Source organism: Sphingobium sp. MP9-4, from assembly GCF_005281675.1.
Taxonomy (GTDB): Bacteria; Pseudomonadota; Alphaproteobacteria; order Sphingomonadales; family Sphingomonadaceae; genus Sphingobium; species Sphingobium yanoikuyae.
Window position 1 is genome coordinate 57,672 of sequence record NZ_LUFI01000014.1, and the last position, 97,177, is coordinate 154,848.

Here is a 97,177-nt window from a genome sequence, read left to right on the forward strand (position 1 = left end):
GACGCTTACCCGGATCGCCAGCCCCCTCTCCGCCAGCCGGTCGGCGATCCGCAGGCTGCTGTCATAAAGGGAGGGATCGCCCCAGACCAGCAGGGCAAGGCGGCCGCCATCGGGCAGGTGGCGTGCGATCTGTCCGGCCCAGGCCTGCGTGATGGCATCGTGCCAGTCCTGGACGCCGCCAATATAGTCGCCGCGCGCATCGCGCACGGGCAGGTCGAACTCCACCACCCGCACCGCCCGCGTCAGCACGGCCGCGCAGATGGTGCGGCGCAGGTCGACAAGGTCGGACTTGGCACTGCCCTTGCGCGGCAGCAGGATGAGGTCGGCGCTGTTCATCGCCCGCACCGCCTGGGCCGTCAGATGATCCGGATTGCCGGTGCCGATGCCGATCAGATGCAGGTCGATCATCATGCGCTCGCAATCATGTGGAAGAAGGAACCGCTGGCCCAGCCGCGCCGCGAGCCGGTTTCCGCGACCGCAGCACCATCGGCATCGGTCACCCGCATCAGCGGCGCGTCATCTTGGCCCAGGATGGTCGAATAATGGAACTCATGGCCGCGCAGCATGGTGCCGGCGCGCAGCCCCGCGACAGGCGCCAGCAGCTCCGCCCGCCGATAGCCCAGATGCAGGCGGCGATCCGCATGGCTAGTGACAAGGCCGAGCAGCCCGGCCATGCGATGGGCGGTGCCGTCCCGGTCGATCAGCGCATCCCCCAGCACCATATAGCCGCCGCATTCGCCATGGACCGGCCGATCCTGAGCATGGCGGCGCAGGCCCGTCAGAAAGTGCTGCGCGCCGGCGATGGTCCCGGCGTGCAGTTCGGGATAGCCGCCGGGCAGCCAGATCAGGTCGGCATCGTCGGCTGGCGCCTCATCGGCCAGCGGGGAGAAGGGCATGATCTGCGCCCCGGCCTGTCGCCAGCCTTCGAGGAGATGCGGGTAGAGGAAGGAGAAAGCCACGTCCTGCGCCACCGCGATCCGTTGTGCCGGGGGATCGGGCAGGCGCGCGCCGGCCCTGACGCCGTGCGCCCGTGCGGCGTCCCGAACCGCGGCGAGATCGACCCGCTCCCGCATGAGTGCGCCATGGCGCTCCAGCGCCTGATCGAGCCCCTGCTGCTCGCCGGCCTGCACCAGCCCCAGATGCCGCTCGGGCAGGCTGAGGTCCGCGTGCCGGGGCAAGGCGCCGAACACCGCAATGCCCGCCGCCGCCAGCCCTGCCCGCGCCAGCCGTTCATGGCGCGGGCTCGCGACGCGATTGAGGATGACGCCCGCAATCGTCACATCGGGATCGAAACGCGCAAAGCCCAGCGCCGTCGCCGCAGAGGATTGCGCCTGTCCGGATATGTCGAGCACCAGCAGCACCGGCCAGCCCATGCGGCGCGCCACGTCGGCGGCGGTGCCATGGCCGGCCGCACCCCGACCCGCCACCCCGTCGAACAGGCCCATCGCCCCTTCGGCCACGATCATGTCGGCATCGCCGGCCTCGGCCGCCACACGGTCCAGCAGCGCGCCGTCCATCGCCCAACTGTCCAGGTTGAAGGACGGCCGGCCACAGGCGGCGCGATGGAAGGCCGGGTCGATATAGTCCGGCCCGCATTTGAACGGCTGCACCGTCACGCCCGCTTCGCGCAGCGCGCGGAGCAGGCCGAGCGTGACGGTCGTCTTGCCGGTGCCCGATGCGGGCGCCGAAACGAGCAGGCCCGGCACCGTCACTCGGACGACCCGGCGTAGCGCGATCCGGCATGCTGGGGCCGGAAACGCCGGTCATAGCCCTGCGCATAGAGGCTGCTTTCGGCAAAATCCGCCGCATCCAGCGCCGGGCCGACCAGGATGATGGCGGTGCGCTCCATGCTGCCCGCGACCGCTGCCTCGATCGACGAAAGGGTCGCCCGCACGATCCGCTGGTCGGGCCAGCTTGCCCGCCACACGACCGCGACCGGGCAGGATTGCCCATAGGCCGGCATGAGATCCGCCACCACCTGCGCCAGATTGTGGATCGACAGATGGACGGCCAGGGTCGCGCCCGTCACCGCGAAATTGGTCAGGCTCTCGGCCGGGGGCATGGTGCTGGCCCGCCCCGGCGTGCGCGTCAGGACGAGCGACTGGGCCAGTTCAGGCAACGTCAGCTCCACCTCCAGCGCAGCGGCCGCCGCAGCGAAGGCGGGCACGCCGGGCGTCACGGTGAAGGGGATGTCCAGCGCCCGGAGGCGGCGGATCTGCTCGCCCATGGCCGACCAGACCGACAGGTCGCCGGAATGGAGCCGCGCCACATCCTGCCCGGCGGCGTGGGCGGCGGCGATCTCCGCCACGATGGCGTCCAGGTCCATGGGCGCGGTATTGACGATGCGCGCGCCGGGCGGGCAATGACCCAGCACCTCCGCCGGCACCAGCGACCCGGCATAGAGGCATATCGGGCTGGCCGCGATCAGATCGCGGCCGCGCAGGGTCAGAAGGTCGGGCGCGCCAGGGCCGGCGCCGATGAAATGGACGGTCATGATGATGCTCCTTGAGCGATGGCGCAGGTCGCCATGCGATCGGGGGAAAGGCTGCGGGCTGCGCGCAGGCGGGCGCCTTCCCCCGCGCCGGCCAGGGCACAGGCTTCGGCGACGCTGCCGGTGCCGCGCGCGCCCAGCGAGGCCGGCGATCGGGTGATGGTGGGCAGGGACGCGAGGCGATCGGCCGCAATGGGGATGAGCGGCAGGGCCAGTTGCGCGGCCAGTTCCGCCAGCCCCCCGGCCTTGTCCGCCAGCGTGGCGAGATGGGTGACATCCCGTCCGCCGCCGGCCGCCACCAGCGCCGCCCGCAGGGACGCGGTGGTCGCGCCGGCACGGAAACCGAAGCCCGCGACGATCATAGCGTGACGCTCCACTGCACCACCGGATAGCGCGACCGCCAGCCATGGCGATTGCCGAGCGGCGCGGCGTCGGCCAGTTCGATGCGCAGCAGGCTGCCGCCCCGCCGCCCGTGCCAGAGCGCCAGCAGCGCCTCCGACTCCAATGTCACGGCATTGGCGACCAGCCGCGTGCCGGGTGGCAGCAGCGCCTCCAGCCGTTCCAGCAGCGCCTGCGACAGACCACCACCGATGAAGACCGCCTGCGGCATCGGACCATCAGGCAGCACGTCCGGCGATCGACCGATCATCAGCTCCAGCCGATCCACGCCCAGCGCACGGGCATTGGCGCGGGCGCGATCCGCACGGGCCGGATCGGCCTCCACCGCGCAGGCGCGATTGGCGGGATGGGCCAGCAGCCATTCGATCGCGATCGATCCCGAGCCCGCGCCAATGTCCCACAGATAGTCGCCCGGCCGGGGCGCCAGCGCCGACAGGGTCAGGGCGCGCACCGGCGCCTTGGTGATCTGTCCGTCATGGTCGAACAGCGCGTCGGGTCGACCACTGGCGACCGTCAGGACAGGGCCGTCACCGGCGACCTCCAGCCCGACCGCCACGGGATGAACGATGTCGGGCAGTATCGTCGCCCCCGCCTCGATCGACCGGATCCGTTCGCGCGGGCCGCCGAGGCTTTCCAGCACATGCAGGCGCGACGCGCCAAATCCCCTGGCCGACAACCAGGCGCCAAGTCCCGCCACCGCCGCCCCGTCGCGCAGCAGCACCAGCGCCCGCGCGCCCGGCGCGAGGTGCGGACGCAACCGATCCAGCGGCGCGGCATGCAGGCCAAGGCACGCGACATCCTGTATCGCCCAGCCCAGCCGCGCCGCCGCCAGCCCGAAGGTGGAGGGCGCGGGATACGCGCACCATTCATGGGCCGCCAGATGGCGCGCGATGCTGCTGCCCGCGCCGAACCAGAAGGGGTCGCCCGACGCCAGCACCACCACCGGCCGCCCACGATGCGCCAGCAGCCGCGCGATCCCGTCCGCGAAGGGCACTGGCCATTCGACCATCGGCGCGCTAATCCCGCCGAGCAGCGCAAGGTGCCGGGCCGGCCCCATGACCAGGTCCGCCGCCGCCAGTGCCGCGCGGCTTGCCGCAGACAGGCCGTCCATCCCGTCCTCGCCGATGCCGACGATCGTCAACCAGGGGGGAGAATTCATGTCATCCATGCCCAATATCCTGCTGCTGGGCGGCACGACGGAGGCAAGCGCGCTGGCGGCCTTGCTGGCGGCGCGCGGCATCCGCGCGACCTTCAGCTATGCCGGACGCACGGCCAGCCCGCGGGCACAACCCCTGCCCGTGCGGGTCGGCGGCTTTGGCGGGGTGGCGGGACTGGTCGCGCATCTGCGTGCGGAAGGCATCACCCATCTGGTCGACGCCACCCACCCCTTTGCCGCGACGATGAGCGCCCATGCGGTGGCGGCTGCGCATAGGGTGGGAATCGCCCATGCTGCGCTGACCCGTGCGCCCTGGACGCCCGTCCCCGGCGATCGCTGGACCACGGTGCCGGACATGGCAGCGGCGGTGGCCGCGCTCGACGGCCCGCCTCAGCGGATCATGCTCGCCCTGGGGCGCATGCATGTGGAGGACTTCGCCGCCCAGCCCCAGCATCATTATCTGCTGCGCTTCGTGGATGCGCCGGACGCGGTGCCCCCCCTGCCCGATCATGCCCTGATCGTGGATCGCGGCCCGTTCACGGTGGCGGACGACACAAGCCTGCTGCGCGATCATCGCATCGACCTGATCGTCGCCAAAAATGCCGGTGGCACGGGCGCAGCCGCCAAGCTGGACGCCGCGCGCGCGCTGGGCCTGCGCGTGCTGATGATCGACCGGCCCGCGCTGCCCGATCGGTGGGAGTTCCACCGGCCCGAGGATGTGCTCGACTGGATCGCTCATCCCGCCGCCTCGTCGGGGATGCCGCGCGGCGTGTAGAGGATCGGCCCGCGCGGCCGCTCGATGATGCGGGTCCGGCTCGACCCGACGATCACCATGGTGCGCATGTCCGCCATGTCCGCCCGCGCCTGCCCCAGCGGCACGATATGCAGTGTCTCCTGCGCGGTGGTCACGGCGCGGGCGAAGAGGATCGGGCGTGCATCGCCACAAAGTTCCCGCAACAGCGCCAGCGTGCGCACGAACCCTTCCGGCCGCGACGCCGACCGGGGATTGTAGAAGGCCATGGCGAAATCCGCCTCCGCCGCCAGCCGCAGCCGCTTTTCGATCAGGGACCAGGGCTTGAGATTGTCCGACAGGTTGATCGCACAGAAATCATGGCCAAGCGGCGCGCCCGCACGCGCCGCAGCAGCCAGCATCGCGGTGATGCCGGGCAGCACGCGAATGTCGATGTCGCGCCAGTGGGCAGGTCCGGCCTCCAGCGCCTCGAACAGGGCGGATGCCATGGCAAAGACGCCCGGATCGCCCGAGGAGACGACGACGACCCGCCGCCCCTGCGCCGCCAGCTCCAGCGCATGGGCCGCCCGGTCCAGTTCCACCCGATTGTCCGAAGGATGCAACGCCAGCCCCGCACGCGGCGCGACCCGCGCGACATAGGGGATATAGCCCACCACGTCGGTCGCGGCAGCCAGCGCGGCGTCGACCTCCGGCGTCACCAGCGCTTCGCCCCCTGGCCCAAGCCCCGCGATCGCGATCCAGCCCCCCTCTCCCGCCGCAAGATTCATGGCCGGCGCCCTTGGCCGTGGATCAGCAGGATCGAGAAATAGGGCGTGACCCTGTCGACATCGGCCAGCCGGGTCACGCGCTGTTCCGGCATGGCGGCATGTTCGACCAGCCATGCTTCATCGCTGCGCCCGGCCGCCGCCACCGCGCGGCGCAGCTTGGCGAGGTGCCGGCCGATCTTCATCACCACCAGCGCGTCGGTATCGCGGATGCGGCGGACCAGTTCCTCTTCCGGCAGCGTCGCCATCGCGACGGTCAGCACATCGTCACCCCAGGTGATCGGCAGGCCGGTCGCATTCCACGCGCCCGACATGCCCATGATGCCGGGGACCACTTCGACCGGGACCAGCCCCGCCAACCGGCTGTGCAGATGCATGAAGGAGCCGTAGAAAAAGGGATCGCCCTCGCACAAGACGACCACATCCTCGCCCGCCTCCGCGATCGCCAGCAGCCGGCCGGTGCAATCGGCATAGAAGGCGGCAAGGCAGTCGTTATAGCGCGGATCGGTGACCGGAATTTCGGTCGTCACCGGATATTCCATCGCCAGTTCGATTGCATCGTCCCGCAACATGCCCTGCGCGATGCGGCGCGCCTGCCCCGGTCGGCCGGCCTTGCGGAAATAGGCGACATGCCGTCCCCCCCGCACCAGCCGGTCGGCGCGCACGCTCAGCAAGTCCTGCGCGCCGGGGCCAAGGCCCACGCCATAGACGGTGCCGCTCATTCCGCGCGGCTCGCCAGCGCATTGATCGCCGCGACCGTGATCGCGCTGCCGCCAAGCCGCCCGTCGACGACGCAGCAGGGGACCGGCTGCGCCGCCCACAGTGCCGCCTTGGATTCCGCCGCGCCGACGAAGCCGACCGGGCAGCCGATGATCGCTGCGGGGCGCGGACAGGCCGGATCCTCCAGCATGTCGAGCAGGTGGAACAGCGCCGTGGGCGCATTGCCGATGGCAACCAGTGCCCCGGCAAGATGCGGCCGCCACAATTCCAGCGCGGCGGCGGATCGGGTATTGCCCATCGCCCGCGCCATGTCCGGCACGGCGGTGTCGTGCAGGGTGCAGAGCACGGCATTGTCGGCGGGCAGGCGCGCGCGCGTGACCCCTTCCGACACCATGCGCGCATCGCACAGCACCGGTGCCCCTGCGGCCAGGGCCTGCCGCGCCGCCGCTGCAAAGCCCGGCGAAAAGCGGATATGGGCCGCCAGGTCCACCATGCCCGCGGCATGGATCATGCGCACGGCGACCGGCTCCTCCTCGGCAGCAAAGCGCCCGAGGTCGGCTTCGGCGCGGATGGTGGCGAAGGACTGGCGATAGATCGCCGCGCCATCCCTCTCATAATCATGGGGCATCAACAGGCTCCGAAATGGGCAAGAAGGTCGGTGGCGGTGAGGTCAGGACGGACGGGCGCCGATCCTGCGCGGGCATGGAAGGCCAGGTCGTAGCGCCCGTCCCGCCCCGTCAGCACGATGTCGGCCGGAATCGAACTGGCGCAGCCCTTGGCGCAGCCGGAGACATGAAGGCGGCCCGCCACATGGGGGGCCAGCTGGCGGGCGAGATCGCGCGTCTCCACACTCGCCTGCGGGCAGGCAGGCGCGCCGGGGCAAGCCTCCACATGGATCAGCGGGTCGGCAGCGTCTGCGCACAGGCCGGGCAGTTGCCCTTCGGCCAGCAGCATGCGCCACGGGGTCAGCCGCATGGCCGGCGCGTCGAGAAGATGCCGCGCGTCGATCCGGCCGAAGGGAAGACCGTAGGCCATGCCGCCATCCCATGCGCCGGGCATCAGCCGAGCACTCGGCGACGCCGCCTCTGCCGTGCTCGTTGCCCAATCCGGCAGGGGCGCATCATGCCGGGCCATGCGCCCCACGCGCGCGCCGTCGCTCTCCACGAACCATCGGGCTAGCGCGAGCAGCGCATCCACTTCGCCGCCGCTGTCCACCGGCACGCCTTGTGCCCGCCCCTCCGCACGCAAGATCAGGCCGCCGTCCCGCGCCCGCTCGATGCGAAAATCCCCCGCTTCGCCGGACAGGAGCGGCGCGGCGCCGGCATCGATCACGAAGCCCATCTTGCCCGGCAAGTCCGGTAGTTCGTCCAGGCGATCGAGCAACTGGCGGGCGATGCGATGGCTGTCGTCGCCTTCGCGCCAGTCCGGCGCGACCATCACCATGCGCGCGCCCTCGCGCCTGGCATCGTGGTCGACCAGGCCAAGATCGAGCAACCGGTCGAGCAAGGAACGCCAGCTATCGTCGCGCACGCCGCGGATCTGGAGGTTGGCGCGCCGGGTCATGTCGATCAGGCCGTTGCCATGGGCGATCGCCGCTTCGCCCAGCGCCGCCAGGTCGTCGGCCGAAAGACGGCCGAAGCGCGGCTTCACGCGCACGATCAGCCCGTCGCCCGCCGCCATCGGGCGCCAGGCATCGGGACACCAGCCCCGAACGGCCGGCCCGTGGACCACCGCATGGTTCGCGGTCGCCCTATCCCTGCCCGCGCCGGTCTGGCTCACAGGCACATCCTCCGCGCGCCGGGACGCAACCAGGCGGGGCTTGCCGGCATCGCCGGTCGGCGCGAGGTGGCAGGCAGGCGCGACAGGCGCCCGACACCACGCGGCCGTGCAGCCCCAGCCACACGCTTCGCCGCCCAGACGGAAGAGAGACCGTGCCATGACCAATCCCTGGGTCAGGACAAGAGCGACCGAAACGCCGGCAGGTCTCCTGGCTCGCGGGTCGTTGCGGGATGCACGCCTTCCCGGACGCTCTGTCCAGTGGCTGCCCTCATGGGCTCGTGCATCGCGCTATCCGCTTACAGTTGCAGGGACAGCCACGGAATAAGGGGCCAGGCCCCCGCACCGCATTCCCGATTAAGTTCCTTGCGGAACACCGGCGTCAGTTATGCAATGCACCAGCATGAACCGGCGCATCGATGATGCCCTAGTCGAAACATCGGGCTTCGCCAAGACATGGAATGTGTATCGGCAGTCCCGCTGCCGGCTCGACGCCCAAGGCATACCGACGGAGGATGCCGAAACGGAAACCGGAAGCAAGGAAAGCGACGCGGCGTCGGATACCGAAATTATGGCTGGGGCGGCAGGAGCCCCAGTCAAATTCTCACGCCCTACAAGGCCTTGAAAACGCTGGCGTACAGCCAACGGCTGCACACCCTGTTGCTACAGCGTGTTGGCACAATCGACAACCCGGATTTTTCGCTCTCCAGCCACATCCTAGGCGCATCAAGCATCAAGCTATTTGCACCACTGTGACAGAGGAACTCGCGCAGGAGGGTAAGGTCAAATGGCCAGCTCGCATGAAGCTGCCGTTCGCGTAGCAACGGGCTATCCCCCTATAATGAACCGCGCCGGGTTTGCCGGAGGCTCCAACTCCTGAGAAGGTGGAGCCTGTATGAGCAAGACAACGAACAAGTTTGCGCCGGAAGTCCGCGAGCGCGCGGTGCGTATGGTGATCGATCATGAACGTGATTACCCCTCTCGCTGGGCAGCGGTGGTTTCGATTGCGGAGAAGATCGGCTGCGTTCCGCAGACGCTGCATGAGTGGGTGAAGAAGGCTGAGGTCGACAGCGGCAAGCGCGCGGGCGTCCCGACCGAGGTAGCCGACAAGATGAAGGCACTGGAGCGCGAGGTCCGCGAGCTGCGACAGGCCAATGAGATCCTGCGCCAGGCATCGGCATATTTTGCCCAGGCGGAGCTCGACCGCCCGTTCAAGCGATGATCGCGTTCATCGACGATTACCGCGATGCCTATGGGGTCGAGCCAATCTGCAGCATCCTGTAGATCGCCCCATCCACCTATCACGAGCGCATCGCACAGCGGCCTGATCCGTCGACTCCTCTCGCATTCCCGGCAAGGCCGCCCCCGCCCCTGCGGGATGCACACGGAAAAAGATCTGGAAACCACTCTGCTGGGGCCCGTCCTGCCTGACCGGACGTGTGGCGATTGCATGATCTACGGTACCGTTCTCACCGTAGACACGCCTGATTTCAATAAGCCGGCCGGCTCCGCATGTGCTCACCTTGCCGCCGACCGATGCAGCATTGACGCCGTGCGCCCGCACGTTTTCCGGACCTGGTGCTGCGCCGGCAATGCCGCAACAAGCGGCGCTGCATTTCCTCCCCCCTGTCAGACGAGTGCTACGCCAATCCGAAATTCTGGAACGTCAGCGTCGGCTTTGTGCTGAGGAAGGCGACCTGGACCATTGCCTGGGAGCCGGAGCCGTCGGGGTCGTAATATAGCGCGCCGGTCGATTTGTTATAGACGAGATACTGGTCCGGTGCGGTTGCCGCGGTTCCGGCATAGAAGGCCGATGACGGCAGGCTTCCGCTCGGCATCGAGGCAAAGGCGGTGAAGATGCCGCGCGCGAAAACGAGCATGTCCTCGCCCGGCGTAAAGTCCTTCACCGTGTCGCGATCGGCCGATACGGTCAGCGAATCGAACAGGAAGCTGTCCGACCCTGCCCCGCCGGTCAGCTCATCAAGGCCAGCGCCGCCGACCAGCAGATCATTGCCGTCATTGCCCTGCAGGAAGTCGTTGCCTTCTTCGCCATAGATGCCGTCATCGCCGCCCATGCCAACGATGAGATCGCCACCCAGGCTGCCGCGCATCAGGTTGTTGCCGCCATTGCCGGTCAGGGTATTGGCGAAATCATTGCCGACCACCGCGATACTGGCCGAGCCGGTCTGCGTCAGCTTTTCGAGATTGTCTTCCATCGTAAAATCGACGCTGGCATAAGCAATGTCGGTGCCTTCGCCATAATATTCGACGATCCGGTCGCCCAGATTATCGACATAGAAAATGTCGTTGCCGATGCCGCCATAGAGCATATCGGCGCCACCAGCGCCGTCGAGCGTGTCATTCCCCGAACCGCCGTAGAGGATGTCGCTGCTGGCATTGCCGGTCAGCACATCGGCCCCGCCCAGCCCGTTGATCGTCCACAGATCGTTGGTGGCAGCGGTGAAGATATTCACGCCATTGTCGCCGATAAAATATTTCGGCTCTGGCATGTTGTTGAGGCCGATGGTGAAATTCGATTCCACATAGGCCCCCTGGCTGTCGGTCACGCGGCCGACCACCTGGTAGGAGGTCGCCGTTTCATAATCGAGCAAGCTGCCATTGGCGACCGATATCAGCCCCGTTGCCCCATCCACCGAAAAGCGTCCGCCCGCCGTGTTGGTCAGGCTGAAAGTCAGCACATCGCCGCTATCGATGTCGCTTGCGCTCAATGTGCCTATGGTCGTGCCGTTGGCCGCATTTTCATTCACCATGTTCCCGGTCAGCGCCAGCGTCGTCGGCGCATCATTGGCGCCCATCACCGTCAGCGTCACGGTGGTGCTGGATTGCATGCCGGCATTGTCCTTGACCGTATAGGTGAAGGAATCAGTGACGCTCTGCCCGACGGCCAGTGACTGATAGGCCGAACCGGACGCATAGCTGATCGTCCCGTTCGACAGGGTCAGCGCGACACCGTTGGTTGTGGTCGCCGGCAGGGCTTGCAGCATCAACACATCGCCCGGATCGGGATCGACATCATTGGCCAGCAAGGTGGCCGACGAGAAGGTGGAGCCGTCCTCCGATACGCTGACAATGTCGGCATTCGCGGTGGGGGCGTCATTGACGCCGGCCACGACCACGCTCACCCGCCCGGTCGCATCGACCCCGACGGTGTTGACGACCTCGTAGGAAAAGAGTGCCGTGCCGCTGAAATTGGCATAAGGGGTGAAAACGATATTGCCATCGGTATCGAGGCAGATCGTGCCGCCGGAAATCGCCGATGCACCGACCAGCGAGATGGGCAACCCCTCCGCATCGACATCATTGGCGAGCAGGGTCGAGGCGAGGATTGTGATGCTCTGATCCTCCACGCCGGCCACGCTGTCCGCCGTGGCGATCAGCGCGGGTGGGCCACCTTGCGGGCCGAGCGGTTCGAACAGCTTATATTTGACCGATGTTCCCAGATTGTCGCCGCCCTGGCCGCTATAATCGGTCCATACCAGCGCGAAGCCGCCATCGGTGCCACCGGCGACCGCCGGATCGGCCTGAGCACCGAGGGATTCAGTATTGACGAGAAATTCGCCACCAATGCGGGCGCCGTTGATGTCGAAAATCTGTCCCTTGATCCCTGCGGTGCCATTTTCTGTGGCCGCGCCGCTATAGTCGGACCAGCTGACCATGATATTCCCGCCGGCCATGGTGCTTATGCTGGGCGCCAACTGGCCGCCGGCTATGGTCGTGTTGACCAGTTTTTCGCCGCCGACCTTGGCACCGCTGGCGTCGAATATCTGCAGTTTCAGGCCATAATAGTCATTGTCGCCGCCAACGCCGCTATTGTCGGCCCAGACAATGGCGAAACCGCCATTGGCAAGGCCGATGATCGCCTGCTGCTGCTGATTGCCGGCGGTCGTCGTATTGACGAGAAATTCGCTGCCGACCTTGCTGCCACTGGCCGAGAAGATCTGGGCCTTGACCGCGTCCTTGTTGTTGTCGCCGCCCAAAAGACTGGAATCATGCCAACTGACAACGAATCCGCCGTTGGACAGTGCAGCCACCACCGGCGTATCCTGCGCGTTGGCGGTGTTGGTGTTGACCAGCAATTCCGTGCCCAGCCGGTTGCCAGCGGCATCATAGACCTGGACCTTGACCGATGTCGAACTGGCGTCTCCACCCTGCAGGCTGGAATCGGCCCAGGTGATGACGAAGCCGCCCGAGGAAAGCGCGGTGATGGCGGGTGTGCGCTGGGCGTTGGCGGTGGCCGTGTTGACGAGAAATTCGGTGCCGGTCGCATTGCCGCTGGCATCATAGACGCGTGCCTTGATGCTGGACACCGAGGCATCGCCGCCCGTCAGGCTGGCATCGACCCAGCTGACGACGAAACCGCCCGACGCGAGCGCGCCGACCACGGCGCCGTCCTGGCCGTTCAGGGTCGCGACATTGACCAGAAATTCCGATCCGACCTTGACCCCATTGGCGTCGACGATCTGCGCCTTGATACCGCTGCCGCTGGTATCCGTTCCCTGCGCGCTGCCATCGCTCCACACCATCACGTAGCGGCCATCGGCAAGACCGACGACCGAAGCCTGTTGCTGGCTGCCGGTGGTCATGCTGTTGGCAAGCTGTTCGGTGCCGCCGGTATAGCGTTGTTCATTGACCGCATCGGTCAGGTTGAGCGTCACCACCTTGTCGAAGCTGTTGCCGAACGTATCGGTGGCGCGGATGGTGAGGGTCGCCTGAGTGGACGTCTCATAATCCAGCAGCAGGCTGTCCTGCACCACCAGCTTGTCCTTGTAGACCGCAAAGGCGCCGCCGGTGGAATCATCGAGTATCTGGTAGTTATAGACTGCATTGGATGCGCCATTGGCGCTGAGACTGCCGATGCTGGTATTTTCGACCGCCGTTTCCGACAGGGTCGTATTGGACAGGGTCAGATCGCTGATCGCGGCGGTGGTCGGGGTCAATATCCGAGCCTTGATCGATCCATCGCTGTCGCCGCTCTGGCCGCTATAATCGGTCCATGTCACCAGCAGCGCGCCGGATTGCAGCGCGACGATCGTCGGCATTTCCTGATTGCCGGCGGTGATGCCGTTGATCTGGAATTCGCCGCCGAGCCGATCGCCAGAGGCATCGAATATCTGCGTCTTGATGCCAAAGCCGCTGGCATCCGACGAGAGGATGCTGTTGTCGCGCCAGCTGACCGCAAATCCGCCATCGACCGTGGCCGTCACCGTGGGCTGATCCTGCGAATTGAGCGTGGTGCTGTTGACCAGCATTTCGGTGCCGACGCGATTGCCGGCGGCGTCATAGATCTGCGCCTTGATGCCCGACGCGCTGCTGTCTCCCTGAAGGCTGAGGTCGCGCCAGACGATGACGAAGCCACCGTTCGAGAGGGACGTGATGACCGGCTGATCCTGGGTCGCCGCCGTCGCGCTGTTGACCAGGAATTCGCCGCCGACCTTGGCACCGCTGGCGGTAAAGAGCTGGGCCTTGATACTGGTCGCCGAACTGTCGCCGCCCAGCGCGCTGTAATCGACCCAGGTCGCCACGAAGCCGCCCGAGGCCAGACCGGTTATCGCCGGTGAGAGCTGGCTGTTGGTGATGGTGTTGTTGACGAGGAATTCGCCGCCGACCTTCGCGCCGCTGGCATTATAGATCTGGGCGCGGACGCCCGTGCCCTTGGCGTCCGGCGCAGTGGCACTGGCGTCGACCCAGCTGATGACGAAACCGCCCGAGGCCAGGCTTGTCACCACCGAATTGGACTGTCCCATCTGGGTGGTGCTGTTGACCAGGAATTCGCCGCCGACCCTGCTGCCATCGGCGGCGTACATCTGCGCCTTGACGCTGGTCTTGTCGGCATCGCCGCCCTGACCGCTATTGTCGGTCCAGGTGACGATGAAGCCACCCGAAGCCAGCGCCGTGACGGCGGAGGAATCCTGCGCATTGAGCGTCGAACTGTTGACCTGGAATTCGCTGCCGACCGCCACGCCATTCGCATCATAGCGCTGGGCCCGGATGCCGGTCCCGCTGCCGTCGCTGCTTGCGTCGGTCCAGGTGACGATAAACCCGCCGGAGGACAGCGCCGCAACCGAAGCATCGGTCTGTATGCCGCTCAGAACCGAATTGATGCGGAACTCGCTGGATCCCAGCAAATAGGCTCCCGTCGCCATGGCCCGTGGCACTCCTCTCACCGATTGCGGTTGGACAGGCGCGCTTCCCAGTCCGCCCGCCATCGCGAAAGGCTAACGCAGCGCAGAAGCCGACGACATGAAAATTCCGGGTGGAATCATGCCATCGGGATAGGCCCACCCTACCCCTTTAGGAGATTTACTTAAGGACCGACCCGCACCACCACCGTATCGATCGCATCGCCCCCCTGGGGGCCGATACAGGCAATCTGGTAGGTCGTCGTCCGGGCCGCCGTCACATGCCGCGATCCGTTAGCCGGAACGCCCAGCCCCAGCAGCTTGCAGCTCTTGATGTTCTGGCCGGTCCAGCTGAGCGTCGTCGTCCCCGCCGCCGCCAATTGGCTCGGCTGCGCCTTGATGCTGATTTCGGGCAAGGGGCCGACATCCTTGATCGCAAAGCCACAGGTCGGATCGGGCAGCATGGCCGAAGGCGCGCGCTGCACGATATCGTCGCCTGCCAGAGAGGAAAGATAATGTTCGAGGTTGGAATAGCCGTCGGAGGCGATCTGTGCGCCATCGCGCCCGTCCGCCGGCGACAGGCCATGCGCGCTCTCCCAATTGTCGGCCATGCCATCCTTGTCCTGATCCATTGGCGCGGCGCCACCCGGCAGGACCGGCCAGCCACCGACCTGGAACGGCGCGTTGAGAATTTGCCCCTTGCAGACCGCCATGTCGTTCAGGAGCCTTTTATCGGCGGTATCGCGAACCGGCCTGGTCGCGCCGCCAAAAGCCAGGATGTCGCGATAGGCCTGCCCCGGCCCGGTGATGGCCGCAGGCGACAGCGACACCGGAAAGACTGGTGCAGCCCGGATATATTGCCAGTCGCGCGAGGGCATGACGAGCCGCTGATCGCCATTGTTGGCAGGACGGTGGATGTCGACATTATCCCGAACATAGATATCGAACGGCGCGGGATAATCACGAAAATAGGCGGCCAGATAGAGTTGATTGGTCTTTTGCGAGGATGGCCCCACAACCGCAACGTTACCGATCATGTTGATCGCCAGCGCCCCGAAGCGGGTGTAGAATTCGCCATTATATTGCTGCGAATTGTAGATCACATTGTTGATCATGTCGAAATTGCCGCGCAGGTTGACCAGCGGGTTGCGCCGCACATTGCTGGCGATCAGATTGTGATGGAAGCTGACATTGCGGGCACCATAGCCGAAATAGCTGCCCCGGCTGTGCGGACCGCGATTGGCATCATTCAGCCCTTCGGACAGGATCGACCATTGCACGCTGATGTCGCGCGTCTCGCCGCAGGGAAAGGGTACATCCCCTGATCCGACAATGTTGATACCCTCGTCCGTCGGCCAGGAGGTCGACAGATGATCGAGGATCACGTCATGGGCAGCGCCGCTGATCTGGATCGTATCGACATTATCCGACGCTTTGGCCGATGCGCCGGGACGCAGGCGGATGTGGCGGATGACGACATCATGCGTCTGCACCAGCATCGGTGAATTGAGCGAATTGCGGATGCGGATGGCGATGCCCCCCGGAGAGGTCTGTCCGGCGATCGTCAGATAGGGCTGCATCACCTTGATCCAGTCGTCGACGACGATCGTGCCGCTGACACGAAAGACACAGGTCCGCGGCCCCGACGCCTCGGCACATTCGCGCAGCGTTCCTGGCCCTTTGTCATCCAGGCTGGTGACGAGATAGACCACCCCGCCACGCCCCCCCTTGGCGAAACGACCAAAGCCTTCCGCCGTGGGGAATGCCGCCTGTCCGCTCGTGCGCGGCACAGTCTCTTCGCAATTGTCGCTGTTGAAGGAGGAGGATTGCGCGCCCGACTGGCCGGTCGCCTGGGGCCCCGGCAGCATCAGTGCGGTTGTGACGGCAAGTCCGGCGGCAGCAGCAGCACCAGCGGTCATGATCCACATCGTGACTTTCCCTCTTGCCGCCCCTTCTTCCCGTCGCGCCATCGCATCGCTCCCGCCGTCATGATCGGCCCGGCGCGGCGAAGACGAAGAGGCGCGACACCAGGAAATTGAGACAGAGCGTGGCGCAGATGGCGAGGCCCTTGGCCGGCACGGCACCGATCGGCGTCGCGAACAGCCAGACCAGAAGCGTGGACAGCACCAGCCCGGCCAGGACCATCAACATGAAGCGCCCGCCCTGCGACAGCAATAGGCCATCCCGCGCCCTGAAGGTCCAATGGCGATGGAGCAGGAAGGCAAGGATCGCCGAACCACCATAGGACAGAATATTGGACAGCCGCGCATCCAGCCCCTGCCCCGTCAATCCCAGATAGAGCAGGGCATCCGCCAGCGTCGCGCCACCACCGGCGACCAGGAAGCGCATGGCCTGCCATCGCGCGCTCATGACGGCGCGATCCCACCTGCCGCTTCCCGAGCCGATCGTGGTCGCAGGTTGAGGGCGAACTCGACCGGCGGCGCTGCGGTGCGCTTTACCTGCAGGAATATGCGGCCGACATATTCGCCGAGTATGCCCAGGAACATCGCGTTGAGTGTGATCGACATCAGAAGCAGCACCGTCGTCGTCGCGAAACCGGCCGGCCACCCCGCGCCGATGGTCAGGCGCCAGAGCAGATAGACGAAAGTCAGGAGGAAAGTGGTGCTGCCCACCAGCAGGGCGACGAGAGAGGCAATGCGCAATGGCAACAGCGAATGGTTGAGCAGGCCATCCACCGCCAGCCCGATCATCGGCCATAGCGAGAATTTGCTCTGTCCGGCCTGACGCATGCCGCGGTCATATTCGATGCCGACCTGCGAAAAGCCCATCGCGCTGATGAGCCCGCGCACATAGGGCGTGGTGTCGGCGACGGCGGCCAGTTCCTGCAGGATGCGGCGGTCCACCAGCCGGAACTCGCCGGCATCGATGGGCAGATCATCCTCGCTGACCGCATTGATGATCCGATAGAAACGGCGCCGCGCCCACTGGGTCGCCGGCCCGTCGCCCAGCGAGCGGCGGATGCCATAGACGACCTGATGTCCCTCGCGCCAGCGCGCCAGCATCTGCGGGATCATCGCAGGGGGATCCTGAAGATCGCAATCGAGCTGGATCGCGCATTCGCCGCTTGCATTCTTGTAACCGACCAGCACCGATCGCTGATAACCGCAATTGCGGGAAAAGCGGATGACCCGGACGTTGTGATCGACGGCCGCTATCCGCGCAAGAAGCCCGAACGTGCGATCCGTCGAATGATTGTCGGTGAAAATGATCTCATAATCATAATCGGGCAGCCCAACGAATACATCGACGATCGCCCGATAACAGCGTTCGACATTATCCTCTTCATTATAGGCCGGCACCACGACCGAGACCAGGGTTCGCAAGGGCCCTTCCATCTTCATGCCTGCACCGCCTTGCTGGCGCGGACGGCGGAGATGGTTCTCTCCAGCCCGTCATCCAGCATGATGCGCGCCCGCCAGCCCAGGTTCATGGCAAGCGCCTCCACGGCGAGGCGCAAGGTGACCGGATCATCGATCGTCTCGCGGCGGACCAGTTGCGGATTCGCCCCCGTCAGGCCGACCACACGATCCGCCAGGTCACCGACGGCCACATCCGTGCCTGAACCGACATTGAGGATGGTTCCGCCGCGCACATTGCTTTCCGCGATGCACAGCAGGGCATCAACGGCGTCCCCGACATGGATCAGGTCGCGTCTGTCCGTCGGCCGGCTGAGGATGATCGGCCGGCCGGCGATGCAGGCCCCGATCAGGGCGGGAACCAGGAAGTCGGCGGCCTGGCCGGGCCCATAGACCAGCGCCAGTCGCGCGGTCACAATTGGGAATGGCAGGTTGCGGGCCAGTGCCTGGGCATAATAGGTGGCGGCGGTGAGCGATGCGGCATAGGCCGTCAGCGGCCGCTCCCGCTGATCCTCGCGGAACGGCACCGCCTGCGCGCCATATTCCGCGATCGATCCCGTCCGAACGACCATTTGCGGTGGTCGCCCGGTCCGTGCCACAGCTTCGAGCAGCGCCAGGAACCCCGCCAGCGTCTCGACCGATGCGCCGGCCTGCGTCACCGCACCATCATGACGCCACGCGGTATTGCCCACCAGCCAGAAGATATGGGTCGGCGCGCTATCCGCGATACAGGCCTGCAAGGCCGGACCGTGCGAGAGGGCAAGCCGGTGCTGCGTCACGTCGGGCAGCGTCGCCAGTCGCCAGCCATCGCTATCCGGGCGGAGCAGGACATGCACCTCCCACCCCTCGGCGAAAAGGCGTCGTGCCAGATGCGACCCTATAAAGCCTGCTCCGCCGACCAGCAGGGCGCGCATGGGCCTGCGCTCCTCAAGCGACCGCAGCGGAACGCGCGCGCGGCCCCGCCTGCTGATCGGCAAAGGCAGCAAAGGTCTGTTGCAGATAGTCGATCTGCGCCTCGTCGAGCCCATGATGGCAGGCCAGCAATATACCGCCGCGCATCACGGCATCGGCAACCGGATAGCCGCCGTCTTCCGTACGGCAGGTCACGCCACGCATGGCCGGCTGGCGCAGGATATTGCCGGTGAAGACAGGGCGGGTCTGGATGTCCCAGCCCTCCATCCACATCTGCATCTCACGCCGCGTGAAGGGCGCATTTTCCCGCACGGTCAGCGGGAAGGAAAGCCAGCCCGTGACGGACTCATCGAGCTGACGGGGCAGTTCGAACCAGTCTTCATATTGGGCGAAGAACGCATATTGCCGCGCAAAATTGGCGATGCGGGCGGCAATATTCTCTTGCAGCCTGTCGAGCTGCACGAGACCGAACGCCGCGCCCATTTCGGAAGGTTCGATGTTGAACCCCAGCGCTTCGAACAGGAATTTCGCATCATATTCGATGCCATCGACCTGCACACCGAAGCGGTTTTCCGCGGCTTCGGAGTCTACGAACAAGGACGAGGTGCGTCCCCAGGAGCGCAGCAGTCGCGCCCTGCGTGCCATTTCGGCATCGTTGATGCAGATCATGCCGCCATTGCCCGCAGCGTTGATGACATGCGAGCCATAGAAGCTGGTGGTGCTGATATGCGATCGCGTACCGGTGCTCTTGCCGCGCAATGTGGCGCCCAGCGTGTCGGCACTGTCCTCCACCAGCATCAGTTCATGGCGTTTGGCGATGTCCATCAGCACATCCCAATCGGGCAGATTGCCGATCAGCGAAGGGATCATCATCGCCCGGGTCTGGGGACCGATCATCGCCTCGATGTGCGCGACATCGATATTGTAGGTTCCCGGCTCTGCATCAATGAACACCGGCACCAGCCCGGCCCGGACGATCGGCGCGACGGTGGTGGCAAATGTCAGGGCCGGCGTGATGACCTCACTCCCGACCGGCAAGCCGAGTAGTTCGATGGCAAGATAGTTGGCCGAAGAGCCGGAATTGACCATCAGCCCGTGATGCTTGGCAAACAGCGCCGAGACGCGTGCCTCCATCGCGCGCACCTTCTCGCCCATCTGCGTGGAGGACCGCAAAACTTCCATCACGGCGGCAATTTCGGCCTCGCCATGGACGCTCTTTCCGTAACTTACGTGCATTGCAGAAGCTCCTCCGAATGGGCGGCGGTACGCAGATCGAGATAGGCCGCCAGTTGCGCGCACGAGAAGGCGGCCATATCGGCCTCTCCCCGCAGATAGTGCGTGTACCAGTCGGCAGTGAGGCGGATGGTGCTGGCCATCGAAAGGCAGGCACGCCAGCCGAGCACATTGGCCGCCATGCTGCTGTCGAGCCGCAAGGTACGTGCTTCATGCGGGGCGTTGCTGTCGGCGGAGAAGCGGATCGGCAGGTCCAGTTCCGGCGCACTCGCGATCAGCGCACGCGCCAGTTGCTCTACCGTCACCGCATCATTGTCCGACGGGCCGAAATTCCATGCGGGTTCGGCGGCGGCAGAGGTGCGGGCCAGCATCTGTTCCGCAACCAGCAAATAGCCTGAGAGCGGTTCCAGCACATGCTGCCAGGGACGGATGCTGAGGGGATTGCGAATGATCATCGGATTTTGCGCGGCGGCGGCACGGATGATGTCGGGTATCAGTCGGTCCTCCGCCCAGTCGCCGCCGCCGATCACATTGCCGGCCCGCACGGTCGCCAGCATCGGCCCATCCGGATCGGAGAACCAGCTGCGCCGATAGCATTGCGCGACCAGTTCGGTGCAGGCCTTCGACGCGCTGTAAGGGTCGGTGCCGCCCAGTCGGTCATTTTCCCGATAGGGCCAGGACCAGTCGTGATTTTCATAGCATTTGTCGCTGGTAACGACGATCACCGCCTTGAGCGAAGGCATGGTCCGCGCCTGATCCAGCACATGGGCGGTGCCGATGACATTGGTCGCGAACGTATCGGCGGGTGCCGCGTAGGAGCGGCGGACAAGCGGCTGTGCCGCCAGATGGAATATGACCTCCGCATCGAAGTCCCGGGCGGCGGCGCGCAGGGCGGCCTCATCCCTAATATCGGCGAAGCGGCTATCGATACGCTCGGCGATGCCCGCCGCCGCATAGAAGGAGCGCGATCCCGTCGGTGGTAGCGAAATGCCCCTGACGATCGCCCCGACATGCGCGAGCCAAAGGCACAGCCAGCCGCCCTTGAAGCCGCTATGCCCGGTGACGAGGACACGCCGACCGGCAAAGGCGGTGGCGATCCGATCGGAAATGCCGGCAGGATCAGGCATAGATTTTCGGCCGCAGTTCCGCGCCATGCGCATTTTCGAACTGAAGCCAGGGAGGCGTGCCCTCAGCGCTCAGCCTTTCGAGCTGATCGCGATCGCGTATGGTGTCCATCGGGTGCCAGAAGCCGCGATGCTTGTAGGCAAACAATTCCCCATCGGCTGCGAGCCGGGCAAGCGGAGATTGTTCGAGCGGCTCGGTATCGTCGCCCAGATAGTCGAAAATGCCCGGCTCGAAGACGAAGAACCCGCCGTTGATCCAGGTTTCGTAACGTGTCACCTTCTCGGTGAACCGGGCGACGCGATCATCCTCCAGGTCCAGATTGCCGAAACGGGCTGGCGGCTGGACCGCCGTCACCGTCGCGATCCTGCCATGGGCACGATGGAATGCGAGCAAGGCGTCGATGTCGACATTCCCCACGCCATCCGAATAGGTCACCATGAACGGCTCGTCGCCGAGCCAGTCGCGCAACCGGCGAATGCGTCCACCGGTCATGGTGGTTTCGCCGGTGTCGACGACCGAGACGTTCCAGTCCATGCTGCGGCACGGACGCAGGTTCATCTGCCCGGTGCCCAGCGTGACCGTGAAATCATTGTTCATCAGATGAAGATTGTTGAAGAACGCCTTCATCGTCATGCACTTGTATCCACAAGCCAAGACAAAATCCTTTTGTCCGAAATGGCTGTAGATATCCATGACGTGCATCATGATCGGGCGACCATTCACCTCCACCATCGGCTTTGGAATGCGGACGGTTTCCTCGGACAGACGAGATCCCAGTCCTCCTGCCAACAATACGGTTTGCATCGTCGCTCCCCCTTCCTTGGCGTCAGGCCCATATCGGCCCACCCCGCCATGATATCCTGTTGCGGCACCGCCGCGCGTGCGCAGGTGGGTTAGTCGGCGGTCCGTTCGGACAGGGGGGCACCATTATGGGAAACGCCCCTCTCCAAAAGGGCTAGACCGTCCGCGTCCGGCCGCACGAACAACCGGGTTTCGTCGCCGCCGATGGGCAGCAGCCGATAGCCACGCAGCCGGGCATAGCTGGCAAAAGCGGCATCGAGTTCCCCTTCCTCACCGACGAGGATCGCCGCTGGCGGATCGGCGTCGAGAAAGGCGGACAGGCCATGCGGAGTCGTCGTGGTGAAATAGGGGCGATCGGCAGCCGGCAGATATTGCGCGACGCGGTAGAGGAAAGGTCCGGCGGCAAATTCGCGATAAATCGGCAACCCGCCTTCCAGCACCGCGATCGGCGACAGGGTTGCGACCCTGCCCCGTGCCCCAGCCCTGTCCAGCACTGCCCGGATCTGTTGGCCCTGTTCATGTGTGACCGTGCCCGTCCAGCGAACCGGTTGCGCCACGCCCGGCACGGCCGCGGCAAGGCGCGGCGTCACGCTGATGAGCGCGAGCGCCCCCACGCTTCCCAGCACGGCCGCCATCCAGTGCCGCGCCTCGGCATCGAGCCGGCGGTAGAGGAGGATGAAAAGGAGAATGAAGAAGGGCACCGGCGGTTCATAATATTGCGGGAAGGCCGGCGTCGGCACGAATGCGCCGAGTGCGCCGAACGCCGCCAGCGCGGCCGCGAGAGGGATCGGCCACCAGGCCAACGCCGCCGCCCCTGCCCTGCGCACCAATGTTCCCGCAAAAACGCCCGCGAGAATAAGCGCAAGCAGCCCCGATCCGGCCAGCCACACGCCTTCGGCCACCATGATCTTTTCGGGAAAGGACATCGCCTTGGCGGCGGTCGCCTGCTCCCAATAGGCAAGATGGCCGTGCGAGAAATAGCGGACCGTGTGGGCAAATAATCCGTAGGGATCGCTGATCAGAACGACCAGCGCGGGCGAGCAACCGACCAGCCCGCCGATGATCAGCGGCACGAACACCCGCCGCACTCTTTCCCCAAAAGGCAGAGCGCGTGGCAGCAACAGCGCCGCCAGCGCGAAAGGCGGTCCCAGGAACACATAGCTGACCTTCAGCACGGCCGCGAAGCCCATGGCCAGCCCGGACAGGAAAAGCAGGCCCGCGCGGATCCGGCCTTCGTCCAGCCCGCGCAAGAACAGATCGAACGAAAGGATCGCGAACGGGACGGGCAGGAAATTATTGGTGACCAGCATTCCTGCCGGGCCCATGAGCACACCCGCCACCAGCACCAGCAAGGCCGCCAGGGCAACATGCCGATCCCCCGCCTGCCGCAGCGCAAAGCGATAGAGCAGCAGCCCGGTGGCGATCCAGCACAGGAAGATGAGCAGACGCCCCTTCAACAGCAGATAGCTGTCGCCGGTCAGCGCATAGAGCGTGTGCAGCAGCAGGGGCAGGCCCGGCAGATGATTATATCCCAGCGCCTGATACAGCGGCGCCTGGAACAGTAGCTGACCGGCACTGACATGAATCTGCTCGTCATGCCCCAGCGGAAAGGTGACGACCCGTCCGAACAGGCCGATCAGCACGAAGGCGAGGATCGCATAGATCAGGAACCTGGCCGGCGTCAGGGCTTGCCAGCGCTTGGGCACCCATCCCGACGACGGGCGCCAGAGCGCCGCACGGCTATCCCCGTGCATAGCGCAAGGCCCGCATCCGCCTGGACGAAAGCGCACGCCCACTGCGTCGCCGCAGGTCGGCCTCGCCGCCATGCAGCGCGATCGCCAGTGCCAGCAACACCGGCACCGCCCACAGCCGTGCGTACATATGCGGGCTCGCGGCGGAAAAGAGCAGGAAGGTCGCCAGGACGGACAGGGCAAGCGCCCCGGCCAGCCTGTCCCGCTTCAACGCCGTGAACCCGATCACGCCGCCAACGCCAATCATCGCGATCCAGCCGACAAGGGCGAGAAAGCCGCCTTCCACCCACAGCAGCAGATACATGTTATGCACCGGCGCGCCGGCCGGGCTGATGACGCGATCCTGATCCACGCCGACACCGACGAACATATGATCACCGACGCGTTGCCACGCATCCTTGGCCAATCCCAGCCGGTCCTCGAACGTGCCGGCCTCCGCTATGTCGCCGGCCTCCAAGGCGTTCGCGACGCGCTTCTGGAACACGGCGGGCAAAGTGACATTGACGGCGTTCAGAACGATGCCCAACGCAACGATACCGACCAGCCCGCCAAGAACATAAGCGCGAATGCGACGGTCGCCGAACAGGACGAAGAACAGGATCGCGACAACCATGCTGCCAAAGGCGGTTGCGGACGCGCTCAGCAGCAAGGCATAGAACAGGACGCCTGCGATGACGAGCATCTGCCAGAGGCCGATGACCCGGCGTGCGCGCAGGTAGAAGGCAAAGGGCAAGGCCATCGAGATGGTTGCGCCATTCCAGTTCGCGTCGGTCGCGAAAGCCCCCAGCCGCCCGCTGCCGGACAGGAAATCGAGGCCCAGCGTGGCGCGCGCGTCTTCGAACGAGCCCGAATAGGTAAAATAGACGATGATCCCGATCAGCTCCATCAGGAACACGCCGAACAGCAAGGCGCAGGCCAGCCGGTTGGTGTTGGCGGCACCATGCCCCATCAGGAGGAAAGGCAGCACCGCCCAGGCCACGCTATATTGCAGGGCGACGATGATCCAGCGCGTGGGATCATGGCAGAAGAGCGAACTGACGAGCAAGCCGCCCATCATCAGGGCGAAGGCCGCGAACCAGAGCGGCGACAGCAGGCCGAAGGGTTCAAGCGGAATATGTTTCCGGACCAGCAACTGCGCGCCCCCGATCAGCAGGCACAGGTCGCTGACCGTGAACATGATGTCGATCGACGGGCGCCATGACAGATAGGCCGCCAGGAATATGCCGACCATGATCGCCGTTGGCGGGCTGTCTGCCATCGCCCGCGCATCGGCCACGGTGCCTTCAGACGCACTGCTCATGCCTCGCCTCCCGCTGGCTGCGCCTGGGCCGCCGCGCTGCCCTTTTCCCGATAGATCCGTTGCCCGAAAAAGCGTTGATAGGGCCAGATTTCCAGGCTGATATGGACGAGATGGGTGAGCGGCATGGTCACGGCCACCACGACCGCAGCGAAGATCGCGATCGATCCCAGCACATTGTCGGTGAACCAGCCGAAATGGTCGAATATCCTGCGTATCCCGTAATAGCTGTAGGGATGCACGAGATAGAGGCTGTAGCTGACGGTACCGAGATAGCGGAACAGCGGATTGTCGAGCGCGCGGGCGGTCAGGCTGCCCGGCTGGACCGCGCAATGGAAATAGAGTCCGGCCGACAGGATGATCGGCACCAGGACCGGATCGGCAAAGTCGCTCCAGCTATATTCGAAATGGCCGCGGCTGGCGAAGGCGATCATCGCGATCAGACTTGCAAGTTCCAGACCGCGCGCCGGGATGGGCCAGCGCCAGGGCCTGGCACTGGCCAGTCGGATTGCCGCGCCGATGACGAAATAGATGGCGATCGGATGGGTCAGCAGGAAGCTCAGTCCGACGAGGATTGCGACGGCGGCGCCCGCGCGGTTGCGATGATGCACCGTAAAATAGACGATCCCATACATCAGCAGATAGAAGATCACCTCGTAGGTCAGGCTCCACGCATTGGGCGTGAGCTGCTCCGTGCCGGTAAAAAGGTTGATGAACAGCAGGCCCGAAATCACCGCTTTCGTCGAATTGAGCGCAGGATAGGCATTGGTGATTGCGTTCAGCACGATGAAGAGCAGCGAAAGCACGAAAAACAGCGGATAAAGCCGCAGGAAGCGGCGCAGCGCAAATTGCTGCGCGCCATAGCGCATTGCGCTCGGCAGGATGACATAGCCGCTGATGATGAAGAACAGTTCGACACCAAAAGTGCCTAATGCCCAAGCCCCCGCGATGCCCTGCACATAGGCATCATTCTGGGCATAGATATGTTTGGCGGTGCCGCCCAGAATATGCGCCAGCAGCACCATCATCGCTGCCAGGCCGCGCAAGCCGTGCGCCGCCACATTGAACCCGCCCCCGGCTGTGTCGCGCGGCGAAGCAGGCCGGGTCGGACCGGATGAGCGCGCCAGCAAGGCAGAGGTCGCCTCGCTAGCGATGGGGCGTCTCCTGCCCGGCGCCAGCATGAAGCATGTCGTCATAGATCGCCATGATCGCATCGGCATGGCGCGCTTCGCCGAATTTGAGCAAGGCATCGGCCCGCGCAGATTGGCCGATGCCTTCCATCATCGCAGGATCGCGTAACAGGGTGGCGCAAGCATCGGCCAGCGCCTGAGCGTCCTCTGGTGGAACAAGACGCCCCGTCTCACGGTCTCGGATAGCTTCGACATTGCCACCCGATGCAGTCGCGACGACCGGCGTTTCGACCAGCATCGCCTCTATCAGCGTTCGTCCGAAAGGTTCGTCGATCGCCGGCACCATCAGTAAATCGCACCCCGCCAGCCAGAAGGCGCCGGGAGTGCGAAAACCCATCAGATGGATCGCGTCGCCAATGCCTTGCCGCCGGGCACGATCCGCAACCTGGGCGTCCATGCCGTCAAGCGCCTCGCCGAAGAGCACACCCCGCGCATCGAGTTCGGGCGCGACACGGCGAAGCGCAGCAATTGCATCGACGAACAGCAATGGCCGTTTGCGGCCGATCAGGACGCCCGAGAAGCCGACAAGATTGGCGGTGGGCGGCGCATTGATGAGTTCGAGTATCGCCTGCCGGGCCGCCCACCGATCGCATTGGATGGATGTATCGAAAGGGCTGTGTACCACATCGGTACGCAGCCTGCGGCGCAGGCCGCCTGCCTGGTCGCCGGCGAAGTGCGACACCGCAACCACCCGGTTGGCCAGTAGCGGCGCAACCATCCTCAATCCCAATGCATCGGGTGCACCACGGTGATGCCAGAGCAATTGGGCTCCCGCCAGCCGAGCGGCCAATGCCCAGGTCGCATGGGTGCGCCCGTCATTGCTGTGGACGATGGCAACCTGGCGTTTGCGCAGGAACCGGGCCAGAGGAATGGCGCCTCGCGCTAGCTCCAGTGCCCGCAACGGGCCGACCCTGCGGCCGTGCTGGAGAGAAATGGAAGCGGGGATGGCCTCGACAGCAATGCCCCTGTCCGCAAACAGCCGGGCGATGATGCCCTGCGGATTCTGGACGATGACGAGCGGCGCGTAACGCTGCTGATCGATCTTGGCGATCAAGCTGCTGGCAGAGATATGGCTGCCCCCCACCAGGTCTCCGACGAAGGGAAAGCATATGGTGACGGCCGACGGCATGCTAGATGGCCCATTGCTCGGGCAACGGGGTTTCAAGCATCAGCCATTCCACTTCCGACCCGCCGCAGAAACGGTCCACGACGTCCAGAAAACGGCCATTAGCAGAAACCTGGAACAGCGTGCCGACATGGCATCCCCGAGCAGAGCGGGCGATCAGCAGGAAGGCCCCAGGACCGGTCAGATAGCGCACGATGTTGGCCATCGCCCGGCGCAGCGCCTCTTCATCGAAATAGCCGCGATTTAGGATGTTGCAGGCCCGGATGAAGTCAAACCGATGGCGGAACGCGGGGGTATCGACAAAGATGTCATTCTTCTCGATCTGCACGTTCGACGCGGCCTTCAGCCGCGGACTGATGAGGCGCACGGGCGTGACATCCCCGCCCCCCTGCTGCACGAGGCGCTGGGCACGTCCGCCCAGCCAGGCATTTGCCAGGGCGCGCACCGCGAGCATGCCGGTGGCATAGTCGGCCCGACGGCCCCAGGGGCGTACCACCCGGCCCAACACATCATATTGCAACGGATGTCCCGCCTCGTCGGTCAGCACCCGCACGCCCGGATAGGCCTTCACCAATCGACCGTCGATGGCGATGTCGGTGCCGACCACGGCCGGCATATGCCCACAGGCCAGCAATCGCTCATAGAGGGCAAGCGTCGTCGCACCGGACGATATGCCGATATCAAGAACCTGCCCAATGGTGGCGCCACTCAATTCGAAACTTTCCAGACAACGCGCATCCAGATCATGAAAGCGATCGCTTGCTGTCCGTTTGAAGGTCGAGTTGCGCGTGCGCAGATCCGAAAAGAAACGATCTTCGACATCGGTCGAAGTCGGCTTTCGGGCTGGATGAAAAAAGGCTTTGGCGGTGATGGACATAACGTCTCCCCTGCCTGTTCCTTATCATCCAGCGTCGCTGCGGTGATCGGCAATTTGGGATTACATCTACAGGAAAGCTGCGCTTTTATCCTGATTGGTTCCATGAACTAGCGACGATCATGGTGGAGGGACATGGCTATGGAGAGGGCGCACCCGCTATTGTCGTTCATCATCTCGACCCACGCATGGGGGCTTCGAGCCATGTCGCACCGGCGCGTGCGCGCCGTTACCCACCTGCTGAGCGGAACGGCGGCGACACTGGGCATCACGCTACTTTCCATCGCCCTTACGGCTCGACTGCTACATCCCGCGGCCTATGGCATCCTGGCAATGATCCTGACACTGGGACAGGCAAGCGAGCGCTTGTTGAGTTTCCAGTCTTGGCAACCGGTCATCCGCTATGGCGCCAGCCTTGATCACGAAAAGGATTCCGCCGCGTTTTTCGCGCTGCTCAAATTCGGACTGTTGCTCGACCTGGGCGGCGGCGTTGCGGCGTGGGTGGTGGCGAACGGGATTGCGCTGACGGGGCAATGGCTGCTCGGCTACAGCGACGAAACCCTGCAAATGGCCCTCATCTTCCTGGTGTCGCTGCTGTTTAGCTATAATGGTGTGGCCACGGCGATATACCGCCTGACCGACCAATATCGCATGATCGCACGCATTCAGGTCGCCAATGCGCTGCTGAGACTGGCGCTGATCGGTATTGCCTTCGTGATGGATGCAGACCTGTTCGAGATGGTGCTGATCTGGACATTTACCCAGATCATCATGTCGATTTCCAATTTCATCTTCGCGATACGCCTTCTGCCCGCGCCAGGCCTGCGCGCCATTTTCGACGCCAGCGTCGAAGGCATCAACGAGCGCTTTCCGAAGGTATGGCGCTTTGCCCTGGGATCCAATTTTTCCCTGACCGTCTGGTCGAGCGCCCAGCAGGTCGACACGCTGATCGTCGGCTGGCTTGCCGACCCGGCAAGCGCGGGCCTGTTTCACATTGCCAAGCGGATCAGCCGAGTCGTGCAACAGATCGGCAGCCAAGTGGAATCGGTCGTCTATCCAGACCTCAGCCGGTTGGCGGCGGTCGGCAATCGCCGCGCCTTCGTGCGGGTGGTGATACAAACCGAGCTAATCCTGCTCGCCTTTGGCATGGCCTGTTTCCTCACCATCCTGATCGCCGGCGCGAGCCTGATGCGCCTGATCGTTGGAGCGCAATTTGCCGGGGCGGTACCGCTCCTCATCGTCCAGATCCTGGCGGTGACGATGACGATCAGCGGCGCGGCCAGTCGCGCCGGGCTGCTGTCGCTGGGGGAACAGCGGGGCGTCCTACGTACCGTTATGGCCTGTGCCATGGCCTTCTACTGCTCGGTCGCCCCGCTGATCATGGAATTCGGTGCCATGGGTGCCAATCTAGCCCACCTGGCCTTCGGCATCGTCTGGCTGGGCGGTCTCAGCTTGAACCTTCGCCGCGCGATCAAGGTCGCCCCCTGGCAACAGCGATAGGGCCACAAGGCTTTTCCGATCACACGCAAAAAGGACCGATCAACCCATGCGGTTCACCGGTCCTGTTTTGGTCCTGTTGGGACGGCACCTCAATTGAAATGCAGCGCTTCCACCACGCGACGCTTGGAACGGCGCCAGCTGCGCAACAGGCGCTTGTGCATCGCACCAGCCTCCGCCGGATCATCGGCATCATAATATTTGGTCAGTCGAGCGATATGGTGGATCGCATCGCCATAGCCGCGTCGTGCATGGGCCGGATAATCCACCATGTTGATGACCGCTCCGGTAATCGGCCGCTCGAACATCTCCATCGCCACCCGCGCGGCTTCGGGACTGGTCATGCCCCAACGCAGTACCAGGATCGTCGAATCGGCATATTCGGTGAGCGTCTTGGCATCGCGCACCGGCAGGATCGGCGGCGCATTCAGGATCACCAGATCATAATGCTGCCGCAGCGCATTGACCATGCGTGGCAGGCGAGGCGACGCGATCAGCGCCCCCGGATCCATGGGTGTATCGCCGACGGCAATTACCGAAAAATGGCTGTCTTCCTGGATGACGGGCAGATCCTCCAGGCCAGCACGACCAGTGAGATAGCCAACGACACCATTGCCCTTGCAATCGGCCTCGATATTGGGGCGCCGCAAATCGAAATCGACGACGACCGCGCGCCTGCTGACGGCGCCAGCCGCAGCCGCCAGACTGGTGGCGATGGTGCTCTTGCCCTCGCCATCCAGCGGAGATGTCACCACCACCACCTGGGAGCCGGGGCCATGGCGCGATTCCAGTTCGATCAGCAGATTGCGGATCGCCTCGGCAAAGCGGGACCGGGGTTTGGATTCTACGACCGCATGAACCGGTTCATCTTCGCGCCCATCACTGAGATCGGGCACCATCGCAAGTGTGGGAATGCCGAGCAGGCGCCGGACCTGCGCCGCCGTGCGGATCGTCGTATCCATCGTATCGACCACGAAGGCGACGATCAGGCCGAGCAGAAGAAAGGCCAGCATCGCCACCGCCAGAACCCGTTGCGGGATCGGATAGCTGGGCACCGCTGGCAGAGAGGCGCGGGAGATGATCGAGATGTCGGGATCCACATCGACGGGCGCCGTGATCTTTGCGTTCAGCGCGGCGACCAACGACATGTACAGCGTGTTGGTTGCCTCCGCCTTGCGTTCGAGCCCCCGCAGCGCGACCGCCTGTCCTCCCGACGCCAGAGCCTGCGAACGGATGCTGCTGATGCTGGCATCGATTGCACCGCGCCGGGCGGCGCTGGCCGCCGACACGGCCGACAATTCGCCCTGCAACCGCGTCGTTTCCGCCGCGATGCGCGGGCCGATCGTGGCCAGTTCCGCCTTGGTCTTGACGACATCAGGATAGCCCGGACCGAACATCGTGCTCAGTTCGCCCAGACGCCGCGACAAGGTTGCCTCCTGCTGTCGCAGTTCGATGAGCAGCGGGGATGTCGCCGTCGCCGGTCCTCCACTGAGTTGGGCAAGCCGGCTGGCATAAGCGCTTTCCGCACGGGCCTGGGCCAGAATGCCGGCCGACTGGTCGACCTGGGCAGCGCCGCTGACTTCGGGATTGGATGCCAATATGCCATGGGCCGCGCGGAAACTGGCGGCGGCGCCATCAGTCTGCTGCATGGCGGTACGCACCTGCACGACCCGCGCGGTCAGCGCCTGGATTTCCTTATCGCGCGATTCCTTGGCGTTCTTCAATCCACCTTGGATATAGGTTTCGACCAGCCGATTGGCGATCAGGGCGGCCTTTGCCGGATCTTCCGAAGAGGCCGTCACCTTGATCGTGCTCGACCGGCCGACGCGCATGATGTCGACCTTGTCGAGCAGCCGGTCGACCACGCCCTCGCTCCGCGACCGCTCGGCCGCCTCCGCCCGAAGGCCGGGATCCACTTCCACCGGACGGTTGCCCAGGATCACTTCCCGGACCCAGGATCCGACGCCCCTGGCTTCTCCCGGCTTGCGGGCAAATTCGGGATCATCATCCAGATGCAGCGTCGTCGCCGCCGCCCGCGCAAGACGCCGGGAGCGCAGCATTTCGACTTTCGTCTCGATCTGCGTTTCCTGGTTCGGGCTGAGGATGGTCGTGCCGGTGACCGATGTTTCCGCGTCAGGCGGCTGGACCACCACGGTCGCCGAACTGCTGTAGATGGGCGTGATGTTGATCAGGACGATGATCGTCATCGCCATGCCCAGCACGGTCAGCGTGGCGATCAATATCCAGCGCCGCCGGATCATCCGGAAAAAATCGTGAACGCCGAAATAGCCCGTACGAGTGCTTGGCTGCGGTGCCCGCGCCGCCCCCATGAATATCTCACCTGGGCTCAAATTAGAAGGAACGATGAGGGCGTCGCCTGAAGACATAGGATATCCCCTTCCAACAACGATATCATTCGAAGGCGGACCTGGAGCAGACAAAGCTCGCTTCAACAGTCGCCCACAGCACGAAACGCCGACGCAACCCTGGAAAATCCGACTGGCTAGTCGTCACTCAAGCCACGTCGGCCAGCCTTAAAGGGAGGCGCGGTACCGCGGCCGGAGTTACGGCTGGCACGGCCCGGCATGGCGGCTGCTCGCCGTTTTGCTGAACTGGTTCACCCAGCAAACCGCGGCTTAACGCCCAGATTGCGGCCTGCGTCCGATTAACCACATGAAGCTTCCGTAGAATGGATTTGACATGAACCTTCACCGTGGCCTCGGTAATGTTGAGCCGGCGGGAAATGATCTTGTTGGGTTCGCCCCGGATCAGACCACGCAATATTTCTACCTCACGGTCCGACATCTTCACATCTTCAATGCGGCCGTCATTATCGTTCCAGCGCAAATTGGTATCGAGCCCTGCAAGTTCGAAAATGATGCGAGAGGGCACGATCTTTTCGCCGAGTGCGACCAGATTGATCATTGCTGCAAGACTGGCGCAGGATGTGTCTTTGCCAATATAGCCGGCCACACCCGCCTGAAACGCCTGGGCAACCATCGCGCATTCACAATCATGTCCCAGCATGACGATCAATGCCTCGTCCTGGAGCATATGAGCCTCTCGACACATTTCGAGCGTCGCTTCATCGGACGAGGAGGCCATCACCAGAAGGTTGTTCACGCCGTGGCTGTCAGTTTCCAGCGGAATATCGGCCAAATTTCGGAAAACGCCGACGACATCCAACGATCTTTCCGTCAGAATACGTCGCAGGCCTTCGCCTTCGATCTCATTTTGCGTGACGATGATCACTTGCAGTTGATTGCTCAAAGTCGCCTCCGAGAAATTAGGAGCGCCTTCGCTTTCACGCAGCGAACTCGACTATGGCATCAACTGCCAGAGAGCGAGGAACCCCTTCAGAGGGAAAGCCTGCTTTTTGCAGCATCCGGCTTTCCGATCGCGACCCTTCCCTGCCTAAGAGCTATAGTAATCGGAAAAACAATCAAGCTTTTCCAATAGGTGCATTTGAAGGGCAAACTCAAAAGTATTAGTAAATTTTGTAAATTCCTTTGAAGGAAAATCATAATTCACCAAGGTTTTCAATAACCCTTTGTGCATCGCAATGCCGGGCAGGATGGTCTGCATGGTCGATCCGACCCGGCCGCACTATCCTTATGGTACGCCAGCCCAGCGCCTTCGGAGCGATAAAATCCTTCACCGGATTGTCGGCAACATAAGTGAAACAGTGATTCGCCAATCCGAAATATTCCTGCATATGCAGGAAGGCGCGCCGATCCGGCTTCCAATGCGCACGCCCCCAGCGGTCAGTACAGATACCTAGGCTGACACCACGCCGGTACAGATCCAGTGCGCGGATCTTCCGTCTCTGGGCATCGAGATACCCGTCGGTGATGACGCCGATTGCAATATGCGGCGCGATATTCGTCAGAAAATCCGCGGCATCTGGCGCCAGCTCGATAATCGGTCGATGCTGTCGATAGACGGCAAGCATCCGCCCCACCAGGGACGGCGTAGGATCAATGTCCAAGTCGCGCAGGCAGTCATCGAACAACTGTGTCCTGGCACCCGCCTCGAACTTTCGGCGCAGAAAAGTCCCGTATTCGACAAGGCCCAGGCGTTCGCGCGCCCATGCACCTACGGCGCCCAATCCGCTCAGCACATAGTCCCGTTCCAGATAGAGTGTGTCATCAAGGTCGAAGACAAGCACGTGCTCCGGCGCGCACTTCACCCGCGGCCGGGCCATCAGACGAACACGGCATCATCGAACCGGAGCATCAGCATATCGGACTGCCATTCATCATTGGCGGTACGCGGCAAGTTCAGACATTCCTCCAGCATCCACGTCGTGAACTGCGCGCCGGCATGATGCGTCAACGGATAACCGCCGCCGAAGCGGGCATTGATCTCGAACACGAACGGCATCCCGTTCTCGGCCAGACGCACCTGGAAACACAGCGCCCCGCGCGCACCCTTGCACGCAGCGGCGATCTGGCGGGCCATGTCCGCCAGCGGCTGGCTGCGCAGCGTGACCCCTTTTTCCACTTCGCCTGCGCGGACCTTCAATCTTTCATGCGGCACGGCACATTTCAGCCGTCCTTCGGCATCGAAGTAGAGATTGACCGTGAATTCCCGTCCCGGAATGAACTGCTGGACGATATAGGGTTCCTTGGCATCGAGCGTGAGCAATTCGTTCAGCGTCTCGACCATCATGATACCGCGGCTCGAACTCCCGTGGCGCGGCTTGGCAAGCAAGGGAAAGACCATTTCTTCGCGCCCGCGCAAGACATCTTTGGCCGATGCCGTCCGGGGCGTGTGAACGCCTGCGGCGGAGAGGAAGCGGGCTGTCGCCAGCTTGTCGCGCGCCATCGTCACGACCTGCTCGCTACTGACGGCAACATGGCAACCAAGCGCCGCGAACTTGTCCCGGGCACGGGCAAAGGCGATCAGTTCGGTATCGATGGTCGGCACGATCAGGCCGATATTTTCCTGTTCGCATATCTCCAGCATCGCTGGAATGAATGCGGTGCTTTCCGCTGAAGGCGCTGCGAATGCCTTGTCCGCCTCGATACAGGCCGGGCTCCATTCCGGCTGCAAATCACAGCCATAGATACTGAGATCCGCGCCCAGTTGTGCAGCCGACTGGCGGAAGCTGCGCAGCAGACTGACCCGGCGGCCGGCCGAACTCATCATCATGCGCAAGGATCGCCGGGAAGACGCGCGTCGTCCTGAATTTGCCACCAGGGTGACCGCCCCCTCTTGAGTAGGTTCGAAAACGACCGGCATGTTCATGCTACCTCCCTTATCAGGGTGAAAGCCTCGGCCGCCGCGCAGGAAACGCAGGATCCTCTCACCATTGCCAGTGCTCTCAATGTTTCTAGCGACCGTTCATTGGGAAACGGTCGAACCTGCGACCGGAAGCAGGCAAACGCATCCAATTTCTGATCCAGATGGCTGGAGATGTCGATAAAGACATTGGGCTGGAACGCGGGACCAAGATAGGGCGCGGACCAGTTTGTTTCCGACACTGTTTCATAGGCGAGGATGCGCCGGGGATAATCCCGCCCCAACGGACGCGCCGCCACCATGGCCGCATCGAAGACCAGCTTATGATCGAAATGCAGATCGCCCACAAAGGGGACCAGCAACATATCGGGCCGGCTCGTCATAACCGATTTCGCAACGGCGGCATTGAGCGCGGCACGCGATACGCCGTCCAGCCCAGCCGCCGGAAAATCAAGAAACTGTGTCTGGGTGACGCCCAGCAGCCAATGCGCCTGGCGGGCCTCATCGCGCACCTGGTTAGCCTGAGCCTCGTCGAACAACGGCGCCATGCCGCGCGTAACCACCAGGATTTCGACCTGGCACCCCATCGAGACCAGTCGCGCGATCGTTCCCCCACAGCCTAGAACCTCGTCATCGGGATGCGGTGCGATGACCAGCGCCCGCTGCACGGAATCGAGAGCCGTCATCGCGTCATCGGCTCCCGCCCCAAAATGGCGTGGACCGGCAAGGCGCCATCCGCCTTGCAGCACCATTGCGTGACCTGCAGCCCGCCCTCATCGCCGCAGCGCACCGTAAAGCTGCTGTCGGTTCGCTCGACAATCTGCCCCGGCATGGACGCCCTGTAGCGCGACAGGGATACGGGATGCGCCGCCGCGATGACGACCTTGCTGTCGTTCAATATCGTCCAAGCGCCCGGATAGGGCGCGCCACAGGCGCGCACCATGCGCCAGATATCGTCCACCGGCGCCGTCCAATCGATACGGGCATCCTCGGGCCGTCGGCGCGTACCATAGCTGCTGTGCCGCTCGTCCTGCGGCACCCCAGGCGCACGCCCATGGGCCAGTTCGATCAGCATGGGCGGCAATATTTCGGCCAGCATCATCATATGCTTGGCATAGAGAGATTCTGCCGTCTCATCCGATGCGACATGGAAGAAACGCTGTGCCAGGATCGGGCCGCTGTCGACCCCGTCGTCGATCCTGAACAGGGTCGAAGCGGAAATCGGCTCATCGAGCAGGATGGTCCATGGGATGATCGCCCGCCCGCGCAACCGGGGCAGCGGCGCAGGGTGAAAGCCGATCAGGCCGCCGGGCGCGCTGGCCTGCACGCGCGCGCCGCACAGTTGCGACCAGCCGATGACGAAGATGTAGTCGGGCGCGAGATCCTCGATCAACTCGAGACTGGACTGTGCGTTGATGTTCGACACCGTGACGAGCCGCGTCGCCAGCGCCGCCGCATCGCCGGACAAATCCACGAAATCGGAATGACGATGGCCAAGCGTGACCGGCAGGGTCAAGACCGCCGCCAAATCCCATGCCGACGAAGCCGCAAGGCATTTCAGCGCAACGCGCGTGCTCTCAACTGCGCCAACGAGCACCGCTCTCATAGGCCCTCCTTATGGATGTTGGATCGGTTCGCTCCCCCGTCAATGCGACGAGGACGGTGCGCCAGAGTATGTTGATGTCGAGCGACAGGCTGCGATGATCGATATACCAGAGATCGAGCGCCATCTTGTCGGCATCGCTCAGCAGCGTGTTGCCGTTGACCTGCGCCCAGCCGGTGAGCCCAGGCCTGACGGCGCACCGTGCTTGACCAGTTTTCCCGGCCGCCACGATCGTTTCAGGCAGCAACGGTCGCGGCCCGATCAATGCCATATCGCCCGTGAGGATGTGCCATAATTGCGGCAATTCATCGAGCCGCACCGCCCTGAGCGCGCGACCGACCGGCGTCGTCCGGGCCGCATCGGGGAGCAAATGACCGTCCGCATCGTGCATATTCGTCATGGTGCGGAACTTGACCAGCGTGAACAGCCGCCCGTCCCGCGTCACACGGCGCTGTCGGAACAGGATCGGTCGGCCATCGGTCAGGGCGATCACGCCTGCCACTGCGGCCATCACCGGCACGGCCACCAGCAGCCCGACAGCCGATATCCCCACATCGAGAAGCCGGATCGATGACATCACCCTCCTCCCGTCGCAAACGCCCGCACAGGTGCAGCGGATCGATCGGGTTGAACAGGGACGCCCGTCGGATGGGCAACCAGGCCCATCGTGTCGAGCAGCATCGCATTCACCTTCTCGACCGAGAAATGCTCCTCCACCGTCCGCCGTGCCGCCGCGCCCATGGCGACGACCAGCCCCGGATCCGCCGCGATACGCAACATCGCATTGGCAAGTGCCTGGTGGTTGCGCGGCGGGACCAGAAAACCATTCTCCCCCTCGACCACGGGCTCCCTGCAGCCGGGCATGTCGGTGGTGATCACGCCTCGCCCCGTTGCCATCGCCTCCAACAACGTGCGCGGCAGCCCTTCGCGATACCAGCTGGGCAATACGAAGACGCTCGCCTGGGCAAGATGCGGCCGGACGTCCTGCGTCTCGCCGCAATATTCCAGCAGGCCATCCCGGTTCCATTGCGCGATCGTCTCGCGCGAAATGGCGGCAGGATTGCTGTCGAACGGACCGAGCAGGCGGAAACGGATGTCAGGCCGCTCCGCCCGGACCAGACGCGCTGCTTCGGCATAATCATCAAGGCCCTTGTTGCGCAGCAGCCGGGCGATCATCAGGAAGCTCAGCTCCACTTCGGGGAGCGGCTGGCAAGCATAATGATCGAGGTCGACGCCCGATCCGGGCACCTGAATGACCTGGGCGCCCTCATCGATGATGCCATGGGCCAGCATTTCGTGCCGATCGTCGCGATTGAACACGAACACGGCCTGGGCGTGCGCCAGCGCGCGACGATAGAGAAAGGAAACGAGACGCCGGACATGGCGCAGGCGGCCGGACATGTCGTCGCTGAACACATGCCCCAATCCACTCACCATCGCATAAAAGCGCGTCCTGCCGACACAACGGGTCGCCAAACCGCCATAGATGATCGGCTTTTGCGTATAAGCGAGCACGATATCTGGCCGCTCGCGCCACAGCATCACCAGCAGCCAGGAAAAAGTTTGCACGTCGCGAAACGGATTCATCCCCGTGCGCGCCATCGGCATGTGGCGGAAGCGCACGCCCAGCGCGGCGAGCCTCGCCTCGACCGCCGCATCCCGATCAGGAGCACAGGCGATGACCTCATGTCCGTTCGCCACCATCGATGCGAGCAGGCGCCCGCGAAAATTGATCAGCGAGAAAGCCAGGCTGGAGACGACGACGATCTTCATAGCGCCTCGCACTGCATGGCACGCGGCGATGGCCCCGGCTCGTCGCTCTCGATCCGTCCCGCAACCTGTCGAAACAGCGCATCATAGCGCTTCACGACCTGATCGATCGCAAACATCTCGCTGATACGCTGGCGCGCAGCACCGCCCAGCATCACCCGTTCCTCCGGCCGCAAATGGCATAGTTCCATCAACGCCAGCGCGAGGGCTGTCGGATTGCGCGGCGGCACGGTGCGGCCCGTCGCTCCGATGACCCAGCCCGTGTCGCCGACATCGGTACCGACACAGGGTATGGCCTTGGCCATCGCCTCACCCACGATATTGGGGAATCCCTCGCCCCAGGCCGAGGGCAAGGCGAGGATATCGACGCCGCCGAGCCACTGCGCGACATCGCTCCGTTGCCCCGAAAGCGTCCAGTACCCGGTCGGCAAGGCCGAGAGCGCGTCCGCGATCTCCGGCGTCGGCCGGTCCATCCCCTCTCCCACGATCAGCAGATGCGCCGGCATACGGGCGGGATGCAGCCGGGCGAAGGCCGATACCAGATTGGCGGCATCCTTCATTGGATGCGCCCGCGCGACCATCGCGATCACGATGCGGTCGGGCGCGATGCCGAAAATCCGGCGAAGCCGATCCTGGGCCTCCGCCCGCTGCCCGTCCGCGTCCAGATCGAACCCATTGGGGATGACCATCGCCCGCGTGGGATCAAAGCCTATGGCCCGATATTGCTGCATCGCCACCCGGGCATTGTAGATGATCGCCTGCGGCCGCCGTGAAAGCAGCGCCTGGGTCCGCAGGACGAGGCGGGTCAGCCTCTTTTCATGCACATAGCCACCGCCAAGCGAATGACGAACATTCCAGATCACCGGTGCGCCGGTACGCGCCAGCATCGTCGCGCACATGGTCGCCAACTGGGCATGGTGCATCCACGCCATGATCACGTCGGGACGCTCGCGCCGGACAAGCGCAGCCAGCCGGAGCGTCGCCGGCAAGGCGGTCGCAACGCTGGTCATCCCCAAGGCATGGAACCGCACGCCATTGTCCTGCAGGCGCTGGCCGACAAAGCCTGGCGGCATCAGCGAGGCCACCACCACGTCCTGGTCCTGCGCGGACGAATGGTGGAGCAGGCGCATGAGCATCGTCTCGGCTCCGCCCACGTTCAATCCGGTTATGACATGAAGCAGCTTCATGGACGTGCCGGCCCCAAAAAATCGCCCGAAGATGGCTTCGCGACGTGCCCCTGATGGAAGCGTCCCTATTAGATCGAAGCGCAGCGCCAGCCTGCTCGCTATTTTAGGCCCTATCCATGGGGGCAAGGCACCGCGACCGGCAGCACTACTTTTGAGCATGGCAGGGCATTTGGGGGGAGGCGCCCCACCACAAGAGCCATCACCATACCCCTCTTCGGGATGTCCCTATGCCCAGCTTACCGCAGGCGGCCATCGACCTAACCTGTTCAAGGAGGCCGTGTTCGGATGGATCTCGTGGCCTGAGCGCCCGGGCGCTCAGGCGGTCACCGAAACTTGGCTTGCATCGACAAGGGGAAAACCATGCCTGTAGCCGGTGAACTTCGCGCCCTGTTTCGCAAATGGCGCACACCTACCTATATGGCCTATGATTCATGGGCGATAGCAACCTCGCTCGGCATTGCCCTCATCCTGCGCATGAACGGTGCCGTCCCGGAGCATATGGTCGACGGCGCGTTGCACAGCCTGCCGATCTTCATCCTTGTGGGCCTGGTGACCTTTCATTGGAGCGGGCTTTACAACCGCATCTGGCGCCTCGCCTCCCTGCCGGACCTGATCCGGCTGGTCGAGGCCGCGATCCTGGCCATCACCGCAACGATGATCGTCCTGATGCTGAGCCAGGGACAGCGCTGGATGCCCACTTCGGTGCCGTTCATCCAATGCCTGGTCCTGATCTCGCTCCTGTCCGCCGGGCGCCTGTGGCGCCGCGTGCTGCGCAACATGACGCGCGGCCTGAACCGCATCAATCTGCCCGGCATGCGCGACAATGCGCGACGCTCCGACATCGCCGTCAGCCAGCAGCGCGCCCTGATCGTGGGTCATCCCGAATATGTCGAAACCATCCTGCGCCATCTGGAGATGCTGCCGACGCCCCCCTATCTGCCCGTCGGCATTCTCGACCTGGACAGCGGCGAGGCGCATTTGCGGCTGCGAGGCGTGCCGATGCTGGGCGGGGTCGAAGCGATCGAGCATGTCGTGTCGCACCTCACCGCGCGCAATCAGCGGCCCACCTGCATCATCCTGGCCACGGGTCCCGAGGACGTGGTCGGCCCGCAAAAGCTGAAACTGGTCACGGCAGCGCAGACGCTCAATCTGTCCGTCTTGCGTGCACCGCCGGCAACGGAGATCAACAAGCCGCTCGACCTCCAGTTGATCAATCTCGCCGACCTGCTCGACCGGCCCCAGACCCAGCTCGATGCGCAAATCGTCCATCGGGCGATCAAGGGGCAGCGCGTGCTAATAACCGGCGCCGGGGGATCGATCGGTCGGGAACTGGCACGCCAGGTTGCCGTCTTCGAGCCGTCCGAACTGCTGCTGCTCGATTGTGGCGAGTTCAATCTTTATTCGGTCGAAATGGAAATCCGGGAAAATTATCCCGCCATTTCCTGCCATGCGCTGCTCTGTTCGGTGCGGCAGCGGCAACATGTGATGGCCGTTTTTGCCGAATGGAAACCCCATTTCGTCTTTCATGCCGCCGCACTCAAACATGTGCCGTTGGTCGAGACCAATGTCTGCGCGGGCGTGCAGACCAACGTGCTCGGCACATGCAATGTCGCGGACGCGGCCAAGCGCCATGGCGTCAGGGCCATGGTCCAGGTGTCGACCGACAAGGCCGTCAATCCGGTCGGCGTGATGGGCGCCACGAAGCGGCTGGGCGAACTTTACTGCCAGGCGCTTGATCTCGAGGGCGCCGGAAATCCCGGTGCACCACGCTTCATGACTGTCCGCTTCGGCAATGTGCTAGGCTCCAGCGGCTCGCTCATTCCCCTGTTCCAGCGCCAGCTGGAGAGCCGCTCGCCGCTCACCGTGACGCATCCGGAAATCACGCGCTTCTTCATGACCGTGCACGAGGCCGTGCAACTCATCCTGCACAGCACCGCACGCGCCATGGAATATGGCCTGAAACGCGGGCGCATCATCGTGCTCGACATGGGCGAGCCGGTGAAGATCATCGACATCGCCCGGCGCATGATCCGCCTGGCCGGCCTCGCCCCCGAACGCGACGTGCCGATCAAGATCGTCGGCCTTCGCCCCGGCGAGAAGCTGTATGAGGAATTGTTCGACGAACGCGAACGCCAACTGCCGTCCGACCTTACCGGCGTGTTCGAGGCCGAACCGGTGCCCGTACCGCCGGCACGGCTGCAGGCCGGCTTTGAGCAATTGGAACGCGCCGTCCTGGCCCATGACCAGGTCGAGGTGCGTCATCTGCTGTTCGAGATGCTGGATGCCGTGACCCGGGAAGCCCCACTGCAGCCCCGCCCTCTGGACAAGGAAAATTGCCTCACGGCGATCAAGAAATCGCCGATCGCCAAGCCGATATGGCCGCAGGACGGCGCCGTGCGCCAGATGCAATAAGGAAGGGAAAGGATGCTGGCTCGCCCCCATCATGACGCCATCCCGCAGCGCTCCATGTCGATCGTGTCGCAATGGCCAGTCTATGCGCCGGACGAGATCGCCGCCGTGACCGGGATATTGGAGACCGGACGCGTCAACGCCCTGCATCATGGCGAATGCTGCGCGGCATTGGAGCAGGGCTTTGCCGAACTGTGCGACATGCCCCATGCCATTGCCCTGGCCAACGGAACGCTCGCCCTGGAAGTGGCGCTAAAGGCGCTGGGCATCGGCCCTGGCGACGAGGTGATCGTCCCCGCACGCAGCTTCATGGCTTCGGCGAGTTGCGTCGTGGCCTGTGGCGCCACCCCCGTCTTTGCCGATGTCGATGAAGTGACTCAGGGGCTCAGCCCCGATACGATCGCCGCCTGCCTGACATCCCAAACTCGCGCGATCATCGTCGTCCATCTGGCCGGCCATCCCGCCCCGATGGAGGAAATCTGCGCGCTCGCCGCAGTCCGGGATATCCGAATCATAGAGGATTGCGCGCAGGCCCATGGCGCGACGCGCCACGGCCGGGTCATGGGTGGGTTCGGCGACGCGGCCGCATTTTCATTCTGTACCGACAAGATCATGTCGACTGGCGGTGAAGGTGGACTGCTGCTGCTGCGCGATCCCGACATATGGAAGCGGGCCTGGGCGTTAAAGGATCATGGCAAGGATCCCGAACTGATGGCGCAGGGGGGCAATGGCGTGTCCTTCCGCTGGCTCCACAATCATTTCGGCAGCAACTATCGGATGACCGAGATGCAGGCCGCGATCGGCGTTGCGCAGCTCAGGAAGCTGCCGACCTGGCTTCGGCAGCGGCGCGACAATGCCCGGATATTGCGGCACATATTGGCAGACATTCCGGCGCTCCGCCTGATCGACCCGGAACCTGGGATCGACCCTGCCTATTATAAATTCTATGCGTTCCTGCGGCTCGAACGGCTGAAGCATGGCTGGTCGCGCGATCGGATCATCGAAACGGCGCGAGAGTTAGGCGTGCCGTGCCAGTCGGGCAGCTGCCCTGAAATCTATCTCGAACGCGCGTTCACCGATGCCGCGATGGGCCCGTCAAACCGACTGCCCGTCGCCAGGCGACTGGGTGAAACCAGCCTGTTGCTGCCTGTCGATCCCAGCCTGTTCGCCGCCGATTGCGTCTATATGGGAAATATCCTGCGCACAGTCATCCAACAGGGAGCCCGATGATGTTTCCGGACGGCCGTCGCCCGCATTTCATCATCATCGGTGCGGTCAAGGGGGCGACCACCTGGATCGCCCATCAGTTGCGCTGCCATCCCAATCTGTGGCTGCCCAAGACCGAACCCCATTATTTCAGCAGTGACTATGCCCGCGGCACGGACTGGTATGCCACGCTGTTCGACGAAGCGCCGCCGGACCGCATTCTTGGCGAAAAGTCGGCTGACTATCTGGCGCATCCCGATGCCGCCGATCGCCTGTTCCAGACGCTGCCCGGAGCACGGTTGATCGTGCAATTGCGCGATCCCGTGCAGCGCGCCTATTCCGATTACTGCATGCTTTACCGGCGCGGGATGGTCGGCGGCGATCCCCGCAAATATCTGCAGGGCCAGCGCAGTGCTGAGCGGCGGTTCCTAGCCAGCGGTCTTTATGCGCGACACCTCGATCGCTTCCTGAAGCAGTTCCCGCGCGAGCAGCTGCATGTGCTGCTCTACGAGGACCTGGCCCATTCCGCCGAACAGATGATCGTCGACATATGCAGACATATCGGCGTCCCTGCCCATATCGCGCCCGATCAGCTGGACAGCCGGAAGAATGACAGCAGCACGCCGCTATTGCCGTTGACGCTGCGACGGCTGCTGCGCCCCATGCGCCCGGCCCTGGACCCGCTGCGGAGCAATCCCGTGCTCGCCAGGGTGCGCGCATCGTTGGCATCACCGGTGCGCTATCCACCACTGGATGGCGAACTGCACAGGATGCTGAGAGCTTATTATCGTGACGATGTTTTGCGGCTGCAGGACATGCTTCAACGGGATCTGGGTACGTGGCTCGGCGGCGGCATTTCCACGCCGGCGGGCGATACGCGTGCTCGCGCCTGAAGCGGCAACCAAGGCCATAAGGACGGGAGGATAGCATGGAAAAGCGCTTGTTGATCTCAATAGTCCTTGCCCTGTTCGCCACGGGACCGGGTGGCTGCGCCGGACCGGAAGCCAAGCTGACGCCGCTGGCCACTGCCGCCCCTACCCCCTATCAGTTGGGTCCGGGCGACCAGGTCCGCCTCAATGTCTATGGGCTGGACATGATGAGCGAGACCTATCTCATCTCGGACACGGGCATGCTGTCCTTGCCGATGGTCGGCAACATCCCGGCGTCAGGCAAGACCGTCGACGGACTGCAGGCCGATGTCGCCGCCGCCTTGCGCGCGCAACAATTGGTGCTCGATCCCAAGGTCAGCGCCCAGATCATCGCCTATCGCCCGTTCTTCATCACCGGCGAGGTGCAAAAGCCCGGCCAATATCCCTTTGTCCCGGGCATGTCGGTGATGACCGCCGTGTCGGTCGCCGGCGGTTTCACTTTCCGCGCCAACACGAAGACGGTGAAAATCACGCGTGCCAATATGGCCGGCAGTGCGACCCAGACCAGTCCGGTCCAGCCCGGCGATCTGATCGAGATTCGTGAAAGCTGGTTCTGAGCGTGTGCCAGAACGGGTCTGGTCGCGCAGCGCGTTTGCGCTGGCGCTATCGTCGCCTGCCGCTCGTGATCGCGTTCGCGCTCGGCGGCTCGCCCCTGGTCGCGCAGGATATCACCCGCACGACCCCGATCGACGATCTCCCGCGCCCCGGCTATGAGCCGCGCACCATTCAAACCGGCGGCTTTGTCATCGAACCCCGGTTGGACCTGGGCGTGCGGTTCGACAACAATATCTTCGCCACCGACGAAAACCGGAAATCCGACACCATTTTTCTGGTGCGGCCAAGCGTGGAGGTAAACCGCGACACCGACAAGTCGATGTTCTTCCTGCGCGGCTACGGCGAATTTTCGCGCTACGCGAAGACCTCACAGGAAAATACCGATCAGTTCGGCATTCGCGCGAGCTATCGCAAAGGGTTCGGCGACCGGCACTGGGTGACAGCGACAGCATCCTTTGACCGGACCTTCGACAGACGCGGCGCGCCCGAGGCCAATACCGACCTGACGCAATCGCCAGCGCTTATCAATGTGACCAACGGCGATCTGGAATATCGTTATGATGGTTCGCGCATCGGCGTGACGGCAACAGCCGGGGTGACGAAGCTCGACTATCTCTCGCTCGAGGATTCCGATCGCGACATGCTGACATACCGCGTCGCGGTGAAGGGACAGGTCAAGCTGTCACAGCGCGTGGCCGTTTTCGTCCAGCCCTATCTCAACGATCGCGAGCCGCGCCTCAAGACAGACCGCAACGGCGTCGATCGCTCGACCACGACCTATGGTGCATTGGCCGGCGTATCCTTGGAACTGGGTGACAAGCTCAACGGCAATATTGGTATCGGCATATTTCATTCCAATCCCCGCGACCTTGCCCTTGATGCGTTTACCGGCCTGTCCGCCAACGGCCAGCTGACCTGGCGCCCTCAGACCCGTACCGCCGTCCGCCTGGATATTTTTCGGGGCGATGTGGCGACAATCCGCGCCGGCGCGATGGGACGCATCGACACGCGTATCGACCTGGGCATCGACCAGGAGGTACGGCACAACCTGATTGTGCGCGGGTCTGTCGGGATGCGAAACGTCCATTATCGCGAGAGTTTCGATGCCGATCAGCGCTATTGGACCGGCGAAGGCGGCGCACGCTATCTGCTCAACCGCCATATGTGGATCGAGGCGGTGGCCACCTATACCCGCCGGACAGCCGATATCGCGGCCGACGAATTCAGCAAATGGCAGGGCATGATCCGATTGGGCCTGACCTATTAGGCGCCAGCGACAGCGCGCACATCGTCGACCAGCCTGTCCCATTGTTCGATGATCGCCGGCGACGCGAAACGGGTTGCCGATTGCCGGGCCGCGATGCCGAGGCGCATGCGCAGCGCAGCATCTCCCATGATCCGGTCGAGCGCGGCGGCCAGCGCGCCGGCATCGCCGTCGGGCACGAGCAGGCCATCGACGAGATTATCGACCATTTCCGCAGGGCCGAAATCGCAATTGAAGGCAACGACCGGCAAGCCCGCCGCCATCGCTTCGCCCAGAACATTGGCAAAGCCTTCATAGCGGGACGACAGGACCATCGCATCCGCCTTGGCCAACCAACCGCCCGGCGTCTCGCTCTTTCCGGGTAGTTCGATACGATGGGAAAGACCAAGTGAGGCGACCTGCCGTTCCAGCATGCCGCGCATTTCCCCCTCTCCCCAGATGCGCAGGATCCAGTCCGGATGCAGGCGCGCGACCTTGGCAAAGGCCTCGATCAGGAGATCGAACCCCTTTTGGTGGGTCAACCGCCCGACCCCCACCAGGACCCGCTGCGCACCAGCCGCCGGTGTGGGCAATGCGGTGACTTCGATCGGGTTGTGGATTACACGCGCGAGCGACCGTGCCGATAGCGGCAGGCAATCAAGACTGGCCCGCGTCTGCATCACGATCCCCGCGGCGCGCGGATAGAGTTGCGCCAGCAGGGCATTCCATGCAGCATTGGCCTTTTGCGCGCGCGGATTATTCCGTTCCGACACGATGATCTTATGTCCGGTCCCGATCGCCGCAGTCAGCGTAAGCACGTTGATCTTTGTCAGCAGGGAAATCACCACGTCGGCCCGTACGTGCTTCAACTGGCGACGGATCGCGAGGAGACGCCGCCCTTGCGCGAGCAGCGTCGAGGCAAGACCGCGCCCCGCTGGAATGTCGAAGCGCCGGATCTCCACCGCAGGATCGAAACTGTGATAGACAGGATCCTCGGGTCTATCAAAGGCCATAATCGTCACCCGCCAGCCACGCGCAATCCAAGCCGTCGAGATCAGGCTGATAACCCGCTCCGCGCCTCCAGCACCCAGCCCAGCAATCACGAATAGGACATGACATTGCCGAGAGGATGGAAAATGGCTCACCGCTCCCGCCCCGCTTCTTCGCCCATCGCCTGCAGCGGGCTCAGCAGATAGGAACCGACGCTGCGCAGACCGGTGCGGATATCGGCCGTCACCTCCATACCCGGCACCAGTTGGACAAACCGACCGTCGCGGGTATGCCATTGACGGTCCATCGTAATCCTGGCGGTATAGACGAGGCCGAGCTTTTCGTCCTCGACCGCATCGGTGCTGATGCTTTCGATCCGCCCCTCGACCACGCCATGGCGCGTGAAGGGAAAAGCCGCAAGCTTGACGCCCACATCCTGTCCGGCGCGCACAAAACCGATATCCTTGTTGAATATCTTGACCGTAGCCACCAGTTGCCCGCGCGCCGGGACGATCAGCATCAGCGGCTTTCCGACTTCCACAACCCCGCCCACCGTGTGCACCGACAATTGGGCAACCGTGCCATCGATCGGGCTGACCAGCCGCTGCAAGGCAGAGCGCCGACTGGCCTTGACCATCTCCTCGCGACGCAAGCGGGCCTCCACCTCGGCCTTGGTCAGATCCTCCAATATCCTGGCGCGGCTCGTCCCGACGGACTGGGTGCGACTGGCACTGGCCTGCGCCATCTGCGCGCGCGCCTTGGCCGCGGTTTCGAGCGCGATCTGCCGATCCCGAGCCAAGCCCAGCCGCTGTCGGCGCATCTCGATCACGCGCAATTTGGAGACATAGCCCTTGGCGAGCAATTTCTGGTTGGCTTCGATCTGTTCGTCCACCAACGGCAGGGTTTCCGCCAGCTTGGTGGCCGAGAGTGTCGCTTCGGCATAGGTGGCCGAGGCTGCCTGGCGGTCGGCATCATGCGCTCCGGTCTCGCCCATGATGCCCTCCAGCTGAGCCCGTGCGAGTGCGATCTGCAGCTCCGTCATCTCCGGCGAGGTGCCTGGCGGCGGCACGAAGCGCAGGCCGTGGCCGTCGAGCGAGGACAGCATGGCCCGCCCCCGTGCCGCATCCAGTTCGGCCGCCTCCAATGCCCTGCGCGCCTGGATCGCGTCGGCCGATGACATAGTCGGGTCCAGTTCGATCAGCGCCTGGCCGGCATGAACCGACTGGCTGTCCCGCACCAATATGGAGCGCACCACCCCTGCGTCCGCAGGCTGTATCAGCTTCACATTATCGGCCGGGATCAACTGTCCGGGGGCCGAAGCCACGACGTCGATCTGGCCGAAGATCAGCCACAACAGGGCGACGGCCAGCCCCAGCATCAGCACCCACGCCGTATAGCGCGCCGTTGGCGACACCGGTCGTTCGACGATCTCGATAGCCGCGGGCAGGAAATCGACTTCCTCGGATCGGACCAGCGTGCGCGCCCGCGCCCTTTCGTCACGCCATGCCTGCCGGCCCGTCGCCCATATGCCCTGCGCGCCCATCACACCGCCCGCGCCATGCCGGTCCGCGTCTGGGTCCGATAGAGTTTGGCATAGCGGCCATTGCGGGCGATCAGCTCCTCATGCGATCCGCGCTCGACGATATGGCCCTGTTCCATCGTGACGATGCTGTCGCAATCCCGGATCGCGGACAGGCGATGGGCAATGATGATCACCGTGCGTCCCGCGGCCATCGCCTTGAGATTGGCCTGCACGATCTCCTCGCTCTCGGCATCGAGCGCCGATGTCGCCTCATCGAAGATCAGGATACGGGGCTTGCTCATCAACGCGCGGGCAATCGCAATCCGCTGGCGCTGGCCACCCGACAAATTGACGCCACGTTCTTCAATCATGCTGTCATAGCCGAGCGGCAACCCCATGATGAAGTCATGGGCACCGGCCAGCCGGGCGGCGGACATCACCTCCGACAAAGGCGCGATCGGGCTGGAAAGCGCGATATTTTCACGCAGGGTGCAGTTGAACAGCAGATTTTCCTGGAGGACCACGCCGATCTGGCGTCGCAGCCAGGTCGGATCGATCTGTGCGATGTCGATATCATCGATCAGGATGCGCCCGGCTGCCGGGAGGCAGAGGCGCTGAAGCAGCTTGGCGAGTGTGGACTTGCCGGAGCCCGAGGATCCGGCGATGCCCAAAGTCCCGCCTGCAGGCAGGCCCAAATCGATATTCTCCAGCGTCCAGGGGCCTTCATCGCCATAGCGGAAGCGGACGCCCTCGAAGCGGATATTGCCTCTGATCGACGGCAGCGTCGTCCGCGAGGATCCGATCCGCTCGATCGGCGCATCCAGCACCAGCCCCAGTTGCGCCACCGACAGCCGGACCTGCTGAAAGTCCTGCCACAATTGCGCCATGCGGATGACCGGAGAAGACACGCGTTGGGCAAACATGTTGAAGGCGACCAGCGCCCCCACCGTCATCGTGCCCTCGATCACCTGCCCCGCCCCGAAAAACAGGATCGTCGCCGCCCCCAACTTCGAGATGAGCTGAACCAGCTGGCTGCTGTTGTTGGCAAGGTTGATCGCGCGCTGATTGGACGTGCTGTAAGCCGCCAGCTGCAATTCCCAGCGATGATTCCATTGCGGCTCGACGGCCGCCGCCTTGATCGTCTGCATGCCCGATATGCTTTCGATCAGCAGGGCATTATTGGCCGCGCCTCGATCGAATTTCTCGGCAAGGCGCCGACGCAGCGGCCCTGTCACCATGATCGAGACCGCGACATAGGCCGGTATGGTGAGCAACACGATCCCGGTCAGCAGCGGCGAATAAATCCACATGGCCAGAAGGAAGACCAGGGTGAACGCCGGATCGATCAGCACCGACAGCGAGGCATTGGTCAGAAATTCGCGGATCGCCTCCAGCTGTCGAACGCGCATCACCGTATCGCCGACACGCCGCCCCTCGAAATAGGTCAATGGCAGGCGCAGCACATGGCGGAACAGGCGCACGCCCAGTTCGACATCGATCTTCTGGCAGGTCTCCGAATAGAGGCGGGTCCGCAACCAGCCAAACCCCACTTCCCAGAAGGACACCAGCACGAAGCCCAGCATCAGCACCTGCAGGGTGGCCAGCGTATTATGGACCAGCACCTTGTCGATGACATTCTGGAAAAAGAGCGGCGCGGCAAGCCCCAGGAGATTGATGCACAAGGTGATGAGCAGAACCTCGCCCACCAGGCGGCGGTAACGCACAATCTGGGGAATGAACCAGCTTATGTCGAACCGCTTCATCTCACCGCCGGTGCCGGCGCGGGTGGCAAGCAGGATCAGCTCTCCGGACCAGATTTCATCCAGCGCTGCCCGATCCAGCGTCTCCACAGGATGCCCCGGCCGCTGGATCAGGACGCCATGCTCCTTGATCCTGCCCATGATGAACCATTGCCCATTGGCCGCTTGCGCGAGCGCCGGTAGCGACAGGCGCTGCAGGCGATCATAATCGGCCCGAACGCTGCGTGCGCGCACGCCGGGCTGACGCTTGCCAAGGCGCAGCAGATCCTTGCTGTCCAATGGATTTGAATGCCCCAGCTCCTGCCGCAATACCTGGGGATCTACGACGACATAGTGCATGGCGAGCAGGGTCGCGAGCGCCACCAGCCCGGTTTCGTCCGGGGGGATCGGGCGCTTCCTGTCTGGATCGATCGTCGCTGCGTTCATCCTCGCCGGCGCCTCATTCTCACTGTCTCGACCGCCGCCTCGCACCGCGCGGCGCCCCGATCCTGCGCCGAAACTAGCATGGCGGCGCGGGATGGCAGGGGCGATAAAGTCCGATTTGCGATTAGAAGGTATTACCGCTTCGGGAGAGTGCCCGCCCGTATTGTCTTCGCACGGCCTTGCAGGTTTCCGTCAAAATTCGACCATCGCAGCCATCTTCTCGGCTGATCGTCAGCCCATATCCGCGTCGAACCAGTCTCTGGCCATTCTCGAACCCAGCGTCGGCGCTTGCAGCCGAAACATTCGGCTATCGCGCACCGCGACAGCCCGCCATCAACCGCCGCGACAACCCGAAAACGAAGTGCCTCCGAAATCGACCTTGTCATGCCAGGCTGGCCTCCTCGTCCAGCTAGCATGTTGAATCGGATTTCCAGGCCCAAGGGAATCCTCAACGATCCTGTCAGATCGGATGAAGCGCTAGAACGCCTCAATCAGTGCAGTCCGCGGCGCGCCCGCGCATACCCCATTTGCCAAGTCGGCTCTCAAACACCGACAAATAGCAATGGCGAGATTGCGCCATTTGGCACGGCAATTGGCAACGTATCGCGAACGAAACGAAATAAATTAAATTATTTCAATGCATTATGGCTGGGGCGGCAGGATTCGAACCTGCGCATGGCGGCATCAAAAGCCGCTGCCTTACCGCTTGGCGACGCCCCAGCAATGCGCCGATCCAAGTCAGCGCGGGACCGCCATATAGCGGCTGATGCACGAAAGAAAAGCCCTCCTGACGATGGACTTCGCCTTTCCCTTTCCTTCCCGCCCAACCCATCTTAGGGATCAACGCCACGCCCCCTCCCCTCCAGCCGGAAACCCGCGCCGATGTCCGTCCAAGCCCCCTCGCCCAGCCAGATCGCACCGGCCTCGCCGCTGTTCCTGCGCGAGGACGAAATCCGGCGCGGCATCGAGATGCTCTATTTCGGCTATTCCGCGCTCACCCGCTCGATCGACGAGGGGCTGGCGGCGCAGGGCCTGGGCCGCGCCCATCACCGCGCCCTTTATTTCATCTCGCGCCAGCCTGACCTGACGGTGAAGGATCTGCTGCGCCTGCTGGCAATCACCAAGCAATCGCTCGGCCGGGTGCTCAATGACCTGATCGAGCGCGGCTATATCGAGACCCGGCCGGGCAGCAGCGACCGGCGGCAGAAACTGCTGCGCCTCAGCGCCGCCGGCCGCGCACTGGAGGCCGAGCTTTTCCGCGCGCTGCGCGAGAAGATGGCGGCCGCCTATGCCCAGGCCGGACAGGGTTCCGTCACCGGTTTCTGGCGGGTGATGGAGGGTCTGATCCCCGATGCCGACCGGTCGATGGTGTTCGGCCTCAGCGGCGGCTGATCGCGAAACCACGCAACCTTATGGCCGCTGCCGCGCTTTTAGGAGCGTCGTGCGGAAAAGTGGGAACCGGTTTTCCGCTTAAAACGATGCGACAACAAGAGATTAGGCAGCGCCGCGTCAGATATGATGCGGCGCTGCCCAAGCCTTGCCAACGCAATGAGGAGACATCATGCGCGCACCCCTTCTGGCCATCACGGCCCTGTCCGCCCTGGGCCTGAGCCTGTCCGCCTGCTCGGAAAAGGCATCGGACAATCTGGAAAATGCCGGCTCCGCGATCGGCAATGACGTCAGCAACGCCGTCGACGATGCCGGCGCCAAGATCGACAACGGCCTCGACCGCGCGGGCGCCGCGATCGACAATGGCGCGGACCGGATCGGCGCCGCGACCGACCGGGCGGCCGACGACGCCAAGCGCGAGGGCAAGGAAGCCAAGCAGGATGTCGGTGCCTCGCTGGAGCAGGCCGGCAAGGATCTGCGCAACGACAGCCATTGAGACGTATCGGGCCTCCCCATGGGGAGGCCCGATTTCAGGCTGCGAGGCTATATCCCGGCGGCCTGGACGCGACTGGAAGTGGCCATTTCCATCTTCGTCATCCCGCCCCCTTTGACAGGCTCCGGACAGGCTTGATCCTGGATCGCTTGAGCGCTCCCCATCCGCCATAGCGCAGAATGGGTTCTGACTTTCGTCAGGATGACGCCTGTGGGGATTGTCGGATTTCGATCAAAAATTGCCGTTCATCCGCCGATTTCCAATCTCCAAATGCAGACGTGCAGCTTTCCGCTTCCGAACGACCAGGATCAGCCGATCTCCGATTGTCGGCTTATCGGCAGGCAGGCAGGCAGGCAGGCAGGCAGGCAGGCAGGCAGGCAGGCAGGCAGATAGTTGCTCATCCGCTGGAGAGTTGACCAGCAGTCAAAAATCCATGCTATTGGTCTACGCAGGGCCTTGCTGCCTCAACTTTTGCGCAAATCGGTTTGCGGCACATTGAAAGCCATCGGCTTCTGTCTCGATAAGATCGTAGAACTGTGAGTCAAACCGATCGAATTTTTCGACTGGTATGGCGTCCAGTTGTGTGTGTCTGGTCCGCCAGTCTCTAGGATAGGGCGTGCCTAACATCTGGCTCGCCTCTGCAAGGATTTTTGCAGTCGAAGTCATCCCCATGACGGCGAAACCTGCGGCGGCCTCGGGCGCCAAAACACCGCCATAGTTCTGGAAAAACTGCGCAAAGCCCCCGTTACATATCTCCGACTGCGCCAAATGGGCCGCATGCAAATGAACGAGAGCGGTCGGAATATCGGCAACGCTTACCAGATAGGCCTCCCCATCCTCATCAACGTTGATCGCTTCCCAGAAGGGCTCGATCATATGCCAGTAATCTTGTTGCATCTCGCATATCCCTCGCCGTCGCTCGCTCTTCTACCGACCGGCAAACGGCCAGAAGCGGACCTGTTCCCCCTCCCGCAAGCGGGAGGGGGTTAGGGGGTGGGCTGGACGGCGCGCAAGCCCACCCCGCTGCGACTAATGCGCTTCGCGCCTAAGTCTCGCTTCCCCTCCCGTTTACGGGAGGGGAATGGCAGCCCCCACCGATCCCGGCCATTCGTCCACGCTGCCTAGAACACCACGTTGCGCACGAAGCGCAGCAGGTCCGTTCCGCGATTGACGAAGACATAGGGGCGGTCGCTGCTGAAGATGAGGAAGTCGCCCGCCGCGATCGTGCGCGTGCCGGCATCCATCTCGACCGTCAGCACCCCTTCCACCACATAGAGCATCTCGTGCCAGTTGGCGGCGTCCGCCTCGGCCGGGTAGCGGTCGCCCGGCGCCAGCGACCAGGTCCATAGCTCCGCCTCGCGCGCGGCCGGGACCGTGCCGAGCAGGGTCGCACGGCTATGCACATCCTCGCCCTGCCAGGCGAGGGTATCGATCCGGCTATTGTCGGGCATGTCGGGCGCGCGCACGACATGGGAGAAACTGACGTCCAGCGCCTGCGCCAGCCGGTCGAGCGTCGACAGGCTGACATTGGCTTCCCCGCTCTCGATCCCCACCAGCATGCGTCGGCTGACGCCCGCCGCGCTGGCCAGCGCATCCTGGCTCAGCCCCTTGGCGGCGCGCAGGCGGCGGATATTGCCCGCGACATGGGAAAGAACGTCCGGGCGCGGGACTTCGACTTGACTGTGCAATATATTGCTCATAACGCGATGTGCATTATGTTGCACAATGCCGCCCTCGACAAGAGCCCTGCGCCCCGGCTGATGATCGGCCGTCCCGAACTCGCGCTGATCGGGATCACCGTGCTATGGGGCGCGACCTTCCTGATCGTGCATAATGCCATGCAGCAGAGCGGGCCGCTCTTTTTCGTGGGGATGCGCTTCGGCACGGCGGCGCTGCTCGCGCTGCCGCTCGCCTGGCCGGTGCTGCGCGGCCTGACGGCGCGCGAACTGCTGGCCGGGTCGATGATCGGCCTTGGCATCTTCTGCGGCTACACGCTCCAGACCTGGGCGCTGCAGACCATATCCAGCAGCACATCGGCCTTCATCACCGCCGCCTATGTGCCGCTGGTGCCGATCCTCCAATGGGCGATATTGCGGCGGCGACCGCGCTGGACCAGCTGGGTCGGCGTCGCGCTGGCCTTTGCCGGCCTGATCCTGATCGCCGCCCCGCGCGAGGGGCTGTCGCTGGGCAAGGGCGAGGCGCTGACGCTCATCAGCACCCTGGCGATCGCGCTGGAAATCATCTTCATCAGCCTGTGGGCCGGCAAGGTCGACATTGCCCGCGTCACGCTGGTGCAACTGGCGGTCACGTCGCTGCTCGCCTTCGGCCTGATGGCGCCGATGGGTGAGGCGATCCCGCCCTTTTCCTGGACGGTGATCCTGTCGGCCTGTGGCCTGGGCGCGATGACGGCGCTGATCCAGTTCGTGATGAACTGGGCGCAGCGCACCGTATCGCCGACCCGCGCGACCCTGATCTATGCCGGCGAGCCGGTCTGGGCCGGGATATTGGGCCGGATCGCGGGCGACCGCCAGCCCGCCACGGCGCTGGCCGGCGCGCTGCTGATCATCGCCGCCGTGATCGTGAGCGAACTGAAGTTCGAGCGGCGAGGCAAGAACTGATCCCCTCCCCCGGCCGCGCTTCGATCAGGCCCGCTTGAAGACCGGCGCGCGCTTTTCGAAAAAGGCCATGAACGCCTCCTGCGCTTCGGGCGAGGCCAGCGCTTCGCGGAACAGCCGGGCTTCTTCGGCAATGCGCGCCTGCAAGGCGGCGGGATCACCCTTCATCAGCCGGCGCGTCGCCATCAGCGCCTGGGGCGGCTTGGCCATCAACGCCGCCGCCTTGGCGCGGGCATGGTCGAGCAGCGCGTCTCCTGTCACGATCGCCGTCACGAAACCGGCGCGATCGGCCCCCTCCGCATCCATCGGTTCGCCCAGCATCAGCATCGCCGCCGCCCTGGCATGGCCCATGATCGCGGGCGCGAGCAGGCTGGAGCCGGCCTCCGGCACGATACCCAGATTGACGAAGGGCATGACGAAGCGCGCGTCGGGCGCGGCATAGACCAGATCGCAATGGAACAGCATCGTCGTGCCGACGCCCACGGCAAGCCCCTGCACCGCCGCGACGATCGGCTTGTCGAAGGCGGCAATCGCGCTGATGAAATCGAAGGCGGCAGCGCCGCCCTCCGGCCCGGCCATGAAGTCCTTGAGGTCATTACCGGCGCAAAAGGCGTCGCCCCGGCCCGCGAACAGCACTACGCCAATCTCCGGCCGGCTCGACGCATCGGCCAGCGCTGCAATCATCGCGCGGTACATCGGCCCGGTCAGCGCATTCTTCTTGTCGGGCCGGTCGATATGGATTTCGAGCACGCCGTTCGTCTCGATGATGGCGATATGGTCGCTCACGCAAATTCTCTCCCGATACTCTGTGCCAAGGCTGTTGGCCCAGAGGATGGGGCGGCGTCTATCCTTTTCCAAGCCCCTTCCCTATGCCCGGAAACATGATGACTCGCCTGCGCCTGATCCTCGATCCCTTCCTCGTCCTGCTGCTCTGCACCGTTGCCCTAGCGTCGGCCCTGCCCGCGCGCGGCCAGGGCGCCCATGTCGCGTCGATCGTTGCGGACGCGGGCATCGTGCTGCTTTTTTTCCTGCATGGGGCAAAATTGTCGCGCGAGGCGATCTGGGGTGGCGCCAAGGCCTGGCAACTCCATCTCGCGACTCTGGGCACGACCTTCCTCTTCTTCCCGCTGGTCGGCATCCTGCTGCAGCAGATCGGCGCGATCCCGGAGAATATGCGCGCGGGCCTGCTGTTCCTGGCGCTGCTGCCATCGACGGTGCAAAGCTCGATCGCCTTCACCGCGATTGCGCGCGGCAATGTCGCCGCTGCTGTCGTCAGCGCCTCCTTCTCCAACCTGCTCGGCATCGTGCTGACGCCGCTGCTGGTGGCATTGCTGATGCAGCGCGGCGGCAGCAACCTCATCTCCCTTTCCTCGGTCGAGGGGATCATGCTGCAATTGCTGCTGCCCTTCGTGCTCGGCCATCTTGCCCGTCCCTGGATCGGCGGCTTCGTGTCGCGGCACAAGACGCTGGTCGGCCGGGTCGATCGCACATCGATCCTGCTGGTGGTCTATTCCGCCTTCAGCGCGGCGGTGGTCGAAGGACTGTGGCACCGGGTCTCGCGCGCGGAGCTGGCGCTGCTCGCGCTGCTCTGCATCGCCATGCTGGTGATCGTGCTGCTCTTCACCTGGGGGCTTGGCCGGCTGCTCGGCTTTTCCCGCGAAGATGCGATCGTACTGCAATTTTGCGGCTCGAAGAAGAGCCTCGCCTCGGGCGTGCCGATCGCCGGCGTCCTCTTCCCCGCAGCGGCCGTCGGGCCGATCATCCTGCCGGTCATGCTGTTCCACCAGATTCAGCTGATGGCTTGTGCCCTGCTGGCACGGCGCTATGGGGCGCAGGCGGCCGATAGGGCCGATTCGCAGATGGCAACCATATCATGACCCAACCGATCCTGACCGACATTCCGATGGAGAGCTTCCTCTCCCATATCGACGCCGTGGCCGGCGCGATCGCCAAATCGGACTGGCGGCCCGACTATATTGTCGGCGTCGGGCGCGGCGGGCTGGTGCCGGCCACCTATCTGTCCCACGCCATCAGCCAGCCGATGCTGTCGGTCGACCTGTCGGCCCAGGTCGCGGGCTTTTGCGACGAACTGCTCGACAAGCTGGTGGCGATGGCGCTCGAAGGATCGCGCCTGCTGTTCGTCGACGACATCAATGACAGTGGCCGCACGATCAACCAGTTGCGCGCGGCGCTGGCCGGCGCGCCGGCCGATCATCTGCGCTTTGCCGTGCTGATCGACAATGTCAGCTCGGCCGCGAAGGTCGAATATCGCGCGACCACGATCGACCGCATCGTCACCAAGGACTGGTTCGTCTTCCCCTGGGAAGCGGTCGCCAGCCGCGCTTCGATCCTGTCCGACTGGGGCGAAGTGCCCGAACGGACCAACTGAAAATAGCTGTCACAAAAATATAATGGAAATTCCCTGCCCGCTCGTTATACAAGCGTACAACTGCAATGGGGCATGCGGGGTAGATGGGCGAGACGGGATGCGGACCGGATCCGGACGTGGGCTATAGCCTGCCGGCATGGACCTATAGCGATCCCGAATTTTTCGCCGTCGAAACCCGTCGCATCTTCCGCCCGAGCTGGCAGATCGTCGCCCATGACAGCGACCTGCCGGCGCCGGGCGATTTCCATGTGCTGGACTATCTTGGCGAGAGCATCATCGTCATCCGCGGGGATGACGGCGAAGCCCGCGCCTTTACCAACGTGTGCCGCCACCGCGGCGCGCGCCTAGTGGACGGGCCCTCGGGTCGCACCAGAAAGCTGGTCTGTCCCTACCATGCCTGGACCTATGGTCTGGACGGTTGCCTGACGGGCCTGCCAATGGCGGGCAGCTATGGCAATCTCGACCGGTCCAGGCATGGACTTTCCCCCGTCGATATCGAGAATTTCCACGGCTTCCTGTTCGTCCGGCTGGAGGATGATGGCGGACCGTCGGTGGCGCAGATGATGGCGCCCTATGTCGACGAGATCGCGCCCTATCGCTTTTCCGAACTGCGCGCGCTTGGCCGCGTCACGCTGCGCCCGCGTGCGGTGAACTGGAAGAATATCGGCGACAATTATTCCGATGGCCTGCATATCGCCGTCGCCCATCCCGGCCTCAAGCGGCTGATGGGCGATGGCTATGGCGTCGAAGCCAGCCTCTATGCCGACAAGATGTGGGGGCCGATCCTCGATCGCCCGTCCGCCAACCTGTCCGAGCGCGCCTATCAGCATTTCCTGCCGGCCGTCCCGCATCTGCCGCCCGATCGGCAGCGACTATGGACCTATTTCAAGCTCTGGCCCAATTTCGCCTTCGACATCTATCCCGACCAGGTCGATTTCATGCAGTGGCTGCCGGTCTCGCCGACGCAGACGCTGATCCGCGAGATCAGCTATGCGCTGCCCGACGACCGTAGGGAGATGAAGGCCGCGCGCTATCTCAACTGGCGCGTCAACCGCCAGGTCAATGCCGAGGATACGGCGCTTGTCGCCCGCGTGCAGGCCGGCATGGCGTCGGACAGTTTCACCGTCGGCCCCCTGAGCGACCAGGAAGTCGCGCTGCGCCATTTCTGCGCGCGGATGCGCACCATCATTCCGCAGGCGCGCCAGCATCGCGCGCCGAAAATGGGATGGTCTTTCGACTATCATGATTCTCGTCATTCCCGCGCAGGCGGGAATCCATCCCCCGACCTCACCTATGGGGAGATGGCTGGAGATGGATCCCCGCCTTCGCGGGGATGACGGCGCTTTTCCGGGGAGGGATATGTTGTGACCAAAGCCTATGACGCCGTCATCATCGGTGCGGGCCATAACGGCCTCGTCTGCGCCTTCTACCTCGCCCGTGCCGGCTACAAGGTGCGCATGGTGGAGCGCCGCGATGTCGTCGGCGGCGCGGCGGTGACCGAGGAATTTCACCCCGGCTTCCGCAACTCGACCGCCAGCTACACGGTCAGCCTGCTCAATCCCAAGGTCATCCGCGACATGAAGCTGGCCGATCATGGCTATCGCGTGATCGAGCGGCCGATCAGCAATTTCCTGCCCCAGCCCGATGGCGGCTATCTGAAACTGGGCGGCGGGCTGGAGCGAACCCAGGCCGAGTTTGCCCGGTTCAGCGCGCGCGATGCTGCCACTCTGCCGGCCTATTATGACGCGCTGGAAGTGGTGGCCGACGTACTGCGCGACCTGGTGCTCAAAAGCCCGCCCAATGTCGGCGATGGCCTGACCATGGTGGTCGAGGCGCTGAAACAGGGCCGCCGCGTCGCCGGGCTCGATATCGAGCAACAGCGTGACGTGCTGGACCTGTTCACCAAATCGGCCCGAACCTTCCTCGACAGCTGGTTCGAGAGCGAGGCGGTCAAGGCCGCCTTCGGCTTCGACGCGGTGGTCGGCAATTTCGCTTCCCCCGACACGCCGGGCAGCGCCTATGTGCTGCTGCATCATGTGTTCGGCGAGGTGAACGGCAAGAAGGGCGCCTGGGGTCACAGCGTCGGCGGCATGGGCACCATCACCCAGGCCATGGCAAAGGTCGTGCAGGCGATGGGGGTCGAAATCAGCCTGGAAGCGCCGGTTGACCATATATTGGTCGATGGCGACCGCGCCGTCGGCGTGAAGCTGGCCAGCGGCGAGGAAGTGATGGGCGCCAGCATCATCGCCAATGTCGGCCCCAAGCTGCTCTACGAGCGAATGATGCAACCGGCCGACCTGCCCGCCGATTTTCTGAAACGGATCAAGGCGTTCAAGGCGGGATCGGGCACCTTCCGCATGAATGTCGCGCTCTCTGCCCTGCCCGACTTTACCTGCCTGCCCGGCATTGGCGAGCATCACCAGTCGGGCATCATCATCGCGCCGACGCTCGACTATATGGACCGCGCCTATCTGGATGCGAAGCGCGACGGCTGGTCGAAGGCGCCGATCGTCGAGATGCTGATACCCTCGACCATCGACGACAGCCTGGCGCCTGAGGGATGCCATGTCGCCAGCCTCTTCTGTCAGCAATTCGCCCCCCAACTGCCCGACGGGCGAAACTGGGACGATGAACGCGAGACAGCGGCCGACCATATCATCGCCACGGTCGAGGCGCAGGCGCCCGGCTTTGCGAAGAGCGTGATCGCCCGCCAGATCCATTCGCCGCTCGACCTGGAACGCAAGTTCGGCCTGGTCGGCGGTGACATCATGCACGGCAATCTGACGCTGGACCAGATGTGGGCGGCGCGGCCGGTGCTGGGCCATGGCGCGTATCGCGGGCCGCTGAAGGGCCTCTACATGTGCGGCGCGGGCTCCCATCCGGGCGGCGGCGTCACTGGTGCACCGGGCCATAATGCCGCGCGCGAGGTGCTGAAGGATCGCGCCCTGTGGGGGAAATGGCGCGGCCGGGCCTGATCGGGTCTTTCCCCGCCTTGCCCCAACCGAAAGCCTGGCCTAAAGACCCGGCTCATGCCCGACATCTTCATTCCTGATGCAACGCCCGAGCTGACTGGCCGGGCGCTGTTCCCGCACCGACACCTGCTGTCGATCGCCGACCTCAAGCCCTGGGAAATCCGTTTTCTGCTGGACGAGGCCGAACATTGGGCCCGCACCAACAAGGGCCAGGCGCGCAAGCATGACGACCGGCTGGCGGGCATGACCCAGATCAACGCCTTTTTCGAGAACAGCACCCGCACCCTGCTGTCGTTCGAGATCGCCGGTAAGCGGCTGGGCGCCGACGTCGTCAACATGCACGCCGGCCAGTCGAGCGTGAAGAAGGGCGAGACCCTCATCGACACGGCCATGACGCTCAACGCCATGGCCGCCGACGTCATCGTCATCCGCCATGCCAGTTCCGGCGCGGTCGCGCTGATCGCGGACAAGGTCGACTGCCCGGTGCTGAACGCGGGCGATGGCTGGCACCAGCATCCGACGCAGGCGCTGCTCGACGCGCTCACCATCCGCCGTCGCAAGGGCGGGTTCGAGGGGCTGGTGGTCGCCATCTGCGGCGATGTGCTGCACAGCCGCGTCGCCCGATCCAACATGCTCTGCCTCGCAGCACTGGGCGCGCAGGTGCGTGCGGTCGCCCCGCCCACCCTGCTGCCGCCCGAGGTCGAGATGCTAGGTGCTACCCCCTACACCCGCATGGAGGAAGGGCTGGAGGGCGCCGATGTCGTCATGATGCTGCGCCTGCAGAATGAGCGGATGGACGGCGCCTTCATCCCGTCGGCGCGCGAATATCATGCACTTTACGGGCTGACGCCCGAACGGCTGGCCATCGCCAAGCCCGATGCCCTGGTCATGCACCCCGGCCCGATGAACCGGGGCGTCGAGATCACCAGCACGGTGGCGGACGATCCGGATCGGTCGGCGATCACCGAACAGGTGGCGATGGGCGTGGCGGTGCGCATGGCCTGCCTGGATGTTTTGACGCGCCAGGCGCGCGGCGTGGAGGGATGGGCGTGAGCATCCCGACCAACAAGGAAAAAGAGATGGGCGTGAGCCGGATCGCAATCGTCAACGGCAAGCTGGCCGATCCGGCGGGTGACGCCCTTGTCCCCGGCACCGTCCTGATCGAGGATGACCGCATCCTGGCCACCGGCGCGGTCGACATTCCTGCCGATGCGCAGCAGGTCGATGCCGGCGGGCTGGTGGTCGCGCCGGGCCTGATCGATCTGGGCGTCTTCGCCACCGACAAGCCGGCCTTCCATTTCGGCGGCATCACCCGCGCCGCCCTGATGCCCGACCAGCGCGCGCCGCTGGACGAGGTCGGCCTGATCCGGGAAGCGACCCGCGCGGGCAAGCCCGACTTCTGGGTCCACCCGATCGCTGCCGCGACCCGTGGCCTCAAGGGCACGGAAATGGCCGAAATGGGCCTGATGCAGATCGCCGGGGCCAAGGCGGTCGGCACCGGTCGCCAGTGGATCGCCGATTCGGGCGTGATGCTGCGCATCCTCTCCTACGCTTCGGGGCTGGGCCTTACCGTCATCGCCCATGCCGAGGATGGCGGCCTGTCCGCCAAGGCGGTGGCGACCAGCGGCGAGACCGCGACGCGCCTGGGCCTGGCCCATGCCCCGGCCTGCGCCGAGGCGATGGCGATCGCGCGTGACATCATGCTGGCGCGCGAAACCGGCGCTGCCATCCATTTCCGCCTGGTCACGACCAAGGCCGGCTTCGACCTGATCCGCGCCGCCAAGGCGGAGGGGCTGAAGATCAGCTGTGGCATCAGCCCGGCCTATCTGTTCCTGAACGATCAGGCGATGACCGACTTCCGCACATTCGCACGCCTGTCGCCACCGCTGCGATCCGATGCCGACCGCCATGCCAGCATCGCCGCCGTCGCCGACGGCACGGTCGATGTCATCACATCGGGCCATGACCCGCGCGGGCCGGAGGACAAGCGCCTACCCTTCGCCGACGCGTCGCCCGGCATGGCCGGCGCCGAAACGCTGCTGGCGCTCTCGCTCAACCTGGTGCGCGAAGGCCATCTCAGCCTCAACCGGCTGATGACCCTGCTCAGCGCCAATCCGGCAAAGATACTGGGCGTCAACGCCGGCAGCTTTGCCCCCGGCAGCGCCGCCGACCTGATCCTGGTCGATCCCGACGCGCCATGGATCGTCGATTCGGCGAAGATGGCGGCCTCGGCCGGCAATACGCCGTTCGACAAGGTGCCGGTGCAGGGCCGCGCGCGCCGCATCATGAAGGGCGGGCAGTTTTTCTAGAGCCTGATCGTCGGAGGTGGAAGCGCCCAGCGCTTTCACCGATGGCGTGAATCAGGCTCTATTGCTTGAATCAAGGCCTAAGCGGACTGGCGTTGCGGCCCCACAAATCGCCATCCCTTGCGCTGCCGCTTGTCCGCATAGAGCCGCGTATCAGCGACATGCAGGACGGCGGCAGCCTCCACCCCGTCCTGCGGGAAGGTGGCGATGCCGAAACTGCTGCCGACCGACAGGCTGCGCCCCTGCCAGCCCACCGGCGCAGCGATCGCCTGCCGGATGCCGGGCATGCGTCGATGCAGGGCGTCGACATCGGTTTCCGCGTCATGGAGCAGCGCAAATTCGTCGCCGCCCAGCCGCGCGATGCTCACCGCGTCCGGCATCAAGGCCCGCAACCGACCACCCAATGATGTCAGCAGGACATCCCCTGCCTGATGGCCATGCTGATCGTTGCACTGTTTGAAGCCGTCGAGATCGGCGAGCAGCACGCTGAAGGCCGCGCCCCGCTCCACCCGTTCTTCGATCGCGCGCATGAAGCTCAGCCGGTTGTCGAGCCCGGTCAGCGCATCGGTGCCGGCCAACCGTGCCAGTTCGCGCTGCGACACCAGCATCGCCACCGTCTCGCGAAACTTCCCCAGCACCAGATTGGCCTGCATCACCGTGACGATCGCCATCATCACCGCCATCGCCCGCACGCCCAGATTGTCATAGAGCGCCATCTTCACCAGGATCGGCAACACCGCCGCGCCCATCGCCCCGATCGCGGCGCGCGGCACGCTGAGCAGGGTCGTCGCCGCAACCAGCGCGCCGATGCCGATGAACACCGGCGCCACCATACAATAATAGATTTCGGTTTCAGTGAAGGCGTTGACCGCCCACAGTCCCGCCACCAGCCCGGACGCGGTCGCGACATGCGCGACCCGTTTCAGGCTGCGCGCCTGCACCCTGGCGTCGGTCGCGATCGGCACGCCGCGCCAGCGCAGCAGGGATATCGCACAGGCCAGGAAGATCAGCGCAGGCGGCGTCACCTGTTGCCACAAGGGCAGATCGCCCATCACCGCGAGCGCCATCGCGACGGCATTGGCCATGATCAGCAGGCACAAAAGCGGCAGCGCCTGATGGAAACGGCGATATTGGGTATCCAGCACAGCCTCGCGCGCGCTGTCCGGCACCGGTGCCGTGAACGGGCCGTCCCAGCCCTCCAGCCGCTGTTGCCAGCCGGTTTCCGCCACTTGTCCGCTCCCTGCCATCTCGCTGCGAGCGCCATTTATTAGCGAAACGGGGTTAATCCTCCAACAACGGGAATCCCTAACCGGGGAAAACCATGAGGGAGGCGAATCAGGGAACCCTATCGCCGTTCAGGCGCTACCCCTGTTCAGCAGGGGACAATCATGACCGAAACGATCGCCCAGCAGGTGCATGTCGATGCGCCATGGAAAATCCCGCCGCGTGCCTGGTGGGAGATATTGAAGCGCGTCTATGCCGCCATGTCGGCCAATCATCTGGGCCTGCTGTCCGCCGGCGTCGCTTATTATGCCTTCCTGTCGATCGCCCCGCTGCTGGCCGCGGTCGTCCTGACCTATGGCCTGGTCGGTGACCCGCAGATCGTCGCCCGCCACATGCAGGCGATCATCACCGTCGTGCCCGCCGATGCCGCCCAACTGATCAACGACCAGTTGCTGGGCATGGTCAGCGCGCGCAAGCCGGCGATCGGCTTCGGCCTGTTCCTGGCGCTGGGCCTGGCGGTCTATGGCGCCACCCGCGCCGCCTCCGCGATCATGGAGGCACTGAACATCGTCTATGCGCAGAAGGAAGGCCGCAACATCTTCGCCTTCTATCGCGTGTCGATGGGAATCACCTTTTCCGCCGTGCTGGTGGTGGTCGCCGGCGTCGTGACCGCGACGATCATCGGCCTGCTCCAGAAATTGCTGACCAACTGGGGACCGGGCGTGCTGTTCGCGATCAAGGCGACGACCTGGATCTGTGCCGGCCTGCTCGCCAGCAGCATCTTCGGCCTGATCTATCGCTTCGGTCCGCATCGTCGCCGGGTGCAATGGCAATGGCTGACGGTCGGATCGATCGCTGCGACGCTGTTCTGGCTGGTGGCGACGCTGGGCGTCTCCTTCTACGTCTCGACCTTCGGCGATTACAACAAGACCTACGGTTCGCTCGCGGCCGTGGTGATCCTGCAGCTCTGGCTGTTCGTCTCCGCCTATATCGTGCTGCTGGGGGCCCAGATCAACGCGGAAGCCGAGCGCCAGACCAGCGCGCATATTCTTGTTGAAGAAGTTGCATAAAGTCGCTTGCCCTCCCCGATAGGCCACGCTAAAGCGCCCTCCTTCGCTGGCTCGGGCCAGTGCAGGAGTGTAGCTCAGTTGGTAGAGCGTCGGTCTCCAAAACCGAATGCCGTGGGTTCGAGTCCCTCCACTCCTGCCAAGCGAACTAGCCGCGAACCTTGAACAATCACGGGTTCGCGGCTAAGTGCGCTTAGCGAAGCATCGGTCGCGAAGCGCGACTGCCTCCCCCGACACCGACTTATCGCGGGAAACGGGAGGGCGGACCGCCGTTTCGCGCTTTGGTATTGATTTTGAAGGTGAGCTGACAGCGCGATGGCGAAGACTTCTCCGAGCGAATTCGTCAATCAGGTGCAGACCGAAGCGAAGAAGATCGTTTGGCCGACCGGCCGTGAAACGATCATGACCGCGATCATGGTCGTCATCATGACCTCATTGCTGGGCATCTTCTTCTTCGGTATCGACACCTTCTTCGGTGCGATCGTCCAGTGGCTGCTGAGCCTCGCATCGGGTCGTTGAACGCTCGGCGTTCAAAAGGGAGTTTAAGACGGTAACATGGCGCGCTGGTACATCATCCACGCCTATTCGGGCTTCGAGAACAAGGTCAAGGAATCGATCCTGACCGAGGCCGAGCGCATGGGCCTGTCGCAACTGGTCGAGCAGGTCGAGGTTCCGACCGAGACCGTGACCGAAGTGAAGCGCGGCAAGAAGGTCCAGGTCGAACGCAAGTTCATGCCGGGCTATGTTCTCGCCAAGCTGGCGATGAACGACGACGTCTATCACCTCGTCAAGAACACGCCCAAGGTCACCGGCTTCCTGGGTTCGTCGGGCAAGCCCCAGGCGATCAGCGAGAGCGAAGCCGCCCGCTATTTCGGCGCCCAGAAGGAAGCCGCCGCCGCCCCGAAGCACAAGGTCAATGTCGATTACGAAATCGGCGACAGCGTCAAGGTGCTGGACGGCCCCTTCGCCAGCTTCAACGGCGTGGTCGAGGAACTGGATTTCGAAAAGAACCGGGTCAAGGTGTCGGTGTCGATCTTCGGTCGCGCCACCCCGGTGGAACTGGACTTCGAACAGGTCGAACTGTCGAAGTAACCAGCCGCCGCAAGGCTGTTCAAAAAGGGTCGCCCGCTTTTCAGCCGGCGGCCCTTTTTGTTGGGGAAGCCCTGCGCTTTCGGCCGAATCGACCGAATGACAGACTCCCCCTTCCCTTTGGACAAGAAGGTCGCTATAGGGCCGCGCTTCCATGCCTCCCCACGGGGCGGCTGGACATGTGCGGGAGGCTCCCTTGCGGGAGCCGCTAGACCGCTAAACTTGAACCGGTGACTCTGTCCGCAGATTCGCCAGCTATAGAGTGAGTGAAAATGGCCAAGAAGATTACGGGCTATATCAAGCTCCAGGTGCCCGCTGGAGCCGCCAACCCCTCGCCGCCGATCGGCCCTGCCCTGGGTCAGCGCGGCGTGAACATCATGGAATTCTGCAAGGCGTTCAACGCCTCGACGGAAAAGATGGACAAGGGCACCCCGCTGCCGACCATCATCACCGTCTATGCGGACCGTTCGTTCACCTTCGTGACGAAGCAGCCGCCGGCCACCTACCTGATCAAGAAGGCCGTCAACCTGAAGTCGGGCTCGAAGGAGCCGGGCAAGGTCGTCGCTGGCAAGATCACCCGCGCCCAGCTCGCCGAAATCGCCCAGGCGAAGATGGCAGACCTGAACGCGAACGACATCGACGCTGCAACGAAGATCATCGAAGGTTCCGCTCGCGCGATGGGCCTCGAAGTGGTGGAGGGCTAAGACCATGGCAAAGCTGACCAAGAAGGCGAAGGCCCTGGCGACCGCGATCGACCGCGAAAAGCTGCACGGCGTTGACGAAGCACTGGGCCTGATCAAGACCCACGCCACTGCCAAGTTCGACGAAAGCGTCGAAATCGCGATCAACCTGGGCGTTGACCCGCGTCACGCCGACCAGATGGTCCGTGGCGTCGTCACCCTGCCCGCCGGCACCGGCAAGGACGTTCGCGTCGCCGTGTTCGCCCGCAACGACAAGGCTCAGCAGGCGCTCGACGCCGGTGCCGACATCGTGGGCGCCGAAGACCTGCTCGAATCGATCCAGGCCGGCAACATCGACTTCCAGCGCGTCATCGCCACCCCCGACATGATGGGTCTGGTGGGTCGCCTGGGTAAGGTTCTGGGCCCCAAGGGCCTGATGCCGAACCCGAAGCTGGGCACCGTCACGCCGAACGTCGCCGAAGCCGTGAAGGCCGCCAAGGGTGGTCAGATCGAATTCCGCGTCGAAAAGGCCGGCATCATCCACGCTGGCCTCGGCAAGTCGAGCTTCTCGGCTGAAGACCTGCGCAAGAATTTCGACGCGTTCGTCGACGCGATCGTCAAGGCGAAGCCCTCGGGCTCGAAGGGCAAGTATGTCCGCAAGATCGCCCTGTCGTCGTCGATGGGTCCGGGCGTGAAGGTCGACGTGGCCGAAGTCGCCTCGATCTGATCCCGCTGGGATAAGAATTAAAGGGGCCGCCTTCCCTCCTTGCGGGGGAAGGCGGCCTTCTTATTTTATAGGACCAGCCGCTCACTCAAGAAGCGGCCCGAGGGCCACAAGGCCGGGCAAAGGGGCATTCGCCGCCTGCGCCATAGGGGGACACCCCTCCACCGTCGGCGACGTCGACGGTCCCCCTCCCCCGACAAGGGGAGGATTTTGGAACCAGGGACGCGACCTACCCCTGGGCTCTCCATGGCGGGAGCATGGCAGGTCTTCACGTATCCGTCGGGAATGGCGGGTCGCTTTACCGATGGAAAACGAAAAAATGTCTTTTGAACATCTCCCCTCCATGCTCGCCCAGGCGCTGACCACCAAGGGTTATGAGAGCCTGACCCCGGTCCAGTCCGAAGTGACGCAGGACGAAGCGCAGGGCCGCGACCTGCTGGTGTCGGCACAGACCGGCTCGGGCAAGACCGTGGCCTTCGGCCTGGCCATGGCCGCCGAACTGCTGACCGGCGGCGACAAGCTGCCCGTCGCCGGCCTGCCGCTGGCGCTGGTGATCGCGCCGACACGCGAACTGGCGCTGCAGGTCAGCCGCGAGTTGGAATGGCTCTATGGCGCCGCCCGCGCCCGCATCGCCACCTGCGTCGGCGGCATGGACGCCGCCAAGGAACGCCGCGCGCTCAGCCATGGCGCCCATATCGTCGTCGGCACCCCCGGCCGCCTGCGCGACCATCTGGAACGCGGCGCGCTGGACCTGTCGGGAATGCGCACCGTCGTCCTCGACGAAGCGGACGAAATGCTCGACATGGGCTTCCGCGAGGATCTGGAAGGCATATTGGACAGCGCGCCGGAAGATCGCCGCACCCTGCTCTTCTCCGCCACCATGCCCAAGCCGATCGTCGCGATGGCCAAGCGCTATCAGTCGGACGCGCTGCGCATCTCGACCGTCGGCGAAGAACGCGGCCATGGCGACATCAGCTACCAGGCCGTCACCGTCGCCCCGTCGGACATCGAGAATGCGGTGGTCAACCTGCTGCGCTATCATGAAGCCGAAACCGCGATCCTGTTCTGCGCCACCCGCGACAATGTCCGCCACCTGCATAGCAGCCTGACCGAGCGCGGCTTCGCCGCCGTGGCGCTGTCGGGCGAGCATAGCCAGAATGAGCGCAACCACGCGCTCCAGGCGCTGCGCGACAAGCGCGCGCGCGTCTGCGTCGCCACCGACGTCGCCGCACGCGGCATCGACCTGCCCAGCCTGACGCTGGTGGTCCATGTCGAACTGCCGCGCGACGCCGAGACGATGCAGCACCGTTCGGGCCGCACCGGTCGCGCCGGCAAGAAGGGCACCGCTGTCCTGATCGTCCCCTATCCGCGTCGCCGCCGCGTCGAATCGATGCTGCGCGGCGCCAAGATTCCGGTCGAATGGGGCACCCCGCCCAGCAAGGAAGCGATCCTGGAACAGGATAATGCCCGCCTGCGCTCGACCCTGATGGAAAAGGCCGAGCTGGACGAGGCCGATTGGGCGCTGGGCGCCGAACTGCTGGCGGAAAAGTCGGCCAAGGAAATCGCCGCGATGCTGGTGAAGAGCGCCCGCGCCTCGCTGCCCGCGCCCGAGGAACTGCTGGACCGCAGCGAAGCGCCGCCGCGCCAGGAAGGACCGCGTCCGGGCTTCGAGGACACCCAGTGGTTCCGCATGGACATCGGCCGTCGCCAGAATGCCGATCCGCGCTGGATCCTGCCGCTGATCTGCCGCCGCGGCCATGTGTCGCGCGGCGACATCGGCGCGATCCGTATCACCACCAACGAAACCATGTTCGAAATTCCGCGTGCGATCGCCAGCCGCTTCATGTCGGCCGTCAAGCGCTCGGGCGAGGCCAATGACGAGGGCGCCGACGTGGCGTTCGAGATGATCGACGGCGCCCCGCGCGAGCAGGCCCGCGACAATCGCCGCCAGGGCAACCGCTCGAACGACCGTGGTCCGCGTCCGGCCGGTTACGCACCCCGCCCCTTCAAGGGCGGCCCCAAGCGTCCCGGCGGCCCGCGCAAGCCGCGCGGCTAAGCGCTTCGGCATAGCCTCCTGAACAAAAAGGGCGGTGAACGATCGATCATCGTTCACCGCCCTTTTTCTTTGTCCGTCAGCCGACGCCGCAAAGCTGCAGCATGCGCCCGGCCAGTTCGCGTTCGCCCATGACGACATGGCGCACGCCCAGCGCTTCGAGATGCGCAACCTCGGCATCGCTATGGGCGCGGGCGATCACCTGCAAATTGGGGTTGAGATGACGGGCATGTTCGTTGATCGCGCCGCCCTCGAACCCTTCGGGCACCGCGATCAGCAGATAGCGCGCCTCGCATATGCCTGCGGCCAGCAGATGCCGGTCCTCCAGCGCATTGCCGCGCACCACCGACAGTCCGGCCTCATCCGCTTCCTCGACCCGTTCGGGGTCGCCCTCGATCACCACGAACTGGACATGGCGCTCGGCCAGGCGCTTGGCGATCAGCTTGCCGACCCGGCCATAGCCGACCAGGATGACATGGCCGAGGCGCGGCTGATCGGTCGCAGTGTCGGCCTGCGCCTCATCCTCCTCCTTCTTGTGATCGCGCACGATCAGCGAGAAGAGGATCGGGTTGATGAAGATCGACACGATCGCACCGGCGAGGATCAGGTCGCGCGCCTCGGCCGGCAAGACGCCCAGCCCTGCCCCCAGCGACGCCAGGATGAAGGAAAATTCGCCGATCTGCGCCAGGCTGGCGGCAATCGTCAGCGCCGTGACATTGGGATGGCCAAAGGCACGGACGATGCCCCAGGCGGCGATCGATTTGCCGACGACGATGATGAGGACGGTGGCCAGCAACGGCAGCGGTTGTTCCACCACCACCGCGGGGTTGAACAACATGCCGACCGACACGAAGAACAGCACCGCAAAGGCGTCGCGCAGCGGCAGCGTCTCCTCGGTCGCGCGACGGCTGAGCGGGGTTTCGCCCAGGATCATGCCGGCAAAGAAGGCGCCCAGCGCAAAAGACACGTCGAACACGATCGCGGCACCGAAAGCGACACCCAGCGCAATCGCCAGCACGGCGAGGCGGAACAGCTCGCGCGACCCGCTATGCACCACCCAGTGCAGCGCCCAGGGGATGAGGCGACGGCCCACCACCAGCATCAGCACGACGAAGCCGACGACCTTGAGCAAGGTGCCGACCAGCGGCGCAATCAGGGCGCTCGCCCCGCCGCCCGCATCGGCATTGTTCATCACCCCCGCCAGCGCCGGCAGGAGGACGAGGGCAAGGACCATCACCAGATCCTCCACGATCAGCCAGCCGACCGCGATGCGACCCCGCCGCGTTTCCACCAGGTCCGCCCCCTGCAGCGCGCGCAGCAGCACGACCGTGCTGGCGACCGACAAAGCCAGGCCAAAGACCAGCCCGCCCATCAGCGGCCAGCCCATCAGATAGCCAAGGCCCATGCCGAGCAGGGTCGCGACCGCGATCTGCACGATTGCGCCGGGCACGGCGATCGCCTTGACCGACAACAAATCCTTGAGCGAGAAATGCAGGCCGACGCCGAACATCAGCAATATGACGCCGATTTCGGCCAGTTCATTGGCGAGGCCACTGTCGGCGACGAAGCCGGGGGTAAAGGGGCCGACCATGATGCCGGCGACCAGATAGCCGACCAGCGGCGATAATTTCAGGCGATGGGCGATGGCACCCATGATGAAGGCCACGACGAGGCCGGCAACGATCGTCCCGATAAGGGGCGTGTGGTGGGGCATGAAATTCCTTCCCTGTCCGCCGGCAGCAGGCCTTCATCCTGCCGCCGGCGCGGAACATTGTCTATTATTCGACGATGCCGAGCATCGCGATCGAGAGCAGGGCGCCGGCGGCGCCGAGCCCTGCCATGACGACGGGCATGAACCAGCCGGGCGGATTGCGCCGGCCACCGCGCATCTTTCTTTTGCGGGGCATGATCTCAATTCCTTCTGTCTGACGGACGCCCGCCATGGCGGGCGGGAAATATGTCAGAGGAAGGCGGGCGGGGCGCGGGCGCGGCGACTCCGCGCGCGAAGATGGCTGTAGCGGCCCGCCAGCAGCGGCAGAGGCGCGTCGGGCGCCAGACGGCGCCAGGAGAGCATGAGGGCGAGCGCCGCCGCCAGCAGCCAGGGCAAGGCCACCCCATCCCCATCAGGGCGGGGCGCGCGGGCGAGATGCGGCGCGGGCAGCGAGCGCGCCTTGAGCACCACGCCGGTCGTGGCGGAACTGAAGGCGGAGCCATTGAGCTTGCTGGAAGGCGGGCCGTCAGGCGCGATCGCACACAGAAGCGCGACCAGGATCGCAGCCCACAGCGATGCGATGAAGGGCAGCCTGCCCTTGCCGGTCGCATCCTGGGGATGTAATCTGCTCATCGGCGCTTATATTCCCTTCCATCACCGATGTAGGAAGACTAAGAGCCAAAAACCAGCCCACAAGCTGGGCCCATGGCGGTTGACAGAATCGAGTCATTCCACTACCGGGCCACATTCCCGCGCGGGTCGAACAGGCTTTTTGTCCTCGACGATCTGCGTAAAGCAGATTTGAACGAGAAGAGACCAAGCCATGTTCGCTATCGTGCGCACGGGCGGCAAGCAGTATCGCGTCGCCGCCGGAGATAAGATCGTCGTTGAAAAGCTCGCTGGCGAAGCCGGCGACAAGGTTACGCTGGACGACGTCCTGCTGGCCGGCGAAGGCGGCGACCTGAAGGACGCAGCCAAGCTGACCGTCGCAGCCGAAATCATTGCGCAGGCGAAGGGCGAGAAGGTCATCGTCTTCAAGAAGCGTCGTCGTCACAACTATCGCCGCAAGAACGGCCACCGCCAGAATCACACGATCCTCAAGATCGTGTCGATCGCCTGAGCGCAGCTTAGATAAGGAGTTTAGGTCATGGCACATAAGAAAGCTGGCGGTTCGTCGCGTAACGGTCGCGATTCTGAGTCGAAGCGCCTTGGCGTGAAGAAGTTCGGCGGTCAGGAAGTGATCGGCGGCAACATCATCATTCGCCAGCGCGGCACCCGCGTATATCCCGGCCGTAACGTCGGCATGGGCAAGGATCACACCCTCTTCGCTCTCGGCGAAGGTCGCGTCGTGTTCCACGACGGCAAGCTCGGCCGCAAATATGTATCGGTCGACGCGGTAGCCGCGGCAGCCGAATAACGGACGATCGATGACGGGTCGTCCTTCGCAAAAGGGACGTCCCGCCTGATCGGTTGCGCACATAAGTGCGTCGATCGGGATCGAGGGAAAAAAGGGCGCCCCTTCACAGGGAGCGCCCTTTTTCCGTTCTGACGAACATCACCGGGCACTCCTCCCGATTTCCCTCAAACCTCTGGAACTACTGGCCTTCTCGCGCGTCGTGCGGGCGGGGCTCAGCCAGAGAAGACCGTCGTCAAGCCGTCATGATTGGCAGCTATTGGCGCGCACGAAGAGGAGAGACGTGAATGTTCGCCCGTACCCCCCGCCTGCTGCTGCGGCCAGGCTGGATGGAAGATGCCCCCGCCCTGGCTCAGGCCATCGGTAATGACGCGGTCCTGCGCAATCTGAGCCGCGCCCCCGCCCCCTATGGCCTGGCCGATGCCGAAGCCTTCCTGGCACTGCCGCAGGATTCGCGCATGCCGCGCCTGCTGGCCTTCACCCGCACCCAAGGCGCGCCGCGTCTGGTGGGCGGCTGCGGCATCCATAAGGCCGAGGATGGCACGCCGGAACTGGGCTACTGGATCGCCCGCCCCTATTGGGGCCTGGGCTTCGCCACGGAGGCGGCCCGCGCCGTCATGAGCATCGCCCGCGCGCACAATCTGCCGGCGGTCCGCGCCGTCCATTTCGCCGACAATCGCGCGTCGGGCCATGTCCTGCGCAAGATCGGCTTCCGCGCCAATGGCACGATCGAGCGGCGCTATAGCCCCGCCCGCGGGGCCGAGGCCGACTGCCTGGTCTTCGACGAGGGCGAGGCCGCCCGCATGAGCGTGGACTTTGCGATGGACCTATATGGCGACGCGCTGCCGGCGCTTGCCGCTTGACTGAAGTGCGCGAGCGCCGATCAGGGCGCCCGCCTCTCACCCCTGACGGGGCCGATCAAAGACACGGGTCGGCGCGCCATGGAAATCGACTTCGGCCAGCGCGGCAAAGCCCAGTTTCTCCGCCACCTTGATCGACCCGCCATTGTCGGGCGCGATGATGCAGCGGATCGAAGGCGCATCCAGATGCGCATCGGTCCAGGCAAAGATCGCCGCCATCGCCTCGGTCGCGATGCCCCGCCCCCAGGCGGCCGGCCCCAGCACCCAGCCCGCTTCCGGCAGGCCGTCCAGTTCGGCCAGCCCCCGCGCCGCGCTCAGCAGCCCCGCCTCGCCCAGCAATTCGCCATTGGCGCGATCCTCGATCGCCCACATGCCATAGCCGAGCAGCGCCCACATGCCGGCATAGCGCAGGATGCGGAACCAGACCGCCTGCGCATCGAGCGCCGCGCCGCCGATGAAGCGCACCACGTCGGGATCGGCCCATAGCGCCTGGCAGGCGGGATAATCTTCCACCCGGTGCGGGCGCAGGATCAGGCGGTCGGTGGTGAGGATCGGCGCAGCGGTCATCGCCAATCTATGGGCGGCCGCGCAGGGGCCGGTCAAGCGCCCCCGCACATGACTATGGCCTTCCCCCGGCCCCTGTGTCATGGGCAAGGCACGTTGCCCGAACCGATCCCCCTCAAGCGCTCGCGCCTCAGCCCCGACGAAAGTCGCCTGATTGCGCTGGAAGCCGCCCGCGACCTGCTGCTGGAAGCGGGGCCGCAGGCCGTGACGCTGAAGGCGGTGGGTAATCGCATCGGCCGCACCCATGCCAATCTGCTCCATCATTTCGGATCGGCCGCCGGCCTGCAGAAGGCGCTCGCGGGCTATCTGGCCGACGCCATCACCGCCACGATCGGCGACGCGGTGAATGCCGCCCGGCGCGGCGAGGTCGAGCCCCGGCGGATCGTCGACATGACCTTCGACGCCTTCGACGCGGGCGGCGCCGGCGCGCTGGCCAGCTGGATGCTGGCGTCGGGCAATGAGGATGCACTTGACCCGGTGGTGGATGCGATCCACCGGCTGGTCGACAAGCTGGCCGCGACGGCACTGCGCCCGCAACTGGCCGAGGTGATCCGCGACAATACGCTGATGCTGGTCCTGCTGGCGCTGGGCGATTCGCAGATGGGCGGCCCGATGGCCGCTGCACTGGGCCTCAATCGCGAGAAAGCGCGCGAACTGGCGGCCCGCAGCCTGGTCTCCGCCCTGACCGAAGAAGCCCGGTTGACGGCGACGGCGAAAGTGTCGCAAGCTAAGGTTTAATTTTGCCCAAGAAGACGCTATGGGCGCGCCATGCATTTTCTCGATCAAGCAAAAATCTATATCAAGTCCGGCTGGGGCGGTCCCGGCGCGGTCAGCTTTCGGCGTGAAAAATATGTCGAATATGGCGGCCCGGACGGCGGCAATGGCGGCAAGGGCGGCGACATCATCTTCGAGGCCGTGGCCGGCCTCAATACGCTGATCGACTTCCGCTACACCCAGCATTTCAAGGCGCAGCGCGGCATGCCCGGCATGGGCAAGAACCGCTATGGCGCCGGCGGCAACGACCTGGTCGTCAAGGTGCCGGTCGGCACCCAGATCCTGTCCGATCCCCAGCCGATCGAGGGGACCGAGGACGAAGACGGCTATCCCGAATATGAGGAACAGGAAATCCTGGCCGACTTCACCGAGGTCGGGCAGCGTGTGAGCTTCCTGCGCGGCGGCGACGGCGGCCGCGGCAACCTGTCCTACAAGACCAGCACCAACCGGGCGCCGCGCCAGCATGGCACCGGCTGGCCGGGCCAGGAAATGTGGGTCTGGCTGCGGCTGAAGCTGCTGGCCGATGTCGGCCTGGTCGGCATGCCCAACGCCGGCAAGTCGACCCTGATCAACCAGGTGACGAACACCAAGGCGAAGGTCGGCGCCTATGCCTTCACCACCACCAAGCCGCAGCTTGGCGTGGTGCTGCACCGTGATCGCGAATTCGTGCTGGCCGACATTCCCGGCCTGATCGCGGGCGCGGCCGAGGGCGCGGGCATCGGCGACCGGTTCCTGGGCCATATCGAACGCTGCCGCGTGCTGCTGCACCTGATCGACGCGACCGGCGACGACCCGGTCGAAGCCTTCCGCATCGTCACCGACGAACTCGCCGCCTATGGCGGCGGGCTGGACGAAAAGCCGCAGATCGTGGTGCTCAACAAGGGCGACCTGCTGGGCCAGGAACTGATGGAAGACATTGCCGAGCAGCTGCGCGAGCAGGCCGGCGTGGAAGATGTCTTCATCATCTCCGGCGCGACCGGCGAAGGCGTCACCCCGTTGCTCGACGCCGTGCTGGAAATGCTCGACGAGGATCGTGAAGAGGACGACGCCGACGACAGCGACGGCGAAGCCACCTGGTCGCCGATCTGAACGGATCACCCCGCCCTCCTATTCAGTAGCGATCATGACCGACACTCTGTCCGGCTTTCCCCCTGCCCTGGTCCGCCGCCTGGTCATCAAGATCGGGTCGGCGCTGCTGGTCGATCCGGCAGGGGAAGTGCGCGTCGACTGGCTGCGCACGCTGGTGGCCGATGTCGCCGCGCGAAAGGCGGCCGGGCAACAGGTCATCATCGTGTCGTCAGGCGCAATCGCGCTGGGCGCGCGCCGGCTGAAGCTGCCCAAGGGCGGGCGCGGCAGCCTGGAGGATGCGCAGGCGGCGGCCGCCACCGGCCAGATCGCCCTGTCGCAATGCTGGGCCAGCCTGCTGCATGAAAAGGGCATTACCGCCGCGCAGATGCTGGTGACGCTCGACGATCTGGAGCATCGCCGCCGCTATCTCAACGCATCCGCCACGCTGGAGCGACTGATGGCGCTCGACGTCGTGCCGGTGGTGAACGAGAATGACAGCGTCGCCACGGCGGAGATCCGCTTTGGCGACAATGATCGCCTTGCGGCGCGCATCGGACAGGCGGCACGGGCCGACGCGGTTGTGCTGCTGTCGGACGTGGACGGGCTTTACACCGCCAACCCGCACGCCGATGCGAATGCCATGCTGATCGAGAGGATAGAGCGCATCGACGCGCGCATTGCCGCCATGGCCGACACCGGTTCGGCTTCGGGCATGGGGTCGGGCGGCATGGTGTCGAAAATCCAGGCGGCCCAGATCGCCACCGGCGCCGGCGCCCATCTCGCCATCATCTCGGGCAAGGTCGACGCCCCGCTCAGCCATTGGGCCAATGGCGGCCGTGGCTCCATCTTCCTCGCCGCCGAAAGCCAGGGCGCGCGCAAGGGCTGGCTCTCGGGCCGCCTCACCGTGCTCGGCCGGATCATCGTCGATGCCGGCGCCGAAGCGGCGCTGGGCAAGGGCAACAGCCTGCTGCCGGCCGGCGTCGCGCGGGTCGAGGGTGTGTTCGCCCGCGGCGACGTGGTCGACATTCTCAATCAGGACGGCCGGGTGATCGCCCGTGGCCTCATCGAATATGACAGCGAGGCCGCCGCGAAGATCGCCGGCCGCCGCAGCGAAGACATTCCCGCCCTGCTCGGCGAAATGTCCCGCACCGTGCTGGTCCATCGCGACCATATGGCGATGGTCTGACCTATTATGTCCCTTAGAATTGCCATGACCGGCGCGACGGGTTTCGTCGGCGCCGAAACGCTTGATCAGGCGCTTGCCGCCGGTCTCCAGGTCAACGCCCTCACCCGCCGGGCGCAGCCGCCACGCGCCCATCTCAAATGGGTGCCCGGCTCGCTCGACGATACCGCCGCGCTCGACACCTTGGTGCGCGACGCCGACGCCGTGATCCATATCGCCGGCGTCGTGAACGCGCCCGACCGCGAGGGGTTCGAGGCGGGCAATGCGCGCGGCACGATGGCGGTGGTCGACGCCATGCGCAAACGCGGCGTGCGCCGGCTCGTCCATGTCTCCTCGCTCGCCGCACGTGAGCCGGGCATGTCGGACTATGGCTGGTCGAAGGAACTGGCCGAACGCCATGTGAAGGCCAGCGGCCTTGACTGGACGATCGTGCGCCCGCCCGCCATCTATGGCCCCAATGACCAGGAAATGCTGGAACTGTTCCGCATGGCCAAGCGCGGCATCATGCTGCTGCCGCCCGGCGGCCGGCTTTCGGTGATCCATGTAGCCGATCTTTCCCGCCTGCTGCTGACGCTCGCCTGCGAAAAGGAGCAGAGCCAGACCCGCACCTATGAGGCGGACGATGCGACGCCCGGCGGCTGGGACCATCAGGAATTCGGCCAGGCGATCGGCCGAGCCGTGGGCCGCACTGTCCGCACCTTCGCGACGCCGCAATGGCTGCTGGCGACCGCCGCCCGACTCGACCGGCTGGTGCGCGGCCGCAATGCCAAGCTGACCCCCGACCGGGTCGATTATTTCTGCCACCCCGACTGGGTCGTCGACAAGCGCAAGCAACCGCCCAAGCGGCTGTGGACGCCGCAGATCCCGACCGAGGAAGGGCTCAAGGCCACGGTCGAGGCCTATCGCGCCAAGGGCTGGCTGTAGCCCGCCCAAGGACACAAGTCCGCGCGGGTCACGACCGAAGTTCACAGTGTAAACGGCCTTTTCGGGGCATTTGCACCTGCTTCGCCCCCATGATGCACCACCCACGCGCCGGTAACGCGCCATGGCAGGTTCGACAGACGCGCCCGGCGCGCGCCGACAAGGCCCCACCCGCGCACCTGCGCAGCGACAGCGACGCCCCCGTCGCGCGCCAGTTGCATGGATAGCGGAGGCAGGATGAGCGGCAGCGTCATGCCCCAGCTTAGAGCAGGGCAGATCTGTAGGACAGCGGCATGCGGGATTGGCGGATCGAGTTTCGATCAAGCACCGCCCATCCCATCATCGTCACCCTGAACTTGTTTCAGGGTCCATTCCTCCCAATAGACCAATGGTTTGTTAGGCTTGATGGATGCTGAAACAAGTTCAGCATGACGTCGGTGGGATGGCCGTAAGCCACCCACCCCGGTCACGCCGCCGGATCGGACTCCGCCGGCTTCTGCGCGCGCTGTTCGTCGACAAATTCGCTGATCGCCTTGCCGCTGGCGTTGAGCAGCGGATAGGTGCGGGCGTCGGACAGCCAGTCGGGGCGGCGTGCGCCGCTACCGTAGAATGTGTCATAGACCAGGGAGAAGGCGAGGAAGACCAGGGTCGCGCCGATCAGGCCCTTGATCGCACCGAAGCCGCCGCCCAGCACCCGGTCGATCGGGCCGAGCACCGACTGACGGGTGCGCTGGCCAATCGCGCGGGCGAGCAGCTTGCCCGCGCCAAAGGTGATGGCGAAGATCAGGAAGAAGGCCAGAACCGCCGCCCCGCTCTCGCTGCCGACGAAGCTGGTCAGCAATTCGGTGACCGAGGCGTGGAACAGGCTGATCGCGAAGATGCCCGCGACCCAGGCGATGAGCGAGAGGGTTTCGGTCACGAACCCGCGCAGCAGGCCGAATATGGCGCAACCGCCGATGAGGAGGAGGACGAGGATATCGACGGCGTTCATGCCGCGCTGGCTATCCGCGCCCGAGCATCTGGTCAACCAGCTGTGCAAGGGTGCGGAAGCCGCTGACCGAAATCCCCTTCACCCCGTCCGCGCCCGACGCCGGCACGAAGGCGCGATTGAAGCCCAGTTTCGCCGATTCCCGGAGCCTGAGCGGCGTGTGCGAGACGGGCCTGATCTCGCTCGACAGCGCAATCTCGCCGAACAGCACGACATCGGCGGGCACCGGCCGTTCCGACAAGGCCGACAACAAAGCGGCGGCGACGGCCAGGTCGGCGGCCGGATCGGACAGGCGATAGCCGCCCGCGACATTGAGATAGACTTCGCAGGTCGAGAAGCTGAGGCCGCAGCGCGCCTCCAGCACGGCGAGGATCATGGCTAGCCGGCCGCTGTCCCAGCCGACCACTGCGCGCCGAGGCGTCGCCCCGCTCGACAGCCGCACCACCAGCGCCTGGATCTCGACCAGCACCGGCCGCGTTCCTTCGAGCGCGGGGAAGACGGTGGCGCCCGTCACCGTCTCGTCGCGATTGGTGAGGAACAGGGCGGATGGGTTGGCGACCTCCTCCAGCCCCTCGGCCACCATCGAGAAGACGCCGATCTCGTCCGTGCCGCCAAAGCGGTTCTTGATCGCGCGCAGGATGCGATATTGGTGGCTGCGCTCACCCTCGAACGCCAGCACCGTGTCGACCATATGTTCCAGCACGCGCGGGCCGGCGATGCTGCCATCCTTGGTGACATGGCCGACCAGGATCAGCGCGGTGCCGCGCTGCTTGGCGAATTTGATCAGTTCCTGGCTCGATGCGCGCACCTGGCTGACGGTGCCGGGCGCGCCCTCGATCAGGTCGCTGTGCATGGTCTGGATCGAATCGATGATGAGCAGCGCGGGCGGCACGCCGTCGCTGAGCGTCGTCAATATATCGCGCACCGATGTCGCGCTCGCCAGTTGCACCGGGGCGTTGCCAAGGCCCAGCCGCTGGGCGCGCAGCCGCACCTGGTCCGACGCTTCCTCCCCGCTGATATAGGCGACGGTCAGCCCGCGCGAGGCGACCCGCGCCGCCGCCTGCAGCAACAGGGTCGACTTGCCGATGCCCGGATCGCCGCCGATCAGCGTCGCTGATCCCGGCACGATGCCGCCGCCCAGCGCCCGGTCGAACTCGGCGATGCCGGTGCTGGTGCGCGCGGGCAGTTCCACCTTGCTGTCGAGGCCGATGAGCGTGATCGCCCGGCCGCCGCCCTGCAGGTCATGCTTGGCGGAAAAGACGGTCTCGGCCGCTTCCTCGACGATGCTGTTCCATTCGCCGCAGTCATCGCACTGCCCCTGCCACCGGCCGGAGACGGTGCCGCATTGCTGACAGACGAATTTGCGCTTTGCCTTGGCCATCGCCCACGCATAACAGAACATAAAAGGAACACAAACGCGATCTTGCATCGAGGCTGGAAACCCCCGCGCCGCTGGCGCATTGAAGCAGCATGTCCGCCACGATCCGCGTCGCCAGCTATAATATCCGCAAGGCCATCGGTACCGACCGCCGCCGCTCGCCCGAGCGGGTGATCGACGTGCTGAACGAGGTGGATGCCGACATCATCGCGCTGCAGGAGGCCGACCGGCGCTTCGGCATACGCTATGCCGCGATCCCGCCGCTGCTGCTCGACCGCCAGAGCGGCTACAAGCCGGTGCCACTCAATGTCCAGACCGATAGCATGGGCTGGCACGGCAATGCCATCATCGTCCGCAAGGAGGCGGAAGTCGCCGCCTATGACGTGCTGCACTTGCCCTGCCTGGAGCCGCGCGGCGCGACCATGGCGGAGGTCGCGATCAAGGGCGCGACCCTGCGCGTGTTCGGCATGCATCTCGACCTGTCGGGCCTGTGGCGGCGCAAGCAGGCGGCGGCCGTGATCCATGCCGCGGCGCAGGGTCATGCCCTGCCGACGGTATTGATGGGCGACCTCAACGAATGGAGCGCCGAACGCGGCTGCCTGGCCGACTTTGCCCGCCATTACAGCTTTGCGCCCTGCGGCCGCAGCTTCCACGCCCGCCGCCCGGTCGCCCGGCTCGACCGGATCATGCATTGCGGCCGCATCCGCCTGGTCGACAGCGGCGTCCACGAAAGCGCCGCCGCGCGCAAGGCGTCGGACCATCTGCCGATCTGGGCGGAGTTCCGGGTCGGGTAAAAGCGGGCGCGTGTTGGGGATGGCTGAGGGTCTGAAGACGACCAGAATCTGACGTACCTAGTTCCTCCCCAAGCTTGCTTGGGGAGGTGGCAGCGCGAAGCGCTGACGGAGGGGAAATGGCGCAAGCGCAACGCTATTGCCCCTCCACCGCCTTCGGCGGTCCCCCTCCCCAAGCAAGCTTGGGGAGGATTTTCGGACAGTCTGCTTTCCACCCCCTTTCGTCATTCCCGCGCAGGCGGGAATCCATCCCCTGACCTTGCATCTGGTCCGACGCTGTGGAGATGGATCCCCGCCTGCGCGGGGATGACGGTGGAAAACAGGCCGTTGCTTAGCCACCCACCCCGCCATCCCCCCTTCCCGCTTTCGGACAGGGGGTGGGACATTCCGCCTCTCGACAAGGCGGCCTGGCTTTGCGATCCCTATCCCCATGAGGGAGAAGGAATTACGCCTCGCGCTCGTCTGCTATGGCGGGATCAGCCTGGCCGTCTACATGCACGGCATCACCAAGGAAATCTGGCACCTGACGCGGGCGAGCCGGGCCTTTCATGACGGGGTGGCGCCGCAGGGGGCGAGCGAGGCGGTCTATCATCGGCTGCTCGCCGATATCGAGGCAGCGAGCGGCACGCGGCTGCGCATCCTGCCCGACATCATCGCCGGCGCCAGCGCGGGTGGCATCAATGGTATCTTCCTGGCCCAGGCGATCGAGACCGGCCAGTCGCTGGAGCCACTCACTGCGCTGTGGCTCGACAATGCCGATGTCGACGAACTGCTCGATCCCGACGCCCGCCCCGCCCGCGCGCTGACCAAATTCTGGGCGACGCCGCTGGTGTGGATGGCCGCGCGCCGCCCCGGCGACGCGGTCGAGCGCACGGTGGCGCCCGACACGCGCGAGGAGGTGCGGATGAAATTGTCGCGCTTCATCCGCTCGCGCTGGTTCGAGCCGCCCTTTGGCGGAGCGATATTCTCGACCATGCTGCTCGACGCGTTCGACGCGATGGCGGCGACGCCGGCCGGGCCGTCGCTGCTGCCCGACGGCCATCCGCTCGACCTGTTCGTCACCGTCACCGATTTCGACGGCCATGTGCAGAGCCTGAGCCTCAACAGCCCGCCCCAGGTGATCGAGACCGAGCATCGGCTGTCGATCGGCTTTCGCGGCCGGGGCGGCAGCGCCAACGGCTTTGCCGATCCGGCCGAACTGGTCTTTGCCGCGCGCGCCACCGCCAGCTTCCCCGGCGCCTTCCCGCCCTTCACCGTGCGCGAGCTGGACCGGGTATTAAAGCGCCGCCACCGCGCCTGGCCCGGCCGCGACGCCTTCCTGGCGCGCGTGCTGCCGCGCCGGGCGGCACGGGGCGAGGCCGAGGACGCGGTGCTGATCGACGGATCGGTGCTGGCCAACGCCCCCTTTGCCCAGGCGATCGGCGCGCTCAAGAACCGGCCGTCGCGGCGCGAGGTCGACCGCCGCTTCGTCTATATCGATCCCAAGCCCGGCCACCGGTCGATCCACCTCAATCGCGAGGGCGAGGAGGAAGCCGCGCCGATCGGCGAGAATGCGCCGCTGCCGGGCTTTTTCCGCACCATCTTCGGCGCGCTGTCGGACATTCCGCGCGAGCAGCCGATCCGCGACAATCTGGAGGCGATCGACCGCCATTCCGCCCGCATCCGCCGCATGGGCCGGATCATCCAGGCGCTGCGCCCCGGTATCGAAGCGGAGGTGGAGGGGGCGATCGGCCGCATGCTGTTCCTCGACCGGCCGACGCCGGCGCGCCTGTCGGCCTGGCGCGGCAAGGCGCAGCAGCGCGCCGCCGCCTCGGCCGGATTCGCCTTCCCCGCTTATGCTCATCTCAAGCTGTCGGGCATCGTCGAGGATCTGGCCGCGCGCCTGTTCCAGTTGAGCGGCGAGGACGCGCCGATGATGCGCGAAGCCTATCGCCAGGCGATCTGGAAGCAGGTGCGCGCGATCGGGGCCGACCAGTTAACCGAGGATGCCGGCTCCGCCGCCGCGCCCGTCCTCTTCTTCCGCACCCATGACCTGGCCTTCCGCATCCGCCGCCTGCGTTTCCTGGCCCGGCGGCTGGCCGAGACGCTGGAACTGGAGGCCGATGCCGACAGCGAGGCGGTGCAGGCGATGCACGACGCCATCTATCGCGCGCTCGCCCTCTACACCGAATGCGAGGGCAATGATTTCTACAATGACCATGTCCGCGCCGCCGCGGCGCAGGTGCCGACCGACGCCGGTGCCGCGCTGGAGGCGATGGCCCAGGCGCGTGGCCTGCGCGCCCGCGACGAGGCAGCCGACATGCTGCTGGCCGAGGCGCTCGCCAACCTGCCCAAGGCCGGGCGCCGCACCATGTTGCTGGCTTATCTCGGCTTCCCCTTCTCCGACATCGCGACCCTACCGTTGCTTCAGGGTGACGCTGTCGATGAATATGATCCGATAAAGGTCGACCGGATTTCGCCCGAAGATTGCACCGCCATCCGCGCCGGCGGCGCCAACGCCACGCTAAAAGGCATAGAATTCAACAATTTTGGCGCCTTCTTCAGTCGGGTCTATCGGGAGAATGACTATCTGTGGGGCAGGCTCCATGGGGTGGAGCGTCTGCTGGATATCGTAATTTCCGCAATTCCTGCCCCAACCCGTCTTCCCGAAGGGGCGTTGCGCAACTATAGGCGGGCGGCGTTTCTGGCGATCCTCGACGAGGAAGAGTCGCGCTTGCCGCATGTTGCGGATCTGATCGCCGGACTGCGGGAGGAAATCGGGTGAAGGGGCGTTTGAAGCTGTTTCCGATGATGCTGGCGCTGGTGCTCGTCACCGGCTGCAAGGGCTCGTCCGATGACAGCGCACAGGCCGCCCCGGCCAGCGCGCCGCAGCAGGTGGCCGTTGCCGTCGTCCAGCCCGATCCGCCGCCGCCCGCACCGCCCGCCGTCCTGCCCTCGCGCCCAGCGCCGATCGTCACCGTCGGCCCGCCCGGCCCGACCAATTCGCTCGACCTGCCGCCGTCGAGCAATGCGGCCCAGCCCGCCCCCTTCCCGCGCGAAGTCACCGCCTTCATGGTCGATCGCGACAGCTGCGACCATTTCCGCGGCGAGGAACCCTATGATGCGGAACGGCGCGCCTATATCGAGGAAAGCGTCGCCGAACTCTGCTCCGGCACCGACGCGAAGCTGGCCTTGCTGCGCAAGCGCTACGAAAAGATGCCGGACGTCATCAGCGCGCTGAGCAGCTATGACGCCCGGATCGAGGGCGAGGAACCCTGAGGCCGCCTCGCCCGCACTAGCGCCATCCGGTCAGGCGGCGACCGCCAGGCAGGCTTCCCTTATGTCGCGGGCTAGTTCGTCGACCCGCTCCACCTGTGCATCCCAGGCGAACATGAATCGCGCGCCGCCGCCGATGAAGGTGTAGAAGCGCCAGCCGCGCGCGCGCAGGGCATCCAGCACCGGCGCGGGGGCCGACAGGAACAACGCATTGGCCTCCACCGGGAAGATCGGGCTGACATCGGGCAGGTCGGCGATCGCCGCCGCCAGCCGGGTCGCGCAATCATTGCCATGGCGGGCATTGCGCAGCCAGGCGCCGCTTTCCAGCAGGCCGATCCAGGGCGCCGACAGGAAGCGCATCTTCGACGCCAGCTGTCCCGCCTGCTTGCAGCGATAGTCGAAATCCTGCGCCAGCGCGCGATCGAAGAAGATCACCGCCTCGCCCACGGCCATGCCATTCTTGGTGCCGCCAAAGCAGAGCACGTCGACGCCCGCCTTCCAGCTGATCTCCGCCGGATCGCAGCCCAGGCTGGCGCAGGCATGGGCAAAGCGCGCGCCGTCCATATGCAGTTTCAGCCCCAGTTCGCGGCACACGGCGGAAATCGCGCGCACTTCCTCGACCGTGTAGACAAGGCCGGTCTCGGTCGGCTGGGTGATGGTGACGACGCGCGGCTTGGGGAAATGGATGTCGGACCGGCTGGTCGCGAGCTGCCGGATCGCGTCGGGCGTCAGCTTGCCGTCGGCCGAGGGCGCGGCAAGCAGCTTCGACCCGTTGGAGAAGAATTCGGGCGCGCCGCATTCGTCGGTCTCGACATGGGCGGCCGCCGAACAGATCACGCTATGATAGGATTGGCACAGCGCCGCGAGCGCCAGCGAATTGGCGGCGGTGCCGTTGAAGACGAAGAAGACCTCCGCATCGCCGCCGAACAGGGTACGGAAATTGTCCGCCGCGCGCTGCGTCCATTCATCCTCGCCATAGGCCGTCGCCGATCCGCTGTTCGCCGCGAGCATCGCGTCGAGCGCCTCGGGGCAGGCCCCGGCATAATTGTCGCTGGCAAATTGCTGTGTGGAAATGGGCACGTCATGCTTCCGTCTGCTGGTGTGTGACCAAGCATCGGATCAACGTCGTCGTGGCTGCATGTCCCGTTGGATTGCCGGTCCGGCCACATCCCCCTCTTTCGAAAGGCACCACCTTGCTCGGGGAGCAGGTTGGTGTCGGACGTTGGCCCGACTCTTGATGTTGCCGGTGCGATTATCGGCCGGGCGATGCCGCGTCAAGCATCAGCGCAGCAGCGCCTCTATCCCCTTCGCCAGATCGATGTCCCGCTGCGACAGGCCGCCGGCATCATGGGTGGTGAGCGTGATTTCGACCCGATTATAGACGTTCGACCATTCGGGATGATGGTCGGCCTTTTCCGCCAGCAGCGCCACCCGCGTCATGAAGCCGAAGGCGGCGACGAAGTCGGGAAAGGTGAAGCTGCGCGCAATCCCGTCCGGTTCGGCGACCGCCGTCCATTCGGGCAAATCCGCCAGCGCGATCGCCCGTTCCGTTTCGTTCAGTCTGGCAAGCATTTCTCTATCCTGCGTTATTTCTTTCGCCTATGTGACAGCCATGCCTGACACTGGTCAATCGTTCCGCTTCGCCCCTACCCCACAGGAAATCGAGACACTCGCGCTGGAGGCCCTGAGCCGCCTGCCCGAGCCCTTCCGTTCCTATCTCTCCAATGTCGTGATGCTGGTGGAGGATTTTGCCGACACCGATATCCTGAAGGAGATGGAGATTGACGATCCGTTCGGCCTGACCGGCCTCTATAGCGGCCGTCCCTTCGGGCAGGAGGCGCAGACCGGCGACCTGCCGCCGACCGTGCATCTTTTCCGCCGCCCGCTGCTCGACGAATGGGTCGAGACGGGCGTGCCGCTCGAAGCGCTCATCACCCATGTCGTGGTGCATGAAATCGGCCATCATTTCGGCCTGTCGGACATCGACATGCATGTGCTGGAGGATATGGTCGCCCCATGAGCGGTGCGGCGCTGCGCCTGTCGGGCCTGGCCTGCCTGCGCGGCGGACGCCTGCTCTTTGCCGGCGTCGACCTGGTGCTGGCGGCCGGCGGCAGCGCCTTGCTGCACGGCGCCAACGGCATCGGCAAGTCGAGCCTGCTGCGCCAGTGCGCCGGATTGCTGCCCGCCTACGCCGGAACCATCGACCGCCAGGGCAGCGTCGCGCTGGCCGACGAGCGACTGGCGCTCGACATGGAATTGCCGCTCCACCGCGCACTCGGCTTCTGGGCACGGCTTGACCGGGTGGATGCGGCCGCGCTCGACCGCGCGCTCCACGCCATGGCGCTCGCCCCCTTGCGCGACGTGCCCGTGCGCATGCTCTCCACCGGCCAGCGCAAGCGCGCCATGCTCGCCCGCGTGATCGCCAGCGGCGCGGATATCTGGCTGCTCGACGAACCGGCCAATGGCCTGGACGATGCGTCGGTCGCGCTGCTCGGCGCGGCGGTGGCGGACCATCTGGCGGCCGGCGGCATCGTCGTCGCTGCCTCGCACCAGCCATTGCCGCTGACCGATCCGGTGCGGATCGAGATGGCCGCCCATGTGCCGGACCCGGCGCAGGAGGCGTCATGCGACTGATCGCCCTGCTCGTCGCCCGCGACCTGGGACAGGCCTGGCGCTCGGCCGGGCTGTGGCTGCCGGTCGCCTTCCTGTTGCTGGTCGCCAGCCTCTACCCCTTTGCGGTCGGACCCGACGCCGCCCTGCTCGCCCGCACCGGTGGCGGCATGCTGTGGATCGCGGCGCTGCTCGCCAGCCTGCTGCCGGTCGACCGGCTGGTCGCGCCCGATCGCGACGCCGGCATCCTGGACCAGATCGCGCTGCGCGGCATCAGCGAGGAGATGGTGGTGATCGCCCGGCTGATCGCCCATTGGCTGGGTTTCGGCCCGCCGCTGATGATCGCCGCCCTGCCCGCAGCCGCGCTGCTGAAGCTGGACGGCGCGACGATCCTGACGCTGGAGGCCGGGCTGCTGATCGGCACGCCCGCGCTTGCCGCGCTCGGCCTGCTGGTAGCGACGCTGACCGCCGGACTGCGCTCGTCGGGCGCGCTGGCGGGCCTGCTCGCCCTGCCGCTGGCGGTGCCGCTGCTGATCTTTGGCGCGGGCACACTGGGCGATGGCAGCGGCGCCGCGTTCAAATTCCTCGGCGCCGCCTCCCTGCTGCTGGTCGCGATCACGCCGATCGCGGGCGGCGCGGCGATCCGCGCGGGTCGGGAATGAGGTTTGTGCAACGCGCAAGGCGTTGACATTGGCGGGCCGCAATGGTCCCATGCTGCATCGCAACAAACTCCGGCAGCGGGCCATGCCCGCCAAGCGCGAGGTACCCGATGCCCGATCCGACTGCCGAGCCGCAAAGCCGCCTGATCGACCTGGCCCTGCAGGGCGGCGGCGCCCATGGCGCCTTCACCTGGGGCGTGCTCGACCGCCTGCTGGAGGAACCCTGGCTGCGGATCGACGGCATATCGGGCACGTCGGCCGGGGCGATGAACGCGGCCGTACTGGCCAGCGGCTATGCCCATGGCGGCGCGCCGGGTGCCCGCCGCGCCCTCACGCGTTTCTGGAGCAAGGTGTCGGACGGGGCAATGTTCAGCCCGTTCCGCCGCAGCCCGCTCGACATAGCGCTCGGCCGCTGGACGCTCGATTATTCGCCGCTCTATGTCGGCATGGACCTGATGGCGCGGCTCTGCTCGCCCTATGATCTCAATCCGGGCGGGTTCAACCCGCTGACCGACATCCTCAACGAATGCGTCGATTTCGACCATCTCGCCGCCAGCCCGATCCGCCTGTTCATCACCGCGACCAGCGTGCGCACCGGCCAGGCCCGCGTGTTCCGCAATGCGGAGATCACGCCCGACGTGCTGCTCGCCTCCGCCTGCCTGCCGACCATGTTCCACGCGGTCGAGATCGATGGCGAGGCCTATTGGGATGGCGGCTATTCGGGCAATCCGACGCTGACGCCGCTGGTGCGCGACTGCGATTCGGACGACACCATCCTGATCCAGGTGAACCCGGTCGAGCGCGCCACCGACCTCTACGCCGCACGCGACATTGCCAGCCGATTGAACGAGATTTCCTTCAACGCGGTGCTGTTGCAGGAAATCCGGATGATGGCGCTGCTGCGCCAGGTCGCCGATCCCGGCCATGGCGAGGGCGAGAAATGGGCGAAGATGCGTATCCACCGCATCGCCAGCGCCGACATGCTGCAATTCGGCCATTCGTCCAAGCTGAACGCCGAATGGGCTTTCCTGTGGAAGCTCAAGAAGATCGGGCGCAAGGCGGCGGACGATTTCCTGAAGGATCATGGCCAGGCGATCGGCCGGGAATCGACGCTCGATATCGACGCGCTGCTCGCCCATGTCTGAGGCATTGAGCTTCCTTGGCATATTGGTCGCGCTCGGCGCGCTGATCGCCATGGCCTATCGCGGCTGGAGCGTGCTGTTCCTCGCCCCGGCACTGGCGATGATTGCCGCCAGCTTTTCGGGCTATCCGATGCTGGCGAGTTGGACCCAGATATTCATGGTCGCCGCCGCCGGCTTCCTCGCCCAATTTTTCCCGCTCTTCCTGCTCGGCGCGATCTTCGCCAAGCTGATGAACGACAGCGGATCGGTGCGCACCATTGCCGACGCCATGATCGGCTGGCTGGGGTCCGGCCGCGCGATCATGGCGGTGGTGCTGGCCGGCGCGATCCTGACCTATGGCGGGGTCAGCCTGTTCGTCGCCTTCTTCGTGCTGGTGCCGATGGCGCAGGCGCTGTTCCGCGCCGGCAACATCCCCCGGCGGCTGGTGCCCGCGACCATCATCCTGGGCACATCGACCTTCACCATGACCGCCCTGCCCGGCACGCCGGCGATCCAGAATGTCATTCCCATGCCCTTCTTCGGCACCTCCATCTATGCCGCGCCGGGCCTGGGCCTGATCGCCGCGATCATCATGCTGGCGGTGGGCCTGGGCTGGCTGTTGCGGGCACAGGCAGCGGCCGCCGCCCGGCAGGAGGGCTATGATCCCAGCCTGTCCCCCGTGGCGCCGGTCGACAGCGCGCGGATGCGCGAGCATACGACGACGGCCTCCACCTTCGACCCCGCAGAGATGGACAAGGGGGCGCCCACCGACGACCGCCCTTCGCTCGGCATCGCCTTCCTGCCGATCGGCGTGATGATCGGTTGCAACCTCATCCTCTCGCTCTGGCTGTTCCCGACCTGGGACGCGCCCTTCCTGGCGGAGCCTTTATGGGGCAGCACCAGCCTGGGCGCGGTTGCGGGCATATGGTCGGTGACGGCGGCGCTGATGATCGCGACGCTCGCCATCATCCTGTGCAACCGGGCGCGCCTCGTCAGCCTGCGCGACAGCATCGATTCGGGCGCCAACGCCGCCGTGCTGCCGATCATCAGCGTGGCGAGCCTGGTCGGCTTCGGCGCGGTGATCGCCGCGCTGCCCGCCTTCCACATGATCCGCGACTGGGTGCTGGGCATGGGCGGCGGGCCGCTGGTGTCGCTGGCGGTGGCGACCAACCTGCTCGCCGCGCTCACCGGATCGGCCTCGGGCGGGCTCACCATCGCGCTAGAGGCGCTGGGGCCGACCTATATGGACATCGCCGCGCGAACTGGCACCGACCCCGCCATCATGCACCGGGTGGCGGTGATCGGGTCCGGCACGCTGGACATATTGCCGCATAATGGTGCGATCGTGACGTTGCTGGCGCTGAGCGGCGTCACCCACCGCGAATCCTATCTGGATATCGCCATGGCCGGCATCGTCAGCTCGCTTGCGGCGCTGGTCGCCGTGATCCTGATCGGGTCGACGCTGGGCAGCTTCTGATCCCTTCGCCCCTTGGCCGGGTCGACAGGCGCGCGCGCATCGGCCATGGGCTGCGCCATGTTCGGCATTATCGCATCCCTGTTGTTCGTTCTGATCTGGTCCACCGGTTTCATCGTCGCCCGCGCGATGGTGCCCCATGGCGCGCCAGAGCTGATCCTGGCCGCGCGCCTGTGCCTGACGGCGCTACTTCTGGGTGCGCTGGCGCTGCATGGGCGTCAGCCCTGGCCGCGCGGCCGGCGATTGGGGCTGCATCTGGCGGCGGGCGCGATGCTGCATGGCCTTTACCTCACGCTCAGCTGGTGGGCGGTCAGCCATGGCATGCCGGCCGGCATCATGTCGCTGCTGGGCGCGACACAGCCGCTGATGGTGGCGGTCGCCAGCGTCGCGATCCTGGGCGAGCGCTTGCCCGCGCGCGCCTGGAGCGGCCTTGCCATCGCCATCCTGGGTGTCGGCTGCGTGCTGATGCCGGCGATCGCCAAGTCGGGCGCGGGCGCGATCACGCTCATTCCCGCGATCGGCGGCATCGTCGCGGTGCTGGCGATGACCGGCGGCACGCTGATCCAGCGCGGCACGATCGGCGGCGATCCGATCTGGGTGTCGGGCGCGGTGCAGAATGCCGGCGGCGCGCTGGTGGCGATCGCCGCCACCCTGATCGTGGGCGAATGGCGCTGGGACAATAGCCCGATGTTGTGGATCGGCCTCAGCTGGTCGGTGCTGGGCCTGTCGGCCGCCGGCCTGTCGCTGCTGGTCTGGCTGGTGCGCACCCAGGGACCGACGCGCATGTCGATGCTGCTGCTGCTGGTGCCGCCACTGGCCGCGGTGGAGGCCTGGCTGCTGTTCGGCGAGAAGCTCGGCCCGGTGCAGATCGCCGGCTTCGCGCTGGCGCTGGGCGGCGTGCTGCTGGGCCGGTCGCAGCCCAAGCGGACCGAGGTGGTGGAGCCGGCCTGAACCGCCACCGCGCCGTCACAGGTTCGTCACATCCTGCAACATGGCGGTCATGATCGCGCGCTAGGGCGGGTCATGAGCAAATCCGGCCGCGCCCCGCCGCTTCCCTCGATCCTGTCGCAGGCGGCGGACATGCAGATGCAGATGACCCTGCGCCAGGTCGGCTTTGGCGCGCCGTCCGCCAATGCCGTGCCCCATGTGCCGCCCAAGCCCGCGCCCGCGCCCCGCGACGACAGCGCGCTCGCGCTCAAGCGGCGCGACTGGCTGCTCAACGTCATGGAACAGCAGCGTGCCCTGTCGCCCTATGCCTCCGGCCTGCTGACCGCCGACGCGCTGTCGGGCGAGGACTTCCTGCATAATTTCTATGCGCCCGGCCGCCCGGTCCTGATCAAGGGGGCGATGGAGGGCTGGCCCGCCCGTGCAAAATGGACGCCGGACTATCTGACCGATGCCGTTGGCGCGGCGGAAATCGAATATCAGGGCGGCCGCGCACAGGCCGCCGACTATGAACTGGCCAAGGACCGGCACAAGCGTCGCGCGCCGTTCCGCCAGTTCATCGATCTGGTGCGCGATGGCGGCAATGACGCCTATCTGACCGCCTATAACAGCGCGGCCAATGGCCCGGCCCTCGCGCCGCTCCAGGCCGATCTCGGCCATCCCGACGCCTATCTGGCGCCGACGCCGGGCATGCTCTGGATCGGCGGCGTGGGCGCGTTCACCCCGCTCCATTTCGACCTCACCAACAATCTGCGGGCACAGGTGACCGGCACCAAGCATGTCATCCTGGTGCCGCCGTCGCAGACCCATCGGCTGGCGCATAACCGCCATGTCTTCAGCGATGTCGGCGACCTGACCGATCCGGCGCGGCTGGCTCGACACCCGCGCGCCCGCGACGTTCTGCGCTACGAAGTGCGGCTGACGCCGGGCGACCTGCTCTTCATCCCGATCGGCTGGTGGCATCAGGTCCGGTCGGAAAGCTTCTCGACCATGCTGACCTACACGCATTTCCACTGGCCCAATGCAGGCCATGAAAATTATCCGAAGGATTAAAGCCTCTTATCCCTCCCGCAGCCGCTCGTGATGGCGGATCACCTCATCGATGATGAAGCGCAGGAATTTCTCGGTGAAGTCGGGGTCCAGATTAGCGTCGAGCGCGAGCTGGCGCAGGCGCGAAATCTGGCGTTCCTCGCGGCCCGGATCGGCCGGCGGCAGGTCGTGGGTCGCCTTATATTCGCCGACCGCCTGGGTGACCTTGAACCGCTCCGCCAGCATGAAGACGAGCGCCGCGTCGATATTGTCGATGCTCTCGCGATAGCGCTTCAAAGTCTCGTCCACCTGGCATTCTCCACAGCGGCATCGCGGCGGGAAAAGGCGTGGCTTTTCCGTTACTGCGACGCGTCAATCAATCGTCCGGCGCGCTTTTTGCGCCATTGCGCCGCGCAGGCAAGCTATTCCCGCTTGCCATCTGCTTTTTGCCCCGCCAGAGGACGCTTGTCATGACTGCATCCTCCCCCGGCAACGTCCACCCGATCGGCCGCACCAGCGCCCCTTCGCTCGCTCCCATCATGGCGCTCGTCGCCGATGGCATGAACCAGGTGAACAGCGTGATCCTGGACCGGATGCAGTCGCGCATCCCGCTGATCCCGGAACTGGCCGGCCATCTGATCGCCGGCGGCGGCAAGCGGCTGCGGCCGATGCTGACGCTCGCCTGCGCCGACCTGGTCGGCTATGCCGGATCGCGCCATTACAAGCTGGCCGCATCGGTCGAATTCATCCACACCGCCACGCTGCTGCATGACGATGTCGTCGACGGATCGGGCCTGCGCCGCGGCCGCAAGACCGCCAACATCATCTGGGGCAACAGCGCCTCGGTGCTGGTCGGCGACTTCCTCTTCTCCCGCTCGTTCGAGCTGATGGTCGAGGCCGAGTCGCTCAAGGTGCTGAAGATCCTGTCGGGCGCATCGGCGATCATCGCCGAGGGCGAGGTCAACCAGCTGACCGCCCAGCGCAAGATCGACACCAGCGAAGAACAATATCTCGACATCATCGGCGCCAAGACCGCCGCCCTGTTCGCCGCCGCCTGCCGCATTTCCGCCGTGGTCGCCGACCGCAGCGAGGCGGAGGAACATGCGCTCGACGTCTATGGCCGCAACCTTGGCATCGCCTTCCAACTGATCGACGACGCGATCGACTATGAATCGGACGGCGCCACCATGGGCAAGGATGCCGGCGACGATTTCCGCGACGGCAAGGTCACCCTGCCGGTGATCCTGGCCTATGCGCGCGGGTCGGACGAGGACAAGGCCTTCTGGAAGGCCGCGATCTCGGGCCATCGCATCAGCGACGAGGATCTGGCTCATGCGACGCAGCTGCTGCGCCAGACCGGCGCGATTGCCGACACGCTGGCCCGCGCCCGCCATTATGGCCAGCGCGCGATCGACGCGCTGGGCATGTTCGATGCCGGCAAGGCGAAAGCGGCCCTTAGCGAAGCGGTCGAATTCGCGATAGCACGGGCATATTGAAGCATTTTCGAAGCGGACGGCACGTCCGCTGACTCGGAAAATGCGGCAAGCCATAAGTTGAGGGAATGAACGGTTTCGCTCGTTTCCCCTTTCAATATCCGTTCGCCCTGAGCGAAGTCGAAGGGCAGAACTGAGCCACAGGCGAAGTTCCTTCGCTTCGCTCTGGTGCGGGCTTCGACGTCGCTCAGCCCGAACGGGGTAATATCGTGATCCTCTCCCCCGAAACCATCGCCTTCCTCATGGCCGCTGCCTTCATGGCCGGCTGCATCGACGCGATGGCGGGCGGGGGCGGCCTCATTGCCCTGCCCGCATTGCTTGCCGCCGGCGTACCGCCGGTGCCGGCGGTCGCGACCAACAAGCTGCAAAGCTGCCTTGGCACCTTCGGCGCCTGCGTCGCCTATGCCCGGCGCGGCCATATGGACCTCAAAACCTACAAGGGTCCGGTGATCGCCGCCTTCATCGGGTCGATCGGCGGCGCCTGGCTGCTGCAACGGGTCGATCCGTCGATCCTGGCCGGACTGATGCCCGCGCTGCTGATCGCCATGGCGGCCTATTTCACCTTCTCGCCCAAGCTGAGCGATGCCGATCGCCATGCCCGCGTCGGCATGTGGGGCCTGTCCGGCATGATCGGCGTGGTCGGCTTCTATGACGGCTTCTTCGGACCCGGCGCCGGCGCCTTCTACACCACCATCTTCATCGCGCTGGGCGGCCTGTCGCTGCTGCGCGCCACCGCCCAGACCAAGGCCGCCAATTTTGCGTCCAATGTCGCGGGATTGCTGACCATGGTGGCGGGTGGCCATGTCATCTGGATCGCGGGCCTCGCCATGGCGGTCGGATCGATCACCGGCGGCCAGATCGGATCGCACCTTGCCATGCGCTTCGGCTCGAAGCTGATCAAGCCGCTGCTCATCATCATGTCGCTGGCACTGACGACCAAGATGCTGCTCGATCCGAAGAACCCGATCCACATCTATCTGTTCGGCTAGGCGCCCCCCTTCTCCGGGCATAGGGGATGTCCCCGCCGCTTCTCGGGATTATCCCCATGCAGCGTCGCGGACCGCCCGCCATTAGCCTTCCGCCGATCCATCATGGTCGGAGACTCGGCATGGCTACGAAGAAACCCAATATCCTGGTCATCTGGGGTGACGATATCGGCTGGCAGAATGTCAGCGCCTATGGCCTGGGCACGATGGGCTATACCACGCCCAATATCGATAGCATCGGCTATGGCGGCATCCGCTTCACCGACCATTATGCGCAGCAAAGCTGCACCGCCGGCCGCGCCGCCTTCATCACCGGCCAATATCCGATCCGGTCGGGCATGGTGACCGTCGGCCAGCCGGGCGATCCGCTGGGGCTGCAGCCGGCATCGCCTTGCCTGGCCGAAGTGCTCAAGGCGGCGGGCTATCGCACCGGCCATTTCGGCAAGAGCCATCTGGGCGATCGCAACGAGCATCTGCCGACCAACCATGGTTTCGACGAATTTTTCGGCAATCTCTACCATCTCAACGTGTCGGAAGAGGAAGAGCAGCGCGATTATCAGAATTTCGCCAAGGCCCATTCTGGCAGCGTCGAAGCCTATATGAAGAAATTCGGCCCGCGCGGCGTGATCCACAGCTGGGCCACCGATGTCGATGATCCGACCGAGGATCCGCGCTACGGCAAGGTCGGCAAGCAGAAGATCGTCGACACCGGCCCGCTGCACCAGGAACGGATGCACGAGGTGGACGAAAAGGAGTTCATCCCGCCCGCGCTCGACTTCATGCAGAAGGCCAAGGATGCCGACGAGCCCTTCTTCGTCTGGCTCAACACCAGCCGCATGCACCTCTACACCCGCCTCAACGACAAATGGCGCTATGCGGCGGAAAAATACACGTCGGACGCCGACCTGCACGGCTCGGGCATGCTGCAGCATGACCATGATATCGGCATCGTGCTCGACTGGCTGAAGGAAAGCGGGCTGGAGGAGGATACCATCGTCTGGTATTCGACCGACAATGGCCCGGAACATTCCTCCTGGCCGCATGGCGCGACCACACCCTGGCGCGGCGAGAAGATGACCACCTATGAAGGCGGCGTCCGTGTGATCTCGATGCTGAAATGGCCCGGCGTGATCGAACCGCTGCAGCTCAAGAACGGCATCCAGTGCCATCAGGACATGTTCACCACCCTCGCCGTCGCCGCCGGCGTCACGGACGTGAACGAGAAGGTTCTCAAGGAGAAGAGCCAGTATATCGATGGCGTCAACAACCTCGACTACTGGACCGGCAAGGCCGAGGATTCGGCGCGGAACCATGTGTTCCATTATAATGAATCCCGGCTCACCGCGCTGCGCATGGGTCCCTGGAAATGGCATTTCTCGACCAACGAGGATTATTACGGCACCATGGTCGGCCGCTCAAAGCCGATGGTCTTCAACATCCGCATGGATCCGTTCGAAAGCTATGACAACAGCGACTCCTACGGCCATCTGCTCCAGAAGGTGGCGTGGCAGACCGGGCCGCTCGGCGCGTTGATGACCGAACATCTGACGACCCTCGCCCAATATCCGCCAGTCCAGGGCGGCAAGAGCTTCGACATGTCCAACGTCGTCGAACAGTTCATGAGCAAGGGCCACGACTGACCCTCGCGCACCATCGCCGGAATAGACGCAATGCCCGGAGCCGCACGGCTTCGGGCATCGCCGTTTCTGCCCAGCGCGCCTTGCGCTCGGCCCTGATTGGCGCGAGAGGGGGCGGATCATGACCGCCCCTGCCCTGCCGATCCATGCCGTCCTGCCCGACCTGCTCGCCGCCTTGGCGCGCGGCAGCAATGCCGTGCTGGTGGCGCCGCCGGGCGCGGGCAAGACGACAGCGGTGGCCCCCACCCTGCTCGACCAGTCCTGGTGCGAGGGGCAGGTGCTGCTGCTCTCCCCCCGCCGCCTCGCCGCGCGCGCCGCAGCCGAGCGCATTGCCGAGATGCTGGGCGAGCAGCCCGGCGGCACGGTCGGCTATGCGACGCGGATGGACAGCAAGGTCAGCGCGAAGACGCGGCTGCTGGTGCTGACCGAGGGCATTTTCGTCCGCCGCATCCAGGATGATCCCGAACTGGCCGGCGTGTCCGCAGTGCTGTTCGATGAAGTACATGAGCGCAGCCTGGACAGCGATTTCGGCCTGGCGCTGGCGCTCGACGCGCAGGCGGCGCTGCGCCCGGACCTGCGCATCCTGCCGATGTCGGCCACGCTCGACGGCGCGCGTTTCTCCACCTTGCTCGATGGCGCGCCCGTCATCGAGAGCGAGGGCAAGATCCAGCCGCTCGAACTACGCCATATCGGCCGCCATGCCGAAAAGCGGATCGAGGATGAGATGGCCGCGGCCATCCGCCGCGCGCTGGAAGAGGAGGCCGAAGGCGACCTGCTCGCCTTCCTGCCCGGCGTCCGGGAAATCGAGCGCACCGCCGAACGGATCGAGGGTGGCGCGTTCGAGGTCCACATGTTGCACGGCTCGCTCGATCCGGCGGCTCAGCGCGCGGCCATCCGCCCCTCGCGCGAAGGGCGGCGCAAGGTGATCCTCGCCACCTCGATTGCCGAAACCAGCCTGACCATCGATGGCGTGCGCATCGTCGTCGACAGCGGCCTTGCCCGGCGCCCGCGCTATGACCGCGCCGCCGGCGTCACCCGCCTCGTCACCGAACGCGCCAGCCAGGCGTCGGCCACCCAGCGCGCCGGCCGTGCCG

90 protein-coding genes, 2 tRNA genes, 1 pseudogene, 2 riboswitches and 1 other annotated feature (1 of these 96 running past the window's edge) are annotated in these 97,177 nt (G+C 65.0%); of the genes and pseudogenes, 45 read left to right on the forward strand and 48 right to left on the reverse strand.

The features are described from left to right. The 5 genes in view from cobF to cbiE are tightly spaced (each overlapping or abutting the next) and all read right to left on the reverse strand, a layout consistent with a single transcriptional unit that may run on beyond the window. Positions 1–408, reverse strand: the 5' portion of a protein-coding gene (gene cobF / locus A0U87_RS03055) for a precorrin-6A synthase (deacetylating) (protein ID WP_048937567.1). 345 nt of this gene lie to the left of the window's left edge; the window shows 408 of its 753 coding nt (coding positions 1–408); it begins with the start codon at positions 406–408; its stop codon lies off the left edge, out of view. Next, positions 408–1,712: a cobyrinate a,c-diamide synthase gene (locus A0U87_RS03060; RefSeq protein ID WP_048937528.1), complete on the reverse strand. Its 1,305-nt coding sequence runs from the start codon at positions 1,710–1,712 to the stop codon at positions 408–410. Before A0U87_RS03060 ends, cobF begins: the two co-directional genes overlap by 1 nt. Continuing rightward, positions 1,709–2,494, reverse strand: a complete 786-nt coding sequence (cobM, locus tag A0U87_RS03065) for a precorrin-4 C(11)-methyltransferase (RefSeq protein WP_048937527.1) — start codon at positions 2,492–2,494, stop codon at positions 1,709–1,711. The genes A0U87_RS03060 and cobM overlap by 4 nt, the downstream gene beginning before the upstream one ends. Beyond that, positions 2,491–2,853, reverse strand: a complete 363-nt coding sequence (locus tag A0U87_RS03070) for a cobalamin biosynthesis protein (protein ID WP_048937526.1) — start codon at positions 2,851–2,853, stop codon at positions 2,491–2,493. The genes cobM and A0U87_RS03070 overlap by 4 nt, the downstream gene beginning before the upstream one ends. Continuing rightward, positions 2,850–4,058, reverse strand: a complete 1,209-nt coding sequence (cbiE, locus tag A0U87_RS03075) for a precorrin-6y C5,15-methyltransferase (decarboxylating) subunit CbiE (protein WP_048937525.1) — start codon at positions 4,056–4,058, stop codon at positions 2,850–2,852. The genes A0U87_RS03070 and cbiE overlap by 4 nt, the downstream gene beginning before the upstream one ends. Between cbiE and A0U87_RS03080 the strand changes: the two genes are divergently transcribed. Beyond that, on the forward strand, positions 4,057–4,821 hold the full coding sequence (locus A0U87_RS03080) for a cobalt-precorrin-6A reductase (RefSeq protein ID WP_048937524.1): 765 nt from the start codon (positions 4,057–4,059) through the stop codon (positions 4,819–4,821). The genes cbiE and A0U87_RS03080 overlap by 2 nt on opposite strands. Here the strand turns inward: A0U87_RS03080 and cobJ are convergent. The 4 genes from cobJ to A0U87_RS03100 are packed head-to-tail and all read right to left on the reverse strand — an operon-like array spanning position 4,782 to position 7,961. Then, complete coding sequence (gene cobJ / locus A0U87_RS03085; RefSeq protein WP_004210126.1) at positions 4,782–5,564, reverse strand: precorrin-3B C(17)-methyltransferase; 783 nt, start codon at positions 5,562–5,564, stop codon at positions 4,782–4,784. The two genes, A0U87_RS03080 and cobJ, sit on opposite strands and share 40 nt — an antisense overlap. Next, positions 5,561–6,283 (reverse strand): precorrin-2 C(20)-methyltransferase, encoded by a 723-nt coding sequence (cobI, locus tag A0U87_RS03090; RefSeq protein WP_004210125.1) that lies wholly within the window; start codon positions 6,281–6,283, stop codon positions 5,561–5,563. The genes cobJ and cobI overlap by 4 nt, the downstream gene beginning before the upstream one ends. Further along, entirely contained in the window at positions 6,280–6,909 is a 630-nt protein-coding gene (locus tag A0U87_RS03095) for a precorrin-8X methylmutase (RefSeq protein WP_004210124.1), read from the reverse strand. The genes cobI and A0U87_RS03095 overlap by 4 nt, the downstream gene beginning before the upstream one ends. After that, positions 6,909–7,961 carry a cobalamin biosynthesis protein CobG gene (locus A0U87_RS03100; RefSeq protein WP_137405219.1) on the reverse strand — a complete coding sequence of 351 codons (1,053 nt, stop codon included), beginning with the start codon at positions 7,959–7,961 and terminating at the stop codon, positions 6,909–6,911. Before A0U87_RS03100 ends, A0U87_RS03095 begins: the two co-directional genes overlap by 1 nt. 279 nt (positions 7,962–8,240) lie before the next feature. Next, positions 8,241–8,453, reverse strand: a riboswitch (cobalamin riboswitch). Positions 8,454–8,952: 499 nt separating this feature from the next. Here A0U87_RS03100 and A0U87_RS03105 point away from each other — a divergent pair. After that, positions 8,953–9,338, forward strand: a pseudogene (locus A0U87_RS03105) (transposase); the annotation flags it as partial. Then, positions 9,234–9,350: a sequence feature (AL1L pseudoknot), on the forward strand. It overlaps the preceding pseudogene by 105 nt. A gap of 347 nt (positions 9,351–9,697) precedes the next feature. Here A0U87_RS03105 and A0U87_RS03115 read toward each other — a convergent pair. The 13 genes from A0U87_RS03115 to A0U87_RS03175 all read right to left on the reverse strand — a co-directional run bounded on the left by A0U87_RS03115 (position 9,698) and on the right by A0U87_RS03175 (position 27,886). Further along, positions 9,698–14,221 carry a cadherin-like domain-containing protein gene (locus tag A0U87_RS03115; RefSeq protein ID WP_048937521.1) on the reverse strand — a complete coding sequence of 1,508 codons (4,524 nt, stop codon included), beginning with the start codon at positions 14,219–14,221 and terminating at the stop codon, positions 9,698–9,700. A 161-nt stretch (positions 14,222–14,382) separates the two neighbouring features. Continuing rightward, positions 14,383–16,125, reverse strand: coding sequence for a pectate lyase (locus A0U87_RS03120; RefSeq protein ID WP_137405211.1), 1,743 nt, complete (start codon positions 16,123–16,125; stop codon positions 14,383–14,385). Positions 16,126–16,183: 58 nt separating this feature from the next. Further along, positions 16,184–16,567 carry a GtrA family protein gene (locus A0U87_RS03125; protein WP_048937519.1) on the reverse strand — a complete coding sequence of 128 codons (384 nt, stop codon included), beginning with the start codon at positions 16,565–16,567 and terminating at the stop codon, positions 16,184–16,186. After that, on the reverse strand, positions 16,564–17,559 hold the full coding sequence (locus A0U87_RS03130; protein WP_048937518.1) for a glycosyltransferase family 2 protein: 996 nt from the start codon (positions 17,557–17,559) through the stop codon (positions 16,564–16,566). Before A0U87_RS03130 ends, A0U87_RS03125 begins: the two co-directional genes overlap by 4 nt. Next, a complete protein-coding gene (locus tag A0U87_RS03135; protein WP_159078635.1) occupies positions 17,556–18,488 on the reverse strand; it encodes an NAD-dependent epimerase/dehydratase family protein in 933 nt (310 codons plus the stop codon). Before A0U87_RS03135 ends, A0U87_RS03130 begins: the two co-directional genes overlap by 4 nt. 13 nt (positions 18,489–18,501) lie before the next feature. Beyond that, positions 18,502–19,722, reverse strand: coding sequence for a DegT/DnrJ/EryC1/StrS family aminotransferase (locus tag A0U87_RS03140; protein WP_048937516.1), 1,221 nt, complete (start codon positions 19,720–19,722; stop codon positions 18,502–18,504). Next, on the reverse strand, positions 19,713–20,846 hold the full coding sequence (gene rfbG / locus A0U87_RS03145; RefSeq protein ID WP_048937515.1) for a CDP-glucose 4,6-dehydratase: 1,134 nt from the start codon (positions 20,844–20,846) through the stop codon (positions 19,713–19,715). Before rfbG ends, A0U87_RS03140 begins: the two co-directional genes overlap by 10 nt. Further along, entirely contained in the window at positions 20,839–21,648 is an 810-nt protein-coding gene (gene rfbF / locus A0U87_RS03150) for a glucose-1-phosphate cytidylyltransferase (protein WP_048937514.1), read from the reverse strand. The genes rfbG and rfbF overlap by 8 nt, the downstream gene beginning before the upstream one ends. An 89-nt stretch (positions 21,649–21,737) precedes the next feature. Then, on the reverse strand, positions 21,738–23,399 hold the full coding sequence (locus A0U87_RS03155; protein ID WP_048937513.1) for a glycosyltransferase family 39 protein: 1,662 nt from the start codon (positions 23,397–23,399) through the stop codon (positions 21,738–21,740). Next, entirely contained in the window at positions 23,386–24,696 is a 1,311-nt protein-coding gene (locus A0U87_RS03160) for an O-antigen ligase family protein (protein WP_080993568.1), read from the reverse strand. Before A0U87_RS03160 ends, A0U87_RS03155 begins: the two co-directional genes overlap by 14 nt. Continuing rightward, a complete protein-coding gene (locus A0U87_RS03165; RefSeq protein WP_159078636.1) occupies positions 24,693–25,754 on the reverse strand; it encodes an acyltransferase in 1,062 nt (353 codons plus the stop codon). Before A0U87_RS03165 ends, A0U87_RS03160 begins: the two co-directional genes overlap by 4 nt. Positions 25,755–25,839: 85 nt before the next feature. After that, on the reverse strand, positions 25,840–27,012 hold the full coding sequence (locus A0U87_RS03170; protein WP_048937510.1) for a glycosyltransferase family 4 protein: 1,173 nt from the start codon (positions 27,010–27,012) through the stop codon (positions 25,840–25,842). Position 27,013: 1 nt separating this feature from the next. Beyond that, positions 27,014–27,886: a hypothetical protein gene (locus tag A0U87_RS03175; protein ID WP_048937509.1), complete on the reverse strand. Its 873-nt coding sequence runs from the start codon at positions 27,884–27,886 to the stop codon at positions 27,014–27,016. A gap of 159 nt (positions 27,887–28,045) precedes the next feature. Between A0U87_RS03175 and A0U87_RS03180 the strand changes: the two genes are divergently transcribed. Further along, complete coding sequence (locus A0U87_RS03180; protein WP_234415621.1) at positions 28,046–29,383, forward strand: oligosaccharide flippase family protein; 1,338 nt, start codon at positions 28,046–28,048, stop codon at positions 29,381–29,383. Between the two features lie 89 nt (positions 29,384–29,472). Here A0U87_RS03180 and A0U87_RS03185 read toward each other — a convergent pair whose 3' ends face one another. The 9 genes from A0U87_RS03185 to A0U87_RS03225 all read right to left on the reverse strand — a co-directional run bounded on the left by A0U87_RS03185 (position 29,473) and on the right by A0U87_RS03225 (position 39,184). After that, complete coding sequence (locus A0U87_RS03185; protein WP_048937507.1) at positions 29,473–31,641, reverse strand: Wzz/FepE/Etk N-terminal domain-containing protein; 2,169 nt, start codon at positions 31,639–31,641, stop codon at positions 29,473–29,475. A gap of 253 nt (positions 31,642–31,894) precedes the next feature. Next, positions 31,895–32,650 carry a response regulator transcription factor gene (locus tag A0U87_RS03190; RefSeq protein WP_048937506.1) on the reverse strand — a complete coding sequence of 252 codons (756 nt, stop codon included), beginning with the start codon at positions 32,648–32,650 and terminating at the stop codon, positions 31,895–31,897. Between the two features lie 250 nt (positions 32,651–32,900). Continuing rightward, entirely contained in the window at positions 32,901–33,584 is a 684-nt protein-coding gene (locus A0U87_RS03195; protein WP_048937505.1) for an HAD family hydrolase, read from the reverse strand. Further along, complete coding sequence (locus A0U87_RS03200; protein WP_048937504.1) at positions 33,584–34,630, reverse strand: ATP-grasp domain-containing protein; 1,047 nt, start codon at positions 34,628–34,630, stop codon at positions 33,584–33,586. Before A0U87_RS03200 ends, A0U87_RS03195 begins: the two co-directional genes overlap by 1 nt. Beyond that, positions 34,627–35,310, reverse strand: coding sequence for a PIG-L deacetylase family protein (locus tag A0U87_RS03205; protein WP_048937503.1), 684 nt, complete (start codon positions 35,308–35,310; stop codon positions 34,627–34,629). Before A0U87_RS03205 ends, A0U87_RS03200 begins: the two co-directional genes overlap by 4 nt. Further along, positions 35,307–36,140 carry a methionyl-tRNA formyltransferase gene (locus A0U87_RS03210; protein WP_234415623.1) on the reverse strand — a complete coding sequence of 278 codons (834 nt, stop codon included), beginning with the start codon at positions 36,138–36,140 and terminating at the stop codon, positions 35,307–35,309. Before A0U87_RS03210 ends, A0U87_RS03205 begins: the two co-directional genes overlap by 4 nt. A 61-nt stretch (positions 36,141–36,201) precedes the next feature. Continuing rightward, a complete protein-coding gene (locus A0U87_RS03215) occupies positions 36,202–36,804 on the reverse strand; it encodes a sugar transferase (RefSeq protein ID WP_048937501.1) in 603 nt (200 codons plus the stop codon). Continuing rightward, a complete protein-coding gene (locus A0U87_RS03220; protein ID WP_048937500.1) occupies positions 36,804–38,000 on the reverse strand; it encodes a glycosyltransferase family 4 protein in 1,197 nt (398 codons plus the stop codon). The genes A0U87_RS03215 and A0U87_RS03220 overlap by 1 nt, the downstream gene beginning before the upstream one ends. Continuing rightward, positions 37,997–39,184, reverse strand: coding sequence for a glycosyltransferase (locus A0U87_RS03225; RefSeq protein ID WP_048937499.1), 1,188 nt, complete (start codon positions 39,182–39,184; stop codon positions 37,997–37,999). The genes A0U87_RS03220 and A0U87_RS03225 overlap by 4 nt, the downstream gene beginning before the upstream one ends. 360 nt (positions 39,185–39,544) lie before the next feature. Between A0U87_RS03225 and A0U87_RS03230 the strand changes: the two genes are divergently transcribed. Genes A0U87_RS03230 through A0U87_RS03250 form a run of 5 tightly spaced genes read left to right on the forward strand, consistent with a single transcriptional unit; the run spans position 39,545 to position 45,550 of the window. Further along, entirely contained in the window at positions 39,545–41,596 is a 2,052-nt protein-coding gene (locus A0U87_RS03230; RefSeq protein ID WP_137405212.1) for a nucleoside-diphosphate sugar epimerase/dehydratase, read from the forward strand. Positions 41,597–41,608: 12 nt separating this feature from the next. Beyond that, positions 41,609–42,823 (forward strand): DegT/DnrJ/EryC1/StrS aminotransferase family protein, encoded by a 1,215-nt coding sequence (locus A0U87_RS03235; RefSeq protein ID WP_048937497.1) that lies wholly within the window; start codon positions 41,609–41,611, stop codon positions 42,821–42,823. Further along, on the forward strand, positions 42,820–43,692 hold the full coding sequence (locus A0U87_RS03240) for a sulfotransferase (protein ID WP_240700497.1): 873 nt from the start codon (positions 42,820–42,822) through the stop codon (positions 43,690–43,692). Before A0U87_RS03235 ends, A0U87_RS03240 begins: the two co-directional genes overlap by 4 nt. Positions 43,693–43,727: 35 nt before the next feature. After that, positions 43,728–44,285, forward strand: coding sequence for a polysaccharide biosynthesis/export family protein (locus A0U87_RS03245; RefSeq protein ID WP_048937495.1), 558 nt, complete (start codon positions 43,728–43,730; stop codon positions 44,283–44,285). Between the two features lie 35 nt (positions 44,286–44,320). Beyond that, positions 44,321–45,550 (forward strand): outer membrane beta-barrel protein, encoded by a 1,230-nt coding sequence (locus A0U87_RS03250; RefSeq protein WP_170978348.1) that lies wholly within the window; start codon positions 44,321–44,323, stop codon positions 45,548–45,550. Here the strand turns inward: A0U87_RS03250 and A0U87_RS03255 are convergent. The 4 genes from A0U87_RS03255 to A0U87_RS03270 all read right to left on the reverse strand — a co-directional run bounded on the left by A0U87_RS03255 (position 45,547) and on the right by A0U87_RS03270 (position 50,941). After that, the gene (locus A0U87_RS03255) at positions 45,547–46,671 is read right to left on the reverse strand and encodes a glycosyltransferase family 4 protein (protein WP_137405221.1); all 1,125 of its coding nucleotides are present in this window, start codon (positions 46,669–46,671) and stop codon (positions 45,547–45,549) included. The genes A0U87_RS03250 and A0U87_RS03255 overlap by 4 nt on opposite strands. After that, positions 46,668–48,059: an HlyD family type I secretion periplasmic adaptor subunit gene (locus tag A0U87_RS03260; protein ID WP_137405214.1), complete on the reverse strand. Its 1,392-nt coding sequence runs from the start codon at positions 48,057–48,059 to the stop codon at positions 46,668–46,670. Before A0U87_RS03260 ends, A0U87_RS03255 begins: the two co-directional genes overlap by 4 nt. Then, positions 48,059–50,224, reverse strand: a complete 2,166-nt coding sequence (locus tag A0U87_RS03265) for a type I secretion system permease/ATPase (protein ID WP_137405215.1) — start codon at positions 50,222–50,224, stop codon at positions 48,059–48,061. The genes A0U87_RS03260 and A0U87_RS03265 overlap by 1 nt, the downstream gene beginning before the upstream one ends. 642 nt (positions 50,225–50,866) lie before the next feature. Continuing rightward, positions 50,867–50,941 (reverse strand) — tRNA-Gln (locus A0U87_RS03270). Positions 50,942–51,103: 162 nt separating this feature from the next. Between A0U87_RS03270 and A0U87_RS03275 the strand changes: the two genes are divergently transcribed. Beyond that, positions 51,104–51,613: a MarR family transcriptional regulator gene (locus A0U87_RS03275; protein ID WP_004207880.1), complete on the forward strand. Its 510-nt coding sequence runs from the start codon at positions 51,104–51,106 to the stop codon at positions 51,611–51,613. 169 nt (positions 51,614–51,782) lie between these two features. Continuing rightward, positions 51,783–52,106, forward strand: coding sequence for a hypothetical protein (locus A0U87_RS03280; RefSeq protein ID WP_010338154.1), 324 nt, complete (start codon positions 51,783–51,785; stop codon positions 52,104–52,106). A gap of 441 nt (positions 52,107–52,547) precedes the next feature. Here A0U87_RS03280 and A0U87_RS03285 read toward each other — a convergent pair whose 3' ends face one another. Next, entirely contained in the window at positions 52,548–53,000 is a 453-nt protein-coding gene (locus A0U87_RS03285) for a DUF4375 domain-containing protein (RefSeq protein WP_048937490.1), read from the reverse strand. A 224-nt stretch (positions 53,001–53,224) separates the two neighbouring features. After that, entirely contained in the window at positions 53,225–53,791 is a 567-nt protein-coding gene (locus A0U87_RS03290; protein WP_234415625.1) for an XRE family transcriptional regulator, read from the reverse strand. A gap of 27 nt (positions 53,792–53,818) precedes the next feature. On the opposite strand from A0U87_RS03290, the gene A0U87_RS03295 reads away from it, so the two are divergent. After that, the gene (locus A0U87_RS03295; protein WP_048937488.1) at positions 53,819–54,721 is read left to right on the forward strand and encodes a DMT family transporter; all 903 of its coding nucleotides are present in this window, start codon (positions 53,819–53,821) and stop codon (positions 54,719–54,721) included. Positions 54,722–54,745: 24 nt separating this feature from the next. On the opposite strand, the gene A0U87_RS03300 is transcribed toward A0U87_RS03295, so the two are convergent. Further along, the gene (locus tag A0U87_RS03300) at positions 54,746–55,504 is read right to left on the reverse strand and encodes an enoyl-CoA hydratase (RefSeq protein ID WP_010336334.1); all 759 of its coding nucleotides are present in this window, start codon (positions 55,502–55,504) and stop codon (positions 54,746–54,748) included. A 98-nt stretch (positions 55,505–55,602) separates the two neighbouring features. Between A0U87_RS03300 and A0U87_RS03305 the strand changes: the two genes are divergently transcribed. From A0U87_RS03305 to A0U87_RS03330, 6 genes are all read left to right on the forward strand, one after another. Continuing rightward, entirely contained in the window at positions 55,603–56,595 is a 993-nt protein-coding gene (locus tag A0U87_RS03305) for a bile acid:sodium symporter family protein (protein ID WP_048937566.1), read from the forward strand. Then, positions 56,592–57,107 (forward strand): phosphoribosyltransferase family protein, encoded by a 516-nt coding sequence (locus tag A0U87_RS03310; protein ID WP_048937487.1) that lies wholly within the window; start codon positions 56,592–56,594, stop codon positions 57,105–57,107. Before A0U87_RS03305 ends, A0U87_RS03310 begins: the two co-directional genes overlap by 4 nt. Before the next feature lie 83 nt (positions 57,108–57,190). Beyond that, positions 57,191–58,444, forward strand: a complete 1,254-nt coding sequence (locus A0U87_RS03315; protein ID WP_048937486.1) for an aromatic ring-hydroxylating dioxygenase subunit alpha — start codon at positions 57,191–57,193, stop codon at positions 58,442–58,444. Between the two features lie 27 nt (positions 58,445–58,471). After that, entirely contained in the window at positions 58,472–60,082 is a 1,611-nt protein-coding gene (locus tag A0U87_RS03320) for an NAD(P)/FAD-dependent oxidoreductase (RefSeq protein WP_122927892.1), read from the forward strand. 54 nt (positions 60,083–60,136) lie between these two features. Beyond that, complete coding sequence (locus A0U87_RS03325; protein WP_048937484.1) at positions 60,137–61,132, forward strand: aspartate carbamoyltransferase catalytic subunit; 996 nt, start codon at positions 60,137–60,139, stop codon at positions 61,130–61,132. Positions 61,133–61,164: 32 nt separating this feature from the next. Then, a complete protein-coding gene (locus A0U87_RS03330; RefSeq protein ID WP_048937565.1) occupies positions 61,165–62,388 on the forward strand; it encodes a dihydroorotase in 1,224 nt (407 codons plus the stop codon). A gap of 77 nt (positions 62,389–62,465) precedes the next feature. Here A0U87_RS03330 and A0U87_RS03335 read toward each other — a convergent pair whose 3' ends face one another. Further along, entirely contained in the window at positions 62,466–63,614 is a 1,149-nt protein-coding gene (locus A0U87_RS03335) for a diguanylate cyclase (RefSeq protein ID WP_048937483.1), read from the reverse strand. Between the two features lie 159 nt (positions 63,615–63,773). On the opposite strand from A0U87_RS03335, the gene A0U87_RS03340 reads away from it, so the two are divergent. The 7 genes from A0U87_RS03340 (at position 63,774) to A0U87_RS03370 (ending at position 69,225) form a co-directional block, all read left to right on the forward strand. Next, positions 63,774–64,679 (forward strand): YihY/virulence factor BrkB family protein, encoded by a 906-nt coding sequence (locus A0U87_RS03340; protein ID WP_017499834.1) that lies wholly within the window; start codon positions 63,774–63,776, stop codon positions 64,677–64,679. A 63-nt stretch (positions 64,680–64,742) separates the two neighbouring features. Continuing rightward, positions 64,743–64,818 (forward strand) — tRNA-Trp (locus A0U87_RS03345). 173 nt (positions 64,819–64,991) lie between these two features. After that, positions 64,992–65,195, forward strand: coding sequence for a preprotein translocase subunit SecE (gene secE, locus A0U87_RS03350; RefSeq protein ID WP_004207893.1), 204 nt, complete (start codon positions 64,992–64,994; stop codon positions 65,193–65,195). A 36-nt stretch (positions 65,196–65,231) separates the two neighbouring features. Further along, positions 65,232–65,768, forward strand: a complete 537-nt coding sequence (gene nusG, locus A0U87_RS03355) for a transcription termination/antitermination protein NusG (RefSeq protein ID WP_004207894.1) — start codon at positions 65,232–65,234, stop codon at positions 65,766–65,768. A 269-nt stretch (positions 65,769–66,037) separates the two neighbouring features. Further along, on the forward strand, positions 66,038–66,469 hold the full coding sequence (gene rplK, locus A0U87_RS03360; RefSeq protein ID WP_004207895.1) for a 50S ribosomal protein L11: 432 nt from the start codon (positions 66,038–66,040) through the stop codon (positions 66,467–66,469). 4 nt (positions 66,470–66,473) lie between these two features. Next, entirely contained in the window at positions 66,474–67,172 is a 699-nt protein-coding gene (rplA, locus tag A0U87_RS03365) for a 50S ribosomal protein L1 (protein ID WP_004207896.1), read from the forward strand. A 316-nt stretch (positions 67,173–67,488) separates the two neighbouring features. Further along, positions 67,489–69,225: a DEAD/DEAH box helicase gene (locus tag A0U87_RS03370; RefSeq protein ID WP_004207897.1), complete on the forward strand. Its 1,737-nt coding sequence runs from the start codon at positions 67,489–67,491 to the stop codon at positions 69,223–69,225. 76 nt (positions 69,226–69,301) lie between these two features. Here the strand turns inward: A0U87_RS03370 and ybaL are convergent, their stop codons facing one another. The 3 genes from ybaL to A0U87_RS03380 all read right to left on the reverse strand — a co-directional run bounded on the left by ybaL (position 69,302) and on the right by A0U87_RS03380 (position 71,566). After that, the gene (ybaL, locus tag A0U87_RS03375) at positions 69,302–70,936 is read right to left on the reverse strand and encodes a YbaL family putative K(+) efflux transporter (RefSeq protein ID WP_048937482.1); all 1,635 of its coding nucleotides are present in this window, start codon (positions 70,934–70,936) and stop codon (positions 69,302–69,304) included. Between the two features lie 64 nt (positions 70,937–71,000). Beyond that, positions 71,001–71,129, reverse strand: coding sequence for a hypothetical protein (locus A0U87_RS26965; RefSeq protein ID WP_257211493.1), 129 nt, complete (start codon positions 71,127–71,129; stop codon positions 71,001–71,003). Between the two features lie 53 nt (positions 71,130–71,182). After that, entirely contained in the window at positions 71,183–71,566 is a 384-nt protein-coding gene (locus A0U87_RS03380) for a hypothetical protein (protein ID WP_048937481.1), read from the reverse strand. 190 nt (positions 71,567–71,756) lie between these two features. On the opposite strand from A0U87_RS03380, the gene rplU reads away from it, so the two are divergent. From rplU to A0U87_RS03395, 3 genes are all read left to right on the forward strand, one after another. Then, positions 71,757–72,053 (forward strand): 50S ribosomal protein L21, encoded by a 297-nt coding sequence (gene rplU, locus A0U87_RS03385; RefSeq protein WP_004207901.1) that lies wholly within the window; start codon positions 71,757–71,759, stop codon positions 72,051–72,053. Between the two features lie 27 nt (positions 72,054–72,080). Next, the gene (gene rpmA, locus A0U87_RS03390) at positions 72,081–72,350 is read left to right on the forward strand and encodes a 50S ribosomal protein L27 (protein ID WP_004207902.1); all 270 of its coding nucleotides are present in this window, start codon (positions 72,081–72,083) and stop codon (positions 72,348–72,350) included. 284 nt (positions 72,351–72,634) lie between these two features. Further along, entirely contained in the window at positions 72,635–73,210 is a 576-nt protein-coding gene (locus A0U87_RS03395) for a GNAT family N-acetyltransferase (RefSeq protein WP_048937480.1), read from the forward strand. A gap of 36 nt (positions 73,211–73,246) precedes the next feature. Here A0U87_RS03395 and A0U87_RS03400 read toward each other — a convergent pair whose 3' ends face one another. Further along, positions 73,247–73,774, reverse strand: coding sequence for a GNAT family N-acetyltransferase (locus A0U87_RS03400; protein WP_048937479.1), 528 nt, complete (start codon positions 73,772–73,774; stop codon positions 73,247–73,249). A 54-nt stretch (positions 73,775–73,828) separates the two neighbouring features. Between A0U87_RS03400 and A0U87_RS03405 the strand changes: the two genes are divergently transcribed. From A0U87_RS03405 to A0U87_RS03420, 4 genes are read left to right on the forward strand one after another with little or no spacing between them, the layout of a single operon-like run. Then, positions 73,829–74,509 carry a TetR family transcriptional regulator gene (locus tag A0U87_RS03405; protein ID WP_004207909.1) on the forward strand — a complete coding sequence of 227 codons (681 nt, stop codon included), beginning with the start codon at positions 73,829–73,831 and terminating at the stop codon, positions 74,507–74,509. Between the two features lie 30 nt (positions 74,510–74,539). Continuing rightward, positions 74,540–75,634 carry a GTPase ObgE gene (gene obgE / locus A0U87_RS03410; protein WP_017499840.1) on the forward strand — a complete coding sequence of 365 codons (1,095 nt, stop codon included), beginning with the start codon at positions 74,540–74,542 and terminating at the stop codon, positions 75,632–75,634. Positions 75,635–75,668: 34 nt separating this feature from the next. Further along, positions 75,669–76,799 carry a glutamate 5-kinase gene (gene proB / locus A0U87_RS03415; RefSeq protein ID WP_017499841.1) on the forward strand — a complete coding sequence of 377 codons (1,131 nt, stop codon included), beginning with the start codon at positions 75,669–75,671 and terminating at the stop codon, positions 76,797–76,799. A gap of 24 nt (positions 76,800–76,823) precedes the next feature. Then, positions 76,824–77,720 carry an NAD(P)H-binding protein gene (locus A0U87_RS03420; RefSeq protein ID WP_080993563.1) on the forward strand — a complete coding sequence of 299 codons (897 nt, stop codon included), beginning with the start codon at positions 76,824–76,826 and terminating at the stop codon, positions 77,718–77,720. A gap of 463 nt (positions 77,721–78,183) precedes the next feature. Here the strand turns inward: A0U87_RS03420 and A0U87_RS03425 are convergent, their stop codons facing one another. Both A0U87_RS03425 and radA read right to left on the reverse strand, forming a co-directional pair. After that, complete coding sequence (locus tag A0U87_RS03425; RefSeq protein ID WP_048937477.1) at positions 78,184–78,708, reverse strand: CvpA family protein; 525 nt, start codon at positions 78,706–78,708, stop codon at positions 78,184–78,186. Positions 78,709–78,718: 10 nt separating this feature from the next. Beyond that, entirely contained in the window at positions 78,719–80,086 is a 1,368-nt protein-coding gene (gene radA, locus A0U87_RS03430; RefSeq protein WP_137405216.1) for a DNA repair protein RadA, read from the reverse strand. A gap of 89 nt (positions 80,087–80,175) precedes the next feature. Here radA and A0U87_RS03435 point away from each other — a divergent pair, with 89 nt between their 5' ends. The 3 genes from A0U87_RS03435 (at position 80,176) to A0U87_RS03445 (ending at position 84,132) form a co-directional block, all read left to right on the forward strand. Then, positions 80,176–80,877 carry an endonuclease/exonuclease/phosphatase family protein gene (locus A0U87_RS03435; RefSeq protein WP_048937476.1) on the forward strand — a complete coding sequence of 234 codons (702 nt, stop codon included), beginning with the start codon at positions 80,176–80,178 and terminating at the stop codon, positions 80,875–80,877. A 427-nt stretch (positions 80,878–81,304) separates the two neighbouring features. Beyond that, positions 81,305–83,638, forward strand: a complete 2,334-nt coding sequence (locus A0U87_RS03440; protein WP_048937475.1) for a patatin-like protein — start codon at positions 81,305–81,307, stop codon at positions 83,636–83,638. Next, positions 83,635–84,132 (forward strand): hypothetical protein, encoded by a 498-nt coding sequence (locus A0U87_RS03445; protein WP_048937474.1) that lies wholly within the window; start codon positions 83,635–83,637, stop codon positions 84,130–84,132. The genes A0U87_RS03440 and A0U87_RS03445 overlap by 4 nt, the downstream gene beginning before the upstream one ends. A gap of 30 nt (positions 84,133–84,162) precedes the next feature. Here A0U87_RS03445 and A0U87_RS03450 read toward each other — a convergent pair whose 3' ends face one another. Both A0U87_RS03450 and A0U87_RS03455 read right to left on the reverse strand, forming a co-directional pair. Continuing rightward, the gene (locus A0U87_RS03450; protein ID WP_048937473.1) at positions 84,163–85,209 is read right to left on the reverse strand and encodes a low specificity L-threonine aldolase; all 1,047 of its coding nucleotides are present in this window, start codon (positions 85,207–85,209) and stop codon (positions 84,163–84,165) included. 57 nt (positions 85,210–85,266) lie between these two features. Continuing rightward, positions 85,267–85,375: riboswitch (SAM-I-IV-variant riboswitch) on the reverse strand. 35 nt (positions 85,376–85,410) lie between these two features. Continuing rightward, positions 85,411–85,701 carry a 4a-hydroxytetrahydrobiopterin dehydratase gene (locus A0U87_RS03455; RefSeq protein WP_004207923.1) on the reverse strand — a complete coding sequence of 97 codons (291 nt, stop codon included), beginning with the start codon at positions 85,699–85,701 and terminating at the stop codon, positions 85,411–85,413. A gap of 40 nt (positions 85,702–85,741) precedes the next feature. Here A0U87_RS03455 and A0U87_RS03460 point away from each other — a divergent pair, with 40 nt between their 5' ends. The 7 genes from A0U87_RS03460 (at position 85,742) to A0U87_RS03490 (ending at position 91,991) form a co-directional block, all read left to right on the forward strand. After that, positions 85,742–86,149 carry a metallopeptidase family protein gene (locus A0U87_RS03460; protein ID WP_010336310.1) on the forward strand — a complete coding sequence of 136 codons (408 nt, stop codon included), beginning with the start codon at positions 85,742–85,744 and terminating at the stop codon, positions 86,147–86,149. Next, positions 86,146–86,763 (forward strand): heme ABC exporter ATP-binding protein CcmA, encoded by a 618-nt coding sequence (gene ccmA, locus A0U87_RS03465; RefSeq protein WP_048937472.1) that lies wholly within the window; start codon positions 86,146–86,148, stop codon positions 86,761–86,763. Before A0U87_RS03460 ends, ccmA begins: the two co-directional genes overlap by 4 nt. Then, the gene (locus A0U87_RS03470; protein WP_010336308.1) at positions 86,754–87,401 is read left to right on the forward strand and encodes a heme exporter protein CcmB; all 648 of its coding nucleotides are present in this window, start codon (positions 86,754–86,756) and stop codon (positions 87,399–87,401) included. Before ccmA ends, A0U87_RS03470 begins: the two co-directional genes overlap by 10 nt. A gap of 107 nt (positions 87,402–87,508) precedes the next feature. Next, positions 87,509–88,543 (forward strand): patatin-like phospholipase family protein, encoded by a 1,035-nt coding sequence (locus A0U87_RS03475; protein ID WP_037517156.1) that lies wholly within the window; start codon positions 87,509–87,511, stop codon positions 88,541–88,543. After that, entirely contained in the window at positions 88,536–89,996 is a 1,461-nt protein-coding gene (locus tag A0U87_RS03480; protein ID WP_048937471.1) for a GntP family permease, read from the forward strand. The genes A0U87_RS03475 and A0U87_RS03480 overlap by 8 nt, the downstream gene beginning before the upstream one ends. Positions 89,997–90,041: 45 nt before the next feature. Then, positions 90,042–90,944, forward strand: coding sequence for a DMT family transporter (locus A0U87_RS03485; RefSeq protein ID WP_122927890.1), 903 nt, complete (start codon positions 90,042–90,044; stop codon positions 90,942–90,944). Between the two features lie 72 nt (positions 90,945–91,016). Next, positions 91,017–91,991 carry a cupin-like domain-containing protein gene (locus A0U87_RS03490; protein WP_137405217.1) on the forward strand — a complete coding sequence of 325 codons (975 nt, stop codon included), beginning with the start codon at positions 91,017–91,019 and terminating at the stop codon, positions 91,989–91,991. Between the two features lie 6 nt (positions 91,992–91,997). On the opposite strand, the gene A0U87_RS03495 is transcribed toward A0U87_RS03490, so the two are convergent. Continuing rightward, positions 91,998–92,276, reverse strand: coding sequence for a chorismate mutase (locus A0U87_RS03495; protein ID WP_004207932.1), 279 nt, complete (start codon positions 92,274–92,276; stop codon positions 91,998–92,000). Between the two features lie 161 nt (positions 92,277–92,437). Here A0U87_RS03495 and A0U87_RS03500 point away from each other — a divergent pair, with 161 nt between their 5' ends. The 4 genes from A0U87_RS03500 to A0U87_RS03515 all read left to right on the forward strand — a co-directional run. Next, a complete protein-coding gene (locus A0U87_RS03500) occupies positions 92,438–93,463 on the forward strand; it encodes a polyprenyl synthetase family protein (RefSeq protein ID WP_048937468.1) in 1,026 nt (341 codons plus the stop codon). Positions 93,464–93,669: 206 nt separating this feature from the next. Further along, entirely contained in the window at positions 93,670–94,449 is a 780-nt protein-coding gene (locus A0U87_RS03505; RefSeq protein WP_048937467.1) for a TSUP family transporter, read from the forward strand. A 119-nt stretch (positions 94,450–94,568) separates the two neighbouring features. Further along, entirely contained in the window at positions 94,569–96,086 is a 1,518-nt protein-coding gene (locus A0U87_RS03510; protein WP_048937466.1) for an arylsulfatase, read from the forward strand. A 118-nt stretch (positions 96,087–96,204) separates the two neighbouring features. Beyond that, a partial coding sequence (locus tag A0U87_RS03515) for a helicase-related protein (protein WP_137405218.1) occupies positions 96,205–97,177 on the forward strand: 973 nt, incomplete at its 3' end.

What these genes read in the sequence shown, in the direction of transcription:
- cobM (WP_048937527.1), bottom strand. Translation starts at nt 2,494, where the DNA reads ATGACCGTCCATTTCATCGGCGCCGGCCCTGGCGCGCCCGACCTTCTG.
- A0U87_RS03070 (WP_048937526.1), bottom strand. Translation starts at nt 2,853, where the DNA reads ATGATCGTCGCGGGCTTCGGTTTCCGTGCCGGCGCGACCACCGCGTCC.
- A0U87_RS03080 (WP_048937524.1), top strand. Translation starts at nt 4,057, where the DNA reads ATGCCCAATATCCTGCTGCTGGGCGGCACGACGGAGGCAAGCGCGCTG.
- cbiE (WP_048937525.1), bottom strand. Translation starts at nt 4,058, where the DNA reads ATGGATGACATGAATTCTCCCCCCTGGTTGACGATCGTCGGCATCGGC.
- cobJ (WP_004210126.1), bottom strand. Translation starts at nt 5,564, where the DNA reads ATGAATCTTGCGGCGGGAGAGGGGGGCTGGATCGCGATCGCGGGGCTT.
- cobI (WP_004210125.1), bottom strand. Translation starts at nt 6,283, where the DNA reads ATGAGCGGCACCGTCTATGGCGTGGGCCTTGGCCCCGGCGCGCAGGAC.
- A0U87_RS03095 (WP_004210124.1), bottom strand. Translation starts at nt 6,909, where the DNA reads ATGCCCCATGATTATGAGAGGGATGGCGCGGCGATCTATCGCCAGTCC.
- A0U87_RS03100 (WP_137405219.1), bottom strand. Translation starts at nt 7,961, where the DNA reads ATGGCGGCGGGCGACGGGCTGATCGTGCGCGTGAAGCCGCGCTTCGGC.
- A0U87_RS03115 (WP_048937521.1), bottom strand. Translation starts at nt 14,221, where the DNA reads ATGGCGACGGGAGCCTATTTGCTGGGATCCAGCGAGTTCCGCATCAAT.
- A0U87_RS03120 (WP_137405211.1), bottom strand. Translation starts at nt 16,125, where the DNA reads ATGTGGATCATGACCGCTGGTGCTGCTGCTGCCGCCGGACTTGCCGTC.
- A0U87_RS03125 (WP_048937519.1), bottom strand. Translation starts at nt 16,567, where the DNA reads ATGAGCGCGCGATGGCAGGCCATGCGCTTCCTGGTCGCCGGTGGTGGC.
- A0U87_RS03130 (WP_048937518.1), bottom strand. Translation starts at nt 17,559, where the DNA reads ATGAAGATGGAAGGGCCCTTGCGAACCCTGGTCTCGGTCGTGGTGCCG.
- A0U87_RS03135 (WP_159078635.1), bottom strand. Translation starts at nt 18,488, where the DNA reads ATGCGCGCCCTGCTGGTCGGCGGAGCAGGCTTTATAGGGTCGCATCTG.
- A0U87_RS03140 (WP_048937516.1), bottom strand. Translation starts at nt 19,722, where the DNA reads ATGCACGTAAGTTACGGAAAGAGCGTCCATGGCGAGGCCGAAATTGCC.
- rfbG (WP_048937515.1), bottom strand. Translation starts at nt 20,846, where the DNA reads ATGCCTGATCCTGCCGGCATTTCCGATCGGATCGCCACCGCCTTTGCC.
- rfbF (WP_048937514.1), bottom strand. Translation starts at nt 21,648, where the DNA reads ATGCAAACCGTATTGTTGGCAGGAGGACTGGGATCTCGTCTGTCCGAG.
- A0U87_RS03155 (WP_048937513.1), bottom strand. Translation starts at nt 23,399, where the DNA reads ATGCACGGGGATAGCCGTGCGGCGCTCTGGCGCCCGTCGTCGGGATGG.
- A0U87_RS03160 (WP_080993568.1), bottom strand. Translation starts at nt 24,696, where the DNA reads ATGAGCAGTGCGTCTGAAGGCACCGTGGCCGATGCGCGGGCGATGGCA.
- A0U87_RS03170 (WP_048937510.1), bottom strand. Translation starts at nt 27,012, where the DNA reads ATGCCGTCGGCCGTCACCATATGCTTTCCCTTCGTCGGAGACCTGGTG.
- A0U87_RS03175 (WP_048937509.1), bottom strand. Translation starts at nt 27,886, where the DNA reads ATGTCCATCACCGCCAAAGCCTTTTTTCATCCAGCCCGAAAGCCGACT.
- A0U87_RS03185 (WP_048937507.1), bottom strand. Translation starts at nt 31,641, where the DNA reads ATGATCCGGCGGCGCTGGATATTGATCGCCACGCTGACCGTGCTGGGC.
- A0U87_RS03195 (WP_048937505.1), bottom strand. Translation starts at nt 33,584, where the DNA reads ATGGCCCGGCCGCGGGTGAAGTGCGCGCCGGAGCACGTGCTTGTCTTC.
- A0U87_RS03200 (WP_048937504.1), bottom strand. Translation starts at nt 34,630, where the DNA reads ATGAACATGCCGGTCGTTTTCGAACCTACTCAAGAGGGGGCGGTCACC.
- A0U87_RS03205 (WP_048937503.1), bottom strand. Translation starts at nt 35,310, where the DNA reads ATGACGGCTCTCGATTCCGTGCAGCGGGCGCTGGTCATCGCACCGCAT.
- A0U87_RS03215 (WP_048937501.1), bottom strand. Translation starts at nt 36,804, where the DNA reads ATGTCATCGATCCGGCTTCTCGATGTGGGGATATCGGCTGTCGGGCTG.
- A0U87_RS03220 (WP_048937500.1), bottom strand. Translation starts at nt 38,000, where the DNA reads ATGAAGATCGTCGTCGTCTCCAGCCTGGCTTTCTCGCTGATCAATTTT.
- A0U87_RS03225 (WP_048937499.1), bottom strand. Translation starts at nt 39,184, where the DNA reads ATGAAGCTGCTTCATGTCATAACCGGATTGAACGTGGGCGGAGCCGAG.
- A0U87_RS03230 (WP_137405212.1), top strand. Translation starts at nt 39,545, where the DNA reads ATGCCTGTAGCCGGTGAACTTCGCGCCCTGTTTCGCAAATGGCGCACA.
- A0U87_RS03235 (WP_048937497.1), top strand. Translation starts at nt 41,609, where the DNA reads ATGCTGGCTCGCCCCCATCATGACGCCATCCCGCAGCGCTCCATGTCG.
- A0U87_RS03240 (WP_240700497.1), top strand. Translation starts at nt 42,820, where the DNA reads ATGATGTTTCCGGACGGCCGTCGCCCGCATTTCATCATCATCGGTGCG.
- A0U87_RS03245 (WP_048937495.1), top strand. Translation starts at nt 43,728, where the DNA reads ATGGAAAAGCGCTTGTTGATCTCAATAGTCCTTGCCCTGTTCGCCACG.
- A0U87_RS03260 (WP_137405214.1), bottom strand. Translation starts at nt 48,059, where the DNA reads ATGGGCGCGCAGGGCATATGGGCGACGGGCCGGCAGGCATGGCGTGAC.
- A0U87_RS03265 (WP_137405215.1), bottom strand. Translation starts at nt 50,224, where the DNA reads ATGAACGCAGCGACGATCGATCCAGACAGGAAGCGCCCGATCCCCCCG.
- A0U87_RS03275 (WP_004207880.1), top strand. Translation starts at nt 51,104, where the DNA reads ATGTCCGTCCAAGCCCCCTCGCCCAGCCAGATCGCACCGGCCTCGCCG.
- A0U87_RS03280 (WP_010338154.1), top strand. Translation starts at nt 51,783, where the DNA reads ATGCGCGCACCCCTTCTGGCCATCACGGCCCTGTCCGCCCTGGGCCTG.
- A0U87_RS03285 (WP_048937490.1), bottom strand. Translation starts at nt 53,000, where the DNA reads ATGCAACAAGATTACTGGCATATGATCGAGCCCTTCTGGGAAGCGATC.
- A0U87_RS03295 (WP_048937488.1), top strand. Translation starts at nt 53,819, where the DNA reads ATGTTGCACAATGCCGCCCTCGACAAGAGCCCTGCGCCCCGGCTGATG.
- A0U87_RS03305 (WP_048937566.1), top strand. Translation starts at nt 55,603, where the DNA reads ATGACTCGCCTGCGCCTGATCCTCGATCCCTTCCTCGTCCTGCTGCTC.
- A0U87_RS03310 (WP_048937487.1), top strand. Translation starts at nt 56,592, where the DNA reads ATGACCCAACCGATCCTGACCGACATTCCGATGGAGAGCTTCCTCTCC.
- A0U87_RS03315 (WP_048937486.1), top strand. Translation starts at nt 57,191, where the DNA reads ATGGGCGAGACGGGATGCGGACCGGATCCGGACGTGGGCTATAGCCTG.
- A0U87_RS03325 (WP_048937484.1), top strand. Translation starts at nt 60,137, where the DNA reads ATGCCCGACATCTTCATTCCTGATGCAACGCCCGAGCTGACTGGCCGG.
- A0U87_RS03340 (WP_017499834.1), top strand. Translation starts at nt 63,774, where the DNA reads ATGACCGAAACGATCGCCCAGCAGGTGCATGTCGATGCGCCATGGAAA.
- secE (WP_004207893.1), top strand. Translation starts at nt 64,992, where the DNA reads ATGGCGAAGACTTCTCCGAGCGAATTCGTCAATCAGGTGCAGACCGAA.
- nusG (WP_004207894.1), top strand. Translation starts at nt 65,232, where the DNA reads ATGGCGCGCTGGTACATCATCCACGCCTATTCGGGCTTCGAGAACAAG.
- rplK (WP_004207895.1), top strand. Translation starts at nt 66,038, where the DNA reads ATGGCCAAGAAGATTACGGGCTATATCAAGCTCCAGGTGCCCGCTGGA.
- rplA (WP_004207896.1), top strand. Translation starts at nt 66,474, where the DNA reads ATGGCAAAGCTGACCAAGAAGGCGAAGGCCCTGGCGACCGCGATCGAC.
- A0U87_RS03370 (WP_004207897.1), top strand. Translation starts at nt 67,489, where the DNA reads ATGTCTTTTGAACATCTCCCCTCCATGCTCGCCCAGGCGCTGACCACC.
- ybaL (WP_048937482.1), bottom strand. Translation starts at nt 70,936, where the DNA reads ATGCCCCACCACACGCCCCTTATCGGGACGATCGTTGCCGGCCTCGTC.
- A0U87_RS26965 (WP_257211493.1), bottom strand. Translation starts at nt 71,129, where the DNA reads ATGCCCCGCAAAAGAAAGATGCGCGGTGGCCGGCGCAATCCGCCCGGC.
- A0U87_RS03380 (WP_048937481.1), bottom strand. Translation starts at nt 71,566, where the DNA reads ATGAGCAGATTACATCCCCAGGATGCGACCGGCAAGGGCAGGCTGCCC.
- rplU (WP_004207901.1), top strand. Translation starts at nt 71,757, where the DNA reads ATGTTCGCTATCGTGCGCACGGGCGGCAAGCAGTATCGCGTCGCCGCC.
- rpmA (WP_004207902.1), top strand. Translation starts at nt 72,081, where the DNA reads ATGGCACATAAGAAAGCTGGCGGTTCGTCGCGTAACGGTCGCGATTCT.
- A0U87_RS03395 (WP_048937480.1), top strand. Translation starts at nt 72,635, where the DNA reads ATGTTCGCCCGTACCCCCCGCCTGCTGCTGCGGCCAGGCTGGATGGAA.
- A0U87_RS03400 (WP_048937479.1), bottom strand. Translation starts at nt 73,774, where the DNA reads ATGACCGCTGCGCCGATCCTCACCACCGACCGCCTGATCCTGCGCCCG.
- A0U87_RS03405 (WP_004207909.1), top strand. Translation starts at nt 73,829, where the DNA reads ATGGCCTTCCCCCGGCCCCTGTGTCATGGGCAAGGCACGTTGCCCGAA.
- obgE (WP_017499840.1), top strand. Translation starts at nt 74,540, where the DNA reads ATGCATTTTCTCGATCAAGCAAAAATCTATATCAAGTCCGGCTGGGGC.
- proB (WP_017499841.1), top strand. Translation starts at nt 75,669, where the DNA reads ATGACCGACACTCTGTCCGGCTTTCCCCCTGCCCTGGTCCGCCGCCTG.
- A0U87_RS03420 (WP_080993563.1), top strand. Translation starts at nt 76,824, where the DNA reads ATGACCGGCGCGACGGGTTTCGTCGGCGCCGAAACGCTTGATCAGGCG.
- A0U87_RS03425 (WP_048937477.1), bottom strand. Translation starts at nt 78,708, where the DNA reads ATGAACGCCGTCGATATCCTCGTCCTCCTCCTCATCGGCGGTTGCGCC.
- radA (WP_137405216.1), bottom strand. Translation starts at nt 80,086, where the DNA reads ATGGCCAAGGCAAAGCGCAAATTCGTCTGTCAGCAATGCGGCACCGTC.
- A0U87_RS03435 (WP_048937476.1), top strand. Translation starts at nt 80,176, where the DNA reads ATGTCCGCCACGATCCGCGTCGCCAGCTATAATATCCGCAAGGCCATC.
- A0U87_RS03440 (WP_048937475.1), top strand. Translation starts at nt 81,305, where the DNA reads ATGAGGGAGAAGGAATTACGCCTCGCGCTCGTCTGCTATGGCGGGATC.
- A0U87_RS03455 (WP_004207923.1), bottom strand. Translation starts at nt 85,701, where the DNA reads ATGCTTGCCAGACTGAACGAAACGGAACGGGCGATCGCGCTGGCGGAT.
- A0U87_RS03460 (WP_010336310.1), top strand. Translation starts at nt 85,742, where the DNA reads ATGCCTGACACTGGTCAATCGTTCCGCTTCGCCCCTACCCCACAGGAA.
- ccmA (WP_048937472.1), top strand. Translation starts at nt 86,146, where the DNA reads ATGAGCGGTGCGGCGCTGCGCCTGTCGGGCCTGGCCTGCCTGCGCGGC.
- A0U87_RS03470 (WP_010336308.1), top strand. Translation starts at nt 86,754, where the DNA reads ATGCGACTGATCGCCCTGCTCGTCGCCCGCGACCTGGGACAGGCCTGG.
- A0U87_RS03475 (WP_037517156.1), top strand. Translation starts at nt 87,509, where the DNA reads ATGCCCGATCCGACTGCCGAGCCGCAAAGCCGCCTGATCGACCTGGCC.
- A0U87_RS03480 (WP_048937471.1), top strand. Translation starts at nt 88,536, where the DNA reads ATGTCTGAGGCATTGAGCTTCCTTGGCATATTGGTCGCGCTCGGCGCG.
- A0U87_RS03485 (WP_122927890.1), top strand. Translation starts at nt 90,042, where the DNA reads ATGGGCTGCGCCATGTTCGGCATTATCGCATCCCTGTTGTTCGTTCTG.
- A0U87_RS03490 (WP_137405217.1), top strand. Translation starts at nt 91,017, where the DNA reads ATGAGCAAATCCGGCCGCGCCCCGCCGCTTCCCTCGATCCTGTCGCAG.
- A0U87_RS03500 (WP_048937468.1), top strand. Translation starts at nt 92,438, where the DNA reads ATGACTGCATCCTCCCCCGGCAACGTCCACCCGATCGGCCGCACCAGC.
- A0U87_RS03510 (WP_048937466.1), top strand. Translation starts at nt 94,569, where the DNA reads ATGGCTACGAAGAAACCCAATATCCTGGTCATCTGGGGTGACGATATC.